General features: G+C 33.2%; 81 protein-coding genes (2 of these 81 only partly in view). 36 read left to right on the plus strand and 45 right to left on the minus strand.

Annotated features, from left to right (window positions below; all coding sequences use genetic code 11):
* The 5 genes from JBL43_RS04465 to gdhA (JBL43_RS04485) all read right to left on the minus strand — a co-directional run.
* Positions 1–242, minus strand: the 5' portion of a protein-coding gene (locus JBL43_RS04465) for a DUF6146 family protein (RefSeq protein WP_198840272.1). Its footprint begins 172 nt before the window's first position; only the first 242 of its 414 coding nucleotides appear in the window; it begins with the start codon at positions 240–242; the stop codon falls past the left edge of the window.
* 56 nt (positions 243–298) lie between these two features.
* A complete protein-coding gene (gene dinB, locus JBL43_RS04470; RefSeq protein WP_198840273.1) occupies positions 299–1,390 on the minus strand; it encodes a DNA polymerase IV in 1,092 nt (363 codons plus the stop codon).
* Positions 1,391–1,504: 114 nt separating this feature from the next.
* Positions 1,505–2,842 (minus strand): NADP-specific glutamate dehydrogenase, encoded by a 1,338-nt coding sequence (gene gdhA, locus JBL43_RS04475; protein ID WP_198840274.1) that lies wholly within the window; start codon positions 2,840–2,842, stop codon positions 1,505–1,507.
* Positions 2,843–2,993: 151 nt separating this feature from the next.
* The gene (locus JBL43_RS04480; protein ID WP_198840275.1) at positions 2,994–6,026 is read right to left on the minus strand and encodes a PEP/pyruvate-binding domain-containing protein; all 3,033 of its coding nucleotides are present in this window, start codon (positions 6,024–6,026) and stop codon (positions 2,994–2,996) included.
* A gap of 262 nt (positions 6,027–6,288) precedes the next feature.
* Entirely contained in the window at positions 6,289–7,632 is a 1,344-nt protein-coding gene (gene gdhA, locus JBL43_RS04485; protein WP_198840276.1) for an NADP-specific glutamate dehydrogenase, read from the minus strand.
* Positions 7,633–7,837: 205 nt separating this feature from the next.
* Between gdhA (JBL43_RS04485) and pheS the strand changes: the two genes are divergently transcribed.
* From pheS to JBL43_RS04605, 24 genes are all read left to right on the plus strand, one after another.
* Positions 7,838–8,869, plus strand: coding sequence for a phenylalanine--tRNA ligase subunit alpha (gene pheS, locus JBL43_RS04490; protein ID WP_198840544.1), 1,032 nt, complete (start codon positions 7,838–7,840; stop codon positions 8,867–8,869).
* Positions 8,870–8,871: 2 nt separating this feature from the next.
* Positions 8,872–9,309 (plus strand): retropepsin-like aspartic protease, encoded by a 438-nt coding sequence (locus JBL43_RS04495; RefSeq protein ID WP_198840277.1) that lies wholly within the window; start codon positions 8,872–8,874, stop codon positions 9,307–9,309.
* Between the two features lie 13 nt (positions 9,310–9,322).
* On the plus strand, positions 9,323–10,498 hold the full coding sequence (locus JBL43_RS04500) for an AIR synthase related protein (protein ID WP_198840278.1): 1,176 nt from the start codon (positions 9,323–9,325) through the stop codon (positions 10,496–10,498).
* A gap of 12 nt (positions 10,499–10,510) precedes the next feature.
* Positions 10,511–13,858: a ThuA domain-containing protein gene (locus JBL43_RS04505; RefSeq protein WP_198840279.1), complete on the plus strand. Its 3,348-nt coding sequence runs from the start codon at positions 10,511–10,513 to the stop codon at positions 13,856–13,858.
* 247 nt (positions 13,859–14,105) lie between these two features.
* On the plus strand, positions 14,106–15,584 hold the full coding sequence (locus tag JBL43_RS04510) for a DUF5687 family protein (protein ID WP_198840280.1): 1,479 nt from the start codon (positions 14,106–14,108) through the stop codon (positions 15,582–15,584).
* A gap of 50 nt (positions 15,585–15,634) precedes the next feature.
* Positions 15,635–16,330: an ABC transporter ATP-binding protein gene (locus JBL43_RS04515; protein ID WP_198840281.1), complete on the plus strand. Its 696-nt coding sequence runs from the start codon at positions 15,635–15,637 to the stop codon at positions 16,328–16,330.
* Between the two features lie 266 nt (positions 16,331–16,596).
* A complete protein-coding gene (locus tag JBL43_RS04520) occupies positions 16,597–16,929 on the plus strand; it encodes a PadR family transcriptional regulator (RefSeq protein ID WP_198840282.1) in 333 nt (110 codons plus the stop codon).
* Position 16,930: 1 nt separating this feature from the next.
* Positions 16,931–17,596 (plus strand): hypothetical protein, encoded by a 666-nt coding sequence (locus tag JBL43_RS04525; protein WP_198840283.1) that lies wholly within the window; start codon positions 16,931–16,933, stop codon positions 17,594–17,596.
* A complete protein-coding gene (locus tag JBL43_RS04530) occupies positions 17,593–18,225 on the plus strand; it encodes a hypothetical protein (RefSeq protein WP_198840284.1) in 633 nt (210 codons plus the stop codon). Before JBL43_RS04525 ends, JBL43_RS04530 begins: the two co-directional genes overlap by 4 nt.
* Positions 18,225–18,920: a hypothetical protein gene (locus JBL43_RS04535; protein ID WP_198840285.1), complete on the plus strand. Its 696-nt coding sequence runs from the start codon at positions 18,225–18,227 to the stop codon at positions 18,918–18,920. Before JBL43_RS04530 ends, JBL43_RS04535 begins: the two co-directional genes overlap by 1 nt.
* 83 nt (positions 18,921–19,003) lie before the next feature.
* A complete protein-coding gene (gene porW / locus JBL43_RS04540; protein WP_498371148.1) occupies positions 19,004–21,247 on the plus strand; it encodes a type IX secretion system periplasmic lipoprotein PorW/SprE in 2,244 nt (747 codons plus the stop codon).
* 80 nt (positions 21,248–21,327) lie between these two features.
* On the plus strand, positions 21,328–21,744 hold the full coding sequence (locus JBL43_RS04545; protein ID WP_117881509.1) for a bactofilin family protein: 417 nt from the start codon (positions 21,328–21,330) through the stop codon (positions 21,742–21,744).
* Complete coding sequence (locus tag JBL43_RS20420) at positions 21,695–21,940, plus strand: AtpZ/AtpI family protein (RefSeq protein ID WP_198840287.1); 246 nt, start codon at positions 21,695–21,697, stop codon at positions 21,938–21,940. The genes JBL43_RS04545 and JBL43_RS20420 overlap by 50 nt, the downstream gene beginning before the upstream one ends.
* On the plus strand, positions 21,937–22,332 hold the full coding sequence (locus JBL43_RS04555) for a hypothetical protein (RefSeq protein WP_198840288.1): 396 nt from the start codon (positions 21,937–21,939) through the stop codon (positions 22,330–22,332). Before JBL43_RS20420 ends, JBL43_RS04555 begins: the two co-directional genes overlap by 4 nt.
* A gap of 116 nt (positions 22,333–22,448) precedes the next feature.
* On the plus strand, positions 22,449–23,528 hold the full coding sequence (atpB, locus tag JBL43_RS04560; protein ID WP_198840289.1) for a F0F1 ATP synthase subunit A: 1,080 nt from the start codon (positions 22,449–22,451) through the stop codon (positions 23,526–23,528).
* A 57-nt stretch (positions 23,529–23,585) separates the two neighbouring features.
* Entirely contained in the window at positions 23,586–23,792 is a 207-nt protein-coding gene (gene atpE, locus JBL43_RS04565; RefSeq protein ID WP_117882232.1) for an ATP synthase F0 subunit C, read from the plus strand.
* Between the two features lie 70 nt (positions 23,793–23,862).
* Complete coding sequence (locus JBL43_RS04570; protein WP_198840290.1) at positions 23,863–24,357, plus strand: F0F1 ATP synthase subunit B; 495 nt, start codon at positions 23,863–23,865, stop codon at positions 24,355–24,357.
* The gene (gene atpH / locus JBL43_RS04575) at positions 24,358–24,912 is read left to right on the plus strand and encodes an ATP synthase F1 subunit delta (protein WP_198840291.1); all 555 of its coding nucleotides are present in this window, start codon (positions 24,358–24,360) and stop codon (positions 24,910–24,912) included. It abuts the gene before it with no gap.
* Between the two features lie 14 nt (positions 24,913–24,926).
* Complete coding sequence (gene atpA, locus JBL43_RS04580) at positions 24,927–26,504, plus strand: F0F1 ATP synthase subunit alpha (RefSeq protein ID WP_198840292.1); 1,578 nt, start codon at positions 24,927–24,929, stop codon at positions 26,502–26,504.
* A gap of 74 nt (positions 26,505–26,578) precedes the next feature.
* Positions 26,579–27,439: an ATP synthase F1 subunit gamma gene (gene atpG / locus JBL43_RS04585; RefSeq protein WP_198840293.1), complete on the plus strand. Its 861-nt coding sequence runs from the start codon at positions 26,579–26,581 to the stop codon at positions 27,437–27,439.
* 527 nt (positions 27,440–27,966) lie between these two features.
* On the plus strand, positions 27,967–28,911 hold the full coding sequence (locus JBL43_RS04590; protein ID WP_198840294.1) for a 2-hydroxyacid dehydrogenase: 945 nt from the start codon (positions 27,967–27,969) through the stop codon (positions 28,909–28,911).
* Between the two features lie 19 nt (positions 28,912–28,930).
* Positions 28,931–29,386, plus strand: coding sequence for a DUF1801 domain-containing protein (locus tag JBL43_RS04595; RefSeq protein WP_198840295.1), 456 nt, complete (start codon positions 28,931–28,933; stop codon positions 29,384–29,386).
* Positions 29,387–29,389: 3 nt separating this feature from the next.
* Entirely contained in the window at positions 29,390–29,776 is a 387-nt protein-coding gene (locus JBL43_RS04600) for a VOC family protein (RefSeq protein WP_198840296.1), read from the plus strand.
* 30 nt (positions 29,777–29,806) lie between these two features.
* Entirely contained in the window at positions 29,807–30,571 is a 765-nt protein-coding gene (locus JBL43_RS04605; RefSeq protein ID WP_198840297.1) for a sulfite exporter TauE/SafE family protein, read from the plus strand.
* A 4-nt stretch (positions 30,572–30,575) separates the two neighbouring features.
* On the opposite strand, the gene JBL43_RS04610 is transcribed toward JBL43_RS04605, so the two are convergent.
* From JBL43_RS04610 to JBL43_RS04670, 13 genes are all read right to left on the minus strand, one after another.
* Positions 30,576–31,334: a zinc-dependent peptidase gene (locus JBL43_RS04610; protein WP_138948618.1), complete on the minus strand. Its 759-nt coding sequence runs from the start codon at positions 31,332–31,334 to the stop codon at positions 30,576–30,578.
* A 140-nt stretch (positions 31,335–31,474) separates the two neighbouring features.
* Positions 31,475–31,891 carry a CBS domain-containing protein gene (locus tag JBL43_RS04615; RefSeq protein ID WP_198840298.1) on the minus strand — a complete coding sequence of 139 codons (417 nt, stop codon included), beginning with the start codon at positions 31,889–31,891 and terminating at the stop codon, positions 31,475–31,477.
* A 339-nt stretch (positions 31,892–32,230) separates the two neighbouring features.
* Positions 32,231–33,658, minus strand: coding sequence for a D-xylose transporter XylE (gene xylE, locus JBL43_RS04620; RefSeq protein ID WP_198840299.1), 1,428 nt, complete (start codon positions 33,656–33,658; stop codon positions 32,231–32,233).
* 10 nt (positions 33,659–33,668) lie between these two features.
* Positions 33,669–34,985: a xylose isomerase gene (gene xylA, locus JBL43_RS04625; protein ID WP_198840300.1), complete on the minus strand. Its 1,317-nt coding sequence runs from the start codon at positions 34,983–34,985 to the stop codon at positions 33,669–33,671.
* Positions 34,986–35,015: 30 nt separating this feature from the next.
* The gene (locus JBL43_RS04630) at positions 35,016–36,500 is read right to left on the minus strand and encodes a xylulokinase (RefSeq protein ID WP_198840301.1); all 1,485 of its coding nucleotides are present in this window, start codon (positions 36,498–36,500) and stop codon (positions 35,016–35,018) included.
* Between the two features lie 4 nt (positions 36,501–36,504).
* The gene (locus JBL43_RS04635) at positions 36,505–37,506 is read right to left on the minus strand and encodes a GntR family transcriptional regulator (protein WP_198840302.1); all 1,002 of its coding nucleotides are present in this window, start codon (positions 37,504–37,506) and stop codon (positions 36,505–36,507) included.
* A 318-nt stretch (positions 37,507–37,824) separates the two neighbouring features.
* Positions 37,825–39,390 (minus strand): solute:sodium symporter family transporter, encoded by a 1,566-nt coding sequence (locus JBL43_RS04640; RefSeq protein ID WP_198840303.1) that lies wholly within the window; start codon positions 39,388–39,390, stop codon positions 37,825–37,827.
* A gap of 33 nt (positions 39,391–39,423) precedes the next feature.
* Positions 39,424–40,932, minus strand: a complete 1,509-nt coding sequence (araA, locus tag JBL43_RS04645) for an L-arabinose isomerase (protein ID WP_198840545.1) — start codon at positions 40,930–40,932, stop codon at positions 39,424–39,426.
* A gap of 16 nt (positions 40,933–40,948) precedes the next feature.
* Positions 40,949–41,650, minus strand: coding sequence for an L-ribulose-5-phosphate 4-epimerase (locus tag JBL43_RS04650; RefSeq protein WP_198840304.1), 702 nt, complete (start codon positions 41,648–41,650; stop codon positions 40,949–40,951).
* 4 nt (positions 41,651–41,654) lie between these two features.
* On the minus strand, positions 41,655–43,325 hold the full coding sequence (locus tag JBL43_RS04655) for a ribulokinase (RefSeq protein ID WP_198840305.1): 1,671 nt from the start codon (positions 43,323–43,325) through the stop codon (positions 41,655–41,657).
* 78 nt (positions 43,326–43,403) lie between these two features.
* The gene (locus tag JBL43_RS04660) at positions 43,404–44,093 is read right to left on the minus strand and encodes an NUDIX hydrolase (protein WP_198840306.1); all 690 of its coding nucleotides are present in this window, start codon (positions 44,091–44,093) and stop codon (positions 43,404–43,406) included.
* A gap of 161 nt (positions 44,094–44,254) precedes the next feature.
* Positions 44,255–47,950: a T9SS type A sorting domain-containing protein gene (locus JBL43_RS04665; protein WP_198840307.1), complete on the minus strand. Its 3,696-nt coding sequence runs from the start codon at positions 47,948–47,950 to the stop codon at positions 44,255–44,257.
* Positions 47,951–48,279: 329 nt separating this feature from the next.
* The gene (locus tag JBL43_RS04670; RefSeq protein WP_198840308.1) at positions 48,280–52,011 is read right to left on the minus strand and encodes a beta-galactosidase small subunit-related protein; all 3,732 of its coding nucleotides are present in this window, start codon (positions 52,009–52,011) and stop codon (positions 48,280–48,282) included.
* Between the two features lie 221 nt (positions 52,012–52,232).
* Between JBL43_RS04670 and JBL43_RS04675 the strand changes: the two genes are divergently transcribed.
* The gene (locus JBL43_RS04675; protein ID WP_198840309.1) at positions 52,233–54,596 is read left to right on the plus strand and encodes a glycoside hydrolase family 3 N-terminal domain-containing protein; all 2,364 of its coding nucleotides are present in this window, start codon (positions 52,233–52,235) and stop codon (positions 54,594–54,596) included.
* A gap of 455 nt (positions 54,597–55,051) precedes the next feature.
* Here the strand turns inward: JBL43_RS04675 and JBL43_RS04680 are convergent, their stop codons facing one another.
* The 15 genes from JBL43_RS04680 to JBL43_RS04750 all read right to left on the minus strand — a co-directional run bounded on the left by JBL43_RS04680 (position 55,052) and on the right by JBL43_RS04750 (position 79,076).
* On the minus strand, positions 55,052–56,638 hold the full coding sequence (locus tag JBL43_RS04680; RefSeq protein WP_198840310.1) for a carbohydrate binding domain-containing protein: 1,587 nt from the start codon (positions 56,636–56,638) through the stop codon (positions 55,052–55,054).
* 131 nt (positions 56,639–56,769) lie between these two features.
* On the minus strand, positions 56,770–57,792 hold the full coding sequence (locus JBL43_RS04685; RefSeq protein ID WP_198840311.1) for a DUF5627 domain-containing protein: 1,023 nt from the start codon (positions 57,790–57,792) through the stop codon (positions 56,770–56,772).
* Positions 57,793–57,861: 69 nt separating this feature from the next.
* The gene (locus tag JBL43_RS04690) at positions 57,862–59,589 is read right to left on the minus strand and encodes a RagB/SusD family nutrient uptake outer membrane protein (RefSeq protein WP_198840312.1); all 1,728 of its coding nucleotides are present in this window, start codon (positions 59,587–59,589) and stop codon (positions 57,862–57,864) included.
* Between the two features lie 21 nt (positions 59,590–59,610).
* Positions 59,611–62,460 carry a SusC/RagA family TonB-linked outer membrane protein gene (locus JBL43_RS04695; protein WP_198840313.1) on the minus strand — a complete coding sequence of 950 codons (2,850 nt, stop codon included), beginning with the start codon at positions 62,458–62,460 and terminating at the stop codon, positions 59,611–59,613.
* Between the two features lie 40 nt (positions 62,461–62,500).
* Positions 62,501–64,300 (minus strand): RagB/SusD family nutrient uptake outer membrane protein, encoded by a 1,800-nt coding sequence (locus JBL43_RS04700; RefSeq protein ID WP_198840314.1) that lies wholly within the window; start codon positions 64,298–64,300, stop codon positions 62,501–62,503.
* A gap of 9 nt (positions 64,301–64,309) precedes the next feature.
* Positions 64,310–67,462 carry a SusC/RagA family TonB-linked outer membrane protein gene (locus JBL43_RS04705; protein WP_198840315.1) on the minus strand — a complete coding sequence of 1,051 codons (3,153 nt, stop codon included), beginning with the start codon at positions 67,460–67,462 and terminating at the stop codon, positions 64,310–64,312.
* Positions 67,463–68,349: 887 nt separating this feature from the next.
* Positions 68,350–69,588, minus strand: a complete 1,239-nt coding sequence (locus tag JBL43_RS04710; RefSeq protein ID WP_198840316.1) for a glycoside hydrolase family 88 protein — start codon at positions 69,586–69,588, stop codon at positions 68,350–68,352.
* A 3-nt stretch (positions 69,589–69,591) separates the two neighbouring features.
* Positions 69,592–72,018: an alpha-L-rhamnosidase-related protein gene (locus JBL43_RS04715; protein WP_198840317.1), complete on the minus strand. Its 2,427-nt coding sequence runs from the start codon at positions 72,016–72,018 to the stop codon at positions 69,592–69,594.
* Positions 72,019–72,092: 74 nt separating this feature from the next.
* Positions 72,093–72,899 carry a polysaccharide lyase gene (locus JBL43_RS04720; protein WP_198840318.1) on the minus strand — a complete coding sequence of 269 codons (807 nt, stop codon included), beginning with the start codon at positions 72,897–72,899 and terminating at the stop codon, positions 72,093–72,095.
* Between the two features lie 172 nt (positions 72,900–73,071).
* Entirely contained in the window at positions 73,072–74,184 is a 1,113-nt protein-coding gene (locus JBL43_RS04725) for a polysaccharide deacetylase family protein (RefSeq protein ID WP_198840319.1), read from the minus strand.
* 39 nt (positions 74,185–74,223) lie between these two features.
* Positions 74,224–75,261, minus strand: a complete 1,038-nt coding sequence (gene rhaT / locus JBL43_RS04730; protein WP_198840320.1) for an L-rhamnose/proton symporter RhaT — start codon at positions 75,259–75,261, stop codon at positions 74,224–74,226.
* 70 nt (positions 75,262–75,331) lie between these two features.
* Positions 75,332–76,297 (minus strand): aldo/keto reductase, encoded by a 966-nt coding sequence (locus tag JBL43_RS04735; RefSeq protein ID WP_198840321.1) that lies wholly within the window; start codon positions 76,295–76,297, stop codon positions 75,332–75,334.
* A gap of 3 nt (positions 76,298–76,300) precedes the next feature.
* Positions 76,301–77,011, minus strand: a complete 711-nt coding sequence (locus JBL43_RS04740) for a creatininase family protein (RefSeq protein WP_198840322.1) — start codon at positions 77,009–77,011, stop codon at positions 76,301–76,303.
* Positions 77,011–77,835: a phytanoyl-CoA dioxygenase family protein gene (locus JBL43_RS04745; protein WP_198840323.1), complete on the minus strand. Its 825-nt coding sequence runs from the start codon at positions 77,833–77,835 to the stop codon at positions 77,011–77,013. Before JBL43_RS04745 ends, JBL43_RS04740 begins: the two co-directional genes overlap by 1 nt.
* Positions 77,836–78,038: 203 nt before the next feature.
* Entirely contained in the window at positions 78,039–79,076 is a 1,038-nt protein-coding gene (locus JBL43_RS04750) for a GntR family transcriptional regulator (RefSeq protein ID WP_198840324.1), read from the minus strand.
* Between the two features lie 159 nt (positions 79,077–79,235).
* Between JBL43_RS04750 and JBL43_RS04755 the strand changes: the two genes are divergently transcribed.
* The 3 genes from JBL43_RS04755 (at position 79,236) to JBL43_RS04765 (ending at position 84,093) form a co-directional block, all read left to right on the plus strand.
* On the plus strand, positions 79,236–81,341 hold the full coding sequence (locus tag JBL43_RS04755) for a bifunctional aldolase/short-chain dehydrogenase (protein WP_198840325.1): 2,106 nt from the start codon (positions 79,236–79,238) through the stop codon (positions 81,339–81,341).
* Between the two features lie 93 nt (positions 81,342–81,434).
* Positions 81,435–82,715: a sugar isomerase gene (locus tag JBL43_RS04760; RefSeq protein WP_198840326.1), complete on the plus strand. Its 1,281-nt coding sequence runs from the start codon at positions 81,435–81,437 to the stop codon at positions 82,713–82,715.
* Position 82,716: 1 nt separating this feature from the next.
* Positions 82,717–84,093: an FGGY-family carbohydrate kinase gene (locus JBL43_RS04765; protein WP_198840327.1), complete on the plus strand. Its 1,377-nt coding sequence runs from the start codon at positions 82,717–82,719 to the stop codon at positions 84,091–84,093.
* Between the two features lie 81 nt (positions 84,094–84,174).
* Here the strand turns inward: JBL43_RS04765 and JBL43_RS04770 are convergent, their stop codons facing one another.
* Positions 84,175–85,008 carry a DMT family transporter gene (locus JBL43_RS04770; protein WP_262896260.1) on the minus strand — a complete coding sequence of 278 codons (834 nt, stop codon included), beginning with the start codon at positions 85,006–85,008 and terminating at the stop codon, positions 84,175–84,177.
* 436 nt (positions 85,009–85,444) lie between these two features.
* Here JBL43_RS04770 and JBL43_RS04775 point away from each other — a divergent pair, with 436 nt between their 5' ends.
* The 4 genes from JBL43_RS04775 to JBL43_RS04790 all read left to right on the plus strand — a co-directional run bounded on the left by JBL43_RS04775 (position 85,445) and on the right by JBL43_RS04790 (position 90,296).
* Positions 85,445–86,317 (plus strand): helix-turn-helix transcriptional regulator, encoded by an 873-nt coding sequence (locus JBL43_RS04775; protein ID WP_198840328.1) that lies wholly within the window; start codon positions 85,445–85,447, stop codon positions 86,315–86,317.
* A 115-nt stretch (positions 86,318–86,432) separates the two neighbouring features.
* A complete protein-coding gene (locus JBL43_RS04780; protein WP_198840329.1) occupies positions 86,433–87,803 on the plus strand; it encodes a sialate O-acetylesterase in 1,371 nt (456 codons plus the stop codon).
* 11 nt (positions 87,804–87,814) lie between these two features.
* Positions 87,815–89,191, plus strand: a complete 1,377-nt coding sequence (locus JBL43_RS04785; RefSeq protein WP_198840330.1) for a GH1 family beta-glucosidase — start codon at positions 87,815–87,817, stop codon at positions 89,189–89,191.
* Positions 89,192–89,480: 289 nt separating this feature from the next.
* Positions 89,481–90,296 (plus strand): ThuA domain-containing protein, encoded by an 816-nt coding sequence (locus tag JBL43_RS04790; RefSeq protein ID WP_198840331.1) that lies wholly within the window; start codon positions 89,481–89,483, stop codon positions 90,294–90,296.
* Between the two features lie 74 nt (positions 90,297–90,370).
* On the opposite strand, the gene JBL43_RS04795 is transcribed toward JBL43_RS04790, so the two are convergent.
* From JBL43_RS04795 to JBL43_RS04825, 7 genes are all read right to left on the minus strand, one after another.
* Entirely contained in the window at positions 90,371–92,506 is a 2,136-nt protein-coding gene (locus JBL43_RS04795; protein ID WP_198840332.1) for a glycoside hydrolase family 9 protein, read from the minus strand.
* Between the two features lie 56 nt (positions 92,507–92,562).
* The gene (locus tag JBL43_RS04800; protein ID WP_198840333.1) at positions 92,563–93,885 is read right to left on the minus strand and encodes a glycoside hydrolase 5 family protein; all 1,323 of its coding nucleotides are present in this window, start codon (positions 93,883–93,885) and stop codon (positions 92,563–92,565) included.
* A 3-nt stretch (positions 93,886–93,888) separates the two neighbouring features.
* Positions 93,889–95,070 carry an AGE family epimerase/isomerase gene (locus JBL43_RS04805; protein ID WP_198840334.1) on the minus strand — a complete coding sequence of 394 codons (1,182 nt, stop codon included), beginning with the start codon at positions 95,068–95,070 and terminating at the stop codon, positions 93,889–93,891.
* A 2-nt stretch (positions 95,071–95,072) separates the two neighbouring features.
* Positions 95,073–96,245: a glycoside hydrolase family 130 protein gene (locus JBL43_RS04810; protein WP_198840335.1), complete on the minus strand. Its 1,173-nt coding sequence runs from the start codon at positions 96,243–96,245 to the stop codon at positions 95,073–95,075.
* Between the two features lie 4 nt (positions 96,246–96,249).
* A complete protein-coding gene (locus JBL43_RS04815) occupies positions 96,250–98,088 on the minus strand; it encodes a sodium:solute symporter family protein (RefSeq protein ID WP_198840336.1) in 1,839 nt (612 codons plus the stop codon).
* Between the two features lie 23 nt (positions 98,089–98,111).
* Positions 98,112–99,263: a glycoside hydrolase family 26 protein gene (locus JBL43_RS04820; RefSeq protein ID WP_198840337.1), complete on the minus strand. Its 1,152-nt coding sequence runs from the start codon at positions 99,261–99,263 to the stop codon at positions 98,112–98,114.
* A 162-nt stretch (positions 99,264–99,425) separates the two neighbouring features.
* Positions 99,426–100,793, minus strand: a complete 1,368-nt coding sequence (locus JBL43_RS04825) for a T9SS type A sorting domain-containing protein (RefSeq protein WP_198840338.1) — start codon at positions 100,791–100,793, stop codon at positions 99,426–99,428.
* A gap of 399 nt (positions 100,794–101,192) precedes the next feature.
* Between JBL43_RS04825 and JBL43_RS04830 the strand changes: the two genes are divergently transcribed.
* From JBL43_RS04830 to JBL43_RS04845, 4 genes are read left to right on the plus strand one after another with little or no spacing between them, the layout of a single operon-like run.
* The gene (locus JBL43_RS04830; RefSeq protein ID WP_198840339.1) at positions 101,193–104,294 is read left to right on the plus strand and encodes a SusC/RagA family TonB-linked outer membrane protein; all 3,102 of its coding nucleotides are present in this window, start codon (positions 101,193–101,195) and stop codon (positions 104,292–104,294) included.
* 22 nt (positions 104,295–104,316) lie between these two features.
* A complete protein-coding gene (locus tag JBL43_RS04835; RefSeq protein WP_198840340.1) occupies positions 104,317–105,879 on the plus strand; it encodes a RagB/SusD family nutrient uptake outer membrane protein in 1,563 nt (520 codons plus the stop codon).
* An 18-nt stretch (positions 105,880–105,897) separates the two neighbouring features.
* Positions 105,898–106,995: a hypothetical protein gene (locus JBL43_RS04840; RefSeq protein WP_198840341.1), complete on the plus strand. Its 1,098-nt coding sequence runs from the start codon at positions 105,898–105,900 to the stop codon at positions 106,993–106,995.
* A gap of 47 nt (positions 106,996–107,042) precedes the next feature.
* Positions 107,043–109,544 (plus strand): glycan-binding surface protein, encoded by a 2,502-nt coding sequence (locus JBL43_RS04845; protein ID WP_198840342.1) that lies wholly within the window; start codon positions 107,043–107,045, stop codon positions 109,542–109,544.
* Between the two features lie 161 nt (positions 109,545–109,705).
* Here the strand turns inward: JBL43_RS04845 and JBL43_RS04850 are convergent, their stop codons facing one another.
* From JBL43_RS04850 to JBL43_RS04865, 4 genes are all read right to left on the minus strand, one after another.
* Entirely contained in the window at positions 109,706–110,716 is a 1,011-nt protein-coding gene (locus JBL43_RS04850) for a glycoside hydrolase family 5 protein (protein ID WP_198840343.1), read from the minus strand.
* A gap of 326 nt (positions 110,717–111,042) precedes the next feature.
* Complete coding sequence (locus tag JBL43_RS04855; protein ID WP_198840344.1) at positions 111,043–111,888, minus strand: hypothetical protein; 846 nt, start codon at positions 111,886–111,888, stop codon at positions 111,043–111,045.
* Positions 111,889–111,957: 69 nt separating this feature from the next.
* The gene (locus JBL43_RS04860; RefSeq protein ID WP_198840345.1) at positions 111,958–112,953 is read right to left on the minus strand and encodes a glycosyl hydrolase; all 996 of its coding nucleotides are present in this window, start codon (positions 112,951–112,953) and stop codon (positions 111,958–111,960) included.
* Positions 112,954–112,964: 11 nt separating this feature from the next.
* A protein-coding gene (locus tag JBL43_RS04865; RefSeq protein ID WP_198840346.1) for a glycoside hydrolase family 9 protein crosses the window boundary here: on the minus strand, positions 112,965–115,343 show its 3' portion. The gene runs 120 nt beyond the window's last position; 2,379 of the gene's 2,499 nt are visible here — the last part of the coding sequence; the start codon falls outside the window, past its right edge; it ends in the stop codon at positions 112,965–112,967.

A 115,343-nucleotide genomic window follows, 5' to 3' on the forward strand; every position in this document is an offset into this window, starting at 1 on the left:
CACTCCATAACATAAATCCAATTTTTTGATTCTAATGTACTAAGGCTATAGTAACTTTCTGGTTTTGCAGTAGCCAAATAACTTGTAAATCCTGGATCAATAATTGTAATTTCATACTCCAAACTATCATTTGCAATTCTTACAGGTTCTTCTTTATCTTCATTTAAAGTAGTTGTTTGTTGTGTACCACAACCCACAATTAAAAAACCAAGTATTCCAAAAACGTAAATAAAATTTTTCATTATTTTGTAATTTATTGACAACCATTAATATACAAAAACTATTCCAATTGAAGATTTTAAAACTCTAGTTTTAACTGAAATTCAACAGGCTCTTCCTTTTCTACTGTATTTGTATTTAAATTAGACAGTGAAATACCCAACAGCCTAACAGATTCATGCATTTCTTCTTGGTATAATAAATCTTTAGCCTGCTCTAATAAAACACTCTTATCCTTAACAAAATAAGGTAATGTTTTACTTCTAGTTTGTATTGTAAAGTCGCTATACTTTATTTTTAAGGTAATGGTTTTTCCTGAAATATTTGGTTTTAAAAGTCTACCAGATAATTCTTCAGCTATTATTTCCAATTTCTCGAGCATGTAAATTTCCGAAGTCAAATTGGTATTAAAAGTATGTTCAGCCGCAACAGATTTTCTGGTTCGGTCAGGTTTAACTTCACCATTGTGAATTCCTCTAACAATATCAAAATAGTGTTTCCCTGATTTTTTAAAATGCTCCGTCAAAAATTCAGATGATTTTTCTTTTAAATCCTTCCCCGTAAATATACCTAAGTTGTACATTTTTGATGCCGTGACTTTACCAACCCCATAAAATTTTTTAATATCTAAAGCTTCTAAAAATGGAAGTACTTCTTCAGGAGGAACCGTTTTTTGACCGTTTGGCTTATTTACATCTGAGGCAATTTTTGCCACAAACTTATTAATTGAAATACCCGCCGAAGCATGCAGTCCTACTTCATTATAAATTTGTTGTCTAATTTCTTGAGCCAAGATCGTTGCCGAAGGAAAGTTCTTTTTATTCTGTGTCACATCCAAATAGGCCTCATCTAAGGATAATGGCTCTACCAAATCTGTATATTGATTAAAGATCGCTCTAATTTGAGTAGAGATCTCCTTGTATCGTGCAAAGCGAGGCTTTACAAATGTTAAATGTGGACAATTTTTTCGAGCCAACACACCACTCATCGCCGAACGTACCCCAAATTTACGTGCCTCATAACTAGCTGCTGCAACAACGCCTCTTTCTCCACCTCCACCAACAGCCAAAGGTATTCCTTGTAACTCAGGATTATCCATTTGCTCTACAGAAGCATAAAATGCATCCATATCAACATGAATTATCTTACGGTATGGAGGTAATAAAGACATCTTCAAAAATAATGAAAAAAGCCAACCCCGCCCTTTCTTAAGTACGGGAATAAAAAAACTCGCCTATAGGCGAGTTTTTTTTATCTTTTATATAAAATTCCAATTTATGTATTTTTACACTACGCCTTGATCCATCATGGCATCAGCAACTTTTATAAACCCAGCAATATTTGCTCCTTTTACATAATTTACATATCCATCAGGTTCTGTTCCATATTTTATACACGCCGTATGTATAGAAGTCATTATTTGATGTAATTTCGAATCAACTTCTTCCATTGGCCAATTTAATTTCATAGCATTCTGAGACATTTCTAAACCAGAAACGGCAACACCACCAGCATTTACTGCTTTTCCAGGTGCAAATAATATTTTGTTTTTATGGAAGACCTCAATTGCATCAGGTGTACAGCCCATATTAGAAACTTCTGACACATATTTTACGCCATTATCCACTAATTTCTGAGCATCTTCACCATTCAATTCATTTTGCGTTGCACATGGCATAGCGATATCACATTTTACACTCCAAGGTTTTTCACCTGGATAAAATTTAGCTTCAGGAAACTCTTGAACATATGGAGAAACGATATCATTATTTGAAGCTCTTAAGGCTAATAAATAATCTATTTTATCAGCATCCAACCCTTTTTCATCGTATACATAACCATCAGGACCAGAAATGGTAACTACTTTACCTCCCAATTCTGTAACTTTTAAAGCAACTCCCCATGTTACGTTCCCAAATCCTGAAAGAGTAACTGTTTTCCCTTTAAAATTGTCATTTTGTGTATCTAACATTTCTTTGGTAAAATAAGTACCTCCAAAGCCAGTAGCTTCTGGTCTAATTAAGCTTCCGCCCCAATTTAAACCTTTACCTGTAAATACGCCTGTATTTTCTTGTTGTAATTTTTTGTACATACCATACATGAACCCAATTTCACGTCCACCAGTTCCTATATCACCAGCAGGCACATCTGTATTCGGTCCAATGACCCTCCATAATTCAAGCATAAAAGCTTGACAAAAACGCATTATTTCAGCATCTGATTTCCCTTTAGGGTTAAAATCAGATCCTCCTTTAGCACCTCCCATTGGAAGCGTTGTCAATGCATTTTTGAAGATTTGTTCAAAACCTAAAAATTTAAGAATACTTAAGTTTACACTTGGGTGCAAACGAATACCGCCTTTATATGGACCAATAGCGTTATTAAACTGAATTCTATGACCTAAATTAACTTGAACTTCGCCATTATCATCAACCCATGAAATTCTGAAAGTAAAAACACGATCTGGTTCTACTAGCCTTTCAATAATTTTTGCTGACGCGTATTGTGGATTTTCATTATAAATGTTCTCTATAGATTCTAGTACCTCATGCACCGCCTGTAAATATTCTTTTTCTCCGGGGTGTTTTGTTTCTAGATTGTTTAAGATTTCTTTTACATTCATGTTTGTATATTTTATTTATTTTAAAACGTAAAACTCATAACAAAATTACAATTATTAAATTCTATTTTCAGCAAATTATAACTAATTATTTATGCAATTTGATAATTTCAACTTACATAAGTTATGACATTATATTAAATCCTCAAAAAAACTACATAAAACCTTCAGGGGGTAAATCATCTATAGAAATATCTAATTCAGATGCATCATTATCAATCTGATATCCAGATTTAAAAATTGCCGCTTTATTATTTTTACCTTCAATAATTACCGAAAGTGGAGAATCAAACTGAATATGTCGTAAAAAATCATCTTCATATACCGCTTCTTGACTATTCAAATAATCTACATCAAAAAAGCCATCATTTAAAAACGGATTAATTGTTAAATAGCCCACATTAAACGAAGTTAAATTTTGAAAAAAGTGAGTGCCTTGACTCGGGTCAATTCTAAAATCATTCAGCCCTGCTTCTACAATTACTTTTGCTGCAGAAATTTGAGGCCATATGACAGGAATACCCAACCATGAATCACTAGATCCCCATCTGCCAGGTCCGACTAAAATATACTTTTTATGCTCTTCTGTAAATTTTTTATTTATCAATTCAACAGCTTTTGCAATTTGCCTTGTGCTCGCTGAATTGAATGTTTCTGGTTTTACATATACAAAATCACAGATATCATCATATTTTCCATTTCCTAATGCCGATTCTGAATAAATAATAGTGTCTGCTACATCAAAATTATTTGGCAACATGCTCAATGTTTCGTTACTCTCGACAATAGGTCGAATTTGTAAAAAACTAAATTGTCTCGGTTTCCCTTGAGGTACATCTAACTTAACGGCAAATTCAATTTCTATGGGATTTCTCATTTCACGTTGCCCAACACGCAATAATTCCTGAAGTATTTCTGGCAAAGGAAAAGTACCATACTTTAAAATGTTATCAAATGTAATAACACGAATTCCGTCATGCATTACACCGGGTCTTATCATGTTATTTTGCAAATCATAGGTAGATGCCACAAATTTTAACGAACCGTGCTTCTCCGCTTGTCTAATGGTAATTTTCTTTTTATTGATTGTTTGACTTGTAGAAGCAACATAACTATTAGGATTCATATCTAACGCATAAAAATATTGCTGTGTTTCTCGCTGAGTAGATCCTGGCGTTGACAATTGTATTATTTTCTTGGGATGATACGGAGAAAATCGTAACGTTTGTCCACCACCCACAATTATTTCTCCTAATCCTAAGGCGATATTGGCGATACCTTCATTAGGTTTTTCGTTTCCAATTGGATAGAAGTTAATGGAACGAGCAACACCAGAAATATTAGGATAAAAGACATCATCATATTGTGTACCTGTAATTTCTTGTAAAATTACCGCCATTCTATTTTCTTCGACGGTATGAGAAGTGGCTTTTAAATACAATTTACTATTCTGAAAAAAGGCAGAAGCCATTACAGATTTTACAGCATTAGAAACCATCTCTAACATTTGCTTCGGTTTGGTTTTAGGAAGCATATAGGTCGCAAAAACACCTGCAAACGGCTGATAATGTGAATCTTCTAAAACACTAGAAGATCGAATTGCTACAGGATGTTTGGTAACTTTTAAGAATGCTTTTATATCTTCCATTACCCATCCTGGTAAAGGTTTTGAAACAAATTCATCTAAAATCTCATTCTCATCATCACAATGTGCAGCAAATTTAAAGAGCTTATGCTCTTCCATAAATTCGTCAAAAACTTCCGTACTTAAAACTACTGTTCGTGGTATAGATATAAGCACATCATCAAACTTTTTAAATAAGCGATTGCGTTTTAAAAAAGAATCTATAAATGCCAGACCTCTTCCTTTTCCACCTAAAGCTCCATCCCCAATTCTAGCAAATCCTAAATATTTGTCGTATTTATTTTTATTAAATTTAGAAATTACACCTCTAGATCTATAGATTCGATACGCTTTTATAGCTTCAATTAAAAAGGTTCTAATTTCTTCAGCATCTTCAAAATCTGCATATTCTACATTTTTAAACAAATTTGCTAGTGGAAAAAGTGCTCTTGACCGCAACCACTTAGAATACTCACTTCTTATGGCATGATAGGTCATTGATTCTTTTGTAACAATAGCCAAAGCATTTTGAAATGCATTTAAATCTTTTACGGTCATTAAAACTAAATGTTGTTCTGGATCCCAAAATTCAAAGTCGCCAAAAGAAAAATATTTTGTAATGTAATTTTTTAATTCTAACTCAATGGTTTCAGAGTGTTTCCACAAAAATTTACCTTTTAATTCTAATGCTATTTTTTCATTTTCGATATCTGAAGATTCTATCAGAAAAGGAAAATACCGTTCTATACTTCTTACATATTTTAAAAATTGAAAACCCGCTGTAGGGTCACGTTTACCATCTTTAAAATAGTTTACATCTGAAATTACACCCAATAAATTGTCTTTATATTTTTCAAACAAAGCCAATCCCTCTTCGTAATGCGTAGCCAATAAAATTTTTGGCCGTCCACGCATCAAATTCATTGCACGGTGCTCATTTAAGCCTTCTGACATAAATGACCGTGTTTGCTTTAAAATAATCTTATAAATAACGGGTAAATATCTAGAATAAAACCGCAACGAATCTTCTACCAATAAAATAGCTTTAACACCAATTTCATTGATATCTTTATCAGCATTCAGCCTATCTTCTGCCAATTTTATAATCGCTAAAAAAATATCTACATTACCATTCCAATGAAAAACATAGTCAATGATACCTGTATTCTCTCTTAAAATTTTCCTCCTTAATTCAGATGAGTAATGACTCAATGCGGCTATTGGCACATTAGGAAAGAATTTTTTTAACTGCATAGACGTTTCAAACGCCTTATAACTACCAATATCTAGCCAAGTAATTACAAGATCTATATGATCGGAACCTAATATTTTCAATGCCTTTTTAGCAGAATTGGCATGTAAAAAAGTAGGAGGGTATCTTAAATTTAAAGCTGTGTATTCATTAAAAATTCGTTCATCAATTCTACCATCCTCTTCCAACATATAATAATCGTAATTAGAACAAACAATAAGCACTTTGTTTATTCTATTTTGCATCAATTGTTCAAATGCAAAATGTTCAAAAACGTATGTTTTTAAATCTGGAAGTGTCTTTTTAGGCATTGATGAATGTGTTTATAACAAAGATAGGAATTATTTGATGGGTAATTTCAGTGTCGTTAATTTTGGTTCTAATTTTAAAACATAGGGAAGGTACAAGCATTAACAATTGCAAAAGTTATCTTTATTTAAAAAAATGACCTGAACATTATACTTAAATAAAACAGGTACAATCAGGTTATAAATTAACAGTTATCAACTACTGATAGTCAATCACTATTTCATTCCATAATTATATCATACTCCATAAAATCTTACACCACTATTAAACTACTCCTTGCCCTAACATGGCGTCGGCTACTTTTACAAAGCCTGCAATATTTGCACCTTTAACATAGTCTACATAACCATCTTCATCCTTACCATAGGTTACACAAACATCATGAATATCATTCATAATTTCATGCAATTTAGTATCTACTTTGTCATTTGTCCAATTATAACGTAAAGAGTTTTGACTCATTTCTAATCCGGAAACAGAAACGCCTCCCGCATTTGAAGCCTTACCAGGTGAAAATAATATTTTAGCAGCTTGAAAAACTCGAATAGCTTCGGCTGTACTTGGCATATTAGCACCTTCACAAACACAAAAACAACCATTTTTTATCAAGGTTTTTGCATTCTCTTCATTTAACTCGTTTTGCGTAGCACATGGCATAGCAATATCACATTTTATAGTCCATGGTTTTTCATCTTTATAAAATTTCGCAGTTGGGTATTTTTTTAAATACTCGTCTATTCTTCCACGTTTTACATTTTTTAATTCCATAATAAAGGCCAACTTATGAGCATCTATTCCATCTTCATCATAAATATATCCAGAAGAATCTGACATCGTAACCACTTTTGCCCCTAATTGCGTTGCTTTTTCACAAGCATATTGTGCCACATTACCAGAACCAGAAACCAAAACTATTTTTCCTTTTATACTTTTATTCTGTGTCTTTAGCATGTTTTCGGCAAAATATACGGTACCATAACCTGTAGCTTCAGGTCTAATTAATGAACCTCCAAATGACATTCCTTTACCAGTTAAAACACCTGTAAACTCATTTCTTAATTTTTTATACTGCCCAAATAAAAATCCAATTTCTCTACCTCCTACTCCAATATCACCCGCAGGCACGTCTGTATTCTCACCAATATGACGGAATAATTCTGACATAAATGCTTGGCAAAATTTCATGACTTCATTATCTGATTTTCCTTTTGGGTTAAAATCAGAACCTCCTTTACCACCCCCCATTGGCAATGTGGTTAGCGAATTTTTAAAAACTTGCTCAAAACCTAAAAATTTAAGAATACTAATATTTACTGATGGATGAAATCGCAATCCTCCTTTATACGGACCAATAGCAGAATTAAACTCTATGCGATACCCTCTATTTACCTGTATCTTTCCTTTATCATCAAGCCAAGGCACTCTAAACATCAGTGTACGCTCAGGTTCAACCATTCGTTCTAACAACATCTTGTCTTTATACTTATGGTTATCTTCTATAAATGGAATAACAGTCTCTGCAACTTCATGCACTGCTTGTAAAAACTCAGGCTCGTTGGTATTACGTAGTTTAACGTAACCCATAAAATCTTTAATTTTCGATTTCATAATTTAGGAAGTAAATTTTAAGGTTTCATCAATAAATTCATAACAAAAGTAATTAAAATGCAGTTTTCTTTCTTTGAAAACCTTAATTATTTGCAAATCTTTTAACCACTAAAATCATCTTCTTTACTTTGGGAATAGATTAATAAAAAACTATTCTGCTTAATTGATGAAAAACCTTAAATTTGCAAACCAAGTTAAACAATCAATGTTAGACAAAGTAAAAGAATTCATTAACGAAGTCAGTGCTTTTAATTCAAATTCAAAAGAAGAAATTGAAGCATTTCGTATAAAATATTTAGGCAGTAAAGGTTTATTAAAAGGCTTATTTGCTGAATTTAAAAACGTAGACCCAAAGCAAAAAAAGGAATTTGGTCAAGCTCTAAACACTTTAAAGACTACAGCTGAAAATAAGGTTGAAACGCTGAATAGTGCTCTTGAAGGCCATGGCGAACAAAAAAGTTTCTATGGAGACTTATCAAGGCCGGCTGAACCTATTGAATTGGGTGCAAGACATCCTATTTCTATTGTTAAAAATCAGATTATCGATGTTTTTTCTCGCATTGGGTTCACCATTTCTGAGGGCCCTGAGATAGAAAATGATTGGCATAATTTCACTGCGTTAAACTTACCAGAATACCATCCCGCAAGAGATATGCAGGATACATTTTTTGTTGAAAAGCATAAAAATGTAGAGAAAGATATGCTGTTAAGAACACATACCTCTTCTGTGCAGATACGGTATATGGAGAATAATAAACCTCCAATTAGAACTATTTCTCCAGGTAGAGTTTTTAGAAATGAAGACATTTCTGCCCGTTCGCATTGTATTTTTCATCAAGTGGAAGGATTGTATATAGATACAGATGTTTCCTTTGCTGATTTAAAACAAACCTTGATTTATTTTACAAAAGAAATGTTTGGCAAATCTAAAATCAGATTACGTCCTTCTTATTTTCCTTTTACAGAACCAAGTGCGGAAGTTGATATTTACTGGGGGTTAAAAACAGAAACAGATTATAAAATAACAAAAGGAACTGGCTGGTTAGAAATTATGGGTTGCGGTATGGTTGACCCTAATGTCTTGAAAAACACTAAAATTGATCCTGAAAAATATAGTGGATTTGCATTTGGAATGGGTATTGAACGTATTGCAATGTTGTTATACCAAATTCCAGATATTAGAATGCTTTTTGAAAATGACATCCGATTTTTAGAACAATTTAAATCTGTGATTTAAATATGAGTCTGAAAGCCTTTTTATTAAACAAAAAGTACATTAGCATCAAATTAAAAAAAATTGCCACCAATCATTTTGAAATAAAAGCCAAAATTAATGGTGTAAAAGGACGATTTATTTTAGATACTGGTGCTTCAAACTCATGTGTTGGTTTTGATGAGATAGAAACTTTTGGTTTAAAAACTGAAGATTCAGAACATAAAGCTGCAGGTGCAGGTTCAGCAGAAATTGATACTCAAATTTCTAAAAAAAATAAAATTGAAATAAGCGATTTCAAAATAAAAAAAATACCCCTTGTATTAATTGATTTAGCACATATTAATAACGCCCTAACAAAACAAGAAGCCAAACCAGTTAACGGAATTATTGGTGCTGATGTTTTAGAGAAAGGCAATGCTATTATAGATTACAAAAAGCGTAAATTATACCTTTCAAAATAAAACCAATAAAAAAATGAGCTCATCTTCAGACCAACGATATAACCTCAGAGGCGTTTCTGCATCAAAAGAAGATGTACATAAAGCCATAAGCAATATAGACAAAGGACTTTTTCCAAAAGCCTTCTGTAAGATAGTTCCTGATTATTTAACTAATGATGATGACTATTGCCTGATTATGCATGCAGATGGTGCGGGTACAAAATCTTCATTGGCTTATATGTATTGGAAAGAAACTGGCGACATTTCAGTTTGGAAAGGTATTGCTCAAGATGCATTAATTATGAACGTTGATGATTTATTATGTGTTGGAGCAACGGATAATATTATACTTTCATCAACCATTGGGCGAAACAAAAACTTAATTCCCGGAGATGTAATCTCTGCCATAATAAACGGTACAGAAGAACTAATTACCGACTTAGAAAAACATGGGGTTACTATAAAATCAACTGGAGGAGAAACTGCCGATGTTGGCGATTTAGTAAGAACCATAATTGTAGATTCTACCGTAACAGCAAGGTTAAAACGTAGTGATGTTATTGATAATGCGAATATAAAAGCGGGTGATGTAATTGTTGGATTGTCTTCTTTTGGACAAGCAACTTACGAAACTGAATATAATGGCGGAATGGGTAGTAACGGTTTAACCTCTGCCAGACATGATGTTTTTGGAAAGTACTTAGCAGAAAAATATCCGGAAAGTTATGATCACGCTGTACCTGAAGATTTAGTATATTCTGGAAAGGTAAAACTTACGGATGCTATTGAAAATTCACCTATAAATGCTGGTAAATTGGTACTTTCACCAACCAGAACTTACGCTCCTATAATCAGCGAAATTTTGAAGCAATATAGATCTGAAATTAACGGAATGGTGCATTGTAGTGGTGGGGCACAAACCAAAATTCTTCATTTTATAGACAATTTACACATCATCAAAGATAATTTATTTGATGTACCTCCTTTGTTTCAATTGATTCAAGAACAGTCTAATACCGATTGGAGAGAAATGTATCAAGTATTTAATTGTGGTCATAGAATGGAATTGTATGTTCCTGAAGCCATTGCTAATGACATCATTGAAATTTCTAATTCATTTAATGTCGATGCTCAAATTATCGGAAAAGTTGAAGTGTCTCCAATAAAAAAACTTACTATTAAAAGTGAATTTGGTACATTTGTGTACTAACCCAATCCATAAATGAAATCAATTTTAAAGCTTACCACCATTATTATCTTAATGTTGGCTATTTCGTGTACCACAAAATCAAAAGAGAAAAAAATCCTTGTTTTTACCAAAACAGCAGGATTTAAACATAAATCTATACCCGCTGGTGCAGCCGCTATTCTAAAAATGGGAGCTGAAAATGGTTTTTTAGTTGATACTACTGATAATGCCAATTGGTTTACTGAAGAAAAATTAAAAACATATGCAACAGTTGTATTCTTAAATACGACTGGTGATGTTTTAAATCAAAGTCAACAATCAAATTTTGAACGTTATATTCAAGCAGGTGGTGGTTATGTAGGTATACACGCTGCAACCGATACGGAATATGATTGGCCTTGGTATGGTAAATTAGCCGGTGCCTATTTCGAAAACCATCCTAAAATTCAAGAAGCTACCTTAACTATAGTTGATCATAAACATCTTTCAACGCAACATCTGGACAGTACTTGGATAAAAACTGACGAATGGTATAATTTCAAAAATATCAATCCTGATATTAATGTACTGATTAAAGTAGATGAAAATAGTTATAAAGGAGGAAAAAACCGTGAAAACCACCCGATTAGCTGGTACCACGATTTTGATGGGGGTAAAGCTTTTTACACCGAACTTGGACATACAGATGAAACCTATAAAAACCCTAAATTTATTGATCATTTATTGGGAGGTATAAATTATACTATTGGTGATAATGTTTTAGATTACGGAAAAGCAACCACCGAAAAAATTCCTGAAGAAAATAGATTTGTAAAAACGGTATTAGATTTTAACCTTGATGAACCCATGGAGTTGGATGAGTTACCTGGAAAAGGTATCTTATTTATTGAAAGAAGAGGTACTTTAAAATTATTTGACTTTAAAGAGAACAAAACAAAGGAAATTGCCAAACTAGATGTGTTTTATGGAAATGAAGATGGTTTATTAGGCTTAGCAGTTGACCCTAACTATGAAAAAAATAACTGGATTTACCTCTTTTATTCTAAACCTGGAGATGAACCTCTACAGCATATTTCTCGTTTTGATTTGGTTGACAACAAACTCCTACTTGAGTCTGAAAAATTATTACTTGAAATACCTGTTATAAGAAAATGCTGCCATAGTGGTGGTGCATTAGAATTTGGCCCAAAAGGCAATTTATTTATAACGATTGGCGACAATACCAATCCGTTTCAATCTGACGGATACGCTCCTATTGATGAGCGAGAAGGTAGAGCACTTTGGGATGCTCAAAAATCAGCTTCAAACACCAATGATTTACGCGGAAAAATTCTTAGAATTAAACCTGAAGATAATGGCACTTATTCTATCCCAAAAGGAAATTTATTCCCAGAAGGCACTGATAAAACACGTCCAGAAATTTATATAATGGGTAATAGAAATCCATTTCGACTTTCTATTGATAGTAAAACAGGTTTTGTATATTGGGGAGATATAGGCCCTGATGCGGGGAAAGATAATCCTAACAGAGGGCCTAAAGGTATGGGTGAATTTGACCAAGCTAGAGAAGCCGGATACTATGGTTGGCCATACACTCGAGGAAACAACCAACCCTATAATGATTTTGATTTTACCACAAACACATCAGGTCCAAAATTTGACCCAAATAATATCATCAACAACTCACCAAACAATACAGGTCTTCAAAAATTACCGCCTGTAAAAGAATCACAAATTTGGTTTTCTTATGATGCCTCTGAAGAATTTCCATGGTTGGGAATTGGAGGTGTAAACCCAATGTCGGGTCCCGTTTTCCACAAAGATGATTCACCAAATGCAAAGGAAACTTTTCCTGAGTATTTTGAAAATAAATTATTCGTTTATGAGTGGATGCGTGACTGGATTTATGTGGTTACTTTAGATAATAATTACGACTATGTTAAAGCGGATGCTTTTATGCCAAATTCTGAATTTTCTCATCCTATGGATATGATTTTTGGTTCTGATGGTAATATGTATGTTTTAGAATATGGTCAATCTTGGAATTCAAGAAATATGGATGCACGTTTAGACCGTATTGAATATATTAAAGGGAATAGAAAACCTATCGCTACGATTAAAAATGACCATACGATTGGAGGTGAGCCACTCACTATTAATTTTAAAGGTGATTTGTCTGAAGATTACGACAATGATGAACTAACTTATGAGTGGTCTTATAATGGCGAAGTTCAATCTACAGAAATAAACCCAACGCTTACTTTTGACAAAATTGGCAGCTATACTGTTGAACTAAAAGTTACTGATAAGTTAGGCGAAAGTGCAACAGCTAGTCAAAAAATACTTGTAGGTAATGACATCCCTGAAATTACCATTACAACTGATGAATCCAATCCTTTTTACTGGAAAGGAAAAACTGTTGCTTATGAAATTTCAGTAACAGATAAACAAGATGGTACCACTATAAATAATGGTATAGACCAAAAAGATGTTAAAGTATCTTTAAACTACATTCCGCAAGGTAGAGATATGGTAAAGGCTACCATAGGCCATCAACAAATCATAGACCCTGAAGGTAAAACAATCATTGACAATGCTGATTGTAAGGCTTGCCATGCTATTGATAAAAAAGTGAATGGCCCCAGTTATAAGGATATTGCTAATAAATATAGTAAAAAAGACATCGGATATCTGATTAACAAAATTATAAATGGAGGTTCAGGAGTTTGGGGAGAAACCATGATGGTAGCACACCCCACATTAAGTACAAGTGATGCCAACAAAATTGTTGATTATGTTATATCATTAAAATTAGAAAGTGATAACACCAAATTATTGCCGCTAAAAGGAACCTTAGTTTTTAATGAACATGATACAAATGATAAAAATGGTGCTTACATTCTAACTGCTTCTTATACCGATAAAGGAAAAGAAGGTTTAGAAAGTGCTGAATTAACCGGACGTAAGCAACTCATTTTCAAACCACCTTATCTACGAGCTCAAAAAGCGAATAAAAAAAGTGAAGGACTAAACAACTGGAAGGCAAAAGGTTATTCTTTGGTGGGCTCCATTAAGGATAAATCCTTTCTAAAATTCAACAAAATAGATTTGAACGGATTGAAAAGTATCGATTTTACTGCATATTTTGGCGAAAATTATAATTACAAAGGAATATTAGAAATAAGAATTGGTTCAAAAACTGGTAAAATAATTGGTACAACTAAATTGGATTATTTCAACAAAGACAAGGGCGAATTAAAAGTATCTAACATAAAAATTACTCCTACAAATGAAGTTACAGACTTATTTCTAGTCTTTAAAAATGAAGCAGACACTAAACAATTCATCTGTAATGCAAATGCAATGCAGTTAAATTATTAGATGTAGAGATATAAACCTAGCTCCCCTCTTAGGAGGGGAAACTAAAGTCAAAACCTCCTTAAAAGTTGCGTTTTATTATATTTGATTGATACTATACTACAAAGCTATTGAAACCTTATTTAATTTAAAGATGTTGCGTTTTAATTTACCCTTAAACGGCCCCTCTTTTCAATAGTTAAATGACATATAAATATTCTATCTTGTAACAAAAATAAAGTTGTTACTACTAATATTTCAAATCAACAACATGATCACAAGATTTTTCAGCTTACAATGGAAACAGTTTTTCCGCTCTTCGTATTGGCAGAAAAGCATGGCATTAAATATTGTTATGGTATTTTTTGCACTTTACTTTATTCTAATGTTTTTAGGACTTGGCTTTGGACTTTATCCCTTGTTGAAGGATAAATTCCCAACTCAAGACCCATTACTCATTGTAAATGGTTATTTGTTCTATTGGTTATTAGGTGATTTATTAATGCGATTTTTCTTTCAAAAATTACCGGTAATGAACATAAAACCATTACTAACTTTACCCATAAAACGGAGTAGTATTTTACATTATGTTTTAGGAAAATCAGCCATTTCATTTTTTAATTTTTTACCCTTATTTACAGTAATTCCTTTTGGTGTTATTTTACTTATTAATGGTTATGGAGCCGCTGTAGTTCTTACTTGGATGTTTTTGATAATTACACTAACACTAATTACTAATTTTTTAAATTTTATTATAGAAAGCAAATCTGCCGAAACAGAATTGTCATTTTTACCCATTTTAGCTTTTTCGGGAATCTTATTTGGGCTCAACTATTTTAATATTATTTCATTTAATGACCTGGTTGGTAGTGCGGTAAATTCCATTACCGCAAATTCGTTATTACTAATTATCCCAATAGGAATGTTAATCTTATTGTATTATGCCAACTTCACATTATTAAAACAGAAATTATATATAGACCGATCGCTAAAAGCGAAAACCGAAATTGCCACTACAACAGATATGGCATGGACACGCAGGTTCGGTTCGGTAGCTCATTTTTTACAACTCGATTTAAAATTATTGTGGCGTAATAAAAGACCACGTTCTTCCGTGTTTATTGTTGCTATTGGTTTGCTGTATGGGCTCATTTTTTATCCGAACCCTGTATATCAAAATATGGTTAGTTTTTATGTATTTGTAGGCATTTTTGTAACCGGAATCTTTATGATCAATTTTGGTCAATTTATTCCCGCTTGGGATAGTGGCTATTATAAATTATTGATGAGCCAAAATATTAAATACAAAGAATACCTCAATTCAAAATATACGTTAATGATGATGAGTGCCATATTAATGTTTGTGATCAGCATACCTTATGTTTATTTTGGTTGGAAAGTTTTAGTGGTTCATTTTGCAGCTATGATCTATAACATTGGAGTTAATACGCATGTGCTTTTATATGGCGGTTCTTTTAATCGTAAAAAAATTGATTTAACCCAACGAGCTGCATTTAATTATCAAGGTACCGGAGCCGTGCAATGGATTATCGGATTTCCATTAATGTTTATACCAATGATTTTCTTTTATATTCCTTATAAGTTTATCAATTTTGAAGCAGGTATTGCAACCCTCATCATTTTAGGAATTGTAGGAATTGTTTTTCATGAAAAAATCATGAAAGGTATTACCAAAAGTTATATAAATACAAAATATAAAATGATTAATGCCTTTGATCAGGACAGCTAAATTGTTTTATTTAGTTCTGATTCAGTAATAACAAACAAAACATCTCAATAATGATAAAAGTAGCAAATATTTCAAAAAAATACGGACAAACCACGGTTTTACATTTAGAGAATTTAGAAATTCCGAAGGGGCAATCCTTTGGATTGGTTGGAAATAATGGTGCTGGAAAAACTACTTTTTTCAATCTATTGTTAGACTTAATACAACCTACTACAGGTGCTATTACAAATAATGAAATTCAAGTAGATAAAAGTGAAGATTGGAAACCATTTACAGCCGCTTTTATTGATGAGAGTTTTTTAATTGGCTACCTAACCCCTGAAGAATATTTCTATTTTATTGGTGAATTACGTGGCATGAATAAAGCCGATGTTGATACTTTTTTAGAACCTTTTGAAGAATTATTTAATGGTGAAATTATAGGAAAACGTAAATATTTACGTGACTTATCTAAGGGTAATCAGAAAAAAGCGGGTATTGTAGCTGCTTTAATCGGTAACCCTGAAGTTATTATTTTAGATGAGCCTTTTGCCAATTTAGACCCAACCACACAAATTCGCCTTAAAAAATTATTAAAGTCTTTAACAGAAGAAAATAAAACCACGGTCTTAATTTCTAGTCACGACCTTGGTCATGTTACTGAAGTTTGTGAACGTATTGTTGTTTTAGAAAAAGGAGAATTGATTAAAGATATTGAAACTTCAGAAGCTACCTTAAAAGAATTAGAAGGTCATTTTTCAGTGTAAAATCCTATCCCCAGCCCTCTCCGAAGGAAACGGAGCTTATTCTAGAAACTAATTTAGTCCCTCATCTAATATTAAACATATAATTGTCCCTTGAGGATTAGTGAAAAATAAAATATATTTTGTTTTGAAGCTACCGAGTCGAGCTCATAGGGGTGTTTACATTACAAAAGACATTCAAATAGGTTTCCTGTTTTTAAATAAAAATTAATCTTTATTTTAATACCTAATTTTCTTATGTATATAAAATAATTATGTATATTTGGTATATGGGAAATCAGAAATTATATAAAGGCACACTGCAAACCATTATCCTGCAACTGTTAGAGCAACAGGATAAGATGTATGGTTATGAAATTACCCAGAAGGTAAAAGAACTCACCAAAGGTGAGTTAAAAATTACCGAAGGTGCCCTCTACCCTGCCCTACACAAATTAGAGGCTGAAGGATTGCTAGATGTTGAAATCATTAACATTGGCAATCGCCTTCGTAAATACTACAAACTTACCGAACAAGGAACTAAAGAAACAGTAAATCGTTTGGCCGAATTAGAGACTTTTTTAAAGACCATGCAAACCATTATTAACCCTAAATTGGCTTAATATGGAGTTAACAAAACAACAAATCGCTTTTATTGATAACTACTTAAAAGATAAAGGCGTTAAGTATTGGGATATCAAATTGGAATTGATTGATCATATAGTCAGTGATGTTGAACATGAAATAAATTTTGAGAATAAGAATTTTGATGATGCTTTTAGGTATAGTATTGAAAAGTGGAAAAGTCAGCTTAGGTTATCAACCAATTGGATGACTGGATTAGCCAATTCTAGGCCAAAAATTATAATTCAAAAAGCAAAAAAAATATTTTCAAAATGGTTCATTTTATATTTATTATTTGGGCTTTTACCTTTAATCTTAAATAAAAACACATTTAATGGTTTAAATGAACTCATAATCGATTCCCAATTTATTATAACTTTTGTGATATCGAGTATACTCCTTATATCTAACACATTGCTCATATTCTGGTTTTTAAAAATAGATATAAATAGAATAAAAAGCACCTATCGCTTTTTGTTTAATTCGCAAGCTTTTTCATATTTAATCTTAACACCATTTATTGTCGGTGAGTTTTTTTATCAAGGAGGAGCTCTATTTTTAGAACCATGGATTGTTAGTTTTATTGGACTGCAAGCTGTATCCGTATTTTTTGGTTATCAAATGTTTAAGAAGCATCACGGTTTGTTTAAAAATAAGGTATCATGAAACTAACAAAACAACAAATCGCTTTTATTGATATTTTTCTCATGGAGAAAAATATAAAATATTTAGACGTAAGGTTTGAACTATTAGATCATTTAGTAAGTGATTTTGAAAACTATGATAATATTGACTTAAATAAGTATCTTAACTCAAAGATAAATTTTATAAATAATTTCACAGAGAAAAGGAAGAGTTCTATTCATTGGTCCTATCAAAAACAATTGTGGTTACGTTTTTTCGATTTTTTTATAAAAATAAAATATGTATACATTTCAATTTTATCATTTATGTACACTTATATTTTAGTCTTTAAATTTGAAACTAAAACGGCATTATTACTGGCATTTATTCCAATTTGTATAATGCAAGTTATCAGTTGGTTCTTTGCTTACAACTTTAAAAACAAAGAAAACAAAAAACTAATCTCAGCTCTTTATATCGCTAATATCATGTCTCTACCTTCTTTATTCTTATATGTAGTAACTCCGATAAAAGATATTCTAAATCAAAACAAAATACTATTCTTTATTTATTGTTTTGTTGGTATTTGTCTAAATATAGCTGGTTTAATTGAAGTTAGTTTAAAAAGAAAAGCAACTTTAAAAAAATATAAAATCTTGTTGAGTAACTGATGCAACTAACAAAACAACACATAGCATCACTCTTTACTTTCACAGAAAAACATTATGTGGAATGGTACGACCTACAAACAGAATTGGTAGATCATCTTGCAAATGATATAGAACAAATTTGGAAAGAAGAACCAAACTTAACTTTTACAGAAGCTCGAAACAAATCTTTTAAAAAGTTTGGGGTTTTCGGCTTTTCAGAATTAGTTAAAAAAAGACAAAATGCACTTAATAAAAAATATTGGAAGTTAATTTTAAAAGAGTTTAAATTATTTTTTAGTCTCCCTAAAATACTCTTGACTGCTTTTTTAATAGCCTCTTACTTTTCTATTCTTAATTATTTAGAAAACATAAACGCTTTAATTATAGTATCACTTGGCCTATTTGTAATTATTGAATTTATTTTTCTCTTTGTTCTAACAAAAAAAATAAAAAGAAAACACAAAACAACAGGTAAAAAATGGCTTGTTGAAAATACTTTTGCCTCACTTGGCGGATTTGCATTTTTAGGAATAACTCCAATTCAAATTTTCCAATTAATAAACTATACTCTCATAATAAATTATTGGGGCAAGTGGTTCATAGCAACCATCATTGTATGTTTTGGTATATTTTTATTTATTGGTATTAGAATTATTCCAAAAAAAATAACGTCTTATATGGTTAAAAACTATCCAGAATATCAGCCCATCCTATAAATTCCATTATATTTGAGTTTTTGTAACAACACCACACAATAATTCCATTTTTTTTTAGTTACACTACTAGACAAACTCAAATTTTGATTAAAAAGTTTCCCCTCTGGCTTTTCATTAGTGCATTTTTACTTATTCTCATTAGTTGCTCAACTAAAAAGAATAATCTGGTAAGTAGAAACATGCATGCTTTATCTACCAAGTATAATGTTCTATACAATGGTCAAGTTGCTTATGACCAAGCTAAATTACAATTAGACGACAAATATGCGGACAACTTTTGGGAGTTACTTCCAATTGAACCACTAAAAATTGAAGAAGATGATAAGGATATTTTAATTAATCCCTCATCACCTCCTAAAGATAAAAATGGTGATACAGAGAGTACAGCTACCGGTTTTGAACGTGCTGAAGAAAAAGCTGTAAAAGCCATTCAGAAGCATGGAATGGACATTAAAGGCAAGGAACGCAATAGACAAATTGACGATGCTTATTTATTATTAGGTAAGTCTAGATACTACTCACAACGATTTGTTCCTGCTTTAGAAGCATTTAATTTTGTGTTAGAAAATTATACTGAAAACGACCTTAAAGATCAAACTCGAGTTTGGCAAGCAAAAACATTAGTGCGTTTGCAAAATGAAGAATTGGCAATTGAAACCCTACAATACTTATTAAAAAACTTAAACTTACCATTAGAACTTGTCGAAGATGGCCACACGACAATGGCAATGGCATATCAAGCTCTAGACAGTACTGATTTAGTAATAAAACATTTAGATAGTGCTGTATTATTTTCTGTAGATCCAAAGCAAAAATCACGAAACCTATTTATTCTGGGGCAAGTGTACAGAAACGAGCAAAAAATTGATTCTTCTAATCTCTATTTTGAGAAATTGATGAATTTCAAAAAAGCTCCGCTACGCTATCAAGTGCATGCAGAGATTGATAGAGCTAAAAATTATACAAAAGAAGACAGTACCGCTCTATTCTTAGCACGGTTTAAAAAACTAATTAAAAATAGAGATAATAGACCTTTTCTTGATGAATTGTATTATCACAAGGGACTCATAGAATCTCAAAACGATAGTATAAAAATTGGTTTAGAAGATTTTGAAAAATCATTAAGAGCAGTAAACGGAATAGAGTACCAAAGGGAATTGACCTATGAAGCCATTGGTAATATTTATTTTGATAAAGCTAAATTTGAATTGGCAGGTGCTTATTATGATAGCATTATAGGTATCACTAAAAATAAAAATGAAAAGCGTATTAGACGTTTGGTTAGAAAACGTGAAAGCCTAGAAGAAGTAATTACCTATGAAGCTTTGGCAAATACAAATGATAGTATTTTAAAAATAGCTGCACTACCTAAAGCAGCACAAGAAGCTTTTTATCAAGGATACATAGACAGTATTAAAAAAGTAGATGAATTGGCTAAAATAAAACTAGAAAATGCTTTAGTGAGCACCACTGGTTTTGGAAATCTATCAGACGATTCTTCTAAAAGTAGTACTAAAGGTGGTAAATTTTACTTTTACAATAACAATGTTGCAGGTTTTGGAAAACAAGAATTTAAGCGATCTTGGGGTAATAGAGCTTTAGAAGACAATTGGAGAATATCTGCGAAGAAAGTAATTAGCGATAATTCTAAGAAAACGGAACTGTTAGCTGTTGAAGATAATTTTGACACCTCTAAAAAGTACGAATTAGATTATTATATCAGTAGAATTCCTTCTAAAAAAAGCGAGTTGGATAGTATTACCTTTTTACGAAATGATGCTTATTATAATTTAGGAATAATTTATAAAGAACAATTTAAAGAATACCCTTTGGCTGCAGAACGTTTAGAAAAACTATTAACCTATAATCCAGTTGAAAAATTAATTCTTCCTATAAATTATCATTTATATAAAATTTATGCTAATTTTGATGAAACGAAAAGCAATAAATACAAAAACGTTGTCGTTTCTAATTATCCGGAGTCTAGATATGCGAAAATCATTCTAAACCCAGAAAAAGTGTTAGCTTATGATGATGCTAATTCACCAGAAGCAATATATAACGACATTTATTGTAATTATGATTTTCAACATTATGTTGAAGCTTATCAAAAAACGGAAAAAGCTATAGAACGTTTCAAGGACGAACCTATTATTCCGAAGTTAGAGTTGTTAAAAGCTCATATATTAATGAAAACCATCGGAACTGAAGCATTTAAAGAAGCATTAAGCTTTGTTGCTTTAAGTTATCCGAATACTGAAGAAGGTAAACGTGCTGTTGAAATTTTAGAGAATTTTGATAGTGACTCAGCAAATTCAGGTCAGTAAGTAGTAACAAGAAAGAGAATTTTATTGCTCCCCTACAAGTAATAAAAAGTTAAATGAAGTTTAAATTTAAAAATTAAATTATGTTTTCTGAAAAAAAGACAAATCCAGGACAAGTATTAGAGAGAAATATTATTGGTAAAAATTCTTCATTTGTAGGTGATATAAAATCTGATGGCGATTTTAGAATTGATGGTAACGTTAAAGGTACTATTAAAACATCAGGTAGAGTTGTTATTGGTAAAGAAGGTTCTGTTGATGGAACTATTGATTGTAGTAATGCTGATATTGAAGGTAAATTTTCTGGCAATTTAAATGTTGACGAATTGTTATCATTAAAATCAACCGCTACTATTAACGGAGAAGTTGTTTTAGGAAAACTTTCTGTAGAACCTGGTGCTAATTTCAATGCTTCTTGTAATATGAAAGGTAACGTAAAAGCACTTCGAAATGAGCAGCAACAAAGCCAACAACAAAGAAAAGCCGAAAAAACAGCTTAATACTTACGCTAGATTTTCTGGTATTGCTATTCAAATGTTTGCTATCATAGGCATTGGTTCATATGCTGGTGTAAAGTTGGATGAACATTTTCCAAACACACACAATATCTATACAATTGTATTATCTTTGGCGTCTGTTTTAATTTCGATATATATCGTTATTCGACAGATAACCCACTCATCTAAAGATAAATGAATACAATTTTTAAGAAAAGACAAGGTTCTTTTTTATTAAAACTATTATTTTTTACAATAGTACTTTTTGCGGTACATAGTTACTTAATCCATTATTTTTATGATGGAAATCTTTTTTTTCCGCTTTGGCAAATTTATGCTTTTCATTGTTTAGTAACCTTTGCTATTTATGGCATTATTAATTACAAACATTCAGAATGTAATACTCAAGTTTTTAATATATTTATGGTTAGCACATTGCTCAAAATGATAATCGCAATTGTTTTTTTGTTACCATTACTACTTTCTGATTTTGAAAATAAAAAACCAGATGTTTTTAATTTCTTTATTCCGTATTTTTTATTTTTAGCATTTGAAGTCTTATATATAAGTGATTTATTGAAAGGAAAATAACCTTTCCTATACAAAACTTTTACTTAAAATTTATAATAAAATAATATTTGCCATTTAATTAAATGTCCTTACATTTGCACGGAATTTTAAGAGATATATTTTTAATTGAATACGTAATGCAAATCAACACCTTTAGATTTTTTTTATTAGGATTGTTATTCTCCATTTCCCTTAACGGATTCGCTTCAGGCGAAGAAAAAACCGGGGACGAAAAGTTCGACCCTAAAGAAATGATCATGCATCACGTAAAGGATGCTCATAGTTTCCATCTTTGGGATTGGGACGGACATCCAGTTTCTATTTCCCTTCCTGTTATATTATGGACGGATAATGGATTGACTACTTTTATGTCATCTGAATTTCATCATGATAACTCAGGTACGCATATTGTTGAGAAGAATGGCGGTAAATTTGTTAATTTACATGAAAAAATATATCAGCTAAATGATGGTGAAACTTCGGTTGCTTTTGATGCTGAACACCATCCTACTAACGCTGTAAAACCTTACGATTTTTCTATTACTAGAAATGTATTTATGATGTGGGTTTCTGTATTGGTACTATTACTTATTTTTATTGGTGCCGCTAGACGTTATAAAAAATCAGAAAATTTTGTACCTAAAGGTATTGCAAGTTTTGTAGAACCCTTAATCGTTTTTGTAAGAGATGAGATTGCCGTACCCATGATTGGCGAAAAAACGTATAAAAGATATATGCCTTATTTATTAACCATTTTCTTCTTTGTTTGGATTAATAATATATTTGGTTTAATACCTATTATAAACGGAGCTAACGTAAGTGGTAATATTGCATTTACCTTTACCCTTGCACTATTCACGTTTATTATTACAACTTTAGTAGGTAATAAAAATTATTGGAAACATATTTTCTGGATGCCAGGAGTTCCTGTACCCATGAAAATTTTCTTAATGCCTATTGAACTAATAGGAATGATGGTGAAACCAATCTCATTAATGATTCGTTTGTTTGCGAACATTACAGCAGGTCACATTATTATATTAGCATTAATGTCTTTAATATTCGTATTTAAATCAGTTGCGGTTGCTCCTGTATCAATTGCATTTGCATTATTTATTACGGTTATTGAGATTATAGTAACGGCTATTCAAGCCTACATATTTACAGTATTGTCTGCCCTTTATTTTGGTATGGCAACTGAAGAAGCAGAACATTAATAATTAATTTTAAATATTTAAACTATGAGTTTAGCATTATTACAAGCCACTGAGGCCATGGACGTAGGATCTATTGCAGCTATTGGAGCTGGTTTAGCAGCTATTGGAGCTGGTATCGGTATTGGTAAAATTGGAGGACAAGCTATGGAAGCTATGGCACGTCAACCTGAAATGCATGGAAAGATTCAATCATCTGCTTTAATTTTAGCTGCCTTCGTTGAGGCGGTTGCATTGTTTGCAGTGGTAGTATCATTTCTTAAGTAAAAAGAAATAAAAGTGTAACGGTTGGTTGCACTTTTATTTTTGTTTAAAATTAATATATAAAAAATATAAAATGGATTTAGTAACTCCTGGATTAGGACTTGTTGTTTGGACTGGTATAACCTTTATTATTTTATTGATTATTCTTAGAAAATTTGCTTGGAAACCTATATTAGGTGCAGTAGGCGAAAGAGAAGACTCTATAAAAAATGCTTTGTTAGAAGCTGATAAAGCTCGTCAAGAAATGGAAAATTTAAAATCTGATAATGAAAAGATTTTAAAAGAAGCCCGTGCAGAAAGAGATGCTATGCTTAAAGACGCTAGAGAGATGAAAAATAATGTAATCTCTGAAGCTAAGGATGAAGCAAAAGCTCAAGCGAATAAAATTATAGAACAGGCTAAAACTAGTATCCAAAACGAAAAATTAGCAGCTATTACTGATTTAAAAAATCAAGTAGCTGATCTTTCAATAGGCATTGCAGAAAAAGTCTTAAAAGAACAACTTTCAAACAAAGACAAACAAGAAAAGTTAGTTGAAAGTATGTTAAACGATGTAAAATTGAACTAGATGAAGCACTCAAGAGCTGCCATAAGATACGCTAAAGCTGTTTTAAATCTTTCGTTAGAATTAAAAAAGGCCGACACTATTAATGAAAATATGCAATCTATTGCTTCTACTATGGAGGGCAGTAAAGAGTTGCAAATTATGTTGAGCAGTCCTGTAATCAAATCAAAAATTAAAAAGTCTGCTTTGTTAGCAGTATTTAAAAATCTTGATAAAATATCAATACGTTTAATTGATTTACTTATTGAGAATAAAAGGTTATCTATATTATCTCAAATAGCAAAACAATACACTCTAATTTATGACCTTCATAAAGGTTCTGAACTAGCAAAAGTAACTACAGCGATTCCTTTAACGAAAGCCTTAGAAGAAAAAATACTTATTAAGGTTAAAGAAATAGTAGGTAAAGAGGTTAGTATAGAAAATATTATTGATCCAACAATTATTGGCGGATTTATTTTACGTGTTGGCGACAAACAATTTGACGCTAGTATTACAGGAAAAATGAATAATTTACGTAGAGAGTTTGAACATAATCATTACGTACCAAAGTTTTAATAAAAATTAAATAAATGGCAACAATAAATCCAGCTGAAGTATCAGCAATTTTAAAACAACAATTAGCAGGTTTTGATGGTAACGCTTCTTTAGATGAAGTAGGTACTGTTTTACAAATAGGTGATGGTATTGCTCGTGTTTACGGTCTAGCCAATGTACAATACGGTGAATTAGTAGAATTCGAAAACGGATTGGAAGGTATGGTACTTAACCTTGAAGAAGATAATGTTGGTGTTGTATTATTAGGTGATTCAACTGATATTAGAGAAGGAGCTACAGTAAAACGTACAGAAAGAATTTCTTCGTTAAGAGTTGGTGAAGGTATTGTAGGTAGAGTTGTAAACACCTTAGGTGAACCAATTGATGGTAAAGGACCTATTACAGGTGAGACTTACGAAATGCCATTAGAGCGTAAAGCTCCTGGTGTAATTTTCCGTGAGCCTGTTACTGAGCCTATGCAATCTGGTATTAAAGCTATTGATGCTATGATTCCTGTGGGTAGAGGTCAACGTGAACTTATTATTGGTGACCGTCAAACAGGTAAATCAACTGTTGCTTTAGATACGATCTTAAATCAAAAAGAATTTTTTGACGCTGGTGAGCCAGTATATTGTATTTATGTTGCTATAGGTCAAAAAGGATCTAACGTAGCGGCTATTGCAAATATGTTAGAAGAACGTGGTGCATTAGCGTATACAACTATTGTAGCTGCAAATGCTTCTGACCCTGCACCTATGCAAGTATATGCTCCAATGGCAGGTGCTGCAATTGGTGAATTTTTTAGAGATACTGGTCGTCCTGCATTAATTGTTTTTGATGATTTATCTAAACAAGCCGTTGCGTATCGTGAGATTTCTTTATTATTAAGAAGACCACCGGGACGTGAAGCTTATCCTGGTGATGTATTTTATTTACACTCAAGATTATTAGAACGTGCTGCAAAGGTGATCAATGATGATACTATTGCACAGCAAATGAATGACATTCCTGATTCTATAAAACATTTAGTAAAAGGTGGTGGTTCTTTAACTGCTTTACCAATTATTGAAACTCAAGCAGGTGATGTTTCTGCTTATATACCAACAAACGTAATTTCTATTACGGATGGACAAATTTTCTTAGAATCTGATTTATTTAATTCAGGTGTTAGACCAGCAATTAACGTAGGTATTTCTGTATCTCGTGTGGGTGGTAATGCTCAGATTAAATCAATGAAAAAAGTAGCCGGTACTTTAAAACTAGATCAAGCACAATATCGTGAATTAGAAGCTTTTGCAAAATTTGGTTCTGATTTAGATGCTGCAACAATGAATGTAATTGAAAAAGGTAAACGTAATGTTGAGATTTTAAAACAAGCTCAAAACGATCCTTTTACTGTTGAAGATCAAGTTGCAATTATCTATGCTGGTTCTAAAAACTTATTAAGAAATGTACCTGTTGAAAAAGTAAAAGAATTTGAAAAAGATTTTTTATACTTTTTAAACACTAAACATAGAGATACTTTAGATACTTTAAAAGCAGGTAAATTAACTGATGATGCAATTTCAGTTATTGAAAATGCTGCTAAAGAATTATCAGAAAAATACATTTAATTAGAGATGTGTATTAAGTAGTAAGATGCTAACATCTTACTACTTAATACCTTTATACTTTGTACTAAAAACAAATGGCAAATTTAAAAGAAATACGAAACAGAATTTCATCTATTGGTTCAACCATGCAAATTACGAGTGCCATGAAAATGGTATCTGCTGCTAAGTTGAAAAAAGCCCAAGATGCAATTACTGCTATGCGTCCTTATTCCAATAAATTAACTGAATTGTTGCAAAGTTTAAGTGCTACTTTAGAAGGTGATGTTGGAAGCGTTTATGCTCAAAAAAGAGACGTAAAAAAGGTGCTTTTAGTGGTGGTAACTTCCAATAGAGGTCTTTGTGGTGCTTTCAATACTTCTGTAATAAAAAAAGCCCTTGATATTATTCATACAACGTATGCTAATCAAAAAGTGGATGTTATAACTATTGGTAAAAAAGCAAATGATTTATTGTCAAAAAAACATAATGTAGTTGCTAATCATAGCGATTTATTTGATGACTTAACATTTGACAATACTGCGATAATTGCCGAATCGTTAATGGAGCAATATGCTGACGGATCTTATGATCGTATAGAAATTGTCTACAACAGATTTAAAAATGCAGCAACACAAATTACAACTAACGAACAGTTTTTACCAATTGTTTCTGAAGCTAGTAATCAAAATGTGAATTTAGATTATATTTTTGAACCTTCTAAAATTGAAATTGTTGAAGGTTTAATTCCTAAATCATTAAAAACTCAATTGTATAAATCCGTAAGAGATTCTTATGCATCAGAACACGGTGCTCGTATGACAGCCATGCATAAAGCGACTGATAATGCGACTGAATTACGTGACCAATTGAAATTGACATATAATAAAGCACGTCAAGCTGCTATTACTAACGAAATTTTAGAAATTGTTGGTGGAGCCGAAGCACTTAACAATTAGGCGTAGCGACAGCGAAGTCAAATATTTAAACAGTGCGGAAGCGTTGAACAATTAGACGAAGCGATAGCGAAGTCAAATATTTAAACAATGCAGAAGCACTTAACAATTAGACGAAGCGACAGCGAAGTCAAATATTTAAACAGTGCAGAATCACTTAACAATTAGACGAAGCGACAGCGAAGTCAAATATTTAAACAGTGCAGAAGCACTTAACAATTAGACGAAGCGATAGCGAAGTCAAATATTTAAACAGTGCAGAAGCACTGAACAATTAGGCGTAGCGACAGCGAAGTCAAATATTTAAACAGTGCAGAAGCGTTGAACAATTAGACGAAGGGATAGCGAAGTCAAATATTTAAACAGTGCGGAAGCACTAAATAATTAGGCGAAGCCAAATACATTATGAGTGCGGAAGCACTAAATAATTAATTGATAATTTTCCTATTTCTGTAAATTCAGGAATCTCATTAATAACTTGTACAAACACCCGAAGATTTAATATCTTTGGGTGTTTTTTATTTATAAGCATGACACAAAAAGTATTATTTCTTGATAGCAACCACCCGCTACTAAAAACAGGTCTTGAAACTTTAGGCTATATCTGTGACGAAGATTTTACTTCCTCAAAAGAACGTATTGAAACGAAAATAAAAGAGTACCAAGGTTTGGTTATTAGAAGTCGTTTTACAATCGATAAAAAATTTATTGATAGCACTGAAAATTTAAAGTTTATAGCAAGAGTTGGTGCTGGATTGGAAAATATTGATGTTGACTATGCTAAATCAAAAAACATTGTACTCATAGCCGCTCCAGAAGGCAATAGAAATGCCGTTGGTGAACATGCTTTAGGTATGTTACTGTCTTTATTTAACAAACTCAATAAAGCTGATAGAGAAGTACGACAAGGAAAATGGCTTCGTGAAAATAACCGTGGTTTGGAACTAGATGGTAAAACTGTCGGTATTATAGGTTATGGCAATATGGGCAAAGCTTTTGCTAAAAAACTACGAGGATTTGATATAGAAGTACTTTGCTACGATATTAAACCTAATGTTGGTGATGACAACTGTAAACAAGTCACCTTAGCTGAATTTCAAGCAAAAACTGACGTTATTAGTTTACATACACCACAAACGCCATTAACTCTGAATATGGTGAATAAAGATTTTATTAACGCCTTTCAAAAGCCGGTCTGGTTTATAAATACTGCCAGAGGGAAAAGTGTAGTGACTAAAGATTTGGTGGATGCCTTAAAATCAGGTAAAATTTTAGGAGCGGGATTAGATGTCTTAGAATATGAAAAATCATCTTTTGAACATTTATTTACTGATAAAAACATGCCAGAAGCCTACCAATATTTGATTGAAGCAGAAAATGTGATTCTATCACCCCATGTTGCCGGCTGGACAATTGAAAGTAATGAAAAGTTAGCACAAACCATAGTTGATAAGGTTGACGCAAATTTTTCGTAAATTGTGAGGAACAACTATTATGAATTATAAAGCTAACTCGGTTGAAGATTATATCGACCAAATACCTGAAGACAGAAAAGAAGTAATTATCAAACTCCATAAAGTAATTTTAGAGCATTTACCTAACGGATTTGAATCAGGCATAAATTATAACATGATTGGTTATTATGTACCGCATTCCGTTTACCCTAATGGATATCATTGTGATCCGAAGTTACCTTTACCATTTATAAATTTAGCTTCACAGAAAAATTCTATAAATTTATATCATGTTGGTATCTACGCCAAAAAGGAATTGTTAGATTGGTTTGTGTCCGAATATCCTAAATATAGCAAGCGAAAATTAGATATGGGTAAAAGTTGTATCCGCTTTAAATATATAAATGAAATTCCTCATGAATTAATTGCTGACTTAGTTAAAAAAATGACAGTAAAAGATTGGATTGAAACATATGAAAAATCATTAAAAAAATAACAGATGAAAAATAAAGTAACTGGTATTGGTGGCATCTTTTTTAAAACTGATGATCCTAATGCGACAAAAGATTGGTATAAAAAACATTTAGGATTTAATACAGATGATTGGGGTTGTACATTTTGGTGGAAAGATGCAGATGGGAATAAATGCTCAACACAATGGAGTCCTTTTAAGCAAGACTCGAATTATTTTGAGCCTTCTAAAAAAGACTTTATGTTTAACTATAGGGTAGAAAACTTAGTTGAATTATTGGATGAACTTAAAAAAGAAGGCGTTACAGTCATTGACAAAATTGAGGAATTTGAATATGGAAAGTTTGGTTGGATTCTCGATTTAGATGGTAATAAAATTGAACTTTGGGAACCGAAAGATGCAGCATTTTTATAAATTGATTACCAAAATGAACTTTCTCAATTAATGTCGTACCTCGAAATTATTAATGCCTATCAACTGTCCGCCCAACAATGGATTTTTATACTGTTAGCCGTTTTTTTATTAGGTTTATCTAAATCTGGTATTAAAGGTATTGGTATTCTTAATGTAGTAATTCTAGCATTTGTATTTGGCGAAAAAGCCTCCACTGGTGTATTGTTGCCAATGCTCATATTTGCTGATATATTCGCTGTAATATATTATAATAGACATGCCAACTGGACATATATAAAAAAACTATTACCATGGATGGTCGTTGGAGTTCTTGTTGGGGTTTGGGTTGGAAATGATATTTCTGAATTGCTTTTTAAAAGATTGATGGCTATCATTATTATAACTTCTGTGCTTATTTTATTTTATAATGAAAAAAGAAAATCTTCAACAATCCCCACACATATTGCTTTTTCCAGTTCTGCAGGGTTTTTAGCGGGATTTACAACTATGATAGGTAATTTAGCTGGACCAATATCAAATATATATTTTCTAGCTATTAAACTGCCTAAAAATGAATTTATCGGTACAGCAGCTTGGCTGTTTTTTATAATAAATGTTTTTAAATTACCGTTTCACTTTTTTGTATGGAAAACGGTTACGAAAGAGTCACTGGTTTTAAACTCCATTCTTATACCTTCCGTAGTTTTAGGATTTTTTATAGGTGTGATGATTGTTAAAAAAATATCTAACCTAAATTATAGAAAATTTATTCTCATTGTAACGACAATAGGAGCTTTGGTAATGCTATTTAAATAAACACCTAAGCCGAACGCCTAGAAGACATTTTCAATGTATCTAAATTCATCATTTGCTTCACCATCTTGTACACTTCTGGCAATTTTTGATTGAACTCATGTGGTGTTTCAAAGAAATGCTCAACCACTACAGATAAAAACTCAAACTGATTCTTAAAACCATATTGTCTTAAATAACCTGACTTTACAATTTTTCGTTGTAATTTTTTGTCTTTCATTCTCTCTAACAATGCCGTAAAATGATCTAAAAACACAACTGAGGTAAAACTACTTTCTTTTAAAAAACTAAAATGCATAGCATGCGTTAATTCATGCAAGCCTAAATTTAAATTATTTTCTTCAATTTCTATTCCATCCATAAAATTATCCCAAGAGAAAACAATTGTACCCAATCTTGGATTCGTTTCTCCTTGATGACGTCTATTGGTTACTTTAGAAACATAATTTTTAGGATAAATAACGATATTATCAAACTGAGAAAACAAGTATCTTCTCATTCCAAAAGTTAACATTACCGCAGTAGAGGCAATTAATAACTCCATTTTTTTTGTAATTACGATACCGTCACGACCAATGAAATTATGAGCTTCAATAAACTTTAATACTCTATGTTCAAAACAACGTTTATCAATAATAGATAAATTATTATAAAAAGGGAAATTATCGGCAATAATAGCCCGCTGTGCTCCAAACATAAAATTTGGAAAAAGCACAAAACGGTTCAAATTAGTTGCACCAAATACAAGGCTTACAAGTTCTATCAAAATAGTTGTTTTTAAATAGCAATTTCTTTTAAATTAACCCATAGCTACGAGTTAACTTTTAAAGTATTCTTTCTTTTCTACCGCTATAATACGACTATTTTAGCAAAAAAGAGTGCTTTTTTCTAAGTTTCACATCCTTATTAACATCTATCAACTAAATATTTTAACAAATCTGTAGTGGTAACTATGCCTACCAATTCATCATTATCTACCACTGGAAGTGCATGAAATTCTTTATTAATCAATAACGATGCTACATCTTTGATTATGGTTTCCGAAGAAACGATCACCGGATGACTGGCCATTATCTGACCTACAGAAAGCATACTGTAAATAGAATCATCAATAGATTCATTATCATCATAATTATCTGCAAAACTAATTCGAGATAAATCAGTCAAACTTAACATGCCAACAATCTTTTTGTTTTTCACTACAGGTGCATGTCTAATTTTATGTTCTTTGAACAATTTATCAGCTTCTGGTAATTTTGCATTTTGTTTGATGACAACTACATTTTGTGTCATAATTCTAGATACAGGTTCTTTATGTTTCATAATGATTTAACCTTTTATGTTTATTAGTTAAATTTCCTAAAAATAAAGCCAAATTAAAATGATAAATATCAGTATTGAGAACTATTCCATTTAATTTTAATTTACGTTTTAGAAGAAAACCACGTAAATTATCTAAACAAACACATACTTCGTTATTTGTATGTATGACATTACATGCTGTACGTATTCTGACTGAAATGATTACAATCTCATAAAAAATAAAACCTCCGCTAATCTTTTAAAAAGAAAATGCGGAGGAGTTATTATTTTTAATTTATACTATACACAATGAAGATTTTAAAAAGTTAAATTTACCTTCTTCATTTTCAGATTTAAATGCTATTTGTCTTTACCTTTCTTCCAGAGACCTTCCATTTCTTCTAAGGTTTTCCCTTTGGTTTCTGGTACAAATTTCCAAACAAAGAACATCGCTAATAGTCCCATTCCACCATAAATCCAATAGGCAAATCCGTGATTGAATTTCTCTAACAAATAACTATTTTTATCCATCATTGGGAAAGTCCAAGAAACCAAGTAATTAGAAATCCATTGTGCTGCTACGGCTATTGCCATGGCACGTCCACGAATTTTATTAGGAAAAATTTCCGATAATAAAACCCATGTTACTGGTCCCCAACTCATCGCAAAACTTGCCACATACACTAACATACATATTAAGGCAAACATGCCTACAGACTTTCCGAAGAATGCTCCCCCTAGTGCAAACATAGAGATTGCCATACCCAATGCACCTATAATCATCAATGGTTTTCTACCAAACCTATCTACAGTCATAATTGCCAACACAGTAAAGGCTAAGTTTACGGCTCCAACTATAATTGTTTGTAGTAAAGCAGTATCGGTTCCTGAACCCATCGTTTTAAATATTTCTGGAGCATAGTACAATACCACGTTGATACCTACAAATTGTTGAAATATGGATAATAAAATCCCGATAACAATAACAGCAGTTCCAAAAGAGAATAATTTTCCCGAATGACTTACAACTGTATTTTTAATATCTCCTAATATTTTTTTAGCTTCTTCTACCCCATTCACTTTGGTTAAAACATCTAAGGCCTTTTCATCTTGATTCTTTAACACCAGTGATCTTGGCGTATCAGGAACAAAAAACAGCATCAATAAAAACAAACTTGCTGGAATAGTTTCTGATGCAAACATCCAACGCCATCCAACTGTATTTAACCAACTATCATCTCCTTGTTTCGCTATATAATAGTTTACAAAATAAACGATTAACATACCAAAAATAATTGCAAACTGATTCATTGAAACTAATTTACCTCTCACTTTGGCGGGAGCAATTTCTGCAATATAGAGCGGTGATAACATAGATGCTAAACCAACACCAATACCTCCAATAATTCTATAGACTACAAAAATGTAAATAAAGCTGTGATCTCCTTCTCCAATAGGCTTCATAAATAGCTCAGGCATAGAGGATCCTATAGCGGAAAATAGAAATAATATTCCCGCTAAAATCAATCCTTTTTTACGCCCTAGACTCTTACTCACTACACCTCCAAAAAGCCCACCAATAATACAACCAATCAGTGCACTTGAAACTACCATCCCTAATCGGGAATTTGCGGCTACTTCACTTAACCCAAAAGGTTTGACAAAAAAGCTATCTAATGAGCTTACGGTACCTGAAATTACAGCAGTATCATAACCAAAAAGTAATCCTCCTAAGGTCGCTACTAATGTCAATTTTAATAAATATGCTGAATTGGTCGATTTTTGCATGGCTTGTCAGTTAAATGTATTGATTGATAATGTTTTCGAACAATTCTTGCTTACCACTTCTTAAGGTTAACTCCCCATTCTCTTGAGCTATTTTGTACAAGTCTTGTAGGCTTAAATTACCTTTCTCAAATTCTTTTCCTTTACCAGAATCGAAAGAACTATATCTTTCTTTACGCAACTTTTCGTAAGGTGAAGATGTCATAATCTTATCCGCAATTAATAATGCTCTAGCAAATGTATCTGCCCCACCAATATGTGCATGGAAAACATCTTCTAAATCGGTAGAGTTTCTTCTGATTTTTGCATCAAAATTAATACCACCACCCTGTAAACCTCCGGCTTTTAAAAAGACAAGCATGGCTTCGGTAGTTTCTTGAATATTATTTGGAAACTGATCTGTATCCCATCCATTTTGATAATCACCTCTATTGGCATCTAAGCTCCCTAACATTCCTGCTTTTGCAGCAACTTCAATTTCATGTTGAAAAGTATGTTGGGCTAAAGTGGCGTGATTTACTTCTATATTGATTTTAAAATCTTTATCTAATCCGTATTCTTTTAAGAAACCTATAGCTGTTGCTGAATCAAAATCATATTGATGTTTCATAGGCTCCATAGGTTTAGGCTCTATAAAGAAATTTCCTTTAAATCCTTGACTACGTGCATAATCTCTTGCCATTGTCAAAAACTGACCCATATGATCTAATTCTCTACCCATGTCTGTGTTTAACAAAGACATATAACCTTCTCTACCACCCCAAAAAACATAGTTTTCACCACCTAATTTGATAGTCGCATCTAAAGCCAATTTTATTTGTCCACCGGCTCTGGCAACTACATCAAAATCTGGATTAGTTCCTGCTCCATTCATATATCTAGGGTTTGAAAAACAGTTGGCTGTACCCCAAAGTAATTTAACACTATTTTCTTTTTGTTTTTCTTTGATGTAATCGGTTATTGTTGCCAAACGCTTTTCAGATTCAGCAAAAGTGGCCCCTTCTTGAATAAGGTCATAATCGTGAAAACAGAAATAATCGAAGCCCATTTTTGAGATAAATTCAAAAGCAGCATCTGCTTTGTCTTTTGCGGCTTGAATTGGATCTGAAGATTGATCCCAAGGGAAACTTTGAGTACCAGGTCCAAATGGATCTCCACCTTGACCACAGAAGCTATGCCAATAAGCAATGGCGAATCTAAAGTGTTCTCGCATCGTTTTTCCTGCCACAACTTGTTCAGGGTTATAATACTTAAACGCCATTGGATTGTCTGATTCTTTTCCTTCAAACTTTATTTTCCCTATTCCTTTGTAATATTCTTTTGTTGCCATTCTTTGTGTGTTTTATGATTATAAATTATTTTATTTTGTACTTAATATTAGTTCTAATTCTTTTTTCCAATTTTGGTATGCTTTTAAGTAGGGTTCTTTATCTTTAAAAGGCATAAACGTCATTACATGATCGTTTTCCATAATTAGTTTTCCATAGCTTTCAAAATCTCCTTTGTGCAAGCCAGAAGCACGTGCTGCTCCAATAGCACCAGTTGTATTATAAATTTCTATTTCGTGTTGTATTAATGTAGCCACGGTGTTAGCAAAAATTTCTGAACGAAATAAATTATCGTTACCAGCACGCATTACATTTACATCTATTCCGTCTGATGTTAAAATTTCCATACCGTATACAAATGAGAATGCAATACCTTCTAAAGCAGCTCTACAAATATGAGCTTTGTGATGATTATTTAAGTTTACATTGACTAATCTGGTTCCTATTTCCAAATTGTTTAACATTCTTTCAGCACCGTTTCCAAAAGGAAGCATGCAAACGCCATCTGACCCTACAGGAATTTCTGAAGCCAAATTATTCATTTCTTCATAAGAATCAACGGCCAAGTTGTTTAGCAACCATCTGTATTGAATTCCAGCACCGTTAATATTTAACAATTTACCAATACGAGGTTTAGATTTTGTATAATTTACGTGTGCAAAATTGTTTACTCGTGTACTTTCTTTACCGGATAATTTTTCGGTAACAGCATATACAACACCTGATGTTCCACCAGTTGCAGCAATTTCACCAGGATTAAATACATTTAACGCCAATGCATTATTTGGTTGGTCTCCTGCTCTATAAAAAATTGGTGTTCCGGCAGCCAAACCACTTTCTAACTCTCCTTTTTCACTTACCACACATTGTTCTCCAAACGTTGGTACTATGTCTGGCACTAAAGCGTTATCAATGCCATAATTTTCTAATAAAAAGTTCGCTACAGTATCGTTTTTAAAATCCCAAAATATACCTTCTGATAAACCAGAAATTGTCGTGGTCATTTTGTTTGAAAACTTAAAGGCAATAAAATCTCCTGGCAGCATAAATTTATAAATGTTTTTATAAATTTCTGGTTCATTTTCTTTCACCCATTTTAATTTTGAAGCGGTAAAGTTGGCCGGAGAATTTAGCAAATGAGAAGTACATTTTTCTTCTCCCATATCTTTAAATCCCTTATTACCTATTTCAACAGCTCTACTATCGCACCAAATAATGCTTTTTCGCAAGGGTTTTCCCGCTTTATCTACTACAACTAAACCGTGCATTTGGTAAGCAATACCAATACCTTTAATTTGCGTTCTTGAAATATTATAAGTCTTTTTTAACCGTTCCGTGGCTTTGCAAATATATTGCCACCATTCTTCTGGTTTTTGCTCTGCCCAGCCATTCTTTAATGCCAGCATAGTCATTTCTGTTTCTGGCTCTTGTACAACTCCAATACTTTTTCCTGTTGAAATTTCAACAAGAGCAGCCTTGATAGATGAACTTCCTAAATCAAATCCGATGTAATACATAATTTTATAATGATTCTCTAATGGTTAATTTTGTTGGTATATAACATTGTATAGGTTTCTCTTTTGTGATAAATTCAGCTGCTTTTGTGCCCAACTTTTTAAAATCAGTGGAAACCACAGAAATACCTTTGTAAATAAATTTTTTCATGGGCGTTTCGTTGTACGATAAAAAGCCAACATCTACACCAGGTTCAAAATCTCTTTCGCGACACTGTTCTAAAAAACTGCCTAAAATTCGATCACTTACACTTATATATGCAATGTTTTTTTCTATGATAAAGGCGTTCGGATTGGTAATTATCTTATACTTGAATTTGTTACTCTTACAGAAGCTTTTAAAATAGGTAACCGTTTCGATGCTATGATTAGTGTAATTTGGATAAATAAAATGAATCTCATTATATTTTTTAAACAAGGCAACAGCACCAGTTAAAGCTTCCTCAAAAGAAGCTCCAAAATCTTGAAAAACATAATTATTAGATGGATTAGAATGCATATTCCAATCGATTAAAAGTAGATTCTGTTGCTCCATTTCAGACAATATAGAGGCCACTTTCTTATGGTCAAAAGGCATAATTACATACTTGTAATATTTACCTTTACTATTGTTGATAATAGTTTCAAAGTTGTCAATATTATAATGATGAAATTGAACATCGGTTATAATATTATTAGGCATATTATTTATAAACGAATGGTATAAAACTTCTTTATAGGCTTTAAAAGTATCTAAAACCAAAAGCACTCTTTTGGTATCGCTAGCCACATAATACCCTTTGTTGGGAACGGCATCTACAACTCCTTGTTCTTTCAATAATGAATAGGATTTGAAAACCGTATCTCTTGACAATTCATAGGTCTTACACATTACATTTACCGAAGGAAGTGAATCACCAATTGTAATATCATTTTTAGCAATGGCATCATTAATAGCATTCACCAACTGCTTATATTTTGGAATATCACTGTTTTGAAGTAACTTAAATGTAAAATTTTCTTTTAACATGTGTTCTGTTCTGTTCCGTTATGTAAAAATAACAAATATTTTCTAATTAACAAAAATCATAGCTCTTTTTTATTGAATAAATAAAAATTTAAAGCAATAATTAAGAGTATACATGGTTGAATACTATTAAAAACATAGGCAGAACTCAACAAGAGCATCAATAAGTTGGGTAACCATTTATTTTATTCTTTGCTCTTTGAAGAAGTAAAATATTTCAATTTAGCATAAGAATATATCTATTAAAAGTGTTAAATAAGCATTTATGGCAATGTATACGATCTATTTTTACAACTTTTACATCCTTAAAACACTTCGGTTTTAGGACAAATAAATATAGATTCCTATTACTGCAGCAATTACAGTATAGCCAACTGGTTTTAAATATTTCCAATTGGTTATATCTACTTGCTTTGTATATACTTGGACATAATCTGTTTCTCTTGGTGCGAATTTACTAACCACAAACATTATTATAATGGTTAACACAAACAAGATACCCATTAAGTGTAAGAAACTAATATCTGGTTTAATTACATATAGTGTTATTAAATATGTAATTGCACTAAATAAAATAGCAATATTTGCAGCTTTCGCAGAAACACGTTTTGAAAATATACCCACAATTACAATCGCTAAAATAGGAACACTATGCGTACCATTTAATTGCTGAAGGTATGTAAATATACCACCTTCAACACCGTAAAGTAATGGAGCTATTCCCATAGAAAATAAGGCTAAAACAATACCAAATATTTTACCTGCACGTACAACTTGTAATTCTGACGCGTCTTTATTAATATATTCTTTATAAAAATCAAGACCAAATAAAGTAACCGAACTATTTAAGGCACTATTAAATGAACTTAAAATGGCACCAAACAATACTGCTGCAAAAAAACCAATGAACGCAACAGGTAGCACTGCCTTAACAACCATTGGATATGCTTCATCAGGATTGGCTAAATCACCATTAAAAATATAGAATGCAATAATACCGGGAAGCACGACAATAAAAGGTCCAAGAATTTTAATAAATGCGGCGAGTAAAAGCCCTTTCTGACCTTCTTTTAAATTTTTAGCCCCAAGAGCTCTTTGTATAATTGCTTGGTTGGTTCCCCAATAGTAAAAGTTAACAATTATCATTCCTGTAAAAAGTGTCCAAAATGGCACATCCGAATCGGGACCACCAATAATATCAAATTTCTCAGGGAGTGCTGTTGTTAACCTATTTAAACCTGTAAAAACATTACCATCACCAATTTTCATAAGCCCAAAAATGGGTATTAACGAGCCCCCAACAATTAAGCCCACAGCATTAATAGAATCAGATACTGCAACAGCTTTTAATCCTCCAAAAATTGCATAAATACTTCCGATAATCCCTATGGACCAAACGGTCACCCACAGAGCAGCTTCTGGACCCATATTTAATGCCTCAGGAATATCAAACATCGTATTAATGGCCAAAGCACCAGAATACAATACTGTTGGCAACATAGATATGGCGTACCCTAATAAGAATAATAAAGAAACAATAGTTTTGGTAGATTTACCATATCTTTTTTCTAAAAATTGTGGAATCGTTGCAATACCACTTTTTAGATATTTAGGTAATAAAACGAATGCGGTAAAAACCATGGCAATTGCGGCAACCACTTCATAAGCCATAATAGGTAATCCGTCTCTAAACGAAACACCATTCATACCCACTATTTGTTCAGTTGATAAGTTTGTTAGTAACAAAGAACCAGCAATAACGGGCCCTGTTAAACTTCTTCCTCCTAAAAAATAACCGTCAGAAGACTTTTCATCTGTTGTTTTTGTGGACCACCATGCGATAGCAGCAACCAATAATGTAAAAGCCAAAAACGTTATTATTCCCATAATTTAATTCGTTAAGTGTTCGTTTGATGCGTATTATAAGCCATGTTGAAACATATGATAATATGCCTCGTTTGCATTAATTTTATCTTTAAAATCTCTTACTGTAGTTCTCTCATCAATAACTAATAACTCTATTCCTGCAATGTCAGCAAAATCTTCCATATACTCTGAAGTTATCGATTGACTAAAGACGGTATGATGAGCACCTCCTGCTAAAATCCATGCTGTAGCTGCAACTTCTAAACTCGGTTTTGCATCCCACAATACTCTAGCTACTGGTAAATTTGGTAAATCCTCCAAAGGTTTTATCGCTTCCACTTCATTTACAATGAGCCTGAATCGAGTGCCCATATCAACCAGAGATACATTTATAGCTTCTCCGGTAGTGGAATTAAATACTAGCCTGGCTGGATCTTCTTTACCACCAATACCCAACGGATGTACTTCACAAGATGGTTTACCTTCAGCTATGGATGGACAAATTTCTAACATATGAGAACCCAAAACATACGATTTTTGAGGCGTGAAATGATAGGTATAATCTTCCATAAATGAAACACCACCTTCTAAACCTACATTCATAACTTTAATAGCCCGTAACATTGCTGCTGTTTTCCAATCACCTTCTGCTCCAAAACCATAACCATCTGCCATTAACCTTTGTACGGCAAGGCCTGGTAATTGTTTTAATTCACCTAAATTTTCGAAAGTATCAGTAAATGCATTAAATCCTCCTTCTTCTAAAAAAGCCCGCAAGCCTAATTCTATTTTAGCAGCTTCAATTAGTGAACCTCTTTGAGCACCACCTGTTTTCAACGATGGCGTTAAGTCATAACTCTCTTCATAGATTGCTAATAATTTATTTAAATCAGTATCCGAAACCTCATTAATATGCTTTACCACATCAGATGAATCAAAACCATTTACAGAAAATCCAAATCGCATTTGAGCAGCTACTTTATCTCCTTCCGTAACGGCAACTTCACGCATATTATCACCAATTCTGGCTACTTTTAAATGTTGTAATTCATCCCATCCTAAAACAACTCTCGACCATACGCCTAATTTATACTGAACGCGTTCATCTTGCCAATGTCCTACTACAACTTTTCGTTTTTTACGCATTCTAGTCATCATAAAACCAAATTCTCTGTCACCATGTGCAGATTGGTTTAGATTCATAAAATCCATATCTATTGACTTCCAAGGTATTTCAGCATTATATTGCGTGTGCAAATGGCACAATGGTTTATTTAAAATCGTTAGGCCATTTATCCACATTTTAGCTGGCGAAAAAGTGTGCATCCATGTTATAATACCGATACAATTTTTAGAAATATTAGCTTCCTGACATACGTTAGTAATTTCGTCTGGTGTTTTAACGGTCGGTTTATAAACAATAGAAACAGGTAAATGCGAGGATGCATTAAACCCTTTTACAATTTCTTTTGAATTTTCTGCTACTTGTTTTAAAGTCTCATCTCCGTACAAATGTTGGCTTCCTGTTACAAACCAAATTTCTTTTTTTGAACTATCTATCATACTGTCTTTTATATTTTTACTGTCCGTAATAGGCATTTATACCATGTTTACGTTCGTAATGCTTCTTAATTAATGCTTCTTTCAGCTTTGGTGCATTAGGGTTAATCTGCAATGTTAAAGTTGCCATTTGAGCTACGGTCTCTAACACTTTACTATTGTAAACCGCTTTAGCGGCATCTTTACCCCAAGCAAAAGGGCCATGATTACCAATCAATATCATTTCAACTTCGGTATGTGAAAGCCCTTTATCCTTAAAACAATCTACTATTTGAATTCCGGTATTGTGTTCGTAATTCCCTTTAATGAGTTCATCACTCATGGGCGGTGCACACGGAATATCTGTGGTTAAATGATCAGCATGCGTAGTCCCAAAAATAGGAATATCTTTTTGAGCCTGTGCCCAAGCTACTGAATACATGGCATGTGTATGTGCAACACCTCCAATATCATTCCAATTTTTATAAAGATAGGCATGCGTTTTAGTGTCAGAAGAAGGTCTTAATTCACCTTCAATTATGGTATTATCATAATCGAGGATTACAATATCTTCTGGTGTTAAGATTTCGTAAGGAACACCACTTGGTTTAATTGCAAAAACACCTTTTTTACGATCAACCGCACTCACATTTCCAAATGTATAAATTACTAAACCCAGAGCGTTTAACTCCATGTTTGCTTCGTAACATTCTTGCTTAAGTGCACTGTAGATTGAACTCATTTATTTATTTTTTAGTGATATTTTCTACAAAAGAACTCAGTTCGTTATAAGATTGCATCTGTTTTTTATACACGGGTACTTTGTCCTTTTCAGGATAATAGATTGCTTCAAAATTACTTCCCATTTTTTTACTCGCTTCAATCACATTAGCGTAAATTCCTGAAGCTACAGCGGCATATATTGCTGCACCTAATGCAGGTGCTTGGTCTGAAGCTGCCACTTTAATTGGCTTATCTAATACATTGGCTAGCGTTTGCATAATAAAAGGAGATTTTCTTGCTACACCACCGATGCCAATTACGCTATTGATGGCAACACCCTCTTCTTCAAAACGTTCCACTATTTTTTTCGAGCCAAAACATATTGCATTTACTAATGCTTTAAAAATATGTGGAGCTTTTGTACCTAATGTTAAGTTAGACATTGCGGCTTTTAATTCTTGATTCGCATCAGGTGTTCTTCTTCCATTGATCCAATCTAAAGCAGTTGGTATACTCTCAGACAGCGGAATATTTTCCGCTTGTTCACTCAATTTCTTAATAAAATTAGCCTCTATTTCTTCTTTTAATTCACTTTTTTGAGCTTCACCTAAAACATTTGAAGTCAACACGAGATTATCAATTGGCCAAGACAACATATCTTTAAACCAAGCTAATAAATCGCCAAAAGCAGACTGACCAGCTTCTAAACCTTCCATTCCTGGAATTACAGAGCCATCAACTTGTCCACAAATACCCTTTACTGTTTTGGTTCCTAAAAGTTCTTTGGAAGAAACCATGATATCACAGGTTGAAGTACCCATAACTCTTACCAAGGTATGTTCTTCTATTTTTGCTCCAAGTGCTCCTGCATGAGCATCAAAAGTACCCACTGCTATCACCGTATCTGTTGTAAGTCCCAACTTTTTAGCCCATTCAGCACTTAATTTTCCAGCAACCTCGTTTGAGGTGTAAGTCTCATCAAACAATCTATTACGTAGATTGGCAAGATATGGATCCAATTGATCTAAAAATTTTTCAGATGGTAATCCACCCCATGACTGATGCCACATGGCCTTATGCCCAGCTGCACAACGGCTACGTTTAAATGATTTTAAATCTTTATTCTCTATAAGTAAATAGGTAAGTAAATCGCAATGCTCCATCCATGAATATGCCGCATTTTTTACAGTATCATCTTGTCTGATGATATGTAAAATTTTTGCCCAAAACCATTCTGAGGAATAGATACCACCTTCATATTTTGTAAAATTTTCACCACCCCAATTTTCAGCTAATTCATTTATTTCGTTAGCTTCATTAATTGCCGTATGATCCTTCCATAGGACCATCATAGCATTAGGATTCTCTTCAAAACCTTTAGTTAACGCTAAGGGAGTACCACATTTATCAATTGGAATTGGAGAAGAACCAGTTGTATCAATACAAATACCTTTTATTGATTCGGGTTCAACTTTACTTTGTGTTACCACAGATTTTATAACATCTTCTAACCCTTCTATATGATCTAATGGATGTTGTCTAAATTGATTAATGGAAGCATGGCAATACTTATTTTCTTTCCATCTCTGGTAAAAATGGACTTTGGAAGCTATTTCCTGCCCTGTTGCTGTATCAATTAATACTGCACGAACAGAATCAGATCCATAATCTAAACCAATTACATAATTTCTCACTACTTAATTATTTATTAAAACAAATATAGTGATTTATTTTTATAAGTGTTTGAGATACACTTTTAATTTTAATACCTATTAAATTTTAAAAACGAAGCCCTCTTTTAATTTTTCATTATATTTTTCTAAATCAAACTGATAGAGAAAAGAACCTTTTTTTGAAGACTCCATATCCTTTTCTTCTAATTTAATAAGTATGTCTAAGGCATTTATCTTGTTTGTAAAGTTTCGTTTATCTAATTTTTTATTTAAAACTGATTCATATAAGTTTTGCAGTTGCAACATGGTAAATTTATCCGGTAAAAGCTCAAACCCGATAGGGTTGGTTTTAGTTCTATACTTTAATCTTCTCACCGCATGCTTTACCATTTGATTATGATCAAAAATTAGTTTCGGAGCCTTTTCTAAACTGAACCATTTTGCTGAATTTAACTGAATTAGTTCTTTTTCACTTGTAGCAATGTCTATTAAAGCATAATACGCTACAGAAATTGTACGCTCAGCAGGATCTCTATCAACCTTACTAAAGGCGTAAAATTGTTCCATATAAATATCATGTAAGCCCGTAAGGTGATTTAGAATGCGTATTGCTGACTCATCTAAATTTTCTTCTTTCTTTAAAAAACCGCCAATTAAAGACCATTTGCCTTTTTCTGGTTCAAAGTCTCTTTTAATAAGTAAAATTTTAAGGTCTTGACCATCAAATCCAAAAATTATACAATCTACCGCTAATAATACTTTATCTTCTTTACTATAATTATTTAACATATAAAAAATTTCAACTAAAATATAAACTCATAAACCGTATGAGTTTTTAATACTACAAAAATAAGTGTTTAATACATCTAATTATCTATTATAATGAGATTTAATAACAAAAAAAGTCGCTTATTTTAAAAATAAGCGACTTTATCTTTCCTACTTTTATCTTAGATCTTTAATAACTTTCTTGTTTCTTGTATATCACCAGAAGTAATACGAACGATATACATTCCGTTACTCAAGTGTTCGGTATTAATAGTTCTTCGATTACCATAAGATTTATCATTATTTTTAATCATTTTAACCTTCCTTCCATCAATTGTAAATAACTCAACAATTACCTCATCACTTAAGTCTGAGTCATATTCATAAGTAAATGAATCTGTAAAAGGATTAGGATATATGGTTAAGTTTTGGAGTGTTAAATCATAATCATCCGCACTTAATGACTTCACTAAATCTGGAATTGAATAACTGTTAAATGTAAATTTACCATGACCACTAGGAATAAGTTGACCATCAGAATCTGTATTTTCTGATTGTCCAACTACGGTCCACTCTAATCCGTTAATTTGCCAAGTATCATTTATGGCCACTTTTGTACCCGTATAGGCAGCTTCTTTAGCAATTAAGTTATCAATAATATCTTTCATGTCTACATTAGCGGTTAATACATCTGTTGTATAATCAGCCGTAGGATCCGCTTGCACGATGGCATCAGGAACCAAATTATAAGAAGCTACTTCTCCTAAATATCCTGGCAAGGTTCTTAAAATTTGATAGGTTAACCCATTGTTTGCCGTAAACTCTCCAATATTATTAAAATCATGATTGTCTGCATTTGTATTATTATCAAATTTAACTCTTGTTTTTCCACCATTATGAAACGTATGTACTATAATATCAACTCTGTTACCACTCATATCTCCATTTTCGGTAACCCAAGCTGTCATATTAATCTGACCTTTACCTCCACTTTCTGGACTCCATTGCCCTTCCATAGTTGTATTCAGTGGAAAATCAATATCTTTCAACGCTTTAGGATATCCTCTGTCTACAGAAGTATCTCTTGCATCATGCCATGAGAATTTTTGAATTTTTATATCAAATTCTTTATGTCCTTCAGCAATTACATTTTGATTTTCATATTCAATCCATGACGGCGAGCCAAAAGGTCCGAAATTCGTTTTTAAAGGTCCTTTCCATCCATCAGCAATGTAATAATTAGACCAATAACCATCACCTAAATCTTGAGAAAAAAGTCCATTAACTTCTTCACTTGGTTGTCCTCTATACGTAATTGTACCATCACCTTTTCCAACTAAGATATAAGGAATTTCTGGTATAGAAATTGTGCCCCAACTAGTACCACCTTCAAATAATATAGCTTGAATTCTATTTGTTTCACCAGGCCAACCATTATCAACTATTAAATCGAGTCCTATAGTTTCGTTACCTGGAGGAAGTTCTACCCAAACTTCTCCAATTTTATTACTTCCTGCAGCCACTTCATTATCACGTACCTCCACTAATATTTTACTGGTTTGTAATAAATTGTACTTGATGTTAACACGTCTTAACGTTCCATTATTTATGGGATCCATTGATGTGTCAACAATTTCTAAGGTATTTACCCCTGATGGCACATACGCTTCAACAGTGATATCTGTTACATTTTCAGTAGCTAAATGAGCCCAATCTGTGGTAAACAGCTGTGCTTGTATGCTATAACCTGGACCTACTGTTAAAGGTGCTCTTAGGCCTAAAACTATATCACCAACATTTTCTGTTACCTCAACAAAAGATTGCTCCAAGTTGCCTGTGGCATCTATAAATCGTATCAATGCATACGCCGCTGCAACATTCTTAGTGTAGCTCAAATTAAAATTAACGGTTGCACCTGCAGTCACTGTAGTTGGTGGATTAACAATAGTAATTGAATTTTCTCCAGATGTTCCTGATTCTACAATTACTGTTGCTCCATCTTCAGTTGCTATATTAGTCCATTCTGTTGTAAACAATTGAGCCTGAAAGTAATATTCAGTCCCAGGAGCTGTTGGTGTTGGAACACTTATGGTTACAGTGCCTGAATTGTCTGTTACTGCCACGAAAGCATCCGCATCTGCTACATTACCTGCAGCATCTTTAAATCGTATAAAGGCCCATGCAGAAGCAACGTCTTTAGTATAGCTAAAGGTAATATCAACATTAGTCCCTGCAGTTACTGTAGCGGGAGGATTAACAATTGTAATTGAATTTGGTTCAGAAGATGCCTCTTCTACAATTACTGTTGCTCCATCTTCAGTTGCTATATTAGTCCATTCTGTTGTAAATAGCTGAGCCTGAAAATAATATTCAGTTCCTGGAACCGTTGGTGTTGGAACACTTATGGTTACAGTGCCTGAATTGTCTGTTACTGCCACGAAAGCATCCGCATCTGCTACATTACCTGCAGCATCTTTAAATCGTATAAAGGCCCATGCAGAAGCAACGTCTTTAGTATAGCTAAAGGTAATATCAACATTAGTCCCTGCAGTTACTGTAGCGGGAGGATTAACAATTGTAATTGAATTTGGTTCAGAAGATGCCTCTTCTACAACTACTGTTGCTCCATCTTCAGTCGCTATATTAGCCCATTCTGTTGTAAAAAGTTGAGCCTGAAAATAATATTCAGTTCCTGGAACTGTTGGTGTTGGAACACTTATGGTAACATTGCCTGAATTGTCTGTTACTGCAACGAAAGCATCGGCATCTGCTACATTACCTGCAGCATCTTTAAATCTAATAAAGGCCCATGCAGAAGCAACGTCTTTAGTATAGCTAAAGGTAATATCAACGTTAGTCCCTGCAGTTACTGTAGCAGGAGGATTAACAATTGTAATTGAGTTTGGTGCAGCTACTGTAATTCCACTAATATTTTCAGTGTCTAAAACATCCCAATCTATTGAGAAGAGCTGAGCTTGTAATCCATAATCACTTCCCGCAGTTGCTGGAGATTTAACACTTAATGTGATTGTTCCTGTGTTATCCGTTACTTCTGTATAAATTTGTTCTAAATTACCATTAGGACCTGTAAATCTTATCAACGCATAGGCAGCTGCAATATCTTTTGTGTAACTTAAGGTAATGTCAACCATTTCATCCACAGGTACTGTAGCTGGCGGATTGACAATAGTTATTGTATTTGGTGATAATTCTTCTACAGTTACCCCATCTACATCATCACTGGCTAAAACCTCCCAATCAGTTGTAAATAATTGTGCCTGAAGACTGTATCCACTCCCCAAAATGGCTGGTGCTTCAACACTTACAGTTACTGTTCCTGAATTGTCAGTAACTTCTGCAAATGCTTCTTCTAAATTGCCTGTAGCATCTTTAAAACGTATCAGTGCATAGGCTACTGCAACATCTTTTTTGTAGTCTAACTTAATATCGACCATAGTACTAACCGTTACAGTAGTTGGCGGATCTATAATAGATATAATATTAGGTGCTGCACTTGGATCCTCGACAGTTATACCTTCAAAATCCTGGGTGGCCAAATGAGCCCATCCAGTTGTAAACAACTGTGCCTGATAACTATATCCATCACCCGGAGCAACATCTGCCGGAATTTCAAGACTTAAAGTTTCAGTTCCTGCAGCTAGGTTCACCAATTTAAAAACCTCTGTCAAATTACCTGCATCTTTAAATCGTATAAACGCATATGCCTCAGCTTCATCTAACGTGTAGTCAAAAGTAATGTCTACGTATGTACCCGCTGAAACAGTTAATGGCGGATCTACTATAGTTATTGTGTTTTGCCCATGCAAGGACATCACAAAAAGGAGTAAAGAGAATACTAAAAGTAGTTTTGTTTTCATAATTTCATTTTTAATTGAGTATTAGTTTTAAAAACCTGTATAAGAATGCTTTAAAGTATTTAATTAGATAAATATAGTAAATTTTTTATATAAATGTAACTTTTACATTTAAAAAATGAAAATTTATTTTATGTTCCACTTGTAGGTGTAGATTTCTAATGACCCTATTTTATAAATAAAAACTTGAATATTACAATCAACTAGTCAGTTGAATACCGAAATAATTTTACCAACACCTTATCATTACAACAAAAGCGTAACCTTTTTCTCTGATAAAAAATGTCTTTTATCATTCACTAATAAAAACCAATTAGGTAATACGAATGCCCTTAATTTTTAAATGGTTTAATGTAAAACGTAAATTCATATTCTTTAGGAAGTACTCTATATTTGTTTAGTATAGAAATAGCTGTACCACCCACCCCTGACATTTTGTGGTCTAAGTTTAAGGTTACATAATCAACCTCTTTTAATTGACGTTGGTAATACGACCTTGTCATATTATCAGTATCATAAACTTGGGCACTGGTGTTAAAAGTTTGATCTCCCTTAATCAGTAATCCACTGCCATTGTTATCACTAATTGATGTCCAATACACATCCGTTTTGTTACCGTAATCTTGAGGGATAATATATGGTACGTAATCATCATTTACTGTAGTTTCGTATTGTCCAAATTTTGCTCCTGTTTTTCTATCAGGATATGTTTCATATGGACCTCTACCATACCACTTTACATTTTGGAACGTATCTGGTAATTGCAATTGCAATCCTATTTTTGGAAGCCAATGTGTAAATTCACCTGCCGGAGATGCTTTTGTTTTCAATGTTATTTCCCCATCCTTAGAAATAGAATAATTAAATCTATTATAAAAACCAGTCGCATCTTTATTGCTGGAATCAAGTGTAATTATTTTTAAGCCAACCTCTTGTTCATTTTTGATAATTTCCATTGATACCACTTCACGCTCCAAATGATCTAAACCTAATGCATACCATCCATTAGACATATTCACTGCCATACCGTCTTCCTGATGCCCAATTGAAGTAAAAAAAGTTCCCCAAGCATCCAACTCATTGGCTACTGGAGCTCTCCAAATATTGAATTTTGGTCCTTGTTTTAAATACTCTTTCTCTTTATAGATTAACGAAGTGAGTAAACCGTTTTCTTTGTTAAAAGTATAGGTAAAGTCGGCACCCTTAAATAGAATAGTATTGGCAGTATCATTAATTGTTACCCCATCAGTGCTGGATATTTCACTTCTCTTTTCAATGAACGGAAACTCAAATTGCTCCCAAGCTACTTCATGTCCTTTTTTTGCCCAATTTGTATCTTCAGAAAGTGAAAAACTCAATTCCAATACATAATGTGTTGCTTCCTTGAAATTTTTGGTTTTATAAGGAATTGTAACATGCTCCTTTTTTAAAGGGGCTAGCTCAATTTTAAGCGTACCTGTTTCTATTTTTTCTCCATTAGCTGTTAAAGACCAATTGGCTTTTAACTTACTTAAATTAGTAAAAGTATGACGGTTAAAAATTTCAACCTCTCCTGCTGCTAAATTTAATACCTTTACATCTACTGGTTGTGGTGATTTTTTTAATTGCCATAATTCAGGTTGTACACTTCTATCTGGCCAAACCAATCCATAAGTTCGTCCTGGCAATCCGATACTGTAATAGTGAGATTCACTTTTTTCCGATTCAAAATCGAGCCAAAGAGCTGCCAACTTTTTCCATTCTCCATTATTAGCTTCTAAGTCTTCAATTGTAACAACACTATTAAAAATTCTAATGTTATCAATTGTCGTATGGGTCAAATATCCTAAATGATTATCAATAATATCAGCCGTTTTTCCCACATTTACAGGATAGGGACCATTGATGATATTTCCAGTACAACTTTCAGAAGCCACTAATTCACCATTTATATAAAGGACTATTTTTTCTCCATCATAAATACCGGATACTTGATGCCAATTACCTACCCAATTTTGAGGAAGATCAGCTTCTACAAAAACCTTTTCATCAGTATGCACATAGAATTGAAGTTTTGTATCACTCGATTGTACGATTCCATATTGATAATTCCCTTTGGTTATAAAATAGGTATCTCCATTATATTTTTCTGGTTTAACCCAAAATGATAACGTAAGTTTATCATCAGAAATATCTAAGGCAGTATCTCTATATACTTCTAACCAATCATCATGACCACTCAAATAGAGGGCTTTGCCAAACTTACCATCTTTTAAAAGAGCTTTGTTCATTAAAGATGCCATCACGTTATTTGGGGAAGCATCTGGTGTGGTTCTCCATGGTGTATCAATACCAGGACTCACCCAATCCCAAATTGCCCCACCAGTTAGCCGTGGATATTTGTAAATAAGGTCCCAATACTCATCCAATCCACCAAGAGCATTTCCTGCTACTGACAAATATTCATCCATGAATGAAGGTCTGTCATCATCTCCTAATGCAAATCGTTTCTCTAACATAAATGGTGTTACATATCTTGGACCAACAATATCTTCACATTTTATTGGATTAGTTTTTGGATCTTCATCACTATTTCCACCATACATCCATGCGGGACGACTTGGATCTATTTTCTTTCCTTCTGCAATTAATGCACAAATATTATCACCCGGACCACTTTCATTTCCAGCACTCCATATGATAATAGAAGCATGGTTTCTATCTCTATATACCATTTTACGCATGCGATCCAAATACTGTTCTTTCCATTCAGGTTGACTGGACAACTGAATGTTACTGTGAGCTTCATCACCGGTTTCATCTATGATATAGATACCCAATTCATCCGCTAAATCAAGATACTCCACATTGGGTGGATAGTGACTTGTACGAACACAATTAACGTTAAATTGTTTCATTAAAGTTAAATCCTTACGCATGGTTTCAACATCCATCGCATGTCCCGTTTTTGGATGCATCATATGACTATTTACTGCATTCAATTTTACAGGCATTCCATTAACATATATGGCTTTATTTTTTACTTCAACTTCTCTAAAGCCTGTTTTATGACTAAAAACCTCAATAATTGTATTGTTTTTATCCAGTAACTCTAAGGTCAATGTATATAAATTAGGATGTTCTGCCGACCATTTTTTAGGGTTTTCAATCGCATAAGAACCTGAAAATTTTGCGGGCTCAACGTTTAGATTTTTTGATAAGATTTGCTTCTTTTTATCATCAAACAAAGTGGCTCGAATGGAATATCCTTCTGTGTTTTCTTCATTAAAATTAGTTATAAACGCTTCTATATTTAAGGTTGCATCTTTATAATTTTCATCTAAATCTGTGGTAACATAAAAATCGTTTAGATGCGTTTTGGGTGTTGACATTATATATACATCTCTAAAAATACCCGCAAGACGCCATGTATCTTGATCTTCTAAATACGAACCATCACTATAATGAAGCACTTTAACTGCGATACTATTTTTACCTTTTTTTAAATAAGGTGTAATATCGTATTCAGCGGGCTCCATAGCTCCTTGATTATAACCTACCTCTTGCCCATTGACCCAAACATATGATGCCGACTGTACACCTTCAAAGTGCAGAAAATGCTGTTTGTTTTTCCCGTTTTTAGGTAGCGTAAAAGTTCTATAATATGATCCGATTGGATTAAATTCTTTCGGTACTAATGGTGGTATAGATGTGTAAGGTTGACCAATATTTCTAAACATTGGATATCCAAACCCTTCCATTTCCCAGTTTGAAGGAACTTTTATATTATCCCATTTTTTTCGATTAAAACTATTTTTATAAAAATCAACTGGTGCTTGTTCTAAGTTTTCTGAAAAGTTAAATTTCCAAATACCATTAAGACTCGTAAAATTGGGTGATGCTTTCTTTTCCAAGCTAATTGCCTCTTTAATTGTATTAAAAGGCATTAAATTAGTATGTGGCAACATTTGATTACGTTGAAATACTTCCGGGTTCTCCCAATCATTTTTAACTTGTGAAAAAGAAAAATTGCTTAGTAAGATAAAGCAAAAAACAAAGAAAGAGTTTCTAAATAATTTATTCATATTCTGTATTTTTATAATTCTAACGATTCAGTTCAATTGTTGAAAAATCAAAATTAATACCTATTAAAATGAGGTGAATTTATTAATAATTTTCAAGAAAAATGTTTTCATTTTCATATATTTACCAAATATAGTGTATTTTATACACTTTATATATTTTAGATAAATAAAATCAGATTCTGATCATTACATAAAGACACAATACATAAAACAAAATACTTATGAAAATTAAGAAACCACTAGTCGCAGTAATAAGCTTTTTTATAATTATAGCAACTAGTTATGCTCAAAAAGCAAACACTAAAAATCTTCTGTATAAAGATAGTAACTTATCAATAGAAGTTCGTGTAAATGACCTATTGGACAGAATGACTTTAGAGGAAAAAATTTCTCAAATGAATATGTTAAGCCTTAGTGATTTAAAGGTTGATAAAAAAGGAAAGATAAGTAAGCAATCTCTAGACTCTCTATTTCAAGGGAGAAGTATTGGAACCTTAGAAAGTCCATTTATAGGTGTTGATGAAATATCGCAACTTTCTGAAGCGGCAGATTCATATTTACGTAAGCATACCAGACTGGGTATTCCTGCTATTCAGATTGCTGAATGTTTACATGGTCAATTGGCTTTCGGAGCTACTATTTTTCCTCAAACCATAGGTCAAGGTAGCACATGGAATCCTGATTTAATTAAAAAAATGGGAGCCACTATTGCCGAAGAAGCAAGTCTTTCTGGTGTTGACCAAGCATTGTCTCCAATATTTGATTTAGCTAGAGATCCTAGATTTGGTAGAGCGGAAGAATCATTTGGAGAAGATCCTTTTCTTGTCGCAGAAATGGGGAAAGCTTTTGTTATTGGAATGCAAGGTGAACCTGAAATTACTAAAAAAGGCATCCCTGCAAATAAATTAATGGCTACAGCAAAGCATTACGTAGCCTATAGCACTCCTTTTGCAGGCATTAATCTAGGACCAAATGAATTGGGACCAAGAGATTTAAGAAATTTACATATGTATCCTTTTAAAAAGGTAATTCAAGAAGCCAATATTTATTCACTTATGCCAGCCTATAATGATGTGAATGGTATTCCGATGCACTCCAATAAATATTTAATGAAAGATGTTCTAAGAGATGAACTTGGGTTTGACGGTTATGTTTTTTCAGATTATGAAGCCATTGCAATGCTTAACTATTTTCAAAAAGTCACAAAAGATGCTGCGGAAACTGCTATTGTTGCATTGGAATCAGGAGTTGATTTAGAAGCTCCTAAAAGTTTTGCGTATTCTGAATTGAACAACTTAGTAAAGTCAGGTAAAGTTGATGTTGCGTTAATTGATAACGCCGTAAAAAATGTATTAACTGCCAAATTTAAAGCCGGCTTATTTGATAATGTATACAAGGCTCCTAAGAAAGTATCGCATCTAATACATACGGAAGAATCAGTAAACCTTGCACGAGAAATTGCGGAAGAATCAATTGTTTTGCTAAAGAATGAGAATCATGTATTACCGTTAGACATTTCAAAAATAAAATCTATTGGAGTGATTGGTCCCAATGCAGATCAAGTACAATATGGCGATTACAGCTACACAAAAGATAATGCGTCTGGAGTAACAATTTTGGATGGAATAAAGAAATATGCCGATAATAAGTTTACGGTTAATTATGCAAAAGGATGTAATATTACTGGGAATGATCAGAGTAAAATTCAAGCAGCTGTGGAAGTCGCTCAGAATAGTGATGTTGTAGTATTGGTTATAGGTGGTACAAGTAGTGTGTTGTCTGGTATAGGTTGGGGAAAAGACATTCCAGGTGATTACCCTACAAGTGGTGAAGGTTTTGACAGAACTTCATTAACACCTCCAGGAGTACAACCCGAATTAATACAAGCCATATATAAAACAGGTAAACCTATTGTGCTAGTAATGGTACATGGCAGAGCATATTCAATTGCATGGGAAAAAGAACATATTCCTGCAATTGTAGAAGCTTGGTATCCTGGTGAACAAGGTGGTAATGCCGTTGCTAGTGTTCTGTTTGGAGATGTAAATCCTTCTGGAAAACTAACAGTGAGTGTTCCTAAAAGCGTGGGACATGTTCCTGTTTTTTACAATTACAAACCATCGGGGAGAGGTTTTTACAGAAATCCTGGTAGTTTAGAAAAACCAGGTAGAGATTATGTTTTTTCATCGCCAGACCCTTTATTTCCTTTTGGTCACGGATTAAGTTATACAGATTTTGAGTATTCGGATTTAAAAGTTGAAGATACCAGTGTTGATATGAATGGAATGATAGTACTTTCTTTAAATATAAAGAATACAGGAAAAGTATCTGGAAAAGAAGTTATTCAGGTCTATTTTAACGATAAAGTGAGCTCTGTTACTACACCTGTAAAAGTATTGAAAGAGTTCAGAAAAGTGAAGTTAAATCCATCTGAGCTAATTACCGTAAGCTTCTCTATTCCGATGAGTGAGTTTGGCTTATATGATAAGGATATGAATTATATTATTGAACCGGGTGAATTTGATATAATGGTAGGTAGTTCTTCTGACGACATAAGACTTCAAAAAACAATTTCCATAAAATAGTTATTACTATAATTTGCAACGCGATTTTATGTTGCAACAATGACGATTTATTATTCTGAAAATAAATTTAAGCAATAGCCCCTTGTATGTTTTATAGTACATACAAGGGGCTCTCTATATGGTAATTGTGTGACGTTTATATCTATTTAAGCAACTGTAATACCTGAATAGAAGTGGAGTATTACATAGAAATTGGAACTTCTATAATTTCTTTAAAGGAACTATTATCACGACATTTTTTAACTATGCTATTTAAGTGCTAAGTTAAGCTAAAAGGGTGGTATAATAGACAATTTCATTATCACCATTTCAACATTAACTTAACACTAAAATTACTAACAAGCTATGAAAATTATCCTCTTTTATAATCAGCACAGATAGTTTAAAACAAACGATGCCGAAAGAAATAGAAACTAAAACTTAACTATCAAACTAAATAATTTCAACAGTAAATTTTAAATCTTTTCAAATTTTACAGACTGTATAATAATACCATTAGTTTGATTTCCGATGTCTAATAGTATTCTCGCCATAGGTGTGTCTGATTTCGTCATTGTAAATGTTTTCTCATAGGTACTAAACTCTGAGTCTACTAAATAAATTGAGCCACCACCGTCATACGGTTGATAACCATCTCTACCATCACCATCACCAACAGAAAGTGTAAATGTAAAATCTCCTTGTGATGGGTATGCTTTTAACACCACTGTCAGTTTATAATTACCACCATTAACGAGCGTTAAATTGGGCTTGTAAAATTGAACATCCCAATAGTTAGCCCCTGGAACAATATCTTTTATGACCATCGTTCTGTTCTCTTCGTACGCATTTGCTGATCCACCTCCATTTTGGTTCAAAACCCATCCATCAAAACCAGTAGAAAAATCAGATTCGTATAATATTTCTGAGCCTAGAGGTATAGAAATTGTATCTGCCAAACCTGGATATGAAATTACAATTTCAGAAGTTCCATTACTATAAACATCACCATTTGCTGGATTCGTTGAAATACCATAAAAATCAAATTGATCAAATAAAACAATTAAATCATCACTGCCACTTACAGACAACTTAACACTAAGCCCTTTTAGATCAATCGTTTCTCCATCTTCATACACTAATTTTTCAGGATTAGTTTCAATGTCCATTCCAACTATATCTAATGGATTAACGGTAATAGGAATCTTTACTTCAATACCTGATACATGTCTAACCTTCACTTCAGTAATACTTGCATTTAACTGCTCATCATTTGCAGGTGTAGCAGTAAGTTTAAAAGCTTCAAATTCTTCAAAAGCAACATCCACTTCACTGTTGTCAAGTAATGTATAGTGAATTACGGTACCCGAAAGTTCTAACCGCTCTCCTACTACATATTCGCTTTTTGCAGGACCTGTTACAATAACTCCTTTCACAGGAGCAAACCTAATCACATTTAATTCTTGCACTACCTCTACTCCTGTAGATGTATAGGTAATTAATACTTCTTTATCATTTCCTGAAACTATATCTCCATGAGCAGGAACTGTTGTAATTTCCTCTTTGATATCCTCGTAATCAAAATCTTCCTCATCTCCATTCTCATAGACCAAGGTAACCACCATATTAGATAAATCTAATTTTTTTCCACTAACATAGTCCTTGATTGGCTCATTTTTAAGTTTTATTTCAGTAACCTCATTAGTAACATTTATGGTCTGTATTAACCCCTTACCCGAAGTACCCAGTTTTATAGTTACGGATTTGTCAGAGAATTCTAAAATTTTACCATTTTCTGGTTCTGTGGTAATGTCCTCTTGTTCGAAAGAAGCAAAAGGTATATCAATATTTTCACCACCTTTATCTAATGTTATTACCATATCTGACAAGTCGAGTGCAGTACCAAGTACATAATTTACTTGAGGTAGCGTTTTCATAGACACTCTGCTTAAATCAGACAAGGGCTCATCGTCGTTATCACAAGAACTCAATAGCGTTACAAATACAAGTGCAACTAGTAAAGATGCAAATTTGAAGCGTGAAATATTTGTTGTTTGTTTCATCTATTTGAAATTTTTCAATGGTCAAAAATTTTGCTTACATTCAAAACATTACTATTTATATTAAACAGTATTAGATATTTTGAGAATGTATAAAATTGAATTACATCTCTTGATTTTTGTTTCTTATATCTTTATTTTAGTTCAACCTCAAATTCTTCAAAAACGGCAGTTCTATCACGAATTACAAGGGTATCTTTTACTACATGCGTTTCTGCATTTGCGGCATCGGCATATGAATAATCTAAATAAATTACATCTCTTGGTTTCCCTCCCCATTCGTCACCATCTTCAACGTATTTTCCAGATCCAGTAATTCCATATTCATCACCTTTAAAGCTAGTGATAGTACACGTACCGTCATCATTAAAAGTAAGTTCCATAACTACATTACCTGGACTAGATGCATCTCCTCGGCCAATTAAATTTTCTAACTTAACTTTATTTAAACCAGTAGTTTCTATAAGAATTACCTCATCATTTTCTACATATTCACCATGGTATGTTCTCCCCACACTGTTGGCTGGAGCAGTAATCAAATCTTCACCTCTTCTAAGATATTTTCCATGAAATTTGTTCATAAACTTAATACCAAAAAGAGTATAATCTTTTGGTAAAATATCCCAATCTGCAGGGTTTACTCTATCTGGATTATTGACAATACTTAATCCTGTAAGTAAACTATCAATATTATCCGCTTTTGTCATTCTTAAGGGAATCACATAATTTGTAGTATTTACAGGTCCAAAAGAAAGTGTATCTTGAAAAAAAGCATCATGTAACTGAACTTTTATACGAGCTTTGGTATCTCCAGAAGCAATCAATACAGGACTGATTCTTTCCATAGTATAGTATTCTGCCGGAAGTGCTTTTACGTTTTCCACATTATCTAATAAGCTGTTGTCTATTTCAAAATAAATACCTCTCTCTTGCCCATTCTCTCTAATACCTGTCATTAATGCGGTAATCTCAAAATTATGGTCATTGTCATTATCGTTAAAACCCTGATCGTACTTACCTAATAAAAGCGTACGTGCAGGTGTTTGATACGGAAAATAAGTTGTCGTATAATCATAATCATCAAAGTCTGGTTCAGAATTACTACACGACATGGCGATGAGTGCACTTATTAATAAAATTATATTTCTTGTATTCATCGAGTGAAAAATTTACAATTATTTATTATTTATGATAATGAGTTATTTACCTTTAACTGATAAGTTACCTTACCACCCTGCATTTTGTTCCAAAGCATCAAATTTTACTAACTCACTTTGAGGTATTGGTGCATAATTAGCATTTTCTTGATATAATCTTGGTTCAACTACAAATTCATTGTAGTTGGTTCCATCATATTTGGAGCCCATAATATCTGGTATATCATCTAACATATTCCATCTTCGTAAATCAAAAAGACGATGCCCTTCAAAGCAAAGCTCTAACCTTCTTTCATTGCGGATTAATGCACGCATATCTTCCTTAGTACTTATACCTGCCAAATAACTATCTCCAGAATCAAGTCCGATACCTGCTCTTTGTCTAATGGCTTCAATTATTGTTCTTGCAGACATACCACCTACCATATTGTCTGGACCGCCTAATTCATTGGCTGATTCTGCCAGCATCAAGTAAAGATCTGTATATCTTAAAAAAACATTCATTTTTTCTGAGGCTGAAACGCTACCATCACTACTAATAGTTACTTTAGGATCTAATAGTTTTTTAAGATAATAACCAGATCGTGTAGATCTAAACTGCACTTTATCAATCTCATCATTACCACCACCGGCACCCGTTTTAATAATCCGATTATTTAAATCATTTCCGTTATATAAAACATATTTTTTTAATCTTGGATCTCTATTTTCAAAAGGGCTATTAGCATCGTAATTTGGATGTGTTTCTGAGAATGGTAAACCATCTAACATAGGAAAGGCATCTACTAAATTTTGTGATGGATTCAATTTACCTTCTCCATTTAATGAGGGTGGATAATGTTGTTTCTCTAACCATGTGTAAGAAGGAGTAACATTATCTCTCCAAAGTACTTCTGGAAAGTTACGTGTACCTATGGCGAAATCATAAAAATCATAATATCCTGTAGGATCTAAACCTGTTATTCCACCATTATCATTTAATAAATCGGCAAGCGTATTCGCCGCCTTTTGATAATAGTCACCAGAGCCATTCATAAATGCAGGACTAGCAGCTAAAAGATTCAACTTTGCTTGAAAGGCTTTGATAATTCTTCCACTAATTCTCCCATCCTGATTCTTTCCAAAAACAAACTGATATCTATCGTCATCTGTTCCATTATACTGAGTTGGTTGATTAGATAGATCTCCATCCCAATCCATGGGTAAATACGTTAATGCTTCATTAAAATCTTCATTTATTCGATCTACCGTTTCTTCAAATCCAAGTCTAGGTAAGTTAAAATCTCCGTCAAAATCTAAAAATTCTGTTATGTAAGGTATACCTAACAATTCACCAGAAGTTCCCATTCCAGCATGTTCTTGTAAAATCCAAAAATGTCTTAAAGCTCTCATGGCTATTGCCTCACCATACATACGTTGTTTAAAAAGTGTATTTGTTTCCTCATCTCTTTTCCAAACAACCTCATCAATGATACTAAGAAATTTATTTACATACAGTACTTGTTCATATTGAGACCATCTACTTGAAAAGGGGTTTTGTGCGTTCCATTCTCCTGTAGCCATTCTACGAAATCCACTTAAATAATTGGTAACCGCATCATCAGTTGCCGAATCGTTAAATAATACTTGATTTGACATGCTTCCGTAAGCATCTAATAATAATCCTTCTGCCATTGCTGGATCTGAAGTTAGTCTATCATCTCCAGCTAGATTTTCATCTAGAGGTTCAAAAGTATTACATCCTACCGCGGATAAAAGTAGTAATGAGAGGAATGTATATTTGATAAAATTTTTCATATCTAAATCTAATTTATTCAGTTAAAACTTTACTCTAAGTCCCAATGAGTAATAACGGTATGATGGAGCATACCCCAAACTTAATTGTTTTATTTCCTTGTTATTGGCAACCATTAAAAGGTTGGATCCACTTGCGAACACACTAAAATCTTCCATATTAAGATTAGACACCAAAGTTTCAGGAAGATCATAGGTTAATTGTATACGTTCTATCTTAAAGTTACTATTATCATACATCCAGAAACTAGATGTTTTTCCAAAGTTATTGGTATTTTCTATAGATGATAATCGCGGAAATGTTGCCGTGTTTGCAGTAGCTTCTGTCCATCGTCCACGTACCACTTCAGAGTATTTATCACCTGCTTGAGGGCGATAATAACTGTCTGAAATAAGAGCATCACTACCTACTTGAGCTGTTAAAAGTGCAAACAACGTAAACGCCTTATAGTTTAATTTAATATCTGTTCCAAACGTCCATGGTGCATCCCATCTACCAATAACAACCTGATCTTGATCATTTACAACACCATCACTATTTATGTCATTATATTTTAAGTCCCCAGGTTGTACAGTTCCAAACTGAGTAGGAATACCATCCTTTAAAGTACCGTCTGTATTAAAATCATCAACACCAAAGAAACCTAAAGATTCTAGCCCCCAATATGCGTCAATAGAAGAACCTTTCCTATATTGATAATCGTCTTCGTAAACTTCATCTACTTTAGTCAGTTCAGAATCGGTATACAATACTCTTGCTCCAAGATCTACACCTAAATCTCCAAATTTATCAGAATAAGTGATTCCCAGTTCAAAACCAGTGCGTAATTCCTCATTAAAATTTGAATAGGGTCTAAAAGCATTATAATACTCTGGATATAATGTAGATACCCTTGTTACTTTGTCTTTTAGACTTGAACGAAAATAATTCGCTTCTACCCAAAATTTATCAAAAACAAGTCCTTCAAACCCAAGGTTAAAGTCCATTCTTTTCTCCATACCTAAACTATTGTTTTGGCCTCTTTCAATTGTTGTGTAACCATTAGAAGAGCTTGTACCATATTGGTCTCCCCAATAATAACTACCACCATTTTGTTGGTATATAGCATCATATAAAAAGTATCCTGGTATACCTAAATCAGAATAAATGGTACCCATTGAGGTACGTACCTTAAGATAGTTTAACCAAGGTATATCTTTAAAAGCAGGTTCTTCTGTTAAAACATAAGCTAGGCCTACTGTAGGTGCTAATTTACCTCTATTACCTTCTGCTAGTTTTACAGAATGAATATAAGAGGCGTTTAAGTCAAGTAAAAATTTATTTTTGAAACTATAGTTTAAACTCAATGCTGCGTTAGTGTTTTTTTCAGATTGTTTTACAGACTTCACATATGTGTTATTTGTAAAACCTATTAATGTAGCTTTAATAAAGTGATCTTCCTTAATTTTCTTTTCATAATTTAACAAACCAAAGAAACCATACCTAATCACAAATGAATTTGTTTCCACCTTTTCCTCTTGCCCTCTTCGATCCGAGCTCCCTACATTGACTAAATCAATAATTTTGTTATCATCATTCCATGTAGGCTGATAAATCGCAAAATCATTACTTACAGTTAGGTTATAACTATTATAGAAATCAAAACTTAAATAAGTTTTTGCCGATAAGCCTTCTGTAATAGAACTTAGGTCAAAATCTATAGAATTGTTAACTTGACTAATTCGTGTCATGCTTGTTTGCTCACCACCTGCTATAATATTTGCCAATGGAACATTATCACTAAACGATTGATTACCACCCAATATATATCCATCATATTTATTCGCTGCTTCAACAATACCTTCTAAGTTAGAATTACCAGTAAAATCTATCATACTTACCGGTAGTAATGGAGCATATAGATTGGGTCTAAAAGATTGCCCTGCATTGTATAAATTAGTCAACGAACTTTTATTTCTTTCAATAATGGCAACCGCATCTAAACTACTTGTTATCCAGCTATTGATTCTAAAATCAATATTACCTCTTACATTAAAACGTGTAGTACCTTTATCATTATCACTTACGTCTTGCAAGCTTCTATCAGATTTAAAACCAACATTTATATAATAGTTTGTATCTTCAAAACCTCCAGAAAAGTCTGCAAGAACGTTGGTAAATGATGATTGTGATTTAAAATAATCACTTGAATATAAATCCACATTTGGATATCTGTAGGGATTTAGTCCACTTTTATAATTTGCAATTTCATCATCTGAATAAGCCTGACCTAAACCATCATTGGCACGAGCCTCATTATAATATTCCATATACTCACCGGAATTCAGATATTTAGGCATTTCAACAGGATTTTTAATTCCAGAACTAACACTTACATTAAATTCTTTTTTACTAGATCCTCGTTTTGTCGTAACAACAATTACTCCATTTTTCCCCATAGAACCATACATAGCAGCGGCACTAGCATCCTTTAATACGGTAATTTCTTGAATTTCTTCCATATTAAGTAAATCAATAGACCTTCCTGGAATTCCATCAACAACAATAAGAGCATCACCTAAGCCACGAATATTGCTACTGTATTTAAGTCCAGTAATTCTACCATTTAAAGCATCTCTTACCCATTGGGTATTATCATATTTCAAAAATGAATTGGGGTTAATAGTAGATACAGAACCTACTATGTTAACATTCTTTTCGGTCTGAAAACCTAAATTTACCTCTCTATCAAACCGAGATATTAATTTAGTACTATCAATAGCAATAGTATCAGTTTGCGTTTGTTGGATATTTTGCCCAGCTAATGCGTAAGAAAATAGTAAATAGCTTCCTAAGCACAAGAGTGATTTATTATGTTTTATAAAGTGTATCATAAATTGGTTGTTAGTATCAAATACAGAAAACAGTTACGTGTTACCATCCAGGATTTTGTGGAAAACCTTCATACAGTTCCGTATCGTTTTGAGGAAGTGGTAACCAATAGTGTTTTTCATCAAAAACTCTAGTTCTTAAAACTTCTTCTACCATATTAATTGGCTTACCTGAGGCATTTCGATCAAAACGTAATCCTGTTTTCAGTTTATATTTCATGTTAGTTCCTTGCTTCCATCTTCTAATGTCCATCCATCTATGATTTTCCCATGACATTTCCATAGCACGTTCACGACGAATTTCTTCCATAAATACATTAGGACTCGTTAAGTTTACTGCACTTACATTTAAGCTACCATCAGGCATTGCTCGTTCTCTTATTTTATTTATAGCATCAACCGCAGAAAGGTCAAAACCACTTGGTTTTCCATTAATTCCATACCCCATAACAGCTGCTTCGGCATACATTAAATACACGTCAGTCAGTCTTACATGAACTCTCCAAGCAAATAAACCTTGATTATCATATTTATTAAATGATCTTGGATACCATTTTTTAGCAACATATCCAGTTCTTGTTCCATTACTTTTGCCTGGGTATCGGTGGGCACCACCATCGTAAAACTCTGCATATCTATTTACTACATCTGCACCGGTAGCAGCACCTAAATTATCTACTAATTGATCTCCATCAACAACGATCCATTTATAAAAACGAGGATCCCTATTTGCCCATGGATCATTAGGATCATAAAGAGGACTATCTTCGCACGACAAACCATCTTTCATTCCAAAATAATTATGTATGTAGTTATGTGTAGGAGAATTGATAGCATTTGAATTACCGATTGCCCCTAATTGCCAAGCATCTCCCATATAACCACCAAACCATCCAACAAAACCAGATTGTCCAAAAATATATTCATCGTTATAGGAGTATTTCCCATCTGTTGCATAAAAAACAGATTCATAATTATCCCATGGCACCAAATTGTAACGAGGAATTTCTATCACTTTAGCAAAAGCGTCGGCCGCTTGCTTACAGAGTTCTGTATCGTAACCATAAGTATCATTACTATTTTGCATTAAGGGACTCGCAGCGAATAATAAGTTTTTAGCTTTTAAAGCTAAAGCAGCACCTTTGGTTAATCTAAACATATTTTGTCCGTTGGTTTTTACACCTGGTTGCCAATCTGAATCGTCCCAATCTTCTGGTAATAATTCAATAGCTTTATCAAAATCTTTGTCTATTTTTAGTGCAGTCTCAGCCCATTCTGTAGGTCTTTGTAACTTCCAATCATCTGTTAATACATGATCTATGTAAGGCATAGGCCCCCAAAATTTCATGATTTCATGATGAAAGAACCCTCTAAAAAAATACGCCTGTCCCAAAATGGCATCTTTCTGTTGTTGCGTTGCATCTACCATCAAAGAATCAGCACTCGCAATAACTATATTAGATTTTCTTATACCTGCCCAACTACTTGGCCATACGGCACTTTTTTCAAATGGAAGACCAGAACTAGTATTTGGATTTCCACTAAAATAATTAAAATCATTTTGCCAATCCCAATATCTCCCTTCATCAGAGGAGTAATCAAATATCCATGTCTCCACGCCTATAGAATCTTCTCCATAATAAGAGTAATACGACCAGAACGGAGCAGAATAATCTACAATCATGGCATACATTTCTTCTACAAAACCTTGAGCATTTTCAAAATTTTTGAATACTTCTTCTACTGTGAGATCTGTTTCAATGGTTTTATCTAAATAGTCCTCGCAAGAATACATCATTCCAATTAGACTTAATAAACCGATTAATTTGTATAAACTTCTCATTGTCTTTTATTAAAAATTAATTGTTAGTCCTAAATTCATTCTTTTAAACGTAGGGTAGTTACCTCTAAACTCAGATTGACTACCAACATTTTCTTCCCTATCATCAGGTAAATCAGACCAGAATGCTAAATTATTACCACTTAAAAATATTCTATATTGGCTTCCATCTTTTGACCCAAAGGTGTATGCAAACTCCATATTTTGTAGTCTAAGAAAAGAAGCATCATACCAATCTCTATAAGGATCAGTAGCACCTGAAGCCCCTCCATACGAAGGAAGAATTTCTGTTCCATTTGGGTTGTCTACAGTCCAATAATCTGATTTGTCATCAAAAAATAAAGGCGTTTGAACAGCAAATGATCTGTCTTGATATTGTTTGGTTGTATTACTTACACCGTAAAACTGAATCATAAATGTAAAATTCTTGTATCCGGCACCTAAAGTTAGGTTATACGTATTTTGAGGACGCGTTGGGTATCCGTAAGGTACATTGTCATCGCCATTTATTATACCATCCCCATTATAATCAATCATGTCGTAAGATCCTGGTCTTACTGCACCTTGGTTACTTTCCACTGGAGAAGAACCATAAACATCATCCCAAGATTGCATCATATCACCACGAATGGTAGTACTATTTTGTCCAATAGGAAATCCTTCTTCTTTTTGATAAGCTTCTTTAAGCTCAGGATCTTCTTTGTATATTACCTCGTCTCTAGCTGTGGTATAAGCAAAGTTAGCGGACACATCCCAATCATCAGTTATTCTCTGTTTAAAGTTTAATGCTATTTCCAATCCTTTTACACTGGTTTCGCCTAGATTTACATCAGCAGGATCAAACCCAAAGAAACTAGGTACACTCCGGTCGTAAGCAGGAATAATAATGTCATGTCTATCTTCTTTAAAAATGTCCACATCTAACGAAAGTTTATTTTCCAACACTGCCATTTCAAAACCAACATTGGCTTTTTCAGAAGTTTCCCATTGTAAATCTGGATTACCAAGTACACTTTCTTTATAATACGTATAGGGTGATTGCACCCCCCAAACGTTAGAGTTATTCATATAAGCACTGCCCCCACTTGACCATTGTGACACATAAGCCCATCTATTTCCTGCTGCATCATCTCCAACAACACCATAAGAACCACGTATTTTCAACTTATCTAACCAAGAAACATCTTCCAAAAAGGATTCGTTGCTAATCATCCAACCTAAGGCAGCAGAAGGAAATAAGTCAAACTTATACCCTGGTCCATATTTTTCTGAACCATTATAAGCTCCATTTAAATCAACAAAATAGCGGTTATCGTAATTATATACTAACCTACCAACCCAGTCTTCTCTATATCTTGGCAACATATCACCTATAGCGTACTCTTCTCTATTCATTAATGCTAATACATTTACATTATGTTTTTTTGCAAAAGTTTTATCATAATTTAATGCAAACTGATAGAAAAGTCTTCTACTTGTCTCCCAATCTTGAATTTGAAGAGCATCTCTGTTCCAAGGCTGAACCACATAATCAAACTGATTTGTACCAGAAGGAGCTACTATTTGCTCGGTACCATCCGAAAGATAAACTCTATAAATTACATTATCTGTTCCGGTAGGATCCGTTTCCTTAATACCACCTTCTCCTCTAAAATTATTATCATAAGACAATGACGCTTTTAAAGATAGACCTTCCGTAATAAAATCTAATTTTTGCGTTAGAATAAAATCCGAATTCACCTGAATCCTATGATTTTTTGTAGCACCTTTTGTAGATAATATTACTGCCGGATTGGAAAGCTCGTAATTCTCTACTAGGGTTCTCCCATAAGTTCCATCAGGATAAATTGGGTAAAATAAACTTGGTGCTAAATTATAGATACTACTATAAAGTAATTGACTATCTGCATCATTTCCATTTTGGACACCATAATAACCAGAAAGGTTTACCGATACCCGTGTACTCTTGGTAACATCAAAATCTATATTACTTCTAAAGTTAAAACGATCATAATTAAAATTAGCTTCGTAATCTCTACCATTATCAAAAGAGCCTCCATCAAATATATCTCCAACATGTTGATACGTAAGTGCACCAAAATACTTAACAGCATCAGTACCACCACTAACGGAAAGGTTCACCTTATGATCCATTGCAAAATCTTTTTGAGTAACATCATTCCAATCTACATTAGGATAAATGTAGCTATCTGCTTCATTTCTAGGATTTCTATATCTATCTGCAATATCAACAGGTGTATACTGTCCCCATAAATCATCCCTAATTGGCAATATTCTTTCTATAGCCTCATTGGTTACCATAATACCATCATAAGAGTCATATTTTTCGGGTAATTTCGAAGGTACTTTTATCGTAGAAGTTGCAGAAATAGTAAGTTTTGCTTTTCCTTTCTTCCCACGTTTTGTAGTAATAAGGATAACCCCATTAGCACCTTTTACACCAAATACTGCTGTTGCCGAAGCATCTTTAAGTATTGACATACTTTCAATATCACTTGCATTTACATCACTCATACTCCTTTCTATTCCATCAACGAGTACTAATGGTTGTCCACCACCGTTCCATGTACTTTGTCCACGAATATATATAGCAGGATTCTCATCACCAGGACGTCCAGAAGAAGAAACAGTTACAACACCTGGCAAACGCCCAGTAAGTGCCTGGCCTACTGTAGACACACCACCAGATTGCATTAACACATCTCCGGTAACCTGTACTATAGACCCTACCACACTTTCCTTTTTCTGCTTACCATACCCAACGATAACTACCTCATCAAGAGCAGAAGCTTCCGCTACCATTACAATATTTATTTCAGTACGGCCATTAACACTAATGACTTGTGTACCAAAACCAATAAAACTTATTTCTAATTTTGCATTTTTAGGTACAGTTATGGTGAAAGTACCATCAAGATCAGACATTACTCCATTGAGTGTGCCCTGCTCAATAATATTAGCTCCAATTACAGGACCAAATTCAGCCTCAGTAATAGTACCTTTAACGGTAACAGTTTCCTGCGAATCAGTTTGTGCCCAAACGCTCAATTGGGAAATAAAGATCAATAATACAAAGAGTCTTATTTTGATAACGTACTTAAAACTAGAATTAGGCTGTTTTGTGTAAGGAATTCGTTTTTTCATCTCTAAAATCTGGTTGATACTTCTTTTAATTGGTCATTAGAGCTCAAAAGGCAAACACCCTACTCTAAATCTAACCCACCTAAAACCACATTCTTTTACTATTTTACAGTTAATCTTATTATACTTCGAAATATAGTTTCGATATGAAAACATAAGAAAACCATCTCTCTATTTATCAGAATCCAAATGCCAAATAACCTATTCAGATATAAATTGACAATACGTATAATTGATATTAAATGTAGTTTTTACATTTACAAATGTAATAAAAGAATTCTATATTTAACAAATATTTCACAAAAAAAATGTACTTATGACACTTATCTTTTGTAAACAATGATTTTTGTCATAATAAAAATATTATTTTCAGCGTTGATTTATCGCAAATAACGTAGCGTCGGACTACGTATCTGAAGAATATCCAATTCAGATATAAAAAAAAAGCTTGAATTTAAAACCTTAAAATTTCTTTATAAAAATCATGTTATTCGAACCTTTAATTGTTTAATAAATGGTTATTCTTAAAAAGAAACATAAAAATTATTCTAAAAAAAACATTAATAATTCATTACAATTATCTCCAGTAAAAAAATTAGAGAAGGTCATTGTATTTAATAATCAAGAATGAATTAACGATTGGATTACTTTTAAACACATTGTTAAAACGAAACCTTAAAAATTTTTGATCATTTTGGGAAGTTGATCTTATTGCAATCACAATATGGTAAAAAGAAAAAATGAGAGATTATAATTCCACGGTCTTAAAGGATAGTAAAATTTTAGATACTATGAATGTAGAATTGAAAAGAGACCATTATTTAATTTAAAAGTGTATTTGCTTTATTAATAATGATCTCTTCTTGATAATTCATTTATCTAATTAAACCTTAATCAACCTTTTTCCATTTTGTCAATGCTTCTAAATAATAATAATCTGCATAATTTAAGGGCTTGTCATTTTCTTCACCAGTGTGAATATTACCTACAGAATGCTTTAGTAAAAAGCCTTGATTCTGTCCGAAGTTTGCTAAATAATCTGGAGTTGATAATCTTCTTATAATTTTTTCCGCATAAGACTTCATTGCCACACTTTTTTCAGGCACATATTGCTGTAAAGAAAGTAATGCTGAAGCCGTTATCGCTGCCGCAGAAGCATCTCTTGGTTCATTTGGAATCTTAGGAGCATCATAATCCCAAAAAGGAATCAAATCTTCTGGCACTTTTTTACTCTCCATAATATAGTTGGCAATCCCTTTTGCTTGATTTAAAAAAATGGTATCCTTAGTATTCTCATACGTTTGTGTAAAACCGTATAATCCCCATGCTTGTCCCCTAGCCCATGATGATGGATCTGAATATCCTTGAGCCGTTTGCTTACTTCTTACCTCTCCTGTTTTTGATTCATAATCAACCACATGAAAACTGCTATAATCATCTCTAAAATGGTTTTTTAAGGTAGTTAATGCATGTTTTGTAGCCACATTGTAAAAAGTGGAATCTTTTGTAAACTCAAAAGCTTTATACAGCAATTCCAAATTCATCATATTATCCACTATTACGGGTACATCCCACCCTCTTTCTGAAATCCATCCCATATCAGGTGTCGTATCCCAAGATTGTATCACTCCTATTTCGGGTCTGTATCTTGTTATTAAAGAGCGAGCTCCTTTTACCAATACCTCTTCATAATTCTTATCTTTAGTGGCCATATAACCATTTCCATAGCTGCACTCTAACATAAAGCCCACATCATGTGAATTTGTAATGTACTTCACTGAATCAAGGGCTACCGTAAATTTCATGGCATAATCTTTCCATTTATCTGAATGATTATATTCATATATGTACCATAATGAGCCAGGGAAAAACCCACTTGTCCAATCTTGAAAAGGTTTTAAACGCAATTCACCCTCTTCAGTAATACCTCTTGGTTGCAACAAAGGTTTATTGTTTTCTATACGATGAATCAAGCTGTCGTATTGTTTTTCTGAAAACGTAAACACTCTGTTTATTAAGTCCTCTTTGGTCTCAATAGTTGTTGCAATCGTATCTTTTTTCTTAGCATCTTTACAATTCGTTAAACTAAAAATTATTGCAATTATCAATACCCATTTATTGTTGTTCATTTTCTACTGTTTTATTATTTGTTTACCCTCTGTTAGCTTTATTTCTTGATTATTAAACTTAAAAACACCTGTTGTACCGTTAGGTAGTACAATTTCTCCTTTGACTTTATCCCCTTTCTTTTTTAGATTTACAATAATTTCGCCTTTAGGATGAGGCATAACAGCTTCAAAACTTTTTAAATCCCCAAAATGAGGTTCAATACCTATTTCTTCAAAATTCTTACTTAAAGGATAAATTCCTGCAATAACTTTTAAAAAGTGATAGTTAGGCGAAGCTGACCAAGCGTGACATTCTGAACGCGGATTAATATCCGTTTCTGCAAAAGTAGTAAGCCCTTGATCTAACTGATTTGTCCAATTTTGCAATAAGCTACCATATAAATTACCTAAACCTGATTTATGCAACGCTTCAAATAAGTAAAATTTATAATAAATAGTGGTTTGAATTAAATCTTTATTATCTAGTATTTTATGCATTAACGCCTTTTGATCTTCTTTAGGTATCGCATCAGTTAAGATGGCCATGATATTGGTATGTTGTGAAAATTGTTTTTTATACGGTGTTTCGGCAAACATTCCTTTTTCCTTGACAAAACAGTTTTTTACAACACTTTGACGGATTCTTTTTTCTAACTCTAAATATTTATCAGCTTCCTCATTATAGCCTAAATCACTAAAAATTTGTGCTGCATTTTGTAACGTATTTACAAATTGTAAGGCAACAGATGCCGAATAACCATCATCTGCTCCTGGAGGAATTCCATTTGGATAACCCACTGCCCAATCCGTAAAATTCCACCATTCCATATTTGCTGGCATGTCATTTTCATCGACTTTAGCTGTCCACCAATCTATTACGGTCTTCATTCCTGGCACAAATCTCTTTACAAATTCATCATCATTTTTATACATATGATAATCGTGTAACATATTAACCCATAATAAGGAGTAGGTAGGTATCACCTGAACAATATAGGACGGATATCTACTTTGCGTTAAACCATTAGGTAATCTTGAATTATTAAACATTTCAATTGCCTTTCGCATCAATCTATCATCACCATCAACACTAATAGATACCATGGCTTCTATTCTAGTGTCACCAACATATTGCAACTGCTCATAATAAGGATCTATAAAACTCTCAACTGCTGAATTTCTAAGTGTTAACCAAGAAGCATCCCATATTTGAGTTAAAACCTCATTGTCTGTTTTAAATTGAGCATTTTCTTTAAAAGGATACGCCGTATAAACCCCATAAAAATCATCAATAAGTAAAGCTTCGTCACCTGTTTCAATATCTAATTGAACAAATCGATATGTTTTTTGACCAAAGGGTTTAAAATCTCTATTCATACCACCATCAGGTTCAATAATATCATAATATCCTAGAATATGTTTTCCTTCTACCTCATTTCTATTTCCCTTTTTCCAGTCTTTATTATACATCGCCTCTGAATACGTCACTTTTATGCGACTGTCTTTTCCCTTAGAATATTTTAACTCTGGATGTCCAATCGTATGATGCGACTGATCTAATAAAAGACTCACTTTTTTATTAGGAGGAATGGTGATACTTCCTTTTCCTTTTATAAAATCATCATTTGCATTTATTCCAACGCTTCTCGCAACTTTACTAAATCGTTGTTCTGATTCTTCCAAAAAAGGAATTGATCTTGGCACTAAATACCAAGTACTTCCATATAAAAAACCACGCCCTACAGCAAACTCAACAGTAGCCAATTTAGGATTTAACCAATTGGCATCGTTATAATCGACTTCTTTCCATCCCCATTGGTGCTTTTTTGAGATTAGTTTTTCTCCAGGACCAGCAGCATAATAACCACGTAAAGAATCACTCACAAAAGGAATACTTTTAAAACCCTCGTCATTAATCACTTTCCATTTTGAAGCCTTTCCTGTATTTAAGTCAACTACATTACTTTTTTCACCTTGTAAAATAAATGCAGTTTGAAAAGTCATAGAAGATGCTTTTCTATATTCCCCAAAATTAACCACCTCAGCCGCAATTATATTTTTACCCACTATTAATTCATTAGCAATATCAAGGGTTTCATACCTATAATTATTAATATCAGAAGACGATGGTCCAGAAATAATGTATTTACCGTTTACAAATAAACGATAACGATTATCTGCTGAAAGATGAACTATAAAATTTTCTGGCTTTGCTTTTAAGTCAAAGGTTCGTCTAAATAAGAATTTGCGTGCATCTAAAGTTGATTCTGTTGGATGTGTAATCCATTGTGAAGTCCATGCATGTTTAAGTTGTGTAAATTCTTTTCCTTCATGATTAATTTTTACCACAGATTCTTGTGATGAAACACTTATTGTAGATAAACAAAACAACAGGCAAAATGAAAGATAACAGCTATTGACAGTACGAATTGCTAATTCTCGTTTTTTCATATGTAATTTTTTAATCTTTTAAACTGTTAAACTAGATTTAGCTTATTATAATTTTTAGAGGCTAGTGGATAAATTTAATTTTGGGATTTTGTAACTTTAAAATTATCAAAGTAAATATAGGAATCGTTCTTTGGTGCCCAATCTTCAGTATTTCCTCCATGAAATGTAGAAAAATAAAACGAATCAATTTCACCTAACGGAGCCAAACGGTACCGCACTTTGTCATCATGTATTACTTTCTCATTGTCTATCCAAACCTCCATTACACCATTAAATTGATCGCTGTCATTTAATTTTATATGTTGTTTAATTGTATACCATTGTCCTGGTTTAAAAAACACATTGGTTTTAACAGTGTCTCCCCATTTATGTTCCATATCCATATGATAAAAATAAACGATAATTTCTCCATCTGCTATCCACATATAACGAGCACTCCAGCCTTCACCATTATCAGGATGAACACCTCCAGTATATTTCTCCCCACCACTTGTTAATCCTGGTAATTTTCCTCCCAAACGAAAATCAAAACCTTCCATAAATTTTATGTCATACTCCAATGTATATTCTGAAGCTTTAGGTAATGGCTTATCAAATTGTATTCCTCCTTGTTTTGGACCTATGGATCCTTTTGGATACAGTACTTTCAACACTTTTCCAAATGTTTTATCTGATTCAATAGTTGCTCTTTCGTCAAGTAATTCCCAATTGACTTCTCCAACATCCTTTTTTAAATTTCCTTCGGTATATGGACCAATACTATTACCTTCAAAATCCAGACTAAAAACCTCATTATTTGATTTATTTACTTGAAGCTTATTTGAACTACAACCTATGGTAATTAATACACAAATTACTACTATTGAAAAACGTATTTTCATAAACAAACAATTAAAGTTTTAAATATTTAAACATAAACTTCTTCGTATTAGCTATTGCTTTTTTTGATTCAGGCAGCAAATAATGACATTTACAAACATACCATATTCCTTCATAAACATCAAGTTTAACTTCTTTTTCAAAGTTACCTAAAACCCGAAAAATCGAAAGGCATTACTTAAAAATATCTCCTTTTAAAATGACTTGACCACGATCTGGTATTGCCTTTACTAAAGCGTATTTATTTTGATTGTAACTAATAATTTTACTTTCTATTTTATTTCCATTTTGCGTTGCAGAAAGAGACAACCAATTATTTGCTAAACGCACTTTTATCGTTAACGGATAATCATAGATTTCATCTTTCATTTTATCCGTTAAACTTATTGAAATAGAATTTTCAGAAATAGAATCTACACTTAAAGAATGGGTAGCATATTCTTGAGCATATTGTGCAACTTCAGGAAAAGTCCCAATCCAGAGCTTATCCTCTTTTTCTTTTAGATATTTAAAAAATGCATCTGTCTTTTCTTGCACATCAGGCATCGAAACCTCATGAAAATGAGTACTTCCCCAACCTCTATAATAATTCTTATCTTCTAATTTTGAAGTTTTATCTAGTAAAGGCAACATGTAATGATTCCGTGTACTATCATTACTATAAATGTGCGGATTACTGATACTTCTAACTTGCTTAAAATCGATTTGATTTGCCTGATTTAACAAACCTATCACACCTCTACTTGCAATAAAATGTTTGGCAACTTCATCTACATTTCCTTCTCCCCATGGATAGGCATAGGTTAAACATTTTTGGTTTGCAATGTGCTTTTCAATTTTAGTTTTTGTACGATTTAATCTTTTATTATAAGACTTTAAAGAACGATATTTTATGTCTTTACTTTTATCTTCATACCAATTTCTATCATCATGACCTTGAATTGCATTGCCTGTTTTTGAAAGTTCATTAAATAACCCCCAATTCTTTACATTGTATTGTTTATCAGCCTCTGTAATAACAAACCATGTATATTTAAAAGCGTATTTTTTCTGAAGTTCCATCCAAAATGGAATATCTTTTTCATAATTATCATCAATGGTAATGGTAAAAGCACTCAATTTGTCATCATTCCAAAGGCATACGGTAGCTTCTCCAATAGTTTGTGACCAAATTTTATCTGTTATTTCAAATCTAGCATGTGTAGCATCTTCAAGTATAAAAGTATCTTGTGCATGAGTACCCATTGCGAATAGCAGAAAAACTGATATGTATAATTTTTGTATCATTTTAATTTGCGTTACCACTAACTATTCATGTTTCTGCGTCTAAAAACTATTTCCAATTCCGATTAGAACGGTTGAAAAAATGATCACAGCTAGTCCAAGCCATAAAGTACGCATGGTTTTTGTTGATACCCCTTTCCATTCTTTAAAGTATATGCCCCAAAGGGTACTGAATATAATAATAAATGCCATGTGTAACGTCCAGCTGGCAAACTCATATTTTTCGCCTAAAAATGTAGTACCCATACCATAAAAGAAAAATTGAAAATACCAAGTTACGCCTCCAGCAATTGCTAATAAATAATTTTTTGGTTTATTAGGAATGTCTTTGTCTGTAAAATCACTAAATGTTTTATTTTTAATACTTAGAATTATTGTCCAAATAAAATTAGTTAGAAACCCTCCCCAAAGTACCCATACGATAACAGGATTATTTTGAAAAATATCTTTAACACCTAGTTTTAATGCTTCCTCCGCAATAGGTTTACCTGCTGTTAATCCAAATGCAAAACAAGCACTTAATATACCTGAAACCACAGCAATAACCATACCCTTAGAAAGATTGAATTCTGCTACAGCCTCCTTTTGCTCTTCTGCATTTAAATCTTTCTCCTTTAAGACACCTGCTTTACCCGCAATGGCTATACCTATAAGACTTATTATTACACCTATTAAAACAAGAACACCTCCTTTTGTCTGCAGCAATTCCGAAAAAGTACCGTTGTAAAGTGGTGGTATTAAAGTACCGAAAGCAGCTGTAAAACCTAAAGCAACAGCCATACCTAAGCCAATACCTAAATAACGCATTGACAACCCAAAAGTTAATCCACCAATACCCCAAAGCATTCCAAAAAAGAACGTGTAAAATTTGGTTTCAAAATCACTAGCTCCCAACACTTCAATAAGATTTGGAACTGTAAACCATGCCATAATAATTGGAGCAAAAATCCATGCAGCAAATCCTAAAACGAGCCAAGATGTCTCCCAACTCCATTTTTTTATCAACTTAAATGGAATGTAAAAACTACCTGCGGCAAATCCACCAATTGCATGCAACAATAATCCAATTAATGCTCCCATTTTTTTTTGTTTTTTGGTTAGTTAATTTTTTCTCAAATAATTACAATTTTTGCTAAGAAATTGTAACGTTTTATGCAGCTTCAAAATCCTTTTTTAACAGAGTTTTTGCCAATTTCAATTCATCTGCCGTAAACGATTTTGCTGTTGAAGCCGAAACAGCTCCTTCTAATTCATAACTGTTTTTGGCACCAGATAACACAGTAGAAATTCCTTTTTGATCTAACACCCATTTTAATGCGGCTTGCGGTATATTAGTAATATCATCTCTTATTAAAAACTTAAAAGCATCTACTTGATCTACCCTTTCTGCTAATTCCTTTTTGGAATACCTAGCATTTAGTGTGTTCTTTTCAAAAACTGTGTTTTTGGAAATTGCCCCTGAAAGAAAGCCATTTGCCAAACATTCTCTTGCAAAAACTCCAATATTATGCTCTTCTGATAAATCATTTACCAATTGTTGAGCTTCTCTATTCATTAAACTTAACACTACCTGAACAACATCTATTTTCCCTTCTTTTGCCCATTCTCTAGCCATATGCTCGGTTTGATTAAACATGGAAATGGAATGTCCAATAAAACGAACTTTCCCTTGTTTTTTAACTTGCTCAATCCCCTCCCAAACATCATCGTGAATTTCATCTGAGGAAAATGGAGAATGAAAAAAAAGGACATCTATATAATCTGTTTGCAATCGCTTTAAACTTTCTTCAACAGAATCAATTACACGAGATTTATAAAACAAAGAACGCCCACCTTCAATGCATGGATTTCTACCAAACTTTGATGAAATATGTACTTTATCTCGTTTTCCTTTTAAAGCTTTACCCAATACAATTTCTGCAACGCCATCTTGTTTATCGGTTCCATATTGCGGAGCAGTATCAAATATATTAATACCAAGGTCCATTCCAGCATGAATCGTTTTAATTCCGTCTTTCTCGGCTACTCCACCATATACATTATTTCCAAACGCCCAAGTACCAAGACTAATTTCACTTAATTCAAGTTCTGTTCTTCCTAAGGTTCTATATTTCATATTTTAAATATACTTTTTAATTAAATCATCCAATTTTCCTGATGCATTTTCAACAAATGAATTGGCTATTTTTTCTCCAAGCTCCATTGTAGAAGACCGTGGATCTTCACCTGAAACCGCATCAATTTCTAAGGTTATCGCTCTGTCTTTTGGCAAACAATCAAGATCAACTGTTTCTGGCTCAAAATATAATTGCAAGGAAGTTTCTCCTAACGCTGAATGATTTGCTACCAAAAGATGATCAGGAATAACATCAAACTCTGCTAATGTCCAAAAGCATATTTCAGGATACTTCTTATTAAATTGACTAGCTACATCTCTTAAAATCTGAAGATGCGGTTCCCCTGCATGCCCAGACAGCAACACTATTATTTTAAAGTTTTGTTCTGCTAATTGCTCGAAATACTCTTCGCAAATTAATTGAATTAATTTTTCGGAAAACTCGATTGAGTGATTGGGAAAATCAACGCCAGGATATGATTTTATTAAGTTAGCAGCTAAACTAATTGGAGGAAAAACTAACCCTCCAACTTCTTTTGCTAATAAAGAGCAAAGATGAACTGCTTTATGCGTATCTAATCCCGTTGGATTATGACTCCCATGATATTCTATAGCTCCCCAAGGCAAATAAGCGATAGGATAGTCCTTTTTAATTCCTTCTATTTGCGTAGGACGCATTTTATCAAAATACCCCCATTTTATTTCACCTTTCATCACTCCCAATCTTTATGATAAATTAAAGGATTTTGAGCTTCATTATTTAATAAATCACCAATTTTCAGTGACTTAAAATAGTCGTCCGGTAACACATTTTGCTTTCCATTAAAAACACTTCCATCTGGCATATAGGCACAGGTCATTGCTTTTCTCGTATACGGTGTCATATTTACACCTGCAGCATGTATGGTTAATCCGTTATGAAAAGAACAGGACCCCGCCTTTATAATTGATGGTGTTGGGTCCTTTTTAGCATAATTTGGATAATCATTAAATATATCTCCCATATTTGCTCCAATTCCTGGTTCAATAAAATCGGTATCTTTTTGAGAACCTGGCATAAAATATAAACATCCGTTTTGCAAGGTAACATCTTCTAGAGCTACCCAAACACTTAGGGCTTCCCTATGGCTAAATGACCAAAACGGCGTATCTAAATGCCATGCCGTTGGATTACCCCAAGGTTGTTTTACCAATGACTGGTCATGCCAAATTCTGATGCCATCAACTTCTGCAAGTTCAGCTGCCATCTTACCGAGATTCTTATCAAACATTATTTCTTTTACCCCATCATCAGTCATCCATAAGTTAATAATTTGATCAAAAACTTTTCCAAAATATTCAGCATCTTTATTTATACCATCTGAAGCACCTGTCTTAATTTCAGAATGCGGAAATTTCCTGCCTTTTCTAGCTTTTACAGCCTCGTCAATAGTCGTTTTCCAATGCTCAACTTCAGGTTGCGATAAAAAATCATCAACAATTAGAAATCCGTTATTTCTATAAGAAGTTATTTGTGCTTCAGATAATTTATGTTTCATATTCTTTTGTGTTATTTACTGCTTAAAACTATTAGAAATTACAATTATACTACTACCTCTAATAGAATCTATACACAATGATACATTTATGCTCGTTGTAATTTATCCTGTGCTATCCTGTTTACAAAATTCAAGAATCTGCAAGCGATATTTACCAATATTTAATACGTTAGTAAATACTTTCACACCATCATTTGATAATTTTAAGTAGATTCTCTATCAATAAATTTAAATGGATTTTTGATTTTATCGTGTTTTTTACTCAAAATAAGTTCAGCAGCAGTTTCTCCCATTTGTTTAAAATCAGTGCTCACTACTGTAATTCCAAGAAGTTCTTTTAACGGTGTATCATTATACGAAATGATACCAATATCCACACCAAGCACCAAATTATTATCTCGTTTTAATTTTACAAGATTAACCAAATCGTTTTCTTCAATAACAATAAAAATTTCACTCTTTTTTATATCCATATTTTCAGAAATTTCAGATAGAATTTCGAAATTTAAGGAATACTCGAAACAGAACTTTTTAAATCCATGTAAAATTCTCCTAGGGTATGGGTAAAATGTGTTTATTGGAAAAACCAGATTTATTTTATCAAATTTTAATATTTTGTTAACGCCTTTCTTCAAAGCTTCATAAATATCATTTTCAAAATCTTGATATACTTCAGAAAACGCATTCTTCTTGTCTACCTTATTATCTAATACAATAATTTTATCATTTGGTATTTTATCCATTACCGTTAATGCCTCTTTTGTTAAACTGATATGATCTAATTTATCAGTTTTAAAGTGTGGCATAATTACATAATAGTTAAACCCACCAACATTTTGATTAATTAAATTAACAAATAAAGACTCATCACAGTGATAAATAAATAATGAAACATGACCAAGACCTTCGAGGCTCTTTACAAATGAATTGTAAATTTTCATTTTATATGAGCTCAATTTATTAATGAGAAAAAAAACATTAATTTTAGAGATAAGTTCATTTTTAGAGACATAACACCCCTTCCCTTTAACGGATATAATAATTTTTCTATTTTTTAAATTCTTATAGGCCTTTTCTACCGTATCTCGAGACAGGTATATAGCTTCACTCAATTCATTAATAGAAGGTAATTTATCTCCTAATTTAAGTTTACCACTAGAAACATCATTAACAATTGAATCTACAACCTGCTTATACTTAGGAACTTTAGATTTTTCATCAATAATAACTGATACATTCATTGTAAGAAATTTGCAAGTATTAGGGAGTGTTAATCTAACAAAAATACCATTTTTATGGTCTAAAAGTGTTATTTTAACAATATAAAATTACAGTACAGCACAGGATACATCTCTGCTAATTTGGGTTTAACTTTAAGGCTTATAATAAAAAGATTATTAATGGACATTGATAAAAATACATTTAACCACGTAACCTATTTATGGAACCACAATAAAGCCTCTGAATTAGGAGACGATCAGGTTGCCTTATTTTTATATCGCTCAAATATTTTAGGAGCAGATTTAAGAATAACAAATTATGGAGGTGGAAATACAAGTTGCAAAACCATTGAAAAAGACCCTTTAACCAATAAAGAAGTTGAAGTAATGTGGGTAAAAGGTTCTGGAGGAGATATTGGAACTTTAACAAGAAGTGGAATAGCGGGACTTTATACAGAAAGGTTACGAGATTTAAAAAACGTTTATGGAGGTTTAGACGATGAAGATAGAATGGTTGGCTTGTTTAATCACTGTATTTACGATTTAGATAGTAAAGCTCCATCTATAGACACTCCTTTACATGGACTACTGCCCTTTAAACATATAGATCATTTACACCCTGATGCTTTAATAGCAGTTGCGGCTGCAAAGGATAGCGAAAAGGTAACCAAAGAAATTTGGGGAGATACAATGGGCTGGGTACCGTGGCAAAGACCTGGTTTTGATTTAGGACTCCAATTAGAAAAGTGCTTAAATGATAATCCCGGAATCAGAGGAATTGTTTTAGGCAGTCATGGATTATTTACTTGGGGTGACACTTCGTATGAATGTTATATAAACAGTTTAGAAGTTATTGAACAAGCATCTGAATACATCGAGAAAAAAATAAAAGAACAAGGCACCGTATTTGGTGGAGAAAAAATAAAATCACTACCACAAAAAGAACGTAAAGAAAAAGCCGCTCAACTAATGCCGCTTTTAAGAGGATTATGCTCTTCAGAAAACAGAATGATTGGTCACTTTACAGATAATGAGGTTGTTTTACAATACATTAACAGTAATGACCTGGAAAGACTGGCACCAATGGGCACCTCTTGCCCTGACCACTTTTTAAGAACTAAAATTCAACCTTTAGTACTAAAATTAGATGCAAAAGATGATGTTAGCAATACAGAAGAAACTTTAAAAAAATTGGAGCCTGCTTTTGAGATATATAGGCAAGAATACAAAGACTATTACGACACCTGCAAACGCAGTAACAGCCCTGCAATGCGTGATCCTAACCCCGTAATTATTATTTACCCTGGAGTAGGCATGTTTAGTTTTGCTAAAAACAAACAAACCACTAGAGTTGCTAGTGAATTCTATATTAATGCTATAAATGTAATGAGAGGTGCAGAAGCAATTACTGAATACACCTCTTTACCCAGACAAGAAGCGTTTGACATTGAATACTGGCTTTTAGAAGAAGCGAAACTACAACGTATGCCAAAAGAACAACCACTCTCGAGAAAAGTTGCTTTTGTAACGGGTGCTGGTGGAGGAATTGGCAAAGCAATTGCAGATAAATTAGCTTCAGAAGGAGCAAATGTTGTGCTCGGAGATATCGCTGAAGATCGATTAAAAGAAGCTCTTGGAACCTACAAAAATGATGTCGCTATTTATGCTATTTGCGATGTTACTAAATCGGAATCTATAGCAAATGCTTATAAAAAAGCTTGTTTAGAGTTTGGTGGTGTTGACATTGTGGTGCACAGTGCCGGTTTAGCAATTTCTAAACCCTTAGAAGAAACTACGGAACAAGATTGGGATATTTTACAAAACGTACTAGTAAAAGGTCAGTTTGAGCTTGCAAAGCAAGCTGTTGATGTCATGAAAAAACAAAACTTAGGTGGTGACTTTATAAGTATTGCCAGTAAAAACGGCCTTGTTTCTGGCCCTAACAATGTAGGTTATGGCACTGCTAAAGCAGCTCAGCAACACATGGCACGATTATTAGCAGCCGAATTAGGCAGCGATAAAATACGCGTAAATACCGTAAATCCTGATGGAGTTATTGTTGGTAGTAAAATTTGGGAAGGAGACTGGGCAGAAGGAAGAGCAAAAGCTTACGGAATCACTGTAGATGAATTACCCGCTCACTATGCAAAAAGAAACTTATTGAATGAGATCATTTACCCTAAAGACATTGCCAATGGCGTATTCGCCTTAGTTAGTATTTTAGATAAAACCACTGGAAACATTATCAATATAGACGGAGGAATGCCAGCTGCTTTTGTAAGGTAGCTAATTAAAAAAAAATTATTTGAATTAATTTTGAGACTCTTTCTATAGGTTCGTATTAACCTATAGAAAGTTCTCTTTTTATTAAAACAGCATATGAAAATTACAGAAAATCAAATTGCACATGTTAATAAGACCTCATTACCCTTTCATAAAACCAGTTACGATTACATATCAAACACTTTATCTGAAAAAGGACATGACATTAAGGGTATTATCGACAAACTTGCCAACTTCCAAGTAGCAATACCAAGCTGGGCATTGGGTGCTGGAGGAACTCGGTTTGGCAGATTTTCCTTTTATGGCGAACCTTCCAATTTAGAACAAAAACTGGAAGATGTAGGTTTATTGCATGCACTTACACAGACTGCAGGAGCCGTTTCATTACACATTCCATGGGATGTACCAGAAGATTATAATGCTATTAAAGAATTAGCATCTTCGTTAGATTTAAAATTTGATGCTGTAAACTCAAATACGTTTCAAGATCAGAAAAACGCTAAAGAAAGTTATAAATATGGCTCGTTAAGTAACTCCAGTGAAGCTGTTCGAGAACAAGCGATAGCTCACAATATAAATGTTATAAAAATTGGCAAAAAACTGGGATCAAAAGCACTAACCGTTTGGTTGGCAGATGGCTCAACTTTCCCAGGACAAAGCAATTTTCAATCTGCTTTATCAAACACTGAAAATAGCCTTAAAGAAATATATAAAAACATACCTGACGATTGGAAATTGTTAATTGAATACAAACCCTACGAACCCAATTTTTATAGTACCGTAATTCAAGATTGGGGCACCTCTTTTATGTTGGCAAATGCTTGTGGAGAAAAAGCTTTTACTTTGGTTGACTTAGGTCACCACCTGCCTAACACCAATATAGAACAAATAGTTTCTACGCTAATGCTAAAAGGAAAACTCGGTGGGTTTCATTTTAATGATAGTAAATATGGCGACGATGACTTAACTGTTGGAAGCATAAAACCATATGCTTTATTTTTAATTTTTAATGAGCTCGTTTACGGTATGGAACATAACCCTCAAAATCCAGATTTAGCTTGGATGATTGATGCCAGCCACAACATTAAAGATCCTTTAGAAGATTTAATTCAATCTTTAGAAGCCATTCAAGAAGCGTATGCTAAAGCTTTACTTGTTGACCAGAATTCATTAAGAACTGCTCAGGAAGAACATGATGTAGTGCGTTGCCAAGAAATAATACAAGAGGCGTACCGTACAGATGTTAGACCTCTACTAGAAAAAGCAAGACTGGAAAAAGGAGGTGCTTTACATCCTATTGCGGCCTACAGAGCTTTAAAGGTGAGAGATGAATTATTAAAAGAACGAGGAAAACACACTCAAGCAACTGGTTTATAAAATGAAGACCCACGTTACTGCCATATTTGATATCGGAAAAACAAATAAGAAGTTTTTCCTTTTCGATAATAATCACCAAGAAATCTATAGAGAATATATACGTTTTGATGAAATAGAAGATGAGGATGGGCATCCTACAGAAAATTTACCTGCCTTACAAAAATGGTTGAAAGATGTTTTTAACAGAATTTTAGATTCTGAAAATTACAATATAAAAGCAATTAATTTTTCGACCTATGGTGCAAGTATTGTTTATTTAGATAAAAATGGCAATGTACTAACACCTCTTTATAATTATACCAAACCCATTGATGATAAAATCATAAATGATTTCTATAAAAAGTACGGTCCCGAAGAAACTTTTACTACGGAAACAGGCTCACCCAAATCAGGAATGTTAAACTCAGGAATGCAATTGTATTGGATGAAGCAAACGAGACCCGATGTTTATAAGCACGTAAAATACGCATTACATTTTCCACAATATTTAAGCTTTATATTTACAGGTATTCCATTAAGTGAATACACAAGTATAGGTTGTCATACTTCGTTATGGAATTACGACACGAAAGACTATCACAAATGGGTTTACGAAGAGGAAATTGATAAAATACTACCCCCTATCGTATCTACAGAAACGAGTATTAATATGAACTATAATGGCAAACGTATTAAAATTGGCGTTGGAATTCATGATAGTTCTTCAGCATTACTCCCTTATGTGAGAAGCATCAAAAAGCCCTTTATTTTAGTTTCAACTGGCACTTGGAGCATCTCATTAAATCCACATGCTAGTAACGCGAAACTTACTAAGAAAGAGGTTAAAAACGAGTGCATAAACTATATGCGTATTAATGGTAAGGCTGTAAAATCATCTCGTATTTTTTTAGGAAATGAGTATAAAATTCAAGTTCAAAAGTTGGCGAAGCATTATAATGTTGCGACTGATTATCATAAAACAGTCGACTTTAGCTATAATTTATACACTAAAATTGTAGCTGATTTTGAACATTTATTTTTTTGGGAATCGTTGACAACTGAAACCATGCCTATTAAAACTAAATTACCTTACGATAATTTTGAATTGGCTTATCACCATTTAATTACCGAATTGGTAATTTTACAAGTTGAAAGTATAAAAACCGCTATCGGAAATGACAATATTAAACGTTTATACGTTGATGGAGGGTTTACGGACAACGATGTCTTTATCCGGTTATTATCACATTATTTACGGGATATGAAATTAAAAACGACGACATCATCATTGGGATCTGCTTTAGGAGCCGCTATAGCAATTTCAGATTCAAAATTAAACTCAAAATTTTTGAAGGATAATTATTCTTTGAAAAAGCACGTGCCATTTATAATTAAGTAATAGAAAAATATAAATGTACTTTAAATGATCAATCACTAAAACCTCAACTTTTCAAAATAGTACAGTACAATCTACTGAACATCAACTTCTTTTTACGACTAAAACATTAAGTACAAGACTTATTACTATTAAAGCAACACCCAAAACACTTAGTAAAGTGTACCCTTCATGGAACCAAATTACACCTGCAATCATTGTAAATCCAACCTCAATATATTTTAAGGGTGCAACCAACCTCGTTTCCGATTGTTGCATCGCTTTGGTCATATAAATCTGCCCAAAATATCCAGAAACCCCTAAACTCAATAACATAAGCCACTCCCATCCTTCTGGCGTAATCCAATACTTAATACACAGCACTCCACTTACTAAAAACGCTAGTGTCATAAAATAATTAACGACTACCATCGGATGGTCCTTATTTCCAATTAATCTAATAAGTACAAACACGAGTCCCGTAAAAATTGCAGAAAGTAATGCAAAAACATATCCGAGTCCGAAACTACTAAAATCAAAACCTTTTAACATCAGTACACCAACAAATGCTGTTAGAAAAAACAACCATTGGATTGGCTTAATACGTTCTTTTAAAATAAATAACGCGAATACAGCAGCAAAAATTGGAGCAATATATCGTATTGAAACAGCTGAACCTGTTGATAGTAACTTCAATGAAGAAAAGAATAATATCATGGCTATCAATCCAATAACACTTCTCAAAAGTAAGAGCTTCACTCTATTGCCAACTATAGGAATTTTCTTTTTTATCAAAAATGGATAGGTAAAAAACAACGACCCCAAAGCTCTGAAAAACACTATTTGATATACATTAAATTTCCCTAAATACTTCACACCTATATTTAACATTGCAAATGCTAAGGCACTAATAATCATAAATTGAATTGCTTTTTTCAAAAAAAGGTAATTTGTTAAATTATGTAATCGCAAAAGTATTGGAATTTATTGAATGTTGCTAAACGTATAACACTTCTTATTAATTTAGAACCTATTGATGTTCAAAATCCACTTATCAATTAAATTACTTCAAATAGAAAACTAGAGCTTAACAAATCATTTTACACTTTTAACTAACGCTACTCTTAAAATAGTACAACACTCGTATTAATTGACAAACCATCAAAACGAACAAAGAGACTTATAATCAGCATAAATTGTCAAAAAAATAGTATTTCTACAAACTATTTAACAAACACAAGACGTATATATTGAGAAAATAGTATTAAAAACTTCAATACTATCAATAAAAATAGTTCTACAGCAACACTTCCAAATATAAATCGTAATTTGTCACTTTATAGATATTATATTACCATTCTACAAATTAAATATTATGTATAAAGACATTCATAGAGAAATAACACCTTTGGCCGCAGAGGATAGTTTTTTGGTTTTTGACCGTGTTAAAGACGAATTCGACTTTCCAATTCATTTCCATCCTGAATATGAATTAAATTTCATTCACAATGGAAAAGGAGTAAGAAGAGTTGTTGGTGATAGTCTAGAAGAAATTGATGACTTAGAACTTGTTTTAGTAGGCCCCAATTTATCACATGGATGGGAGCTTTATCATTGTGACAAAAAAGAGATTCATGAGATAACTATTCAATTCCACGATGACTTATTTGATTCAAAAATGTTATCTCGAAGAATTTTCAAACCTATAAAAGACCTCTTTAATCGTGCAAATCATGGAATTCTTTTTTCAAAAAAAATTACTCAAGATTTAATGCCCAGAATCTTAAAACTATCTAAAATTGATAGTATAGATTATTTTCTTGAATTGATTTCTATTTTGCATGACTTGGCAAACTCAAGAAATCAGCGACTACTTTCTACCTATATATCACAAAATGAAAATTTCGAAAACAGTAAAAAAATAAAAAAAGTATATGAATATGTTCAGGCAAATTTTGAGCGAAAAATCACACTTAACGAGATTTCCGAACTTGCGAACATGAGTGCTGTTTCATTTAATAGATTTATAAAAAAACGCACAGGAAAAACTTTTGTGGAGTACACCAATGACACGCGGATAAGCTACGCCACTAGATGGCTTATAGAAACGGATTTAAGCATTGGAGAAATTGCATTTAAATGTGGCTTTAATAATATAGCCAACTTTAATCGAGTCTTCAAAAAAGTTAAAGACTGTACCCCTAGCGAGTATAAAGAAGAATTTGAGGGCATCAAAAGAGTTTTATAACTTAAGTTTTGTTTTAATAATATCACAATTTGATAAATAATTTTAAGAAGAAGTTAGTCTTTTAGCATAACTTTATGCTATCAAATTCACCGTAACTACCCTATAAATTTTACACATGAAAAAACATTTATTATTCATTTTCTTAATCGTTTCGCAAATAGCATTAGCTGAAGTCCGTCTACCAAGCATATTTACAGACCACATGGTATTGCAACAAAAAAGTGAAGTTAAACTTTGGGGATGGTCGGACCCAGATGAAGAAATAGTCATAATCCCCTCTTGGAGTACTACAGAATATAAAGTTAAAGGATCTAACCAAGCCTATTGGGAAACTATTATTACAACTCCATCTGCTGGAGGACCTTTTACTATATCCATCAATGGTAATAACATCATAATTCTTAATGATATTTTAATTGGAGAGGTCTGGCTGTGTTCTGGGCAATCTAACATGGAAATGTCTGCAGCATGGGGCATTGAAAATGGTGACGAGGAAGTAAAAAATGCCAACCAACCGAAAATTCGATTTTATACCGCACCAAAAATTAGTGCAAAATTTCCACAACTGAATATTGTTTCACAATGGGAAGTTTGCAGTCCTACTACCATGAAAAAAAATAGTGCTTTAGCTTATTTTTTCGCAAAAAGATTGCAAGAAGCGGATCCAGATGTCCCCGTAGGGCTAATTATTTCAGCTTGGGGAGGCACACCTGCTGAAACTTGGATGCCTGAAGAAGTAATTAACAACGATACGCTATTGTTAAAAACCGCAAATTCATTAAAACCAGTACCTTGGGGACCAGTAGAACCAGCCAGAACTTTTAACGCAATGATAAACCCTTTGATAGAATATACTATTGCGGGTGCATTATGGTATCAAGGTGAAGCAAATGTTGGTTCTAATAATTACACCCACACACTTCCAGCATTAATTAAGTCTTGGCGTAATTTATGGAAAAATGACTTTCCATTCTATATTGTTCAAATTGCACCGTATCAATATGGTAAAAATAATTTTAATGGTGCCATAATACGAGACGCTCAACGTGTAGTATCTATGGAAACACCAAATACTGACATGGTTGTAACTAGTGATATTTCAACTATAGATGATATACATCCAAAAGATAAAAAAACGGTTGGATTACGATTGGCAAATTTAGCTTTGACAAAGCATTACAAAAAAAATAACGACTTGGTAAATGGCCCATCATTTAAAAAAATTAGCGTTACCAAAAATAAAGTAAATGTCTATTTTGACTATGCAGAAGGACTGTATTTTAACGATAAGCAACTATTATTTGAAGTAGCCGGTGATGATGGTAAATTTTATCCTGCCAAAGCCAAAGTTTTTAAGGAAACCATAAAGGTTTCCTCCAAAAAAGTAAAACATCCAACAAAAGTGAGATTTGCATGGGGCAACACCGTACAATCAAATTTATTTAACAAAGCAAATCTACCTGCTTCAACTTTCACAACAAAATAGACAATTACAATATGATAAAATTTTCAAATGATTTTGTATGGGGTACCGCCACTTCTTCCTACCAAATAGAAGGTGCACATAACATTGACGGAAAAGGGCCATCAATATGGGATGCTTTTTGCACCATCCCTAATCGTATAAAAAATGAAGATAACGCAAACCAAGCCATAGACCATTATCATAATTACAAGGAAGATGTTGCCTTATTAAAATCTCAAGGATTTACAGCCTATCGCTTTTCCATTTCCTGGCCTAGAATTATGCCAGAAGGTAAAGGGAAAATCAATGAAGAAGGCATCCAATTTTATAATAATTTAATTGATGAATTGTTAGCTAATGACATTACTCCTTGGGTAACCTTATATCATTGGGATTTACCGTTAGCTCTTCAAATGGAAAATGATGGATGGTTAAATCCAGATATTGCTTGCTACTTTGAAGCTTACGCAAAAGTTTGTTTTAAACGTTTTGGTGATCGTGTTAAAAACTGGATAACACTTAACGAACCATGGGTGGTTTCTATCTTAGGCTACGGTCAAGGTGTTTTTGCACCAGGCAGAGTTTCTAATTCAGAGCCCTATTTAGTGGGGCATCATTTATTATTAGCACATGCCCATGCTGTGAATTTATACAAAACGGAATTTGCACATCAAAATGGTATCATAGGAATTACAAATAATTGCGATTGGAGAGAACCACTTACAGATAAACCTGAAGACATTGAAGCTGCCCAACGTGCTCTTTTATTTTTTATCGGCTGGTTTGCAGATCCTATTTACTTAGGAGATTACCCTAAAGTAATGAAAGATAGACTTGGAGATAGACTACCTAAATTTACAGAAGACGAAAAAAAATTGATTAAAAACTCTTCAGATTTTTTTGGACTTAATCATTACACAACAATGTACGCTGCACAAGATGATAACAAAGGCGTAAAAAGTAGCGTTTATGGCAATGGAGGTATTTCTGAAGATCAAGATGTATTGTTAACGCAAGATAGATCATGGCCTCTAACAGAATTCAATTGGGCAGTTGTGCCTTGGGGTTGTTATAAATTACTTGACTGGATTCGTAAACGATATGAAAATCCTGATATTTACATTACTGAAAACGGATTTGCCTGTGACGATAAATTAGAAAATGGACAAGTAAATGACACAGACAGATTAGATTATTACAGACAATATCTTGAGGCTTGCCATAAGGCAATTGAAAACGGAATAAAACTAAAAGGCTATTTCGCTTGGAGTCTCTTTGATAATTTCGAATGGGCTTCCGGCTATTCTATCCGATTTGGAATAAACTATATAGACTACAAAACCATGGAAAGAATTCCGAAGACCTCTGCTAATTGGTTTAAAGAGGTCATAAAAAATAAAGGTTGGTAAAACTATAAATTTGATTTTATAACATCAGGGACATAAAATTAAAAACACCCATTATAAAACGTCTATTTCTTATTGCAAACACGTTGCGTATTCTATTTTCCTATGAGCCGTAATCAAAGAATGAAAAATAATTATATACATTTATGGTGGTCAAGGTCTATTAACGTTCCTAGCTGGTCAAAAGACCGTAGACATATAGCCTTTGTCACTAATTCCGATACATTGTAATTCGTGTAAGGACATCTTTGATAAAAAATAAAACATTAAACTGATTCAATACTTATTTCAAATGATTTTAAAAAAAAGATTTATCCAATTTATATGCATTATTTCTTTGGGCCTATTCGTTCCAATTAATAGCATTGCCCAGCAACAATTTACAGTTTTATTAATTACAGAGACCGCAGGATGGCATCATGAATCAATTCCAAATGGAATTACAGCCATCAATGAATTGGCCGCAACACATAATTTTAAAGTAGTAAGACAACAAGAAGCCATAAAAATTACCGAAGATGGTTTAAAAAATATGGATGCCGTAATCTTTTTAAATACCACGGCAAACATTTTTGATGACAGTGAGCAAAAAGCCTTTGAAAACTTTATTAAATCTGGCAAAGGATATGTTGGTATTCATGCGGCATCAGATACAGAATACGACTGGGAATGGTACACCCAACTTGTAGGTAGAATGTTTCATATACATCCAGTAATACAAACAGCAAAACTTAATATTATCAATCATAATTTTCCAGGTTTAGAGCATTTCCCTAATGAACTTTTATGGACGGACGAATGGTATGAGTTTGGAGAAGAAAAGGTAAGTGATTTAAATTATCTTATTACTGTAGATGAAAATTATTATTCCCCTGCAGCTACTTGGAAAAATAGAGATATGGATAAAAATGGTAACATGGTTGACCGAACTGGAAAAGGGATGGGTAATTTTCATCCAATTTCGTGGTATCATGAATTTGATGGTGGACGCTCTTTTTACACTGCTTTAGGACATATCGAAAAAGTATATGAAAATCAATGGTTTAAAGATCATTTATATGGAGGTATCTATTATGCTGCAACTGGTAAAGGCATCAAAGATAAATAGATGCTTTTAAGTAATCTCAAATTGAAACCTCAACGAAGGGTTTTGTTTAGTGCTAATAAGTGTCAAAAAATTGTCTATTGCTTGATTACTTTTAAAAGTTGCGAACCATACACAGTTTTAATCTTTAAAAGGTAAATTCCTGGTATTACAGCAACTTCATTAATTTTACAATGAGCATCACAATTACCTGAGCTGATTGCCCTCCCTGTTACATCATAAAAAGTATAACTAAAATTGTCGCTGGCTTCAATATTTAATTCTTCACGGAAAGGATTTGGAAAATATTTTATTTTAAGCGAATTATTTTCGATTTCATTTACTGATAAAGAACCACTTTTGGCAACAAATTGTGATAGTAAACTTATGTACGCAACTTGATAACCATTACTATTTTCGGTAACCTCCCATGAATTCATTGGCCAAGTGGTATTAAAATCATCATATGCTTTTTGCATAGGCTGCCCTTTTATTCTGCTAACTTGAGCAGTATTACATGTTTGACCACTACAGCCACCTGAAGAACAACAATTATCCCAATCATAACTAGGGTTTGGTCCACCCGTTAAAAACCCCGGAGCAGGCCCCTTTGAATCATTCTGCACATTATCCCAATCCGTTCCATCTGCAAACCATGCATGATAAAATTCATTTACACCATTATCAGCCCCGTAATCATACATATTTGAGAGATAACAAAAATTTAAAGGATTTACTCCATGAAGGTAATGTAAATAACGCTCTGCAGCCCTTAAGGCATTTTCATTATTCGTATTATCAATAGTATAACCTACATAATCTGAAAACATAAGTCCTTTTTTAGACTTTGTACCATTACTCCCCCAAACATAGTCTTCCAAATGTGCTAAGTACGGGTCTAATTCATTTGTTAAACCTCCAAAATTTCTTGAAGATTGCATGGCGTTTTTATACGTATTTTTTATCGCGTTAGCAACTGCTGAAGATACTCCCATGAGACTGGCATAATACAATAATGACTCTTGGTCTTCATGTTCAAAAGGATACGCAAAATCCCATAATATTAAATGAATATCTTGATAATTATTCTCTACAAATGCCTTGTAAGTTGTATTATTTGTAAGATCAAATAAATAGGTTGCAGCTTTTACTTTATATGCAAATCTACCATAATCATTGGTTTCTTGTTGACCAGCACCAATGCCAACCGAATTATAAGCCGAACTATTATTTTCCCACACAATACTCGGATTAGCATCCGCCCAATTCCAAGCGTTAGTAGCACTTTGTAAAAGGCTAGCACCATAAGTTGTCATTCCTAACTCATTAAAAACTTTAGCTCCATAAGCAAATGCAGCAGCAGAAGCTAAGGTGCCTGATGTATTTACACCTCCATACAAACTTCGTCCTGTTGTTGAAGAGGGCGGTGAAGCTTGCGAAAGACTAACTACACTAATCATTGAACCATTGGTTTCTTGCAATTTCAGCAAGTAATCGAGTCCCCATTTTACTTCATCAATAATATCAGGAATACCATTTCCAGAATAAGGCAAGTTATAATTATCTCCCCAAGCATCAGGATTTTTTTTATACGCTTTTAACATACTAACAACATAATTGGCCGTCCATGAGGTATACTTATTATAATCACCCGCATCATACCATCCTCCACTTAAATCCTTTTCCGAAGCGGCATCATTAGGTGTATCAAATTTTCTACACTGCGAATCTTGTAATACTGCCAAATGACTTGCTCCATCAGACCATTTTACTCCAGCAAATTGCACTTCTTTAGCATACCCAGCTCTTTGATAAAAGAAAGTACGGAAAGCATGTTTTAAAACCTCTTCGTAGACATTATCATTGATGACAAAATCATATGATTTTAAGCTTTTAGTAACGTCAAGTACATAATACGTACCTGGAGTTTGATATGTAGAAAAATCAAACCACCAAGTTCTATCGCCTGAAGAAGAATCTACAGCACCTGAATTGTAGGTAACTACATTTCCAGTATAAACAGTTGTACCGCTTTCAGCGTTAACTAATGCATATTGAAACCCTGGAGAAAATGATTCAGCAGCATCAAAACCAGTTATAGGGTCTCTAATAACTGCAATTTTCTCAGAACTAGGACGATATCCAAACTGATCAACTACAATGTATTTTGATTGTAATTGCGATTGCATCAAAAGCGGAATACTGATCAACACAACTAAAAAATAATATTTCATGCTATTTTTTATTTTTATAAAATTACGAAATGAAAACAATATTTAAGAATTTAAAACTATTCCATTAATTGCTTATTCGCTTTCTTAATTATATTAAGCGTTGAAGTATCTGAAGCAAATACAGAATTTAAACCTTGAGGTTCTTGGGGTGGGTCTGCAGTAAAATCATCGCCATGCATCCATTTTCCATTATCAGGATTCGTTTTTGCATAACCGGCAAATCCCCAAAAATTTAAACCCGCCAAAACGCCTTGCTTATTTTTACTCTCTATAATTCTATCAAAAATGGCATTATAAAAAACATTTCTATTTTCAACGGAAGCTTCTTTTGATAAACTCTCTTTTTCGCGTGGAAAGCCAAATTCTGACATTACAATGGGTTTCTTTAGCTTTTGGGCAATTAATATATGCTCATCCATATATGCATTTGCTTTTTCAATAGAGACTAGGGTAGATTCTTTTTCATTGTTAATGTCGTACCAACCCCAATTTTTCGGCCACATATGCATTACTAAATAATCAATATTTTTATTGGCATGTAATCTTTCATACATCTCTATATCTTGTAAAAACCCATGTTTACCTTCCGTTCCAGTCGATATTAAATGATTTGGATCTAACGAAGCTATTAAATCTACGGTTTCATTAAGCCATGATGCAAAAGCTTCTTCATGGTCTGGAGTCATCAATACCCTAGGCTCATTAGCAACTTGCCAAGACATTACTGTATTATCTTCTGAGTATTTTAAACCCGTATACACATTTGTGCGTTGTATAATAAATTTTATATGGTTATAAAATGCTTCTTTACAAGGCTTACAAGAGTGAAATTGACTGGTATACGTCATGTACTGATCCCATGAATATTGTTCTAAAAACGGATTAGGAACTTCTCCATACCCATTCCATTGCAAATACTCAGACATACCACCAGACCAGATCCAATTATTATTTAAATACAAAACGGCGTACATCTCTCTCTTACGCATTTCTGACATTAAAAAATCCAATCCATCAAGTAAATCTTCATTATACACACCCTGCTCTGGCTGTAAAGCTGGATGCACTCTAGAATCGCCACCATCACCTTCTGCTCCTACTAAAATACGTAGATTATCGATACCTACTGATTTCATAAGGTCTAACTCTTTGATTAATCGCTCACGATCTCCTATGTTTTTGGCAGCTATTAAAGGACCATACCAATAATTTGTACCTACAAAATAATATGGAGCTTCACCTTTGTAAAATTTAGAATCTTTAACCGTTATTAAAGGAATGGCATTAGCATCACTATTATCATCAACAGACTGTTTATTCTTACATGAGAACAACAGAATAACGCAAGCCATAAAATAAATTAATGTTGTTTTTTTCATTTTCTAACTGTTTAAGATTATACATGCCCTTGATGTGTGGTAAGGTGCTTTCCACATACTTACTTTATCTTCCCCTCTATAAGGTTTACCGTTTTCATCTACCCGGAAAAACCATTCCCCATTTTTATGGTCTATTAGATACTTTTTTGTGAATTCCCAAATCTTTAATGAACTTTCAATGTACTTCTGATTCTTTTTTAAATTATAAGCATAATTCAACCCTACAAGTGCTTCTACTTGGGGCCACCAATGCCTATCCGTATCAATATGATTGTTATCTAAATTCTTTTCATTTATTACAGCCCCTTCACTATCTATACCCTCATTTAAAAAAGAATCAGCTATCATTATTGCTAATTTATTTGCTTTATTCAGCAATGCTTCATCTTCAACAAGCTTAGCTGCTTCTATCAATAACCAAGCTGCTTCAATATCATGTCCATAAGAAATAGAATTGCCTAACAAATTCCATTGATCATCAAAAAACAAATCAAAATGATTATTAGAATTAAGAAATTTTTCAAAGAATATTTCAATCAAATGTTTTAATGATGCTTTTAACTCGCTATTATCACAAATTTTTAACAAAGCGGTATATGCTTCTAAAATATGAAGGTGTGTGTTCATCGTTTTAGATGCATTCATATCCTTTTCACTCAATCTCATATCTTGTATTGGACTCCAAGTTTCATTAAATGCCTCGAAGTAGCCAAAATCCGCATCATCTTTGGCATATTTCTCTAGGAGTTCAAAAATTTCTAGTGCCCAAATTTTAGCCGCTTCATTTTCTGTAAACATATAGTATTCTGAGAGTGCATATATCGTAAAGGCTTGAGCATAAACTTGCTTTCGCTTATTTATTGGTTTCCCTTCATAGTCTAACTCCCAATAAACACCTTTATGGGTTTCATCTTTAAAATAAGTCTTTAAATACATATAAGCTCTATCGCACCCCCCCTTGTATTCGTTTGTTTTTAAATGAATTGAAGCTGCTGAAAAAGACCAAAGAATTCGGCTATTTAAAATAATACCTTTAGAGGCTTTTGGCACTACCCTATTGTAGTGATCAATTTTACCCAAAAAACCACCATAACTATGATCTAACGTATTAAATGACCAATAATTAAGTACATTTATCAACTCAGCGTTCAGTTCGTTTTTAAGTTGTGAATAAGCATTAGACATCACTATAGTTTGCTATTTTTATCTATAAGATTTAGAATTGTTTGTACAGAATTTGCGGAAGTGAATTTATCTTCAGGAGAATGCATAACATAATCTAGTAATTTATCAATTGACGAAACCGCAACATGCATTCTAGTATCTGAAGAAGCATAATAAATATAAACAGTGCCATTATCATCTTCAATCCAACCGTTTGAAAATAAAACATTAGAAACATCGCCAATTCTCTCACCGTTTATTGGAGCCATAAAATGACCTGCAGGTTGATAGATTACTTTTGAAATATCATTTAAATCTGTCATAAACATATACAATGTATAACGCAAACCTGCTGCGGTATTTCGCACACCATGAGCCAGATGCAGCCAACCTTCTTTGGTTTTTATTGGAGCTGGGCCTTGTCCATTTTTTAATTCAAAAACAGTATGATAAATTTTATTATTAATTATTTTTTCATTTTCTACAACAGGGTTTGTTATATCATCGATATAACCTAACCCAATTCCACCACCACTACCAACATTTATAAACCCATCTTGCGGACGTGTATAAATAGCATATTTACCCTTTACAAATTCTGGATGCAATACTACATTTCGTTGTTGGCCAGAACTCGAAATTAAATCAGGCAAACGCTCCCAATCAATAAGATCTTTTGTTCTAACTATCCCTGCGTTAGCTGTTGCAGAGCTTGTATCTCCCTGAGGAGCATCAGGGTCTTTACGCTCTGTACAGAACACACCATAAATCCATCCATCTTCATGATTAATCAAACGCATATCATAAATATTGGTATCCGGATTTCCTTCAATTTCAGGAATTATGCATGGCTTATCCCAAAATTTAAAGTGATCTACACCGTTGGGACTTTCTGCAATAGCAAAAAATGATTTACGATCGTTTCCTTCTACTCTTAAGCACAACAAATACTTACCATTCCATTTTATAGCACCAGCATTAAAAGTGCCGTTAATACCTATTCTTTCTAATTCGAATGGATTTGTTTTAGGATCAAAATCATACCTCCAATGAACAGGCGTATGATCTGCCGTTACTACAGGAAATTTATATCGTGTATAGATTCCATTTGAATTGGAAACAGGTTTATTTTTTTTGCTAATCAATTTAGCATATCTCTTTTTTTTCTTGGCTATTGTGCCATTTATCTTGTACATATAATTAATCAATTTTTTCTTCTAATTTATTCCACCAGAACTTCTTTAATAGCACTAAACATATTACTAAAACAATAAGAGAAATATAAATAGGCGTTTGTTGTCTAAAAATGATATACATTGGTAAAATTACCAACGTTGTCTGTGCGGTTATACCAATTAGTACATTAAACATGTCCATACCAAAACTTTCATTCTTTTTGAAATTCGGATCTTCAATTAGTAATTTATCATGTATTGGTTTCCAGAACCCCCATGGTTTAACATTTTTATAGAATTTTTTAAGAACGGCTTCGTCTGTTGGCGGAGCAGAATACGTTCCTATTACAGAACCTATTAATGATGCCAATAGCAACCAAGGAAATAGATATAAACCTAAAACATCTGGAAACAGTTCTGGAATAACCGCTGCAGATACTAAACCAGCAACCATACCCCAAAAGAAACCTTCGCCATTAAACCTCCACCAGTGCCATTTTAAAATATTTGCTCCGACGTAACTTCCATATAAAACAGAGACTATCCATTGCAATACTGAATTTACATCCTTTGCAAATAATCCTAAAATTATACTCACAATAACTACGATTACACCAGTTATATAGTTCATATTTCTTATCTCTTTAGGATTCGCATCTGGCTTTTTATATTTTAAGTAAATATCATTCACTAAATATGCTTGTGCAGCATTTAAAGTGCCAGCAAATGTTGACATAAATGCAGCAATTAATCCCGCTAACAAAAGCCCCAATAAACCTACTGGTACAAACTGCTGGATAGCCGTTGGCAGAATCAGTTCAAAATCAATTTCTCCCGCAGAATTTAATAAATCTAATTTTTCATAATAAATTAAAGCCAAGGCTGCAAAACCTGCAATCATTAAATACCTAATTGGCATTAGAATTACAGATACAAACCCACTCATTTTAGAAGCTTCGGCCGCTGATTTTGTAGATAATATTTTCTGCATATCGTAATTCGGAGCTGGCCCTGCTACACTTACCAGCAATCCTTTAAAAACCATCATCATAAAGAAAATTGTAAATAATCCAAATCCGTCTTCTTTAATTTTATTATTAACCTCAGGGATTATATGCGTCCAATCCAAATTCAATTCCCATCCAAAAAACGGACTCATCCAACCATCAGGCACATTCAACGTGTTACTTCCAACGGCTTGGAACCCTAAATAACCAATAACTAGAGCGGCTACAGTCATAATTCCAAATTGAACAACATCTGCCCATACAATTCCAGACATACCTCCTAATAATGAATAGAATACTGCAAAAAAGGTAAATATAGTACCATAAAAATGTGGTACATACTCTGGTGTAACATCAAAGGGAACATAATTACTTACCATTTCCCATGGAATAAAAATTTCAATAAACTTACCAAGTCCTATAAACCCATAGGCTAAATAACCCAAGCACATTATCAATGCAAAAATGACCACAATAACATGTGACAATTTTGCTCCTTTTGCAAACCCAAAACGTGTACCTATCCATTCAGCACCCGTAGTTGCGTTTGAACGCCTCAACCATTTAGACAAGTATACCATCAAGAAAACCTGATTGAAAACAGGCCATAGCCATGGAATCCATGCACTTTTAATTCCGTAAACAAACATTAAAGTTACAAGCCAAATTGTGCCAGAAATATCAAACATTCCTGAGGCATTGGAAAGCCCTAGCAAATACCAAGGAATGGACTTACCTCCTAATAAATAATCATCTTTACTTCGTTGTGCTCTTTTTTTAAGCACAAGTCCAATTATAACTATAGTAAGCAAATACAATAAAATAATTACAATATCTACTGTGTTGAGTAATTTCATAGGTTGGTTGTGGTTAACTTTAATTAATTTTTTAACTCATTAACATCTTTTAAAAACAGTGTTTTCGGTAGCTTTTCGAAATTTTTAAAATCACTTTCACTAGAATGTCCTTTATAAGGCATATAATGATGATCAAGTCTGCCGTTTCTCCAAAACAACACCCAAGCAATCCCTGAATTTTCTAAACTAGGGTATAACACCTCTGAATACCAATTTTTAGTAGGAATTGTTTCTAACCCTGTTTCGGTAAAAGCATAAAGCTTGTTCTTTTCTTTAGCAATACTTCTTACGAGGTTTAAATCATTAACAACTGATGCCGTATAGTCTTTTGCATTATTGAAATCATAAATATCAATACCCAAAATATCTACATAATCATCTCCAGGATAGTATTTCAAATAATCATCTGAAGGGTTTAATTTATTTGGTGAATAGGCATATAATAAATTGTGCACATTATGAGTATCTCTGAGCAACTGTACTGTTTCTTGCCATAATTGCTTGTATTCGGTTGCTGTACAATTTGGATCTCCCCACCAAAACCAAGCCCCATTCATTTCATGAAAAGGTCGAAAAACCATAGGTATCGGTTGATTATTATATTTCAATGATTTTATGAACGTTGCCATTCTTTTCACCCAAAGTTCATATTTAGCCCTATGCTTACCTCCTTTAATAATATCGGCAACGGCTGGTGTTTTATCCCAAGAGTCCCCATCGGTTGTTGGGTTATCTGCATGCCAACTAATAGTTATAATACCGCCCTTTTTATGAGCATCAATCATAAGTTTTTTCATAGTGACAAATGAAACGCTATCCAAATTTCTATCAGAAGCCAGTTCAATACGTCCTAAATCAAAACCATAAACAGCAGGAAAATCTCCAACCACCTCATTTACATCACTTTTAACAACTACACTATCATCATTTTGTTTCCAACTGATACCATAAGATGTTGCGTCTTGATGTCCAATGGCAAAACCTTTTTTTGAAATTTCACTTAATTTTTGATAAAGATTCAGACAACTTTCAGAGGCATTTTCATCAACCAACAAAGGCTCTTTTTCTTTTTGTTTTTGAGCACTAGTACATGAATAAAAAGAAATCATTAACATGAATACTAAAACAGATTTACAGTAGAATTTAAGGTTATTATTTTTAATATAGATCATCATAAATTGTATTTATAATAGAGATAACTAATAATTTATTGTAAATAACAAATTTAGCGATACTAAAATTATGATATTGATATTATTTTATCAATATCTTAAATTATTATTACGATATTAAGAGGAGATAGGTGAATTTTAGCCCATTGCTTGTAAAAAAGTTCTTTACTTCTTTAAAAACTTTTTAGAAACGCTTCCTTTTTCAGTTGTAATTCGCAAATAATACATACCAGAAGTTAGCTGAGACACATCCAGTTGATTATTCTCTATGGCTGCATTGATTACTATTTTACCATCAATAGAATAAACGAGGGCTTCTCCTGATTCTTGCAAACCTTTTATTTGAATTTGATTTACGGATGGATTCGGAAAGATAGAAATATAACCAAGTCCAAAATCATCAATTCCAGCTGTATTACAAGCATCTTTAATAAGAGCTGTTACGCTTCCATTATTCACATCCATATAATTAATCTGAGGTGCAATACCATTCCAAAGTGTAGATTCGTTGTATTGCCAGCCCCATGCTCCAAAATAACCATTATCATATAAGTAATCATATGCTGCATTTGAAGGATAACCAAACCCCGTCATTAGTGACTCCGCTTCTACCGCATGAAATTCACCAACCATAACTGGCTTATCTAGGTCCCAATAACTTGCTGGATGATGAAATGGTGAAATAGAAGAGGATTGCCAATTATAATAATGCACTTGATAAAAATCCAAAGTACCATTATTAGCACCTCCAGCTGCTATTAATTCCGCATCTGAATAATAATTTTTCTGATGTACATTTGAGGAAACAATTTTATCTGTATTCGCCAACATTGACCAAGTTCCATTGGTAACAAGAGCATCAGGATCAGCATCGTGAATTGCACCCGCTAATTTATTCACCACCATTTGAACATCTGCCATCGAAATTTTAACTGGAGTCCAACCAAATTGAGTTGTCATCCCTTCGGGTTCATTAAAAATTTCCCAACTCATAAGTGCAGGATGATCCTTTACCCCATTTACCATTGGTGTTAAGGCATTATCTATATAAGATTGTACATTAGTTGATGATTTTAAAAATGCTAAGTTACCGTCATAATTGATATTGGTCCAACTTTTAGCTGTTGGGTCTTGTAACATATCAAAAGAAAACAAACTAATATTTACCAGCACATCATTTGACCAAGCGGCGTCTAACACATCTCTTATCTGATCTATAATTTGCTGATTGGTTAATGAATGATGTAAGCCAATAGTATTGCCATTTGACTGTATCTCTGGTGTAAAGGCAGCATCCGTATGGAGCCACCAACGTACAGAATTACCTCCTGAAGCCTTTACCTCTGAAAAGAAATTATTAAAATAGGTCAGATTTGGATTCGTACTAAACCCAACATCTCCACTAAATTGATTCCATGCTAAATTTGTTCCACTTAAAAATAAATTTTGGCAGTTCACCTCTATAGTATTCTGAGCTTCTAACCCAAAAACCATTAAAAATCCAAGTATTAATATGTATCTATTTTTTGACATAAATTATCCCTTTGTAAATATAAGAATCAATCTAGCTATTAATATGGTATTATTTTATCATATTAATAAAGTATAATTTCACCTCAGTGAATTGATAAGCAACTCCAATAAATATTTTAATTAAATCTTCTGCTGCAAAGACTATTGGCATAGGAAATAAAAAATTTAAATGTTAAAAAAACACTTAAAAAACACACGATTCATTTATAATAAATAGGATTGTAAATGTTAATTAAAAACAAACTAGAAAATATTTTATTGATAAATGACAAAATAATATTAACATTATATTAACTTTAAGTATAATTTTGGTATTGATAAAAACCTACTAGTTAAATTGAGTATTCTATAATTTATTGTCAATAAAAATTAGAATAAACTAGGCTAACTTAAATACACATGCAAAAATTAAATTCAAAAATCATTTATTGTAATGTACATCGCTATTATTTGGTATTATTATTTGGTTTAATAAGTCAATTAATTATAGCTCAAAATAGTGTTAGTGGTGTAGTCTCTGATCCTGACGGATTACCACTTCCAGGCGTTAATATCATTGAAAAAGGAACTTTAAATGGAGTCTCCTCTGATATTGACGGAAATTATGTAATAACCGTAAAAAAAGGTGCCACCTTAGTTTATAGTTTTATTGGTTTTCAAAATAAAGAAGTTAAAGTTGATAACAAAACAGTTATCAATATTTCATTAATAGAAGATGCTCAAAGCTTAGACGAGGTTGTAATTATTGGTTACGGATCACAACTTAAGGAAGACATAAGTGGTTCTGTGGCGACAATTGACACGGAAGCTCTTGAAACCATTCCGCAAGTTAGTATAGATCAAATGATGCAGGGCCGTGCTGCTGGAGTTAGTATTACCACAAATTCAGGCCAACCCGGAAGTTCCGTTTCTGTGAGAATCCGTGGTGTGAATTCAATTTCGGGTTCGAGTGAGCCACTATATATCATAGATGGCGTTCCTGTTTCTGGTGATTCTGGAGGAGATACAAGTCCTTTAGCTTCGTTAAATCCCAGTGATATCGAATCTGTAAATATTTTAAAAGACGCGTCTGCTACAGCAATTTATGGATCAAGAGGTTCTAATGGTGTTGTTATTATTACTACTAAAAGAGGTAAAAACAGCAAAGGCACTTTTAACTATAGCACATTTGTAGCAGTGCAAGAACCAACAAACATTATAGAAGTACTAGACCTTCCAGGATACGCAAGATTGCAAAATGAAATTAATGAAATTTACGGTTTAAATCCCGTTGTTTCCTATTTAAGACCAGAATTATTAGGTCCAGGTACTAATTGGCAACAAGAAATTTTTGACAATGCTTTCATGCAAAATCATCAACTATCATTCTCTGGCGGAAAAGAAGGAATAAATTACTTTTTATCTGCGGGTTATACAGATCAAGATGGTACTGTAATTGGTTCTGCTTTTGATCGTGTTTCAATTAGGTCTAATATTAATGCAAAATTAAATGACAAGATAAATGTTGGTATGAATTTAACTGCAAGTCGTACCAACGAAAAATTAACTTTAAATGGTAGAACTAATGGTGTAATTGGATTATCACTATTAAATAATCCTGCCATAGCAGTTTACAATCCTGACGGATCATTTGCTGGACCAAGTCTTGATGATGATTATCGTGTAGAAAACCCAATTGCAAAAGCGTTGAGTCTGAGTAATGATTTAAGAAAAAATAGAATTCTTGGAAATATATATGCTGAATTTAAACTTTCTAAAAACTTAACGTATCGCTCTGAATTCGGGGGTGATTTCGGAAGTAATTTGAATACGCAATTTACACCTCGCTATTCTTATGGAGAAATAGAAATTGGAACCAACACATTAAGTATAACAAATCAACACAATGATTTTTGGATTATAAAAAACTTACTGACCTATCATAATAATTTTAATGACAAACATGATTTCACATTGTTAGTAGGAACAGAATCACAAGAATCAAGCTGGGGAGGTGTAACCTCTACAGATGGAGATTTTGTAGGTAATGAGGTGCCCATTTTAGGTACTGGAGATGCTGATGATAATAGCACACAATATAAAGGTAGTCAGGCATTACAATCTTATTTTAGTAGGATGATTTATTCTTTTGATAACAAATACAGTGTTACAGCTTCCATACGTGCTGATGGATCTTCTAAATTTTCTAAAGGTAATAAATGGGGCTATTTCCCTTCTATATCTGGTTCGTGGAAAATATCTAATGAAAGTTTTATGGAAGACATTGCAGCCATACAGGATTTAAAAGTATATGGTGGATATGGTGAAGTTGGTAATCAAAATATTCCAAATTTCGCTTATGGATCTAGGTTGACTCCTGTAAATACCGGACTAGGTACTGGTTTTTTACTAACCAATTTTTCAAATCCAGATTTAACATGGGAATCATCAACGCAAGCAAATATTGGCTTAGACTTCAGCTTACTAAATTCTCGTTTAAAAACGACGATAGAAGTTTATAATAAGGTCTCAAAAGATTTCTTATATCAATATGCTGCAACTGATTTTATAACCGGAGGTAGTGCTTCTGGTGCCATTGGAGCTCCTTGGGTTAACTTAGGTGAAATGGTAAATAAAGGAATTGATGTTACGTTGAGTTATAGTACCGATGACGATGGCGATTTTTCATGGAACTCAGCTCTTTCTGTATCTCATTACAAGAATGAAGTAACCGATTTAGGAAATGTTCCTGCAATAAACGGCACCATGAATATTAATTATGACGGTGAGCAAAATATTACGATAACTCGAGCTGGAGATCCTTTAGGTCTTTTCTACGGATTAGAAGTTGAAGGCCTCTTTAGAACTGTAGAAGACTTTGAAGGAGCTGCCATTCAATACGGAAGACCATTTGAAGACGCTCTTTTTGCCACCACTTGGTTAGGTGATGTCAAATATAAAGATCAAAATAATGATGGAATTATTGATGACAATGACAGAACAGTAATTGGTAATCCACATCCTGACTTTACTTTTGGATTTCAAAATTCATTTAGATATAAAGACTTCGATCTATCTCTATTTTTACAAGGCTCTTACGGAAATGATGTTTTTAATGGAATAGGCAGATTACTTACCTCTGGAAATAGAACCTATACCAATCAATCTCCTTCAGTTTTAGACTTTTGGTCAGTAGATAATCCTGACGCTAATTCACCACGACTAGCTAGAAACGACACACGTAATATAGATATATCTGACAGGTATATTGAGGATGGTTCTTATCTAAGAATTCAGAACATAACCTTAGGCTATACGTTACCTTCATTTTTTTCAAAAAAAGCTGGATTAAGTAAGTTAAAATTATACGGAAGTATACAAAACTTATATACGTTCACAAATTATAGCGGATATGATCCAGAAATTGGATCTTACAATCAAAACCCTTTATTGACAGGTATTGATGCTGGTAGATACCCATCTCCTCGAACTTATACCATAGGAGTTAACGTTGAATTTTAGTAAAATCAAAAAAAGCAAGACAATGAATAATTTATTAAAAACAAAATTTATAGTAATGGCAGTACTTTTATTGTCATTGACTTCTTGTGGTGAAGATTTTTTGGATCGTCCACCTGAAGATTCTTATAATGTTGCAGATTTTTATAGTACTGAAGCCCAAGTGGGAGCTGCAACAAATGCATTATATGCAACACCATGGTATAATTTTAACACCAATACCATATGGTGTATAGGTGAATTAAGCTCAGGTAATGGCCGTACATGGGATCCAAGAAATGCGGATTTCACAAATTTCGCAATTAATGGCAATCATAGTACTTTAACCCAAGCTTGGGAATCGCTTTATGCCGTTGTAGGCCAATCAAACTTTGTCATTAACACATTACCTAATGCCGTAGACCCAAGTATTTCTTTAGAAACCGTTAATAATGCTGTAGGTGAGGCCCGGTTTATAAGAGCCACTGCTTATTTCTATTTGGTAAGAATATTTGGAGCTATCCCAATTATCGCTAATAATGACGATTATGTGCTAGAACCTGTGGTTCCTCGTAATCCAGAAGCTGATGTATATAAATTTATCAAATTAGATTTAGAGTACGCAGTTGCAAATCTTACAAATACTAAAACCTCAGTACCTGGAAAAATTTCTAGTAATGGAGCAAAAGCAATGCTTGCTAAAATATACTTATATGAAAAAAATTATCCGAAAGCTTATCAATTAGCTGAAGAAGTTATTAATGCCGGTGAATTTAAGTTATATGGTGGTGATGCTGAAGATGGTGATCCTAACGGAAGTTATTATGACTTATTTAAACCAGAAAACGACAATAATTCAGAGTCCATTTTCGCTTTACAATGGGCGAGTTCAAGCAGGTACGCAGAAGGAAATGGGATTCAATCATTATTTGCACCTTCTGGTTTTACTGGTGGCTCAGATGGTTGGTCTGCAATAGGACCATCACCTGATTTATTAGAAGCCTATGAAGATGATGATTTGCGTTTTTACGCAACAATTACAGAACCTGGAGCTTATTATCCAGATTTAAATGGTGGATATACGGTACCAGATAATGTTGATTTTCAAGGAACAGGCCATGGTCTTAAAAAATATGTAGTAGGTAGTGATGATGCTGTTGCTCGTGGAGATGGTAGTGGACAAACCACAACATCAAATAACACGTATATATTGAGGTATGGTGAACTTTTGTTAATTCATGCAGAAGCTGCTCTAAATGGTGGCGGTTCGGTTTCGGAAGGTATTAAATCTTACAATAAAATACGTCGCAGAGCTGGATTAGATGAAAAAACAGCACCAACTTTAGATGATGTTTTTCAAGAAAGAAGAATTGAATTGGCTTTTGAATTTGAATTTTGGTATGATATAGTAAGACAAGGTCCTGCGTTTGCAACGGAGTTTTTAAGTAATACTGACCGAGGTACGTTTGATAATAGCGTAACACCATCAGCCTTAAATTCAGCTTTCTTTTCAGCTGGAGCGGACGACCTACTATTCCCTTATCCTACAACTGAAACTCAAAACAACCCTGCGTTGTTAGAATCTCCTGTACCTTATGTTTTTAATTAATAATTAATGTTAAAGATTATGAAAAATATCAACTTTTTAAAAAATATAATTTCACGATTATTTTTAACACTATTTGTCGCTCTTTTATTTAGTTCTTGTGAAAACGATTTTATTGGTGACGAGGTTGCAACTCAAACACGCCCACCTGTAATTACAAGTGTTAGCGAAGCTAGAGAAGACAAACCCGTCACCCAAGGCGTATTAGAAGGCACTTATATTATTCGAGGTGAAAATTTCGCATCACTTACTTCAATCCAATTTAATGGTTATTCAGCATCATTAAAACCTGCATTAGGCACTGACAAAATTATCTTTGTACAAATTCCGGAAAACGCACCATTTGTTGGGCAAGAGAATAAGTTAACACTTGAAAATCCTTATGGTACAATCAACTATGATTTCTCTTTACTTACAATAACCGGATTTACTGAAGGAACAAAAGATGGTAAAAAAGTTGTGAATTTATTGGGTGGTGATTTTTCTGAAACCAAATCTATCACATTTGTAAGCGGTACAGAAGAGCAAGGAAATTTAACGGAACTGCCCTCTCCAAATTTTACAGTAATTTCTCCATCAGAGGTTGAAGCTGAAGTACCTTCTGGTGTAGAACAAGCATTTATATATTTAGAAACAAATGGAGGAGCTATCGCTCAATCTGACTCCTACGGATTTAACTATTCCGTTTATATTGATGGACTTAATCCCGATTGGAGCACTAGTGAATGGGGAGGTACTCATGACATCGCTTCTACAGAGATTGCCTTAGGAGACTTTTCTATTAAAAGTGTTCGCGAAGCTTGGTCTGGGTTAACTTTCTTACCACCAGCAGGTTTTGGTTATAAAACCTATACAGCAATTACAGTTTCAATATATGGTACTGGCGATGCTGGTGATTCAGTAACGTTAGCAATTAATGACTTTGACGGAGCATCTACAGCACAAAAGTTAGAACTAATTCCTGGTAAATGGACTAAATATGTAATACCATTAGCTAATTTTTATCCATCTGGTGGAGCTCCTGATAACCTAACAAGATTAGATTTTCAAGAATCTTCCAATACCGGTAAGCCAAATTACACATTCTATGTTGATGATTTTGGGTTTATAAATCAATAATCGAAACAAAAGAATTTTAGAGTAATCAATACTAAAAAACATTTATAATGAAAGCATCCAAACTGAAATATAGTTTTTTGTTCATAGTCATATCATTCGCATTACTAACTTCTTGTAAGGACGAAGATGATTTATTTCCACAAATAAGCAAGAGTGTAAAAAACATTACAGAGATAGCTTCACAGAACCCTGAGTTATCTACGTTTTTAAGTGCCTTAAAACAAACAGGATTAGACTCAACGTTTAGTACCGCAACAACATTTACCGTTTTTGCTCCTAAAAACGATGCTTTTACAGGTTTAAATTTAACAAATCTTAGCAATGATTCACTTCAAAACATTCTATTAAATCATGTATTAAGTACTGTTACACCTGATTTTACAGCCAACATGACTACTGGTTATTTAACCTCTATGGCAACAGGACCTGACGGTAATAATCTTAGTTTTTTTACTGATAACAGTGATGGTTTAAAGTTTAACGGAATGGCATCTTTGGCAAGTGGAATGTATGATATTGGAGCAACCAATGGTATTGTACATGTTGTTGATGCTTTATTAACACCTCCAACCGTTCTTGATCATGTAAAAGCGAATCCAGAATTTTCAATGCTCGCAGAAGCCATTGAAAAATCGGATATAAAAGACGTTTTAGATGCAAAGGATAGCTTATTTACCTTATTTGCACCAAGTAATGCCGCTTTTGAAAAATTTATGATGGACGCAAACGGAGCATTCGGATGGACGTCTTTAGATGACATTCCCATGGATGTTCTTAACCAAGTATTGCTATATCATATAGTCTCTGGAGAAAATATTTTATCTTCTTTAATAGATGGAACAGCACAAACAAGTATGCAAGGAGAATCTTTTGACATTTCAGGCACTTCTATTAATGATGCATCCTATACAGACGCTACCATCAATTTAACCGATGTGCAAGGCGTAAATGGTGTAATGCATGGTGTAGACAAAGTATTGCTAACGGAAGATGTTTTTCAAAGTATTTTAAGTGCCACACTTAACATGGTTGAAAGATGTGAAGACAGAGGGTTTTCAACTTTTTTAGCAGCCATTGAAAAAGCTGGAATGACAACGATGTTAGCAACAGATGACTTAACGGCTTTCGCTCCAAATAATGATGGTTTTAATGCGTTATTCATATTAACTGAAAATTTTGAAAGCCTAGACGATTTTGATACTCCCGAAGAGTTAGCGGTTTTAAAAGATCTATTAAATTACCAATTGTATGCTGGTCAACTTTCAGCAGGAGATTTAACAGATGGAGGATCGGTTACAACATTATTTGGAGACACTTTTAAAGTAGATTTGAGTGGAGACAATCCAAGATTGAAACCCTCTTTTACGGATGCCATACCTTCCGGATTAGTAACACCAAATATCGGATCTAGTAATGGTATTATTCATGAAATAAATAGAGTTTTAATTCCACAAGCATTATTAGGTGCCTTAGGCATTGTGGTTGACCAAGGTTGTAATGGACCACATCCGGTAGGAGATCCAAATTTAGTATTCTTTGACTGGGATGCTAATGGCCCTTGGTGGGGAGCCGTAGCTGCAGAAAATGATGCAGCATTAAGTTTGGATGGTTCTAGTTATGGTAGAGCTAATTTTACGACATCAGGGGGAGGCTGGAATGATATGTATTGGAGAAATGATGGAAGCACATTTAATGGAGCAAGCACTGTAGGCACCAACTTAAACGATTATGTATTAAAATTTGATATCCGTACCATTGAACCTATATCCGCAGGAGCATTTAAATTTAGATTCCGTAGTGATGCAAACGACGCATTTTACGATTGGAAACCTTGGTCTGATACTGGTGAAGCATTAGATACTGAAGGAGGGTGGATTACGATAGAAATTCCATTATCAGCACTTGGACAACCTGATTTTTCAGCTGTAAATCAAGAATTCGGGATGGCATTTGAGGATGGCGGAGCAGCAATTTTATTAAATTTTGCTATAGACAATGTTCGTTTTGACGCTCCTGATTATAGCTGTGGCGGACCAGATCCCGTTTCAGATTCAAATTTGGTATTCTATGATTGGGATGCTAATGGTGCTTGGTGGGGTGCCGCAGCTGCCGAAAATGATGCTTCCATAAGTTTAGATGGTTCGAGCTACGGTAGAGTTAATCTCACCACGGGAGGTGGAGGCTGGAATGATATGTTTTGGAGAAATGACGCTAGCACATTCAATGGAGCAAGCACTGTAGGTACCAATATAAACGACTATGTTTTAAAATTTGATCTCTATACCATTGAACCAATAGCTGCAGGAACTTTTAGATTTAGATTTCATAGTGACGCAACTGATGCTATTTATGATTGGCAACCTTGGGTTGATACTGGTGAAGCACTTGATACTGGAGGTCAATGGGTCACTTACACAATACCGCTATCCGTTATCGGACAACCTGATTTCGGTGCAGTGAATCAAGAATTTGGATTGGCAATCGAAGATAATGGAAATCCATTATTGTTAAATTTCGCAATTGACAATGTAAGGTTTGAAGCTAATTAATATCGTTTCAGTAGAAGATAATAAAACCGCTATACTTTAAAAAGTATAGCGGTTTTAAAAAAACATTAGTTCTTATTGATTCATAAGTTGTAACTCAATAAAGTAATTATTAAATCTTTCTCACTTTTTCAAGAAACCATTCTGAGATTTAAACTTTTATTTTAGTATTTATAACTCTGTAATTTCTTTTTAAAATACTTCCCATGCCTTGATGGCGTATATTTATCATCAATAAAAAGACGTGGTGCCCATTCTTTATCAAAAACCCAAACCACATAAGAAATACCTTTTTCATCTGAATAATTAGTAATAGCATCACCATAAGACTCATCACTAACTACAGGAGAATGAGCTCCAGGATCTTCAGGACCGCTAAAACCAATTTCTGTTAAAATTACTGGATATTTATCTTTTACAAATCCCCAATCTTTTGTCCATTTTTCCTCCCATGGCTTTTCACGTTTTTGAGGATAAGGATGAGAAACATAAGCTATCCCTTCAACATCCAAAGGACTATCTTTTACTGGAGTAAGGTCATAGGCCCAATTGAATCCGGCAACTAACGGAATACCTTCTCCTCCATTGGCCCGAAGAATGCCAATCATTTCTTTATTTAGTTCTTTCCATTGCTCCCATGTAATTGTTCCCAATTCATTATTATAAGTAGTAGGTTCATTAAAAAGCTCATAAAAAGCTACAGTTGGATTCTTTCCATATTTTTTACCTATGGTCCTCCAAAAATCAAAGGTTTGTTTTTTATCTGTATCATACATATCATGTTGATACATTTCAGTACGTAAATTCCCGATACTATGCCAGTCTATTACAACATACATTCCCAATTCACCTGCCCATTGAATACCATCGTCTAAAAGTTTTAGATACGCATCTTTACCTCTTTTCTTCCATGCTGTTGGATGTACAGGAAACCGCACCAAGTTAGCTCCCCAATGCTTCATTTCTTCGAAGTATGATTTATTCCACAACTGTTGACGCTCAAGTTTATCAGGATCACTAGTATTTAGACCTCTAAAAACTGCAACTTTCCCATCTGCTTTCACAAAGCTATTCCCAGAAACACTAACCCTACTTAAGACTTCTTGAGCATGCACAAAATTAATAGCAAGAAGTAAGATAAAAGTTGCTACCGTTTTATTCAAAAAAATTTTCATGATTTTATTTTTATAAGATTATTACTATTTTGATTAGCAGTTAAAAAGTGCTACGCCTATTCTATTATTTAAATATTGGCTATGTAAACATTGAATAGATACGTAAAGGTCTTCATAAAATTTATAAAAATTTTACACTTGAATGTTTAGTTTATAAGATTGATAATATAGTATCAATAATCGAAATTTTTGACAATTCTATACATCCCTAAAGCATATGGAATAAGATTAATTTACGTACCGAATGAATAGGCATTTACAGATAATGAAAAGCTTGAAAGAAACCGCCCATAATTTATTACACCGACAGAACTCAGACTGTCTTCCTATTTTGCGTAGTCATTAAAAAACTCTTCGGTATCTTTTAAATCTTTTAAACCTAGTATCCAACAGACTTCAGAAAGATCTGAGAAGTCTAAACCTCCATCAAAAATAGCCTCATTTTTGTATCGCCCCTCTTGACCGTTGTATTTATTTGAGGTTTTAATGGCTAGCTGCCAAATAGCAAGTAATTTTGGATCAGAAATTTTACTTTCCCAATTTTTAAACTCAGCATCATGAAATCCTGGAGTTCCGTTTCCAACCGCATTACCATCTGGTATTTTTTGATAATCCGTATTGTTTTTTACAAAGAGTAACTCTTCTGGAGTTGTTGTCTTTTCATTCCAATCACTATGCTGTACTACATGAAAACGTTTAGAAATGTCCACATTAGGCATATCTGCTTGAATAACTTTTATAAGGGCTGCGGTAAAATCAGACTGACCTGCTTCTGCAATCCAAATATCACCGTTATTGAGTAATGTTTTTTTAACAATAACGTTTACATTCTTTATCGCATTTTTAAAATTTTCATGTGCATCTGTCCAATTATTGCCAAAAGCCAATTTCATTAAATCATTTGGCGGCACATACAAGCCTTTTTGAATACCATAAGTACCTGCTACTGCATGAAAGTTTATTTTCGAATACAAGGTGTCAGACAAAATAGTAGCTAAAGCTGCAGCCGTGTGTAAGTCGTCTACATCTGTTTTACAATCAAACTGCACTAATAATAAATCTCTTTCTTTATTGAAATCACCTTCGCTTGAGATTTTTATATCCGTAGCATGGCCATTAAACGTTAAAAAGCAGATTGCCAAGGCTATTAGAACTACTATTTTATTTTTCATTTCTATTATATTTTAAGTTATAAAATTGTGACTTTTAATTTCTATTATATTCTAATTTTCTGAGTAATTTTATTCATTAAATAAAATTTCATCTCTTGTTATAACATTAGAATACTTATAAATATCCTTAACACCTTCATCTGTATTTGCAGTTTTTAGCCATCCTGACCAAACCATGAACCATGACCATTTTGGTTGAGCCTCTAAAATAATAACATTTGGTAATTGCCCAACTTCACCAAGAGCAATTGGTTTACCTTCTGCCAATTTCAATAATTGCTCATAATCTTTTTGCTCATAATCATAATGATACACATCTGTAGCTAGCACATCAACATATTGATGTCCTGGATAAAAATCTTTGTATTCAAAAGCTTCATCATTGGGTATGTCTCTAGGAGCATTGGCATTCCAAACCCAAATCAGATTATTTATTTTATGATAATCTGTCAATCGTTGGTACAATAATTTCCACAGCTTGGCAAATCCTTCTTCTCCCTTTTTGTCTCCCCACCAAAACCAAACACCATTCATTTCGTGATAAGGTCTAAACAATACCGGTATTTTATTTTTTTGAATCTCTTTTAAGTGAATTGCCAATTGATCTACTTGATGCAGCCATCTCTTGTGCAATAAAGTTCCTGGTGTAACAAGGTCTTTCCAATCTTTATTAGAAATTTCACTTTGAACACTCTCTTTCCAACCATAAGGTGCGTCATCTGATGGTTTACCTACATGCCACATTAATGTAATTATTGCACCTTCTTTATGTTTTTTTATGACTTCGTTTACAAGTTTATAACCAGGGTCAACCTCACCATTACTCCAATAAAAATCAGCTCCCCAAATGGCAGGGTATTTTCCGGTCATATTTTTCACACTATCATAAAATCGATTTGTTTCATGACTATAACAATGCTGGCCTGATAAAATTTTATCATCTAAACCATTGATATATTTCAACAATCCTTTGACTTCTTTTGAAGAATTTTTATTAACAGGTTCGTTTTGAGCTTGACAAAAAGCACTGCTTAATATTACCAAAAACAAGATTAAAACTTTCATAACTATAATTTTTATTTATCTAATAATTGATCTGCTGCTAATACGAGAAACATATAATCTGTTGTACCTCCTCCTAGCACATATTCAGTTTGCTGCCATAAGAAAGGCCATTCTAATAATTCAGGAAAATCGGGACGAATTAATGCTGTACCCGAACCAATACCTCCGGGTATATAAGAGTGTTCTCCCCTATTTATTCCATAAGCCTGTGTTAACGATCTTGACCCCACACCACTAGCAAATGAAGATGTATTTATACCAGGATGTACTCCTAAAACAAAATTCATTGCATTCAACATATATTTCTTCGGAAAAATATCTGGATAACTCGTATGGAAATAATACTGTCTTACCCCAAAATTTTGAATTCCCCAACCTGCTCCCCAAATATTTGGTTTATACACCAAACCATAAGGAGTTTCTTTTTCCAATTGTTTTACATTCTCTAAATAATCTTCAACCCCACTTTCTATTTTTGATTTAAACTTTTTACTATCAACAAGAGGTATCGCCGGACCAACAATCCACCCTACTTTTTCTATATTTTCAGTAATAACTTTGGTATTATCTTTTAAAAATTTTGAATAAATGGCATTATTTGTTGTCCTTAATAATTCAACCGCCAATTCAATTTTATCAATCTTTTTATCAGTAGATGTAGTGACCCATATTACTTCTGCGATTTTCAAACATTTGTCTGCTAGCTCATCATTAAAGCCTTTCAAAACTCTAGCAGTTGCGGCTAAAGCTGAAGCCGTATTTATTTCCCTTCTTGGATTATCTTCAGTAAACACCCAACGATCATCGGGAGCTCCTTGCTTACCCATTTCAATGTCAGAAACACCTGATTTTGTCAATTGAGACGCACCTGAATAGACCACATTATCACTATGATTAACAGCATCTCCCAATAAAACATATTGACGTTTATGTGGTACAATTATACCTCTATAAAATCGACCTATTGACTCATAGCCGCCAACAATTGATAATGCTCCATGCTCTATTTGTTGCAAAACATCAGGTTTGCCATCGGGCTGCAATATTTCAACTGTTTTAGTTTCTTGATTAATACTGGTATTGTCATAATCAACCTTAAAAATTTCGTAAATATGAGCTAATCCTTGAATGGTCGAAGCTTGAGATTCTACTCTAAGATCATAGTCTCCTGCATCATGCCAACCTCCCAAATTAATACCAGGTACATGTTCTCCTGATTTAAAAGTAGTTAGTGTTTCTGGGCCTTGTAAATAACCATCAAAATGATTTTCATTGACTGGTGCCATTCTTGCATCATCGATATGACATCGTCCATGCCATACTTTATACCTATCATTTACTCGCATATGACACATTTGAACGGGTAAAAAATACTCTAATGTAGGTTGCCAAACATCTCTTTTATAAACGGCTTCATTAATCTGAAAAGGAGTTGTGCTAAAGTTTTTATATTTTACCACATACATGCCTGGAGTTTTTATTTCAGAAAAATCAAAATGATAATATTTATATCTTAAAAAATTACCCCATTCTGCAGGTTTTGTTGAAACGATTTCTGTAAAACCTCCTTGATTATTAATTCTAAGTAATTTTATTTCTTCAACATCAACATCACGTTTATCTGTTTCAATAACAGCAATTTTTTCTTGATTGGGGTGATACCCTACTTGCGAGACCTGAACAACAGGACTGTATTTAAAATTCTCTATAACATTTGGTGTTACCAGCCATTCAATAGCATTTTTTGTTTTGCCAGATGGCACTAATGATCTTACAACAAACCAACCATTACTATGTTTCGCTCTTCCATCAATTAATTGTAACTCTGAGTTTTGAAGATTTTTTATACTTAACGTCTGACTTTTATCTTCAGGAGCAATTACCAACTCTTTTCCTGCAGCCATTGGTGATATTTGAAATTCACCATCCGTATCTGTGTAACCTGGTCCGTTCGCTTGGCGATTGAATATTCCAAAATCATTATCCATATAATAGGATTTCCCAAATAATATACCAGGAAACAGTTCTATATTCATCCCAACTTTTCCAACCCATTCTTCTGGGAGCGGCTCGTCTAAATCAACTATAATTTTAAATGCTTTTCCTTGAGGAACAACTTTAAGATTATAAGACAAATTTAAATCGGGATATTCAATAGGGTTGAACCCTGTTTTATTTTTAGAAGCATCAGGATAGGTCATTCTAACACTTATTTCTTGAGTTTCCTTATTCACTTTCCTTTCCCCAACCTTAGGTACAGGTTGCCATTGGCCTGGTGTTGGTTCTAAACGCAAATCGCCATTTGTGGCTACACGAATACCATTTTGGATTAACCCTACGCCACCTTGATGACTTTCTGGATAAAAATCGTGTGCCAACATAACGTTAGC

This window comes from Aureibaculum flavum, from assembly GCF_016406085.1.
GTDB lineage: Bacteria > Bacteroidota > Bacteroidia > Flavobacteriales > Flavobacteriaceae > Aureibaculum > Aureibaculum flavum.

Excerpts from the sequence above, each read along its gene's own strand:
- JBL43_RS04660 (WP_198840306.1), bottom strand. The coding sequence starts at position 44,093 with ATGTTAAATAATTATAGTAAAGAAGATAAAGTATTATTAGCGGTAGAT.
- JBL43_RS04755 (WP_198840325.1), top strand. The coding sequence starts at position 79,236 with ATGGACATTGATAAAAATACATTTAACCACGTAACCTATTTATGGAAC.
- JBL43_RS04835 (WP_198840340.1), top strand. The coding sequence starts at position 104,317 with ATGAATAATTTATTAAAAACAAAATTTATAGTAATGGCAGTACTTTTA.
- JBL43_RS04845 (WP_198840342.1), top strand. The coding sequence starts at position 107,043 with ATGAAAGCATCCAAACTGAAATATAGTTTTTTGTTCATAGTCATATCA.
- JBL43_RS04780 (WP_198840329.1), top strand. The coding sequence starts at position 86,433 with ATGAAAAAACATTTATTATTCATTTTCTTAATCGTTTCGCAAATAGCA.
- dinB (WP_198840273.1), bottom strand. The coding sequence starts at position 1,390 with ATGTCTTTATTACCTCCATACCGTAAGATAATTCATGTTGATATGGAT.
- xylE (WP_198840299.1), bottom strand. The coding sequence starts at position 33,658 with ATGCAAAAATCGACCAATTCAGCATATTTATTAAAATTGACATTAGTA.
- JBL43_RS04600 (WP_198840296.1), top strand. The coding sequence starts at position 29,390 with ATGAAAAATAAAGTAACTGGTATTGGTGGCATCTTTTTTAAAACTGAT.
- JBL43_RS04740 (WP_198840322.1), bottom strand. The coding sequence starts at position 77,011 with ATGAAAGGTGAAATAAAATGGGGGTATTTTGATAAAATGCGTCCTACG.
- JBL43_RS04790 (WP_198840331.1), top strand. The coding sequence starts at position 89,481 with ATGATTTTAAAAAAAAGATTTATCCAATTTATATGCATTATTTCTTTG.
- JBL43_RS04670 (WP_198840308.1), bottom strand. The coding sequence starts at position 52,011 with ATGAATAAATTATTTAGAAACTCTTTCTTTGTTTTTTGCTTTATCTTA.
- JBL43_RS04640 (WP_198840303.1), bottom strand. The coding sequence starts at position 39,390 with ATGGGAATAATAACGTTTTTGGCTTTTACATTATTGGTTGCTGCTATC.
- atpB (WP_198840289.1), top strand. The coding sequence starts at position 22,449 with ATGCAAATCAACACCTTTAGATTTTTTTTATTAGGATTGTTATTCTCC.
- JBL43_RS04705 (WP_198840315.1), bottom strand. The coding sequence starts at position 67,462 with ATGAAAAAACGAATTCCTTACACAAAACAGCCTAATTCTAGTTTTAAG.
- JBL43_RS04630 (WP_198840301.1), bottom strand. The coding sequence starts at position 36,500 with ATGTATTACATCGGATTTGATTTAGGAAGTTCATCTATCAAGGCTGCT.
- JBL43_RS04765 (WP_198840327.1), top strand. The coding sequence starts at position 82,717 with ATGAAGACCCACGTTACTGCCATATTTGATATCGGAAAAACAAATAAG.
- JBL43_RS04820 (WP_198840337.1), bottom strand. The coding sequence starts at position 99,263 with ATGATGATCTATATTAAAAATAATAACCTTAAATTCTACTGTAAATCT.
- JBL43_RS04525 (WP_198840283.1), top strand. The coding sequence starts at position 16,931 with ATGGAGTTAACAAAACAACAAATCGCTTTTATTGATAACTACTTAAAA.
- JBL43_RS04805 (WP_198840334.1), bottom strand. The coding sequence starts at position 95,070 with ATGTCTAATGCTTATTCACAACTTAAAAACGAACTGAACGCTGAGTTG.
- araA (WP_198840545.1), bottom strand. The coding sequence starts at position 40,932 with ATGATAGATAGTTCAAAAAAAGAAATTTGGTTTGTAACAGGAAGCCAA.
- JBL43_RS04800 (WP_198840333.1), bottom strand. The coding sequence starts at position 93,885 with ATGAAAAAAACAACATTAATTTATTTTATGGCTTGCGTTATTCTGTTG.
- JBL43_RS04635 (WP_198840302.1), bottom strand. The coding sequence starts at position 37,506 with ATGTTAAAAGAAAATTTTACATTTAAGTTACTTCAAAACAGTGATATT.
- JBL43_RS04785 (WP_198840330.1), top strand. The coding sequence starts at position 87,815 with ATGATAAAATTTTCAAATGATTTTGTATGGGGTACCGCCACTTCTTCC.
- JBL43_RS04745 (WP_198840323.1), bottom strand. The coding sequence starts at position 77,835 with ATGAAACATAAATTATCTGAAGCACAAATAACTTCTTATAGAAATAAC.
- JBL43_RS04735 (WP_198840321.1), bottom strand. The coding sequence starts at position 76,297 with ATGAAATATAGAACCTTAGGAAGAACAGAACTTGAATTAAGTGAAATT.
- JBL43_RS04685 (WP_198840311.1), bottom strand. The coding sequence starts at position 57,792 with ATGAATACAAGAAATATAATTTTATTAATAAGTGCACTCATCGCCATG.
- JBL43_RS04710 (WP_198840316.1), bottom strand. The coding sequence starts at position 69,588 with ATGAACAACAATAAATGGGTATTGATAATTGCAATAATTTTTAGTTTA.
- JBL43_RS04810 (WP_198840335.1), bottom strand. The coding sequence starts at position 96,245 with ATGTACAAGATAAATGGCACAATAGCCAAGAAAAAAAAGAGATATGCT.
- JBL43_RS04695 (WP_198840313.1), bottom strand. The coding sequence starts at position 62,460 with ATGATACACTTTATAAAACATAATAAATCACTCTTGTGCTTAGGAAGC.
- pheS (WP_198840544.1), top strand. The coding sequence starts at position 7,838 with ATGTTAGACAAAGTAAAAGAATTCATTAACGAAGTCAGTGCTTTTAAT.
- atpH (WP_198840291.1), top strand. The coding sequence starts at position 24,358 with ATGAAGCACTCAAGAGCTGCCATAAGATACGCTAAAGCTGTTTTAAAT.
- xylA (WP_198840300.1), bottom strand. The coding sequence starts at position 34,985 with ATGGCAACAAAAGAATATTACAAAGGAATAGGGAAAATAAAGTTTGAA.
- JBL43_RS04505 (WP_198840279.1), top strand. The coding sequence starts at position 10,511 with ATGAAATCAATTTTAAAGCTTACCACCATTATTATCTTAATGTTGGCT.
- gdhA (WP_198840276.1), bottom strand. The coding sequence starts at position 7,632 with ATGAAATCGAAAATTAAAGATTTTATGGGTTACGTTAAACTACGTAAT.
- JBL43_RS04815 (WP_198840336.1), bottom strand. The coding sequence starts at position 98,088 with ATGAAATTACTCAACACAGTAGATATTGTAATTATTTTATTGTATTTG.
- rhaT (WP_198840320.1), bottom strand. The coding sequence starts at position 75,261 with ATGGGAGCATTAATTGGATTATTGTTGCATGCAATTGGTGGATTTGCC.
- JBL43_RS04605 (WP_198840297.1), top strand. The coding sequence starts at position 29,807 with ATGTCGTACCTCGAAATTATTAATGCCTATCAACTGTCCGCCCAACAA.
- JBL43_RS04595 (WP_198840295.1), top strand. The coding sequence starts at position 28,931 with ATGAATTATAAAGCTAACTCGGTTGAAGATTATATCGACCAAATACCT.
- JBL43_RS04590 (WP_198840294.1), top strand. The coding sequence starts at position 27,967 with ATGACACAAAAAGTATTATTTCTTGATAGCAACCACCCGCTACTAAAA.
- JBL43_RS04830 (WP_198840339.1), top strand. The coding sequence starts at position 101,193 with ATGCAAAAATTAAATTCAAAAATCATTTATTGTAATGTACATCGCTAT.
- JBL43_RS04535 (WP_198840285.1), top strand. The coding sequence starts at position 18,225 with ATGCAACTAACAAAACAACACATAGCATCACTCTTTACTTTCACAGAA.
- JBL43_RS04715 (WP_198840317.1), bottom strand. The coding sequence starts at position 72,018 with ATGAAAAAACGAGAATTAGCAATTCGTACTGTCAATAGCTGTTATCTT.
- atpG (WP_198840293.1), top strand. The coding sequence starts at position 26,579 with ATGGCAAATTTAAAAGAAATACGAAACAGAATTTCATCTATTGGTTCA.
- atpE (WP_117882232.1), top strand. The coding sequence starts at position 23,586 with ATGGACGTAGGATCTATTGCAGCTATTGGAGCTGGTTTAGCAGCTATT.
- gdhA (WP_198840274.1), bottom strand. The coding sequence starts at position 2,842 with ATGAATGTAAAAGAAATCTTAAACAATCTAGAAACAAAACACCCCGGA.
- JBL43_RS04720 (WP_198840318.1), bottom strand. The coding sequence starts at position 72,899 with ATGAAAATACGTTTTTCAATAGTAGTAATTTGTGTATTAATTACCATA.
- JBL43_RS04515 (WP_198840281.1), top strand. The coding sequence starts at position 15,635 with ATGATAAAAGTAGCAAATATTTCAAAAAAATACGGACAAACCACGGTT.
- JBL43_RS04545 (WP_117881509.1), top strand. The coding sequence starts at position 21,328 with ATGTTTTCTGAAAAAAAGACAAATCCAGGACAAGTATTAGAGAGAAAT.
- JBL43_RS04500 (WP_198840278.1), top strand. The coding sequence starts at position 9,323 with ATGAGCTCATCTTCAGACCAACGATATAACCTCAGAGGCGTTTCTGCA.
- JBL43_RS04650 (WP_198840304.1), bottom strand. The coding sequence starts at position 41,650 with ATGAGTTCAATCTACAGTGCACTTAAGCAAGAATGTTACGAAGCAAAC.
- JBL43_RS04510 (WP_198840280.1), top strand. The coding sequence starts at position 14,106 with ATGATCACAAGATTTTTCAGCTTACAATGGAAACAGTTTTTCCGCTCT.
- JBL43_RS04680 (WP_198840310.1), bottom strand. The coding sequence starts at position 56,638 with ATGAAACAAACAACAAATATTTCACGCTTCAAATTTGCATCTTTACTA.
- JBL43_RS04570 (WP_198840290.1), top strand. The coding sequence starts at position 23,863 with ATGGATTTAGTAACTCCTGGATTAGGACTTGTTGTTTGGACTGGTATA.
- JBL43_RS04675 (WP_198840309.1), top strand. The coding sequence starts at position 52,233 with ATGAAAATTAAGAAACCACTAGTCGCAGTAATAAGCTTTTTTATAATT.
- JBL43_RS04555 (WP_198840288.1), top strand. The coding sequence starts at position 21,937 with ATGAATACAATTTTTAAGAAAAGACAAGGTTCTTTTTTATTAAAACTA.
- JBL43_RS04855 (WP_198840344.1), bottom strand. The coding sequence starts at position 111,888 with ATGAAAAATAAAATAGTAGTTCTAATAGCCTTGGCAATCTGCTTTTTA.
- JBL43_RS04480 (WP_198840275.1), bottom strand. The coding sequence starts at position 6,026 with ATGCCTAAAAAGACACTTCCAGATTTAAAAACATACGTTTTTGAACAT.
- JBL43_RS04760 (WP_198840326.1), top strand. The coding sequence starts at position 81,435 with ATGAAAATTACAGAAAATCAAATTGCACATGTTAATAAGACCTCATTA.
- JBL43_RS04850 (WP_198840343.1), bottom strand. The coding sequence starts at position 110,716 with ATGAAAATTTTTTTGAATAAAACGGTAGCAACTTTTATCTTACTTCTT.
- JBL43_RS04775 (WP_198840328.1), top strand. The coding sequence starts at position 85,445 with ATGTATAAAGACATTCATAGAGAAATAACACCTTTGGCCGCAGAGGAT.
- JBL43_RS20420 (WP_198840287.1), top strand. The coding sequence starts at position 21,695 with ATGAGCAGCAACAAAGCCAACAACAAAGAAAAGCCGAAAAAACAGCTT.
- JBL43_RS04700 (WP_198840314.1), bottom strand. The coding sequence starts at position 64,300 with ATGAGAAGTTTATACAAATTAATCGGTTTATTAAGTCTAATTGGAATG.
- atpA (WP_198840292.1), top strand. The coding sequence starts at position 24,927 with ATGGCAACAATAAATCCAGCTGAAGTATCAGCAATTTTAAAACAACAA.
- JBL43_RS04795 (WP_198840332.1), bottom strand. The coding sequence starts at position 92,506 with ATGAAATATTATTTTTTAGTTGTGTTGATCAGTATTCCGCTTTTGATG.
- JBL43_RS04530 (WP_198840284.1), top strand. The coding sequence starts at position 17,593 with ATGAAACTAACAAAACAACAAATCGCTTTTATTGATATTTTTCTCATG.
- JBL43_RS04520 (WP_198840282.1), top strand. The coding sequence starts at position 16,597 with ATGGGAAATCAGAAATTATATAAAGGCACACTGCAAACCATTATCCTG.
- JBL43_RS04725 (WP_198840319.1), bottom strand. The coding sequence starts at position 74,184 with ATGATACAAAAATTATACATATCAGTTTTTCTGCTATTCGCAATGGGT.
- JBL43_RS04665 (WP_198840307.1), bottom strand. The coding sequence starts at position 47,950 with ATGAAAACAAAACTACTTTTAGTATTCTCTTTACTCCTTTTTGTGATG.
- JBL43_RS04860 (WP_198840345.1), bottom strand. The coding sequence starts at position 112,953 with ATGAAAGTTTTAATCTTGTTTTTGGTAATATTAAGCAGTGCTTTTTGT.
- JBL43_RS04840 (WP_198840341.1), top strand. The coding sequence starts at position 105,898 with ATGAAAAATATCAACTTTTTAAAAAATATAATTTCACGATTATTTTTA.
- JBL43_RS04750 (WP_198840324.1), bottom strand. The coding sequence starts at position 79,076 with ATGAATGTATCAGTTATTATTGATGAAAAATCTAAAGTTCCTAAGTAT.
- JBL43_RS04495 (WP_198840277.1), top strand. The coding sequence starts at position 8,872 with ATGAGTCTGAAAGCCTTTTTATTAAACAAAAAGTACATTAGCATCAAA.
- JBL43_RS04690 (WP_198840312.1), bottom strand. The coding sequence starts at position 59,589 with ATGAAAAATTTTATCAAATATACATTCCTCTCATTACTACTTTTATCC.
- JBL43_RS04615 (WP_198840298.1), bottom strand. The coding sequence starts at position 31,891 with ATGAAACATAAAGAACCTGTATCTAGAATTATGACACAAAATGTAGTT.
- JBL43_RS04825 (WP_198840338.1), bottom strand. The coding sequence starts at position 100,793 with ATGTCAAAAAATAGATACATATTAATACTTGGATTTTTAATGGTTTTT.